This is a genomic window from Microbacterium oxydans (assembly GCF_006540085.1).
GTDB lineage: Bacteria > Actinomycetota > Actinomycetes > Actinomycetales > Microbacteriaceae > Microbacterium > Microbacterium oxydans.
Window position 1 is genome coordinate 393,190 of the sequence record NZ_BJOG01000008.1, and the last position, 95,886, is coordinate 489,075.

General features: G+C 69.1%; 73 protein-coding genes (1 of these 73 only partly in view). 15 read left to right on the plus strand and 58 right to left on the minus strand.

The genetic code is table 11. The annotated features are described in order from the left end of the window. Both pip and ypfJ read right to left on the minus strand, forming a co-directional pair. On the minus strand, positions 1 to 828 hold the 5' portion of the coding sequence (gene pip, locus MOX01_RS16265; protein WP_046746659.1) for a prolyl aminopeptidase. It extends 150 nt beyond the left edge of the window; only the first 828 of its 978 coding nucleotides appear in the window; its start codon is at positions 826 to 828; its stop codon lies off the left edge, out of view. Positions 829 to 895: 67 nt separating this feature from the next. Further along, the gene (ypfJ, locus tag MOX01_RS16270; RefSeq protein ID WP_127011748.1) at positions 896 to 1,780 is read right to left on the minus strand and encodes a KPN_02809 family neutral zinc metallopeptidase; all 885 of its coding nucleotides are present in this window, start codon (positions 1,778 to 1,780) and stop codon (positions 896 to 898) included. 52 nt (positions 1,781 to 1,832) lie between these two features. On the opposite strand from ypfJ, the gene MOX01_RS16275 reads away from it, so the two are divergent. Together MOX01_RS16275 and MOX01_RS16280 are read left to right on the plus strand one after the other, a co-directional pair. After that, the gene (locus tag MOX01_RS16275; RefSeq protein ID WP_061015505.1) at positions 1,833 to 2,822 is read left to right on the plus strand and encodes a malate dehydrogenase; all 990 of its coding nucleotides are present in this window, start codon (positions 1,833 to 1,835) and stop codon (positions 2,820 to 2,822) included. A 54-nt stretch (positions 2,823 to 2,876) separates the two neighbouring features. Next, on the plus strand, positions 2,877 to 3,353 hold the full coding sequence (locus tag MOX01_RS16280) for a recombinase family protein (RefSeq protein ID WP_141370538.1): 477 nt from the start codon (positions 2,877 to 2,879) through the stop codon (positions 3,351 to 3,353). A gap of 13 nt (positions 3,354 to 3,366) precedes the next feature. Here the strand turns inward: MOX01_RS16280 and MOX01_RS16285 are convergent, their stop codons facing one another. The 24 genes from MOX01_RS16285 to MOX01_RS16400 all read right to left on the minus strand — a co-directional run bounded on the left by MOX01_RS16285 (position 3,367) and on the right by MOX01_RS16400 (position 37,239). Continuing rightward, positions 3,367 to 4,002 (minus strand): hypothetical protein, encoded by a 636-nt coding sequence (locus tag MOX01_RS16285; RefSeq protein ID WP_141370540.1) that lies wholly within the window; start codon positions 4,000 to 4,002, stop codon positions 3,367 to 3,369. 33 nt (positions 4,003 to 4,035) lie between these two features. Next, a complete protein-coding gene (locus tag MOX01_RS16290; protein ID WP_170224291.1) occupies positions 4,036 to 5,724 on the minus strand; it encodes an alpha/beta hydrolase in 1,689 nt (562 codons plus the stop codon). After that, positions 5,705 to 6,019: a hypothetical protein gene (locus tag MOX01_RS16295; protein WP_141370545.1), complete on the minus strand. Its 315-nt coding sequence runs from the start codon at positions 6,017 to 6,019 to the stop codon at positions 5,705 to 5,707. The genes MOX01_RS16290 and MOX01_RS16295 overlap by 20 nt, the downstream gene beginning before the upstream one ends. Before the next feature lie 150 nt (positions 6,020 to 6,169). After that, entirely contained in the window at positions 6,170 to 6,457 is a 288-nt protein-coding gene (locus MOX01_RS16300; protein WP_052748607.1) for a WXG100 family type VII secretion target, read from the minus strand. Between the two features lie 120 nt (positions 6,458 to 6,577). Further along, positions 6,578 to 7,243: a hypothetical protein gene (locus MOX01_RS16305; protein WP_141370547.1), complete on the minus strand. Its 666-nt coding sequence runs from the start codon at positions 7,241 to 7,243 to the stop codon at positions 6,578 to 6,580. A 68-nt stretch (positions 7,244 to 7,311) separates the two neighbouring features. After that, on the minus strand, positions 7,312 to 7,986 hold the full coding sequence (locus MOX01_RS16310; RefSeq protein ID WP_046746665.1) for a hypothetical protein: 675 nt from the start codon (positions 7,984 to 7,986) through the stop codon (positions 7,312 to 7,314). A gap of 37 nt (positions 7,987 to 8,023) precedes the next feature. After that, positions 8,024 to 8,632: a hypothetical protein gene (locus MOX01_RS16315; RefSeq protein ID WP_058631568.1), complete on the minus strand. Its 609-nt coding sequence runs from the start codon at positions 8,630 to 8,632 to the stop codon at positions 8,024 to 8,026. Then, positions 8,629 to 9,930: a hypothetical protein gene (locus tag MOX01_RS16320; protein WP_058631569.1), complete on the minus strand. Its 1,302-nt coding sequence runs from the start codon at positions 9,928 to 9,930 to the stop codon at positions 8,629 to 8,631. Before MOX01_RS16320 ends, MOX01_RS16315 begins: the two co-directional genes overlap by 4 nt. Positions 9,931 to 9,943: 13 nt before the next feature. Beyond that, complete coding sequence (locus MOX01_RS16325; protein WP_046746669.1) at positions 9,944 to 10,291, minus strand: hypothetical protein; 348 nt, start codon at positions 10,289 to 10,291, stop codon at positions 9,944 to 9,946. 87 nt (positions 10,292 to 10,378) lie between these two features. Continuing rightward, positions 10,379 to 11,278, minus strand: coding sequence for a hypothetical protein (locus tag MOX01_RS16330; RefSeq protein ID WP_058631570.1), 900 nt, complete (start codon positions 11,276 to 11,278; stop codon positions 10,379 to 10,381). 97 nt (positions 11,279 to 11,375) lie between these two features. Further along, the gene (locus MOX01_RS16335; protein WP_052748607.1) at positions 11,376 to 11,663 is read right to left on the minus strand and encodes a WXG100 family type VII secretion target; all 288 of its coding nucleotides are present in this window, start codon (positions 11,661 to 11,663) and stop codon (positions 11,376 to 11,378) included. A gap of 120 nt (positions 11,664 to 11,783) precedes the next feature. Continuing rightward, positions 11,784 to 16,283, minus strand: coding sequence for a type VII secretion EssC family protein (locus tag MOX01_RS16340; protein ID WP_141370549.1), 4,500 nt, complete (start codon positions 16,281 to 16,283; stop codon positions 11,784 to 11,786). 43 nt (positions 16,284 to 16,326) lie between these two features. Further along, positions 16,327 to 17,727, minus strand: coding sequence for an RDD family protein (locus MOX01_RS16345; RefSeq protein WP_141370551.1), 1,401 nt, complete (start codon positions 17,725 to 17,727; stop codon positions 16,327 to 16,329). Then, a complete protein-coding gene (locus MOX01_RS16350) occupies positions 17,724 to 18,434 on the minus strand; it encodes a hypothetical protein (protein ID WP_230977970.1) in 711 nt (236 codons plus the stop codon). Before MOX01_RS16350 ends, MOX01_RS16345 begins: the two co-directional genes overlap by 4 nt. Positions 18,435 to 18,448: 14 nt before the next feature. After that, on the minus strand, positions 18,449 to 20,092 hold the full coding sequence (locus tag MOX01_RS16355) for a serine/threonine-protein kinase (protein WP_061018439.1): 1,644 nt from the start codon (positions 20,090 to 20,092) through the stop codon (positions 18,449 to 18,451). After that, positions 20,089 to 21,390, minus strand: coding sequence for an FHA domain-containing protein (locus MOX01_RS16360; RefSeq protein WP_141370553.1), 1,302 nt, complete (start codon positions 21,388 to 21,390; stop codon positions 20,089 to 20,091). Before MOX01_RS16360 ends, MOX01_RS16355 begins: the two co-directional genes overlap by 4 nt. Further along, on the minus strand, positions 21,390 to 22,205 hold the full coding sequence (locus MOX01_RS16365) for a PP2C family protein-serine/threonine phosphatase (protein ID WP_046746681.1): 816 nt from the start codon (positions 22,203 to 22,205) through the stop codon (positions 21,390 to 21,392). Before MOX01_RS16365 ends, MOX01_RS16360 begins: the two co-directional genes overlap by 1 nt. Next, the gene (locus MOX01_RS16370) at positions 22,202 to 23,470 is read right to left on the minus strand and encodes an RDD family protein (RefSeq protein WP_141370555.1); all 1,269 of its coding nucleotides are present in this window, start codon (positions 23,468 to 23,470) and stop codon (positions 22,202 to 22,204) included. Before MOX01_RS16370 ends, MOX01_RS16365 begins: the two co-directional genes overlap by 4 nt. Beyond that, positions 23,467 to 25,863: a transglutaminase TgpA family protein gene (locus MOX01_RS16375; RefSeq protein WP_141370557.1), complete on the minus strand. Its 2,397-nt coding sequence runs from the start codon at positions 25,861 to 25,863 to the stop codon at positions 23,467 to 23,469. Before MOX01_RS16375 ends, MOX01_RS16370 begins: the two co-directional genes overlap by 4 nt. Next, complete coding sequence (locus MOX01_RS16380; protein WP_046746638.1) at positions 25,860 to 27,122, minus strand: DUF58 domain-containing protein; 1,263 nt, start codon at positions 27,120 to 27,122, stop codon at positions 25,860 to 25,862. Before MOX01_RS16380 ends, MOX01_RS16375 begins: the two co-directional genes overlap by 4 nt. After that, positions 27,122 to 28,093 (minus strand): AAA family ATPase, encoded by a 972-nt coding sequence (locus MOX01_RS16385; RefSeq protein WP_058631578.1) that lies wholly within the window; start codon positions 28,091 to 28,093, stop codon positions 27,122 to 27,124. Before MOX01_RS16385 ends, MOX01_RS16380 begins: the two co-directional genes overlap by 1 nt. 43 nt (positions 28,094 to 28,136) lie before the next feature. Continuing rightward, positions 28,137 to 34,202 carry an Ig-like domain-containing protein gene (locus MOX01_RS16390; RefSeq protein ID WP_141370559.1) on the minus strand — a complete coding sequence of 2,022 codons (6,066 nt, stop codon included), beginning with the start codon at positions 34,200 to 34,202 and terminating at the stop codon, positions 28,137 to 28,139. Between the two features lie 203 nt (positions 34,203 to 34,405). After that, positions 34,406 to 35,488 (minus strand): LAVTG motif-containing sortase-dependent surface protein, encoded by a 1,083-nt coding sequence (locus MOX01_RS16395; protein ID WP_141370561.1) that lies wholly within the window; start codon positions 35,486 to 35,488, stop codon positions 34,406 to 34,408. Further along, positions 35,461 to 37,239 carry a metallophosphoesterase gene (locus MOX01_RS16400; protein ID WP_141370563.1) on the minus strand — a complete coding sequence of 593 codons (1,779 nt, stop codon included), beginning with the start codon at positions 37,237 to 37,239 and terminating at the stop codon, positions 35,461 to 35,463. The genes MOX01_RS16395 and MOX01_RS16400 overlap by 28 nt, the downstream gene beginning before the upstream one ends. Positions 37,240 to 37,437: 198 nt before the next feature. On the opposite strand from MOX01_RS16400, the gene MOX01_RS16405 reads away from it, so the two are divergent. Beyond that, the gene (locus MOX01_RS16405) at positions 37,438 to 38,184 is read left to right on the plus strand and encodes a GntR family transcriptional regulator (RefSeq protein ID WP_113680839.1); all 747 of its coding nucleotides are present in this window, start codon (positions 37,438 to 37,440) and stop codon (positions 38,182 to 38,184) included. 18 nt (positions 38,185 to 38,202) lie between these two features. On the opposite strand, the gene MOX01_RS16410 is transcribed toward MOX01_RS16405, so the two are convergent. The 8 genes from MOX01_RS16410 to MOX01_RS16445 form a co-directional block, all read right to left on the minus strand. Beyond that, positions 38,203 to 38,772 (minus strand): DNA-3-methyladenine glycosylase I, encoded by a 570-nt coding sequence (locus MOX01_RS16410; RefSeq protein WP_046746634.1) that lies wholly within the window; start codon positions 38,770 to 38,772, stop codon positions 38,203 to 38,205. 68 nt (positions 38,773 to 38,840) lie between these two features. After that, positions 38,841 to 39,884 carry an NAD(P)-dependent alcohol dehydrogenase gene (locus MOX01_RS16415; RefSeq protein ID WP_141370565.1) on the minus strand — a complete coding sequence of 348 codons (1,044 nt, stop codon included), beginning with the start codon at positions 39,882 to 39,884 and terminating at the stop codon, positions 38,841 to 38,843. A gap of 108 nt (positions 39,885 to 39,992) precedes the next feature. After that, the gene (locus MOX01_RS16420; RefSeq protein WP_141370567.1) at positions 39,993 to 42,059 is read right to left on the minus strand and encodes an acyl-CoA dehydrogenase family protein; all 2,067 of its coding nucleotides are present in this window, start codon (positions 42,057 to 42,059) and stop codon (positions 39,993 to 39,995) included. A gap of 120 nt (positions 42,060 to 42,179) precedes the next feature. Then, positions 42,180 to 43,415, minus strand: coding sequence for an HTTM domain-containing protein (locus MOX01_RS16425; protein ID WP_113680841.1), 1,236 nt, complete (start codon positions 43,413 to 43,415; stop codon positions 42,180 to 42,182). Continuing rightward, complete coding sequence (locus MOX01_RS16430) at positions 43,412 to 44,248, minus strand: DUF5819 family protein (protein ID WP_141370569.1); 837 nt, start codon at positions 44,246 to 44,248, stop codon at positions 43,412 to 43,414. The genes MOX01_RS16425 and MOX01_RS16430 overlap by 4 nt, the downstream gene beginning before the upstream one ends. A gap of 79 nt (positions 44,249 to 44,327) precedes the next feature. Further along, entirely contained in the window at positions 44,328 to 49,250 is a 4,923-nt protein-coding gene (locus MOX01_RS16435) for a choice-of-anchor G family protein (protein ID WP_141370571.1), read from the minus strand. 261 nt (positions 49,251 to 49,511) lie between these two features. After that, a complete protein-coding gene (locus tag MOX01_RS16440) occupies positions 49,512 to 51,266 on the minus strand; it encodes a glycoside hydrolase family 3 protein (protein ID WP_141370573.1) in 1,755 nt (584 codons plus the stop codon). Positions 51,267 to 51,268: 2 nt separating this feature from the next. Further along, positions 51,269 to 52,567 (minus strand): MFS transporter, encoded by a 1,299-nt coding sequence (locus tag MOX01_RS16445; protein WP_058632158.1) that lies wholly within the window; start codon positions 52,565 to 52,567, stop codon positions 51,269 to 51,271. Positions 52,568 to 52,686: 119 nt separating this feature from the next. Here MOX01_RS16445 and MOX01_RS16450 point away from each other — a divergent pair, with 119 nt between their 5' ends. Beyond that, positions 52,687 to 53,979, plus strand: coding sequence for a TetR/AcrR family transcriptional regulator (locus MOX01_RS16450; RefSeq protein WP_230977971.1), 1,293 nt, complete (start codon positions 52,687 to 52,689; stop codon positions 53,977 to 53,979). A 64-nt stretch (positions 53,980 to 54,043) separates the two neighbouring features. Here MOX01_RS16450 and MOX01_RS16455 read toward each other — a convergent pair whose 3' ends face one another. The 5 genes from MOX01_RS16455 to MOX01_RS16475 all read right to left on the minus strand — a co-directional run bounded on the left by MOX01_RS16455 (position 54,044) and on the right by MOX01_RS16475 (position 58,198). Next, positions 54,044 to 54,664: a dihydrofolate reductase family protein gene (locus tag MOX01_RS16455; RefSeq protein ID WP_046746626.1), complete on the minus strand. Its 621-nt coding sequence runs from the start codon at positions 54,662 to 54,664 to the stop codon at positions 54,044 to 54,046. Further along, on the minus strand, positions 54,664 to 55,140 hold the full coding sequence (locus MOX01_RS16460; protein ID WP_058632157.1) for an SRPBCC family protein: 477 nt from the start codon (positions 55,138 to 55,140) through the stop codon (positions 54,664 to 54,666). The genes MOX01_RS16455 and MOX01_RS16460 overlap by 1 nt, the downstream gene beginning before the upstream one ends. 3 nt (positions 55,141 to 55,143) lie before the next feature. Next, entirely contained in the window at positions 55,144 to 55,485 is a 342-nt protein-coding gene (locus tag MOX01_RS16465; protein ID WP_046746624.1) for an ArsR/SmtB family transcription factor, read from the minus strand. Between the two features lie 84 nt (positions 55,486 to 55,569). Further along, positions 55,570 to 57,627, minus strand: a complete 2,058-nt coding sequence (gene recQ, locus MOX01_RS16470) for a DNA helicase RecQ (RefSeq protein WP_061017126.1) — start codon at positions 57,625 to 57,627, stop codon at positions 55,570 to 55,572. 61 nt (positions 57,628 to 57,688) lie between these two features. Further along, positions 57,689 to 58,198, minus strand: coding sequence for a MarR family winged helix-turn-helix transcriptional regulator (locus MOX01_RS16475; protein WP_061017143.1), 510 nt, complete (start codon positions 58,196 to 58,198; stop codon positions 57,689 to 57,691). A 59-nt stretch (positions 58,199 to 58,257) separates the two neighbouring features. On the opposite strand from MOX01_RS16475, the gene MOX01_RS16480 reads away from it, so the two are divergent. From MOX01_RS16480 to MOX01_RS16490, 3 genes are all read left to right on the plus strand, one after another. Beyond that, positions 58,258 to 59,700 carry an MFS transporter gene (locus tag MOX01_RS16480; RefSeq protein WP_113681846.1) on the plus strand — a complete coding sequence of 481 codons (1,443 nt, stop codon included), beginning with the start codon at positions 58,258 to 58,260 and terminating at the stop codon, positions 59,698 to 59,700. Between the two features lie 120 nt (positions 59,701 to 59,820). Further along, positions 59,821 to 60,165, plus strand: coding sequence for a GNAT family N-acetyltransferase (locus MOX01_RS16485; RefSeq protein ID WP_058632153.1), 345 nt, complete (start codon positions 59,821 to 59,823; stop codon positions 60,163 to 60,165). Then, the gene (locus MOX01_RS16490) at positions 60,162 to 61,079 is read left to right on the plus strand and encodes a pirin family protein (protein WP_058632152.1); all 918 of its coding nucleotides are present in this window, start codon (positions 60,162 to 60,164) and stop codon (positions 61,077 to 61,079) included. Before MOX01_RS16485 ends, MOX01_RS16490 begins: the two co-directional genes overlap by 4 nt. A gap of 1 nt (position 61,080) precedes the next feature. On the opposite strand, the gene MOX01_RS16495 is transcribed toward MOX01_RS16490, so the two are convergent. The 7 genes from MOX01_RS16495 to MOX01_RS16525 all read right to left on the minus strand — a co-directional run bounded on the left by MOX01_RS16495 (position 61,081) and on the right by MOX01_RS16525 (position 70,899). After that, entirely contained in the window at positions 61,081 to 62,538 is a 1,458-nt protein-coding gene (locus MOX01_RS16495; protein ID WP_141370575.1) for a sodium/solute symporter, read from the minus strand. Further along, positions 62,535 to 62,915, minus strand: a complete 381-nt coding sequence (locus MOX01_RS16500; RefSeq protein ID WP_046746619.1) for a hypothetical protein — start codon at positions 62,913 to 62,915, stop codon at positions 62,535 to 62,537. Before MOX01_RS16500 ends, MOX01_RS16495 begins: the two co-directional genes overlap by 4 nt. Then, complete coding sequence (locus MOX01_RS16505) at positions 62,912 to 63,649, minus strand: LytR/AlgR family response regulator transcription factor (RefSeq protein WP_046746618.1); 738 nt, start codon at positions 63,647 to 63,649, stop codon at positions 62,912 to 62,914. The genes MOX01_RS16500 and MOX01_RS16505 overlap by 4 nt, the downstream gene beginning before the upstream one ends. Beyond that, the gene (locus MOX01_RS16510; protein WP_046746617.1) at positions 63,646 to 64,836 is read right to left on the minus strand and encodes a sensor histidine kinase; all 1,191 of its coding nucleotides are present in this window, start codon (positions 64,834 to 64,836) and stop codon (positions 63,646 to 63,648) included. Before MOX01_RS16510 ends, MOX01_RS16505 begins: the two co-directional genes overlap by 4 nt. 28 nt (positions 64,837 to 64,864) lie before the next feature. Beyond that, on the minus strand, positions 64,865 to 65,110 hold the full coding sequence (locus MOX01_RS16515) for a YbdD/YjiX family protein (protein WP_141370577.1): 246 nt from the start codon (positions 65,108 to 65,110) through the stop codon (positions 64,865 to 64,867). Between the two features lie 15 nt (positions 65,111 to 65,125). Beyond that, complete coding sequence (locus tag MOX01_RS16520; protein ID WP_141370579.1) at positions 65,126 to 67,411, minus strand: carbon starvation CstA family protein; 2,286 nt, start codon at positions 67,409 to 67,411, stop codon at positions 65,126 to 65,128. 278 nt (positions 67,412 to 67,689) lie between these two features. Further along, positions 67,690 to 70,899, minus strand: coding sequence for a S8 family serine peptidase (locus MOX01_RS16525; protein WP_170224293.1), 3,210 nt, complete (start codon positions 70,897 to 70,899; stop codon positions 67,690 to 67,692). 167 nt (positions 70,900 to 71,066) lie between these two features. Here MOX01_RS16525 and MOX01_RS16530 point away from each other — a divergent pair, with 167 nt between their 5' ends. Further along, positions 71,067 to 71,612, plus strand: coding sequence for an ECF transporter S component (locus MOX01_RS16530; RefSeq protein ID WP_045264328.1), 546 nt, complete (start codon positions 71,067 to 71,069; stop codon positions 71,610 to 71,612). Here the strand turns inward: MOX01_RS16530 and MOX01_RS16535 are convergent. After that, positions 71,584 to 72,921, minus strand: coding sequence for a heparan-alpha-glucosaminide N-acetyltransferase domain-containing protein (locus MOX01_RS16535; protein WP_082682648.1), 1,338 nt, complete (start codon positions 72,919 to 72,921; stop codon positions 71,584 to 71,586). The two genes, MOX01_RS16530 and MOX01_RS16535, sit on opposite strands and share 29 nt — an antisense overlap. A gap of 182 nt (positions 72,922 to 73,103) precedes the next feature. Here MOX01_RS16535 and MOX01_RS16540 point away from each other — a divergent pair, with 182 nt between their 5' ends. Genes MOX01_RS16540 through MOX01_RS16555 form a run of 4 tightly spaced genes read left to right on the plus strand, consistent with a single transcriptional unit; the run spans position 73,104 to position 77,219 of the window. Further along, positions 73,104 to 74,813, plus strand: a complete 1,710-nt coding sequence (locus MOX01_RS16540) for an ABC transporter ATP-binding protein (RefSeq protein WP_141370583.1) — start codon at positions 73,104 to 73,106, stop codon at positions 74,811 to 74,813. After that, positions 74,810 to 75,628, plus strand: a complete 819-nt coding sequence (locus MOX01_RS16545; RefSeq protein WP_141370585.1) for an energy-coupling factor transporter transmembrane component T — start codon at positions 74,810 to 74,812, stop codon at positions 75,626 to 75,628. Before MOX01_RS16540 ends, MOX01_RS16545 begins: the two co-directional genes overlap by 4 nt. 11 nt (positions 75,629 to 75,639) lie before the next feature. Further along, the gene (locus MOX01_RS16550; protein WP_141370587.1) at positions 75,640 to 76,515 is read left to right on the plus strand and encodes a siderophore-interacting protein; all 876 of its coding nucleotides are present in this window, start codon (positions 75,640 to 75,642) and stop codon (positions 76,513 to 76,515) included. Further along, the gene (locus MOX01_RS16555; RefSeq protein ID WP_230977972.1) at positions 76,512 to 77,219 is read left to right on the plus strand and encodes an ECF transporter S component; all 708 of its coding nucleotides are present in this window, start codon (positions 76,512 to 76,514) and stop codon (positions 77,217 to 77,219) included. Before MOX01_RS16550 ends, MOX01_RS16555 begins: the two co-directional genes overlap by 4 nt. Before the next feature lie 135 nt (positions 77,220 to 77,354). Here MOX01_RS16555 and MOX01_RS16560 read toward each other — a convergent pair whose 3' ends face one another. The 4 genes from MOX01_RS16560 to MOX01_RS16575 form a co-directional block, all read right to left on the minus strand. Continuing rightward, entirely contained in the window at positions 77,355 to 78,788 is a 1,434-nt protein-coding gene (locus MOX01_RS16560) for an HNH endonuclease signature motif containing protein (RefSeq protein ID WP_230977973.1), read from the minus strand. Between the two features lie 171 nt (positions 78,789 to 78,959). Continuing rightward, positions 78,960 to 80,057 (minus strand): serine hydrolase domain-containing protein, encoded by a 1,098-nt coding sequence (locus MOX01_RS16565; RefSeq protein ID WP_141370589.1) that lies wholly within the window; start codon positions 80,055 to 80,057, stop codon positions 78,960 to 78,962. A 110-nt stretch (positions 80,058 to 80,167) separates the two neighbouring features. Next, on the minus strand, positions 80,168 to 81,331 hold the full coding sequence (locus MOX01_RS16570; protein WP_046746493.1) for an acyl-CoA dehydrogenase family protein: 1,164 nt from the start codon (positions 81,329 to 81,331) through the stop codon (positions 80,168 to 80,170). A gap of 152 nt (positions 81,332 to 81,483) precedes the next feature. Further along, on the minus strand, positions 81,484 to 82,413 hold the full coding sequence (locus tag MOX01_RS16575) for a M15 family metallopeptidase (RefSeq protein ID WP_141370591.1): 930 nt from the start codon (positions 82,411 to 82,413) through the stop codon (positions 81,484 to 81,486). Positions 82,414 to 82,487: 74 nt separating this feature from the next. Between MOX01_RS16575 and MOX01_RS16580 the strand changes: the two genes are divergently transcribed. Both MOX01_RS16580 and MOX01_RS16585 read left to right on the plus strand, forming a co-directional pair. Then, positions 82,488 to 83,567 (plus strand): Rv2578c family radical SAM protein, encoded by a 1,080-nt coding sequence (locus MOX01_RS16580; RefSeq protein ID WP_141370593.1) that lies wholly within the window; start codon positions 82,488 to 82,490, stop codon positions 83,565 to 83,567. Positions 83,568 to 83,614: 47 nt separating this feature from the next. Then, a complete protein-coding gene (locus MOX01_RS16585) occupies positions 83,615 to 84,154 on the plus strand; it encodes a YaeQ family protein (RefSeq protein WP_046746496.1) in 540 nt (179 codons plus the stop codon). Positions 84,155 to 84,226: 72 nt separating this feature from the next. Here the strand turns inward: MOX01_RS16585 and MOX01_RS16590 are convergent, their stop codons facing one another. Continuing rightward, positions 84,227 to 86,491, minus strand: a complete 2,265-nt coding sequence (locus MOX01_RS16590) for a DEAD/DEAH box helicase (RefSeq protein WP_141370595.1) — start codon at positions 86,489 to 86,491, stop codon at positions 84,227 to 84,229. A 295-nt stretch (positions 86,492 to 86,786) separates the two neighbouring features. On the opposite strand from MOX01_RS16590, the gene MOX01_RS16595 reads away from it, so the two are divergent. Further along, complete coding sequence (locus MOX01_RS16595) at positions 86,787 to 87,683, plus strand: aldose 1-epimerase family protein (protein ID WP_174799797.1); 897 nt, start codon at positions 86,787 to 86,789, stop codon at positions 87,681 to 87,683. A 158-nt stretch (positions 87,684 to 87,841) separates the two neighbouring features. Here the strand turns inward: MOX01_RS16595 and MOX01_RS16600 are convergent, their stop codons facing one another. The 6 genes from MOX01_RS16600 to MOX01_RS16625 form a co-directional block, all read right to left on the minus strand. Continuing rightward, the gene (locus MOX01_RS16600; protein ID WP_141370597.1) at positions 87,842 to 91,054 is read right to left on the minus strand and encodes an efflux RND transporter permease subunit; all 3,213 of its coding nucleotides are present in this window, start codon (positions 91,052 to 91,054) and stop codon (positions 87,842 to 87,844) included. A gap of 16 nt (positions 91,055 to 91,070) precedes the next feature. Further along, positions 91,071 to 91,658: a TetR/AcrR family transcriptional regulator gene (locus MOX01_RS16605; RefSeq protein ID WP_058631657.1), complete on the minus strand. Its 588-nt coding sequence runs from the start codon at positions 91,656 to 91,658 to the stop codon at positions 91,071 to 91,073. 157 nt (positions 91,659 to 91,815) lie between these two features. Further along, positions 91,816 to 92,997, minus strand: coding sequence for a Gfo/Idh/MocA family protein (locus MOX01_RS16610; RefSeq protein ID WP_211368779.1), 1,182 nt, complete (start codon positions 92,995 to 92,997; stop codon positions 91,816 to 91,818). Between the two features lie 42 nt (positions 92,998 to 93,039). Then, the gene (locus tag MOX01_RS16615) at positions 93,040 to 94,095 is read right to left on the minus strand and encodes a LacI family DNA-binding transcriptional regulator (RefSeq protein WP_061015370.1); all 1,056 of its coding nucleotides are present in this window, start codon (positions 94,093 to 94,095) and stop codon (positions 93,040 to 93,042) included. Between the two features lie 3 nt (positions 94,096 to 94,098). Beyond that, the gene (locus tag MOX01_RS16620; RefSeq protein WP_017204308.1) at positions 94,099 to 94,986 is read right to left on the minus strand and encodes a carbohydrate ABC transporter permease; all 888 of its coding nucleotides are present in this window, start codon (positions 94,984 to 94,986) and stop codon (positions 94,099 to 94,101) included. Next, positions 94,979 to 95,886: carbohydrate ABC transporter permease (locus MOX01_RS16625; protein ID WP_218028595.1), on the minus strand; the 908-nt coding region annotated here is incomplete at its 5' end. The genes MOX01_RS16620 and MOX01_RS16625, both read right to left, overlap by 8 nt.

The following is a 95,886-nucleotide window of genomic DNA, read 5'->3' on the forward strand; positions in this document are numbered from 1 at the left end:
CGCGACATCGTGGCGCCCCTGCACGATCACCGTCGGGATGTGCCGGATGGCGTCGACTCCGGCGATCAACTGGCCCTCTTCCCACCAGCCCCGGTGGACGAAGAAGTGGTTCTCGATGCGGGCGAATGCCGTGGCCTTGTCGGGATCGGCCATCGCCTCGATCTGCGCCTCGTTCGGCGTCAGGGTGACGGTCGCCGCTTCCCAGGTGGACCAGGCGATCGCTGCCGGGACGTGCACAGCGGGATCGGGATCGAACAGACGGCGGTGGTAGGCCTCGATCATGTGCGAGCGCTCCAGCACCGGGATGGGCTCGATGAACTGCTCCCAGAGATCGGGGAAGAGCGCCGCTGCTCCGCCCTCGTAGAACCACTCGAGCTCGACGCGACGCAGCGTGAAGATGCCCCGGAGCACCAGCTCGGTCACGGCTTCGGGGTGCGCCTGCGCGTAGGCGAGGGCCAGCGCGCTTCCCCACGATCCTCCGAACACCTGCCACCTCTCGATGCCGAGGTTCTTACGCAGCAGCTCGATGTCGGCGATCAGGTGGGCCGTCGTGATGTAGCGGAGGTCGGCGTCGGGAGCACTCGCATGCGGGGTGCTGCGTCCGCAGCCGCGCTGGTCGAACAGCACGATCCGGTAGCGCTTCGGGTCGAAGAACCGCCGCTGCCAGGGGGACGTCCCGCTGCCGGGGCCGCCGTGGAGGAAGACCACGGGCTTGCCGTCAGGATTGCCGCTGACCTCCCAGTAGACGCGGTGGCCGTCGCCGACGAGCAACTCCCCGGTCTCGTACGGCTCTATCGGTGGATACAGTGCATCCGTCTTCTTCATCATCGGTCCCCCGGCCGGTCGTGCTGACTACATCGTCAACGGTAGCGGACGTTCTCGCGCCTGTCCGATATCACGGATCCAGCTGATCGGCGGGCAGGGTCAGCACCTGCGCGCACACACCCAGACCGTTCTGGTAGCCCTCGGCGAACCATCGCTTCCTCTGTTCGCTGGAGCCGTGCGTCCAAGTCTCCGGATTCGAGAAGCCGGACTGCTCCTGGATGTGGTCGTCGCCCACGGCCTCTGCCGCGTTCAGCGCGTCCTCGATCTGCTGCTCCGTCGGCTTCTCCAGGTACGGATTGCCTTCGGCGTCCTTCTGCTCCGTCATCCGCCCGAGCCACCCGCCGGCGTAGCAGTCGGCCTGCAGCTCGATGCGCACTCCGTTGCTGCCGGGGCCCGTTCCGTTGTTCGGGTAACGGTCCATATCGCCTGTGATGTTCTGGATGTGGTGCCCCCACTCGTGGCCCACGATGTAGAGCTGGGCGAGATCACCGGCCGAGGCTCCGAACTGCTGCTGCATGAGCTGGAAGAACGTGGGGTCGACGTACACCTTCTCCTCCGGTGGGCAGTAGAACGGCCCGACGGCGTTGGAGGCGGTGCCGCACTGCGTCGAGGTCGCCCCGTCGACGACGATCATCTCCGGCGCGCGGTAGCCCTCGACGTTGTCGCTCCAGAAGGCATCGAGGGCGACCTGCGCACCCGCCATGCGGCAGTCGACGTTCGCGTTGGCATCGGCCCCCGTGTCGCAGTTCTCGATGGCCGATCCGCCGGCCGGCTCGCTGCCTCCGCTCGGAGCGCCGCCGCCGACCAACCCGCTGAGGTCGATGCCGAGCAGAGGACCGGCGATGAGCGCGATGAGCGCGAGCACTCCCACGCCGGAACCGCCGGCGATGGCCGCTGTGCGGCCGCGTCGACGCGTGGTGTTGCCCGAGATGTCGGCATCGGGATTGAAGGTCATGCGTCGAGATTACTCTGAGCAGAAGCATGTCGAACGGACGTAGGCTCGGGGCATGACGACCACGATCACCATCACCGGCGCGGGCGGACAGATCGGCTACGCACTCCTCTTCCGCATCGCGGCCGGAGACCTGCTCGGGCCGGACGAGAAGGTGCGGCTGCGACTGCTGGAGATCCCGCAGGGACTCGGTGCGGCGGAGGGCGCAGCACTGGAGTTGCAGGACGGTGCGTTCGGGTTGCTCGAGCACGTCGAGGTGACGGATGACGCGGCGGTGGGCTTCGATGGCGCCGACCTCGCGCTGCTCGTCGGCGCACGTCCGCGCGGGCCCGGCATGGAGCGCGCTGATCTGCTCGCCGCCAACGGCGGCATCTTCGGCCCCCAGGGTGCAGCCATCGCCGCGAACGCGGCCCCCGGTGTCCGGATCACGGTGGTCGGCAACCCCGCCAACACCAACGCGCTGATCGCCGCAGCCTCCGCCGACGGCGTGCCCGCCGAGCGGTTCACGGCTCTGACGCGCCTCGACGAGAACCGCGCGCGGGCCCAGCTCGCGCTGACCCTCGGCGTGCCGGTGCACACGGTTCGGCGGGTTCCCATCTGGGGCAACCACTCCGCGACGCAGTTCCCCGACATCTCGCATGCGACGGTCGGTGGCCGCCCCGTGCTCGAGCCGCTCGAGCAGATCGTGGGCGACGTGACCACCTGGCTCGACGAGACGTTCATCCCTCGCGTCGCCAAGCGCGGAGCCGAGATCATCCAGGTGCGGGGGTCCTCGTCCGTGGCGTCTGCTGCGAGCGCGACGATCGACCACGTGCGCGACTGGGTACACGGCACCGACGACTGGACCTCGGCCGGCGTCGTCTCCCACGGTGAGTACGGGGTTCCCGAAGGCCTGATCTCGTCGTTCCCGGTGCGTTCGGTCGACGGCGAGTGGCAGATCGTCGAAGGGCTGGAACCGACGGACTGGGCACGTACCAGGATCGATGCCTCCGTCGCGGAGCTGGTCGAGGAGCGTGAGGCCGTTCAGGCGCTCGGTCTCTTGTGAATCCCATCACCGCGACGCACGACGACAGGGCAGAATGGACGCCGGAGGTGCGCGATGAGCGAGACGATTGATCCCACGAAGACCACGGCATCGGTCGATGCGGCTCTCACGAGCCCCCTGCATCTGCCGCATGATGCCGCAGCGTGCCCGAAGTGCTTCACCGAGCTGCAGCAGAACCGCAACTTCTGGACGGCACGGCCAGACGGCTCACGGCTGGTAGGCCTCGTCGTGTCGCGAGAGGGCATGCCGTCCGTCGTCGAGCAGCGCAATGACCTCACTCGCTTCGGCGTGCCGATCGAGGGCTTCCGCCACCCGGCGCCCGACATCCTGGAAAGCTGGAACGACCGCCTCGCCCGCCTCATCTCGACGCTGCGCACGGGCGATGTCGTCGTGGTCGTGAACATAAAGGCGCTCGGTCTCGACGCCGACGAGGGCGCACGCACCGTCGCCGAGCTGCGCAAGCACGGCATCATCGTCAAGGTGCTGAACCACGACGCCCGGCACCTGGCCGACGCGGCCGCCGCCCACTGACGGGCGACGATTCCTACGGCTTGGGCGTCGGGCCGAAGGCCGGCTCGCCGGGTTTCACACCGAAGAACAGCGGATCGCTCGGCGACTCCTCGCGCGGCAGGTACCCCTCGGAAAGGTTCGCATCACCGAAGAGCAGGTCCCCGAGCTCGTAACGGTCGCCGGGCCAGCACTTGGTCGTCGCCGTCACGAGCACGTTGCCGTTCGTGATGAACGTCACCGTCAACAACGAGAAGTCACCCTGCTCGCGCACGATCACATCACTCGACTGAGTCTCGCCCGACCCCAGATCCATGCCGTCGAGCTCGTAGCCCGCATCCGTGAGGTACTTCTGCACAGCGACGGATCGCTCGGCATGCTGCTCCGGGTCCACCTCCGTCGATCGGGCGAGAGAGAACTTGTAAGAACCGTCCGGGCATCCCGCCCCCGAAGGCTCCATGCCGAATGAGCCCCCTGGAGCCTCCCACGGGCCGTCGAAGATCAGCGCCTGGACGCCGTTCGTGACCTCCCGATAGTCGAGGTAGTGCTGCTTCGCCTGGGCGACGAGCTCGTCGCCGGTCGGGGTCGCCATGCCGTCTCCTTCATTCGTGCACCCGGTGAGGGCGAGCGCGAGCACCGCCACCGCTGCGGTGATCCGCCAGCGCTTCCCCATCCGCCCGCCCCTTGCTGCCGTTGCCACCACGGCTCAGTTCCACGCCTGGCCGTTAGCCACGATGTAGGCAATGTTACGGAAGGATTCCGAATCGCGAGCGAGGTACCCGTTGTCTTCTTCCCACCAGCCCCAGATACTGTTGCCGCCGTCGTGCGCCGCGTGGCCCGGGGTTCCGAGGCCGTCCTCGGTGCCGCCGCCCACTTTCGGCACGGTGCCGCCGTCGCTTTCGAAGCTGATCGCTCCCGGCAGCTCTTCGGGGTTGGTGCCGTGTCCGAAGGAGCTGTGCTCACCGTAGCGGGCGACCAGATCGCCGGGAGCCCGCGACGCGTAGATCTGCGTGCCGGAATAGTCCATCGGATCATCTCCGGTCCACGTCTGGTGGTAGCCGTCCGGCACTCCCGCCGAGCCGACCGCGATCAGATTGTCGACACCGAGGTTGTCTGGGGATCCACCAACCGCCAGGAAAGCGGTCGTGCTGCCGTACGAGTGCCCGATGACGGAGGTGGTGACGCTCGACGACACCTCGTTGTCGAGCCCTCGCAGCGTGGTGCTCAGAGTCGCGGCCCCCTCTGTGGCGCTGCCCATCGTGTGCTCGGTGAGAAGGTTGGGCGAGTCGTATCCGTACCAGGCGATCGTCGCCGACCTGGTCCCGTCGTTGTACCCGTCGGCGAAGAAGTTCAGGTCGCGTGCGCTCTGCCCCCATGCCTCGAGGTCTCCGAGGCCCGAGAACATCCCGCCGACGAGCACGTTCACGTTGGTGACACCTTTGAGCGGGTCGACGGGGTTCCCGTTCTCATCCTGAATGGTCACGCCGTACATGACGGCAGCGGTGGCTTGCGGCTGCTCGAACGGGTTGAACATCAGCAGCTGCCCCTGGAACCGGTTGATCTCGATACCGAGGTCCTTGAACTGCGTGTCCAACGGCTCGCCGTAGGGTCCGGCGTCGATCACTCGTTCATACGCCGTCCTGTTGGCGAGCATGCGGTCGAGGTAGGGCACGCCTTCGAGGTTTCCGATGAAGCCCGGATACGTGAGACGGAGCGCATCGCGCTGTGCATCGGTGAGACCGTCCCAGATCTCCGTGACCTCGGCAGGGGTGTCGGCGTTCGCCAGCGCGTCGATCGCCGAGAGGGTCGAGTCGCTGAGGGTCGAGCCATCCGAACGGACGAGTCCGGCGATCGCTGCACCATACGCCTCGTCCCAGAGCGCGTATGCGGCTTCCCAGCTCTCCCAGAGCCCCTCGAGGGCGCTACGGGTCGTGGCGAGCGAGCTCTGCGCGTCGGTGACGTCCTGTTCCGCGGTCGAGCGCGTGCTGGCGCCGTCGTCGGGGGTGCACATCTGCTGCTGGGACTGTGCGCTCTCGAGATCGGCGACCGCCGCCGCGTGCGCCACATGCGCGGTCTCGATGTCGTCGATCAGGTCGTTCGCGGTTCTGGCGTGCGTCGCGACAGCCTCACCGTAGGCCCGCACGACGTCGGCGATGCGTCCGAGTGAGGCGATGGTGGGGTTCATCCGATTGGCGAGCAGCCCCGATTCACGCTGCACCAGAGTGATGCTCTGACCTCGCCCCTCGAGGCCGCCGTCGATGTTGCGCAGCACGATCTGCGCGTTCCCTCCGGCGTCCGTGAGCTTTCCGAGATCGGCGTGGATCCCTTCGAGCTGCCCGCTGTCATACTCGATCTCCTCGAGCGTCCACCCGCGGTTAGGAGAGGTCAGCGACATAGTCGGCATCCCATCCGCTGCCCAGTGAGACGTCGAGGTCTTCGAACGACTCGTTGATGCTCGTCAGCCGATCGGTGACGCCGATCCCCTCGAGATGCTGCGCCCGCGCCTCGAGCATCGCCTGCCCCAGCGCGTTCTCGAGCATGACCCGCAGGCCTGTGCGCCCCGCGGGATTGCCGACGCCCGTGTCGCGCGCGGCGATGTCGTTGGCGTACATGACGTAGTCACCGATCGAGAAGCTGATCTGCAGGACGGCGCCTTCGAGTGCGCGCTTGTCGATCTCGACATCTGACATGGCTTCCCCCCGGTTCTGCCGCGATCCACCATAGCCGGACGCTCGCCCTGCGCCGATGGGGAGAACTGCCCATCGGCCCGTGATCTCCGGACCACAAGGCGCGAAGAAGGGGCCGACGGCGAACCGTCGACCCCTTCCCGAAAGCGTGTGTCAGCTGCCGGCGAGCTGCTGGTCCAGATCCTGGATCGCCCGCATCATCCCCAGCAGCGACTCCGACATGTCGTTGATGCCATCGACCGCCGTCTTCAGACCCGTCGTCAGCTCCGTGTACCCCTCACCGAACTTCCCCGACGCATGCTGCGTCTTGAAGTCATCACCCAGAAGAGTGTCGACCTGACCCTTCAGCGTGTCCAGCTGACCCTGAATGTCATCACGAGCCTGCGACAGCGAACCCGCCACCTGCTCCATCTCCGCATAAGACGCACCGAAATCGGCCATCGTCCACACCTCCGCAAATCGAGAGAACCGGACCCCTCCGGCCCGAATAACCCCACCCTACGCGGCACCCACGAACACCGTCGATGGGGACAACTCCCCATCCACCCAGCGCGTACGGGATCAGCGGCGGACGAACACGGATCGGATCCGCACCCACAACGGATCCGCCTCCGACAAACCGGAGACGAGATGCATGACTCCCCCGACCTGCCCGAGGCCCGCCGCCAGAGCGATCACTCCGACCGCAGCCGAGGCCGCCGTCATCGAGGTGACTCCGGCTCCCAGATCACGGACGAACAGGGCGATGCCGCCGACGGCAACCAGCAGGGCAAGTGTTGCGGAGACGAGTCGCACGAAGACGCGCGGTTCGAAGTTCGCGGTGCGCGCCCGGAGCCAACCACCCGCGCGGCGCTGCCGCCCGCCTGTCGTGTACGGCAGACGAAGCCACCAGGAGGCGGCCGACAGGATCCGCCGACCGCTCCACCACAGCGCGACCAGGACGGCGAGTCCGGCCAGTGCGACGATCACCGCGGTCACGATCACCGCCAGGTCGACCGGGGCGAGCGACCCGCCCAGCATCCGCACGGCTTCGATCATCCCTGCCGTGACGAACGCGCCGCCGATCGCGAGCGCGAAACCCAGGAGGCCCAGAGCCCAGCGCGACCAGCGCTCGAAGTCCGTCCGCAGCACGGCGGCTGCGCGATCCGCATCCACCGGACGAGCATCCTGCGTGCGCGCCGCATCGATGAGGGGTCGCGACTCGGGTCGGATCAGCGCAAAAGCCATCGGCCCAGGTTATTCGCCGTCCAGCGGCGCCTCGAACCGTGCCCCCTTCGGGGGGCTGACGAGCTCGATCAGCCGCGGTCTGCCTGCTCCTCAGCGGTCGCCGGCACTGCGGGCTCCTCGGCGAGCTGCTCCCAGGCGAACGTCGAGATCATGGCGTCGCTGAGCAGCTCGATGCCGTCGAGCACCTCTGCGGGGATCACATCGCCGTCGGGGATCACGATGGTCGACGTGAAGACGAGCGCCTTGCGACGCAGCGTTCCCGGCACCGGGATGATGTAGGTCAGGGTGCGTCCGCTCACGCCGTCGATCGCCTGTGCGCCGGCCGGACGCTTCGTCTCGGCCGACCACCTGACGATGTGCTTGAGGTTCTCGTCGAGGAACACCGCCCCGCGCGCGCGGAACGCCTCCGTCACCCAGGCGTCGAGGTTCTCGCCATCCGGCGCGTCGAGAGCGGATGCCGTGATCGACAGCGGCAGCAGCTCCTCCATCGGCACGTCCTCCTGCCGATAGATGGCGAACACCTTGGTGCGCCGCATGCCCTGATTGGCCTGGGCCATCATCGTGCGGAACTCCGCATCCAGGTCGGGGCGTCCCGCCTGCATGAAGATCGCGCTCGCCTTGCGCACGTCCTCCTGCTGTCCCGCGTTCGTCGGGAGGTGCGCCTTCCACCCCGGGGGCAGCACGAGCCGGAAAGCCGGGATGCCGAAGCGGAACTCCACGCCGAGGTCGTTCATCTCGTTCATCGGGTGGTACTCCTCGTGTCGATCGTGAGGTCGGCAGTCACGCAGGCCGGCCGCTCGGCAGGGTGATGCCGGCGATGATCTTCGGGATCTGCTCCTCCATGAGGGCGAAGGGCTCGAGCGTCGACCCCATCGCCTCGATCATGATCGCAGACTCGCCGTCGCTGAGCATCACCGTCCAGTTCGCGATGGGGCGCGCCTCCCCGTCGTCGAGGAGCACGGCGGACGTGCGTCGCAGAAGGAAGCCCTTGCCATGGGAGTCAGTCTCCAGTGCCGTGAGTTCGGATGCCGTCGAGTCAGGGAGGGTGGCGATCTCGGTCAGGATGGCAGGGATGTCCAGGTCGGCGGCGGCGGAGACCGTGATCTCGATCAGGACGTCGCTGTACGCCCCGCGGGGGACGAACCACAGTTGCACGGCGGCGTTGCCGGCGAGGCCCAATATGCCCTCTGCCGTGAAGGCGAGCGCCTCGCGGTCACCATCGGTGAGCGGGGAACGTTCGGCGTAATGCTCGACCGCGGCCGACACCCATTGCTCCCCGATGCCCGGCTCACGCCGCAGCAGATCGGCTGCAGGCAGCGGGATGTACCACTCCGCGTCGTAGGCGAAGTCCCATCGCGACGCGCCGTCGGCGACCGGCACCGAGGTCATCGGGTGAGACCGTTGAGCATGCTGGCCGGCGACAGGCCACCGGAAGGACTGCCGCCCGCGAGAGCCACACCCTTGTCCGCCCACTTGTACACGTTGTAAGCCTGCTCGAACAGGTCTGGCGCCGGAGCCTTCGCGAGGCTGGAGAGGGCATCCGGCAGCTGGTTGATCAACCGATTCCCGTATCCGGTGCCCGCCGCGACCGCCTCCTGGAACGAGACGGTGAACGACCGGTTGGCTCCGCCGAGGAAACGCTGACCGAGCCCCGCGAGGGTGAACGGGCCCGTCATGCGCGTCCGAGAGGCGTTCTGCACGAAGTTCGCGAAGTTCGCCTTGCTCATCACGCCCCAACTTCCCTTGGGAGCCGCGGTGATCCCACGAATGTTGCGGATCTGGCCGAGCGGCCCGGTGAGCTGCTTCGGAATCGCCTTGAAGAACTTCCCGAGCCCCTGCCCAAGCTTGCCGATCGGAAGCACGCCGATGATCGACATCGCGAGATCACCCCAGCCCTTCCGTCCGTCGAACATCAGGGCGACGGTCAGAGCGAGCGCGATGACGCCGACCACGAGTGCCGCGATCGCGAAGAAGGGCCCGCCGATGATGAGTCCGAGCACGGCGATCGCGAGCCCGATCCAACTCACCCATTCGGCCACGACCGCGAGGACACCCGCGATGTTCTCCCACGTGGAGTCCTCGCCGATCTTGTTGGCATCGGTGAGGCCCGACACAGCGGTCTCATAAGCGGTGTGCCAGGTGTCGTACTCGCCGTCGAACGCATCGAGGTTGTCGTTGTGCGTGGTCTCCGCGGTGCTCAGGGTCGATGCCGCACCGGAGGCGGCGTTCGCGAGATTCGTGCCGGCTGTCGTGTTCGCCGCCGCGTCCTCTTCCGCCGGCGGGTTCAGCCGCGTCGACGTGTTGTGCGCCTGAAGCGCGTCGGCGGCGTCGGCGGCGTTCGACTGCGCGGTCTGCAGCTCGGTGAGGCTGGTCTGGCAGTCGGCCACGATGGTGCGCATGCGGCTCTGCGCGGTCTCGAGCGCCGTGGCGTAGTTGCTCAGCGTCGTGCCTGCGGGCTTGTAGCGGCGACCCGCCTCGTCGAGATCCTTGTGGACGTCGTCGACGACGTCCTTGATCTTGTCCATCGCGTAGCCCTCGCCGTCGATGGATCCGTCCTTGATCCCCTTGAGCGTCGCGGCGGCACTGACCATGCTGTCGCCCAGTTCGACGATCTTCGTTCCCCGGTCGGCGATCGCCACGGCATCCCCTGCCACGACCTCGACGTCACGCCCCTTGTTCGTTTGCATCTGCTTCTCTCCCCTAGACCGCTGCCGGCTGACGTCCGGCGCCCGGCGCGCTACCCGAACCCGACTGCTCCATCGACGTCGCCATCTCGGTGTCGAGGCTCATGACCTCGTCAACCGTTCCCTTGACGCGATCGGCGACCTCTTTGAGCTTGGTGAGCAGCTTGTCGCGACTGTCGTTCCAGCTGCCCTCGAAGTCGTGGCAGCGATCCTTGAGCCGTCCGTCGCCGTAGGGCCTGCCGACGGCGTTCTCGACGTCGTCCTGCTTCGCCGCGGCGGACTCCAGCTCGGCCACGATCGCCGTGAGCTTCTCGCTGGTCGTCTGCAGATCACTGATCGGCACGAGCATGCGTTCGCCTGCCATGGTCCCCCTCCTTCTTTCCCGGACGCTACGACGTTACTGGGAAGGGCGGCACGACGCGATGGGGAGTACTCCCCATCTGCCCGCGCCTCACACCCTCCAGCTGCTGTTCTTGCGCTTCTCCAGGATGCGCTCGGCGATCTTGATCGTGTCGGCGATCGACAGGAGGGAGAGTTCCGTGAGCGCCGCTGCACCGAGACCGCGCTTCTGCGCCTTGGCGGCGGTGGTCCGGACCGCAGGGCGCGCCTCCCGCGAAAGCATCTCGGCGAAGCTCGACCAACGGCGGAGGTCGAGCGTCGCCAGCTCGACGCGGTGGGCGCGGCGGAGACGCGCGAGTCGACGTCCGCCAGCTCTGCGCGTCGCGCTCGCCTCGTCGGCCGTGTAGTCGCCACGGCTCTGGGCCACTTTGGCCTGCTTCTGCGCAGTCGCCTCGATTACCTGCGTGACCTCCTCCGCGTACTCGGGCATCGACCGCAGCAGTCGCCGCTCCTCGGCCACCCAGCGCCGCAGGAGCACATCCCCGCACTCCGGACACAGCTTCTCCGGCATGACACCGTCGACCGCATAGCCGCATGCGCAGTCGATACCGCCGCGCTGCTGCGCCCGATGCGGACGTCCGCCGAGCCTCGCCCGCAGGAGTGAGGCTCCCACCGCGCTGCGCCCGAGCTCATCCGCCAGGAACCCCTCGCCGCTTCTGCGCTGCATGTCGGCGACCAGCAGCTCCCAGCGCTCCTGGTCAGCCGGCCGGATCAGCGGGCGGGCGGAGTTCGCGTACTCGTCCAGCACCGCAGTGATCTCCGCTTCCTGCGCGGCCCGCTTCAACGCGGTCGCGGAGGTGGCTCCCGGCCAGGACGGGAACGCGATGTGGGCCGCGAGTTCCCGCATCCGCGCATCACCCGAGACTCCCGCTGCCTCATGCAGCGCGGCCAGGGGCGCATTCGCCTCCAGCACACCACGTTCGAACTCCTCGACAGCCTCAGACGCACTCATGCTCCCAGGGTAGACGCCCCCATGCGACGAAGAGGGCCGACCGTCATGGTCGACCCTCTTCGTGAAACGCCGCTGTGCCAGCGGGTGGCGCTGTGTGTCAGCTGCCGGCGAGCTGCTGGTCCAGATCCTGGATCGCCCGCATCATCCCCAGCAGCGACTCCGACATGTCGTTGATGCCATCGACCGCCGTCTTCAGACCCGTCGTCAGCTCCGTGTACCCCTCACCGAACTTCCCCGACGCATGCTGCGTCTTGAAGTCATCACCCAGAAGAGTGTCGACCTGACCCTTCAGCGTGTCCAGCTGACCCTGAATGTCATCACGAGCCTGCGACAGCGAACCCGCCACCTGCTCCATCTCCGCATAAGACGCACCGAAATCGGCCATCGTCCACACCTCCGCAAATCGAGAGAACCGGACCCCTCCGGCCCGAATAACCCCACCCTACGGAACCACCCGCGCCGACGTCGATGGGGACAACTCCCCATCCACGATTGCGGCCGTCGTCTACCCCTCGACGAGCGGCAGCTGCACCGTGACCTGGCGTCCGGCCTGCACGAAGATGCCTCGCCCCTCGGGGAAGTCGGTGCGCTTGACCTTCGGGAACGGCACCTTGAACACCGCGTCGCCGTCGAAGGAATCGGGCTTGAGGATGATGCCCTTGCGCCCGGCCTTGAAGTCGCCGATGAACCCGAAGCCGCTCGTGACCTGCGTGACGTCGGCATCGCCGATGAGCAGGTGGTCGCTGCGGTTGATCGCCTGGAAGAGGGCCTTCATCTCGCGCTCGGCCGGGCTGTCGGCGAACTGGGGCACGTCTTCGACCACGATGAGCACTCTCGTCGGGAGCGAGTCGTCGGCGATCAGCTCGGTGATCTCCTTGGCGAGCTCCTTCGCGTCCTCCGGCGTCACGGCGCTGCGCGTCCAGCTCGTGTAGTCCTTGAGCTGGGCACGACGGCCTCCGAAGTGGAACAGCACGGTCGCCGGGTCGAGTCGCCGCATCGAGGTGATGAGCGACTTGAGGGCGTTGGTCTTGCCCGACGACGGCGGACCGGCCACGACGAACGTGCCGACCGGGTCGAAGTCGCGCGCCGCCAGGGTGTCCTCCGCGACACCGAGCACCGGGAACTCGCCCAGGCGATCGGGCAGGTCGCGCACCGACAGACGGGTGGGCAGCGCACCGATCTCGGGCACCTCCCTCGCTCCCGCCGCACGCAGCCTCTCGGCGACGCCCTCGAGCAGCTTGGTCTGCTCCGCCACGTTCGGGGTCCCGCCCAGCGTCGCGATCTGCGTCTCGCGGCCATCGACGATGGCGCGACCGGGCGCGGAACGCTCGTCCAGCACATCCTTGGGCGCGTTGAGCATCGCATACCCGGACTCATCCGAGAGGCGCAGCACCACGCGCCGCGAGACGTTCGCGCTGACCGCTGTGGGCACGGAGCCGGAACGGTCAGCGCTCGCGATCACGTGCACGCCCAGCGGGCGACCCTCGCCGAGGATGCGCATGAAGGTCTGGTAGAACGGCATCCGCGCGGTGGTCGACTCCCACTCGCTGCGGAACTGCGGGAAGCCGTCGATCAGCAGCAGGATGCGCGCCTCGTCCCGCCCGGTGAGCTCGCGGTACTCGGTGAGGCTCGAGGCGTTGGCGGCGCTGAAGCGCTTGCCGCGGTCATCCAGCACCGCGGCCAACGAGCGCAGCACGCGCTGCACGCGCTCGGAGTCGTCGCCCGAGATGATCGAGCCGACGTGCGGGAGCATCTCCAGGCTCTTGAGCGAGCCGGAACCGAAGTCGAGTCCGTACACCTCGACGTTCGAATGCGCGGGGTCGAAGCCCGCCGCGATCGCGATGGTGCGCAGCACGGTCGACTTGCCCGACCCGCTCGTTCCGTAGACGAGGAGCGAGCCGTCCTTGTCAGGATGGAAGTACGCCGGCTCCTGCAGCTGCCGCTCCGGCACGTCCATCTTGCCGAGCAGCACCTGTCCGTCGCCGAGCACCGGGAGGTCGCGCATGTCGACGGCCCCCTCGAGGTCGTCGAGCCACGGACGTCGAGGCGCGGGGATACGAGCCGCACGTGCCGCGTTCACGAGCGTCGCCACGATGCGCTTCTGGTCGTTGGGTCCGAGATCCTCGTCGTGGGACTCGGACTCCGGAGCCTGCTCGGCCTCCCAGGTCTGGATGGAGCCGAACCGGAGTTCCGCCACCTTCACCTCGGCGACCTGCGCCTCGTCCGTCGTCCATCCGCCGGCGTAGGCCGACTGGAACGGCACGAGGCGTCCCGGACCGGTCTTCGCGATGCCGCGCCCCGGCAGCGAGGGCGGGAACGTCGCCGCCACCGGATCGTCGACGACATCCTTCGAATCGGATTCGTCCGCCATGCGCAGCGCGACGCGCAGGTTCGTGTTCGCCCGCAGGTTGTCCTTGATGACACCGGCCGGTCGCTGCGTCGCCATGATCAGGTGGATGCCGAGGGAGCGACCGCGCTGGGCGATGTCGACGACGCCGTCGACGAACTCCGGCACCTCTCCGGCGAGCGCGGCGAACTCGTCGATCACGAGCACGAGCGCTGGCGGAGTCTCCGGGTCACGCCGCTTCTCGAGTTCGAGCAGGTCCTTGGCCTTCTTGCGGTTGAAGAGGTGCTCGCGGTGGTGCAGCTCGGCGCGCAGGCTGGTGAGGGCGCGACGCACCAGGTGCGGGCTCAGGTCGGTGACCAGGCCCACCGTGTGCGGCAGGTCGACGCAGTCGGCGAACGCGGAGCCGCCCTTGTAGTCGACGAAGAGGAAGGTGACGCGATCCGGGCTATGGGCGGCTGCCATGCCGAGCACCCAGGCCTGCAGGAACTCGCTCTTACCGGCACCGGTCGTCCCGCCGACGAGGGCGTGCGGACCCTGGGTGCGCAGGTCGAGGGTCATCGCGTCGGTCTGCGACTGTCCGATGATGGCGCGCAGGTTCCCCGCCTTCTTCAGCCGGGCCTGCGGGGCGCCGGAGCGGTCGATGATCGTGTTGTTCTGGCGCCAGCGGTCGATCACCGCGTTCGCGTCCTCCGCGACCTCGGTGCCCACCAGGGAGAGGAAGCTGACCGAGTTCGGGATGTCGGAGGAGTCCTCGATCACGGTGCTGGAGTCGACGACGGGGGCCAGCCGCTTGGCGAACATGGTCATGTAGGCGTGCGAGACGCCCTCGACCTGCACTCCGCGATAGTCCACGCCGCTGCGGACCGTGCCGACCACCGCATCGCCGAGCCCTGCGCTCACGTCGACGAACGTGCGGCACGCGGCGGGCAGCGCCTCGACCACGGGAGCGACGAACAGGGCGTACACGCCGACGTCGGCACCGCGTTCCAGGATCTGGGTCAGCCGGGCGCGATCGACAGGAGCATCGTTCGTGATGATCACGAGGATCGCCGTCTGGCCGGGGAATGTCGCGTCCTCGGCGGCGCGCTTGACGTCGGTGCCGTAGCGCATCGGGTCCCAGTCGGCGCCGTACGGGGGCCGGGCGGACTTCGACTCCCGCGAGCGACGCAGGACGATCTCCTCCAGGCCGCTGAGCAGTGCCGTGCCGGTCGAGGCGGAGTCTGCCAGAGGCATCTCCTTGAACGGGTTGCGCTCACTGGAGGTGTGGGGCAACCACTTGAGCCAGTCGAGCTCGTTGGCCCAGCCCGGCTCGGTCAGCGCGACCGTCACCAGCTCGTTCGGCGAATGCGTGCCGAACAGCTGCACGGCGATGCCGCGGAGCGCGTCGCTCGCCAGCGATGTGGGACCGGCGACACCGATCGACCCGACGCTCTGGAGCGACTCCAGGATCGGCACGTCGTCGATCATCCGGTACCGCTCCTCGAGGCGGTCGACGCGCTCGACGTACTCGACGAGCGCGTCAGGGCTCTCGGTGCGCTTGATGCGCGTGCGCGCCTCGCTCTCGCAGACGCCCAGGCGCATCGCGAGGAAGTTCCAGTGCTCGGGGCGTCGCGTCCACAGCAGGGGTCCGAGCCGCATCGCCTCGTCGAACACGACGGCGACGGCCGGTACCTCGTTCTGCCGCACCTCCCGCTCCCTCGGGTGGGAGTGGTAGAGCGTCTCCTCCAGGCGTTCGAACTGCTCCTCGAACGACTCCGCCTCCTTGCGCAGACGCTGACCGAGGTTGGTCTTCTGCGAGATGAAGTTCCCGAACATCATCATCGGCGACGCGGCCGCGATCAGGAGGGATGCCGGACGCTGCGTGATGCTGAACATCGTGACGGCCAGCAGGATCGGAGCGACGAGCATGGGCCAGGGGAACAGCCGGGACGGCTGGTCGCGGGGGTAGCGCGGTTCGTCCAGTTCCTGCCCGGTGAAGCGCTCCTCGACGCGCGGGCTGCGGTTGAACATCAGAGCGCCTCCGCGCTCGAGCACCGGGTCGCCGCTGGCGGAGCCGTCGAAATCGCTCACCATGTGCACGACGAACTCGCAGTCGCCCAGCACGAAGCTCTGTCCCGGGATGACCCGGAGCCGCTGCACGAGTCCGCCGTCGACGAGGATGCCGTTCGCGGAGTTCAGGTCGACCAGTTCGACGAAGGTCGCCGCGACCTCGATGCGGGCGTGCCGCTTCGAGACCAGCGGGTCGGCGATGGTCACATCGTTCGCGGCGTCGCGTCCGATCAGGAAGTGACCGATCGGCAACGGGAACTCCTGGCCGGCGGCAGGACCGGCGACGACCGTGAGGACGGCGGCCGGGTGCGTGCCCGCCCCGCCCACCGACGCCCGATGGGATCCGACGTTGATCACCTCGGCGAGGAACCCGGAGCCGATCGGGGCATCGCCCACGAGCAGGTCGGGGTTGAGCATCGTGAGCTGCTCGCTGGTCGGCGGGGCGACAGACAGCGTGAGCACATCGCTGGGCGCCGCCATGATGCTGCGCGCGGGGTCTGTCGTGGCGATCTGCCGCGCCACGTCGGCGATCGTCGCCGTCGAGTCGGCCATCACGACCACGTCGGTCAGGGGTGCCGCGGGTCGACGCAGGGTCAGCTTGACTCTCATCGCTCGTCCTCACCGCGCCGAGGGCGCATCTCACTGCTCAGGGTCATACCCACTCCACCAGGAGGGACCGGTCGCCGAAGCGCACCGTGTCGCCGATCTGCAATTCCGCGGGGTGTCCCGCCGGCAGCGCTGTCTCAGAACCGCCTCGGACGATCGCGCTGCCATTCGTGGAGGCCCGGTCGACGACGAAGACGCCCCGTCGGGCCGGCATCACCGCGATGTGGGTCTTGGACACCGAGCGCGTGTCGTCGACGACCGGCACCAGGAGCGCCTCGCCCTCGCCAGCGGCGGCACTCGGGGACCGCCCGAACAGCGTCGTCCCCCGCACCTCGATGCGCTGCCCGGTGTCGAGCACCAAGAGCGCTCGTACTCCCATCGGCGCGGGGGAAGCGGCGGGTGCGGACGCGGGAGATGCGGCAGGTACCGGTGCGTCCGGGGCTGCCGGCGTTTCCACAGCGGGGGCCGCTGCGGCGGCGGCAGAGGCGGCGACAGGAGCGGATGTCGGGGGCCGAACGGGCGCCGGTTCCGGGACAGAAGGAGCCGAAGCCGGTGCGGGAGCCGGAGCCGGAGCCGGAGCCGGAGCCGGAGAGAATGCTGCCGGGCCGGGAGCACCCGTCGCCAGGGACGGGGGCACGGCCGACACCATGGATCCGACGCCCGGGGCCTCCTGCGGCTCCGGCGCGGTGCCCCCGGCGGATCGATGCGCGCCGATCACGCCGCCGGAGAACCGTGCACTCGGAACGTACTCCGCCGGGGCATCGCGATGTACCGGCGTGGCCAGGGACGGGAGCGGCGCCTTCTCCTCGTGCTCCGGCGTCTTCACCCGCTTGCGCGCGATGCGCATGCGCTTCTGGTCGTAGGGGTTCAAGCCGCCCCGCACGTCCACGAACCAGGTCGCGGCGGCCAGGTCGAGCCATCCACGGCCGCGCTTCTCGATATCGAAGAGCGGCGAGAGCATGATCACCAGCACGGGGCCGACGATCGGCACGATGAACGAGGCGTACGCGACGAGGTACCGGACCACGGCACCGCGCCAGAATCCCGGGCGCTCGAGAGTGCGGACGTTCACCGAGCGGATGCCGCAGATCGCCTTGCCGAGCGTCACTCCCTTGCGTCCGTGCAGCACGAGCTGGACCACCACATACGCGATCATCAGCCCCTGCGAGACCGCGGCGGCGACGATGAGCCACACCAGGTCACCCCGGGCGAAGAACGTCTCCGCGTCGAACTCCCCCGACACCGCCTGAGCGAGCACGGGAGTCAGCGCGATGATGGCCGGAAGCGCGATGAGCACGGCCACCGTCCACTCGATGAGAGCGGCGAGAACACGCGCTCCCCGTCCCGCCGGTCGCAGCCCCAGCGACGCCGCGTACGCGGGGTCGGGGCGTCCGTGCGCGTCGAGCCCTTCGACCTCGGGAGCGTGGTCGTCGATCTCCCAGATCACTCCTGCTCTCCCTCGGCCTCGTCGACGGCGTGCGCGGTGTCGAGCAGAGGCAGGTCGCTCTTGCCGACCAGGCGCGAGGCGATCACGTGTTCGACCAGCCGCGCGCGACGGTTGGTCGCGAAGCTGCGCTGCCCACCGCGCATGCCGGGCACACCGATCCGGTCGAACTTGTCGCACACGTTGTCGAGTTTGCGGTTGAAGCGGGTGACCGTCCACCCGAGTCGCTCCGCGGCCTTCGCCGAGGTGGGGATCTCGCTCATGCCCGTGCCGTCCCTGCGCAGCTGCGGCTCGGCCAGCGCGAGGATGAGGAGCTTCTGGCTGAGGGTCAGCGGTACGTCTCCGATCGTCGATGCGCCGCCGTCGTCGTGCTCGCGTCTGGTCGCACGGAACGTCGGCTCGGCCGCGTGCAGGGTGAGCTCGTACGTCGTCGGTCCTGCGCTGAACACGACCGTGGTGGTCTCGAAGACCAGCGGAAGACGGGCGCCGGGCGCGAGCCATGCCTGCACTCCGCCGGCCGAGTCGGTCACGGTCGCCGTGAGGCGCGTGCCGACGTTCGACAGCCACCACAGCCCGTCGGCGTCGGTGATCTCCAGGAAGTGCCGGTGCAGGAACAGATTGTCGTCGAGTTCGAGGTCGCCCTCGCGTCCGACGATGAACCGCCCGCCTCGACGGACCGGGAAGTACTCCCCCGCGAACTCGACGGTCACACCGCCTTCACCACTCACTCCACGCACCCCCGCACGGTCTCGGACGCGCGCCCGTCGTCGCGTCGCAGCATCACGTCGATGCACACGGTCCCCGCTGTGGCAGGAAGGGTAGCGGTCGGATCCGGCGTCTGCTGCGGATCGACCTCTCCCGACACGGCCACCGGGGTCCAGATGTACGAGTCGCCGTCGAGCGGGCTCGGGTTCGTCCAGGTGAAGACGACCTGTTCGCCCTGCCGCGTCCCGGCGAGCTCGGTCACCTTCGGCACCACATCCGTGCCGACATCCTTCGGGTCGACGGCCTCGGCCGTCTCCTGCGGTTCGGGTGTGATCCCGGCGACCAGCAGGTTCAGACCGACGATCCCGCCGATCACGATCACGACGCCGGCGGCGGCGAGCCCGATCCAGAGGCCCTTACGGCTGCGCGGCGCTTCGGGTGCGGCCGGAGCTGCGACGGGCGTGCCGGGCACCATCGCCGGCGGCACGGCAGCGTCGGGGGCGACCACCTGCGGGGCTCGGGCGATCGTCCGGTCATCGGCGCTCGGGGGCAGCGGCTGCGGCGGAGCAGGAGTCGGAGTCGGAGCACGCAGCTGCGTCTGCTCGACGGACGGCACGGACGATGTCTCGGCGAGTGGCGCGTCGAAGCGCGGGATGCCGGGCAGCGCGGCCGGAGGCTCTTTGCGCTGCGTCGTCGCCGACGGGCGGGTGAACGATGCCACGTCGGGGTCGATGCTGACGATCTCGCGCACCCGCGTGAGGCCGTCGCCGTCGTCGTCCAGATCCTCCGCCGGCGGGTGGTCGTCGACGATGTCGATCGGCGTCACCGAATGCGAGAGCTCGATCTGCACCTTCTGCAGTGCCCGCGCGAACGCCACGGCGCTCGGGAAACGATCTTCGGGGTTCTTCGCCATCGCGCGCTCGAGGAGGCGCTGCAGGCTCTCGGGCGAGTCCGGCCGCTTCAGCGAGGGGAGAGCTGCACGCTCGATGCGCTCGATGAGGTCGGCGCTCGAGTTGCGCTCCCCCGGACGCTCGAACGGCGAACGGCCGGCCAGAAGGGTGTACAGCGTCGCTCCGAGGGCCCACACATCCGTTCGGGGTCCGCTCTGCGGCGGCTCGGCGAACGATTCGGGGGGCGACCACGGGATCGACATCCCCGACGCCTCTCCCGTGGCTCCGGTGGTGGACGCGATGCCGAAGTCGGTGAGCGCCGGCCTGTTGTACTCGGTGACCAGGATGTTGGCGGGCTTGATGTCGCGGTGCAGCACACCGGCGCGGTGCGCTGTCTCGACGGCACCGGCCACCTGCACACCGACCCGCAGCGCCTCGGCCACCGAGAACGGGTCCTTCCGCGCGCGCAGCTGGAGGTTGGGCCGCGGGCAGTACTCCATCACCAGGTACGGGCGTCCGTCTCCGGCGACCCCTGCCTGGTAGATCGTCACGATCGCGGGGTGCGTGGAGAGCATCGCCATGACGTTCGCCTCATCCGCGAACTCCTGGGCGGCGCCGCTGGAGATGCGATCGGCGAGCAGCACCTTCACCGCGACCCGGCGGCGGGGCATCTCCTGCTCGTAGAGGAAGACGTCGGCGAAGCCGCCGGTGCCCAGCGGCTCGACGTAGGTGAAGCCGGGAAGGTCCGGCGGCGGGGAGGGGCGACGCGTCACGGCAGATCCTCGAAGGCGACCGTGACACCGTCGCCGAGGTCGACGACGTCGCCGGAGAGCACCAGCGTCTGCTCGCCGGGGTGCAGCCGCACGGGGTCGGCTCCCGGCCGCAGCAGGGTGGACCCGTTGGTGGTGTGCAGATCGATGACCACCACGGTGTCGCCCTCCGGCCGTACTTCGAGGTGGCTGCGCGAGATGTCCTGCTGAGGGCTCTCGACGGCGATGAGATGCGGAAGATTCGCGCCGCTCGCCCGCGTCGACCGCGGGCGGCGCCCGATGATCACGGTGCGATCCAGAGCCGTCTCCTGCCCTGTGGACAGGCGGATGCGGCCGACGGAGGCCGCGGCCGGTGCCGGGGCGACATCGAGCACCTCCGTCGGGGCGTCACTGGAGACCGGCGGCTGCTGGCGGAGCGCGCGGAGGTCTGCGGCCGAGATCGTCGCGCCGTCGTGGTCGCCCTCGACGGCGATCGGCGCGGCCGGTGTCGCCGCCCCGCCGACGGAGTGCACCGTGGCGCCCCACAGCTGGTCGAAGTCGTCGTCGACCGGCGGAGCGAGTGTCACCTCGGTGGGCGGCAGGAAGGCATCGTCGATGACGGGGAGCGGTTCCTCGGGCTCCGGCTCCGGCTCCGGCTCGGGAGCTGCCACCGGCTCCGGCGCGGGCTCCGGCGCGGGCTCGGGCTGCGGCGCGGGCTCGGGCTGCGGCGCGGGCTCGGGCTGCGGCGCGGGCTCTGCCACCGGCTCCGGCGCGGGTTCAGGAGCCGCGACCGGCTCCGGCGCCGCGACGTTCGCGGCCGGCGCGGACTCCCCGACGACCGGGGCAGGGCCGAGGATGGAGGGGAGCGGATCGGCATCGCTCGGTTCGAGCTCGGCGCTCACAGCCGCCGCCCGGACGATTCCGCTCTGCACGGGCAGACCGTCGGCGTCGGCATCGGCGCTCTCGACCGTGATCTCGACCTTCGTCGCACCGCCGAGGTAGCGCTCGTTCCAGGTGGTGACATCGGCGCCGGAGAGCTCGAACGACTCCGAGCCGGTCTCCACACTCGCGGTGACCGCCCCCCGCAGGGCGATCCGCATGTCCGATCCTTCGGCGACGGCCGCGACGAACGAGGGCAGCGAAGTGAACGAGACCCCCGACTGCGCGGTGAGCACATCGACAACGGTCGCGAGCGTCTTCTCCTCCGGCAGGCGCTCCCACAGCCGCGCGACGACATCGCCTGGCACCTCGGGCGGGAGGGCGACGAGCGCTCCCGGGATGACGATCAGGTACCACTGTCCCGGTCGGTAGCTGGTCTGCATCAGCGAACCCCTCCTGCTGCGGCTTCTCGTGGACGTGTGTCCTGGTCGATGTCCGTATCGGTGGCCATCAGCGTCCCCGGTCTCGAGGCGACGGAGACGGCATCGATGACGAGCACCGTGATGTTGTCCCTACCCCCGGCGCTGACGGCCTCGTCGATGAGCACGTCTGCCGCCCGCTGCGGGTCCTTCTCGGCGATCAGGATCTCGCGGATGCGGGCGTCGGCGACCTCGGAGGTGAGTCCGTCCGAGCACACCAGCATCCGGTCGCCGAGCTCGGCGGGGAACATCCAGTAGTCCGCGTCGCCCGTGCTGCTCGCGCCGATCGCCCGCGTGATGATGTTGCGGCGGCGGTCGGAGACGGCATCCTCGACCGTGAGCTCACCCGATTCGATCAGCTCCTGCACCACGGAATGGTCCACCGTGATCTGCTCCAGCTCGCCGTCTGCGAAGCGATAGGTGCGCGAGTCGCCGATGTTGAGTGCGAGCCAGTAGCCCATGCCGTCGACCGAGGCGACGAACACACCGCTGAGTGTCGTACCTGCGCGGCCGTTGCCCGAGGTGGACAGCTCCTCGACACTCTCCCTCGCCAGGGAGAGTGCCAGACGCACGTCGTCGAGTTCGAGCGCGGACCGACCGATGTAGCGCGCGAACTCCGCGATCACGGCGGCGCTCGCGCGCTCCCCCGCTTCGTGCCCACCCATTCCGTCGGCGACCAGGAAGATCGGCGCCGATGCCAGATGCGCGTCCTCGTTCAGCGCACGCCGGAGTCCCGGATGCGTGGCCGACCCGGTCGAGACGACCAGTCCCGGCCTCATGCGTATCCGCCGATCGTGACGATGCGGTCGCCGATCTCGATGGCGTCGCCCAGTCGCACCGGGACGCGCTGCCCCGCGGGACAGGCGATCCGCTGGCCTGCGCGGACGATCGTCATGCCGTTCGTGGAGTGTCGGTCCATCACCCAGCCGCCCGAGGTCTCGGCCGCCGCCTCGAAGTGCGTCTTCGAGAGCGAGAGCGTCTCGTCGCGCACGGGCACGAGCGTCGCTCCCTCTTCCGGTGCGGGGTTGCGCCCGAACACCGTGCGGCGGGAGACGGAGACACGCGTCCCGTCGTCCCACGTGAAGACGAGCCGGTGTCCCGGAACACTGATCCTGGTGTCCTCGAGGTCGTCCTCCTCGGTGGTGCGCGACGCGGCAGGCGCCGCGGGGGCGGCAGGCGCGGCCGGCGGCGTCGCGGCGGGCGGGCTCGCGGCGGGCGGACTCACCGAAGCCGCAGGCTGCTGCTGGATCGTCTCGTCGAGTGCAGGTGAGGGTGCGGTCTCGGGCTCGGGCGCTGGACGTGCGGGAGCATCCTGCGTGATGCCGGGGACGAAGGCGATGAGGGATCCCGCATCGGCGACCGGTGCCGCGGGAGCGGCCGGTCGCGGAGGGATCGAAGCGGAGGGCGGCGTGGCGGGAGCCGGCGCCGGAGCCGGAGCAGGAACCGGCGCGGGACCCGGAGTCGGGGCCGGAGCCGAGGCAGGAGCCGGCTGCGGGAGTCCGGGGATCGCCGGTGCGGGCGTCGGGGCCGTTGCCCCGGATCCGGTCGAGGCGGGGACCGCGGTCGTCGCGGACGTCGAGGTCGCGGGTGCAGGCACGCGCGCGTCCACCATGAGGGAGCCGGCCACCTTGTCGTGCCACCCCTGGTACCGACCGGAGCCGTCGAACAGCGGCGTGAAGTAGCCCACGACGATGGCGGCGGCGAGGCCGAAGATGACGTTGCGCAGCAGCGTCCGTCCGAAGCCGAGGCCGCTCCCGTCCGTCGCCGAGACCAGCCGAAGGCCCTGGGCGCGCATGCCGATCGAGCCGGTGCCCGCCTGCATCACGGTGTAGACGACGAACCAGCCGAGAAGGATCAGGCTCACGACCGGACCCCCGATCAGCAGGACTCCGACACTGCCCTCGAGGCTGCCGGTGAGCGAGGCGCCGACCAGGAGTCCGCCGCCGAGCACGATCGCGAGGCCCCCGGCGATCAGGGCGTCGATGAGGTAGGCGACGGCGCGACGGGAGACCGGCGCGATCTGGTCGGTCGCGGGCTGCGTCATGAGGTCTCGCTCTCGGAGGACGGGGGCGTCGTGCTGTTCTTGATGGTGCCAGGTTCACGGCGGACGCGCACGGCCGCCGCTTCCTTCAGATTCTGGAATCCGTTCGAGATGGCCGTGCCGCCGACCAGCGAGCGGATGCTCAGTCGCGCCTGAAGTCGCTTCCAGAAGCCGGCTTCCTTGCCGAGGCCGCCCACGATGTCATCGACCTCGTGCCAGAAGGAATCGACGTCCTCCTGGCTCGGCTCGGCGGGACCGAACACATCGGCATCGGCCCGCTCGGCGAGGGCGGTGACCTGCGGAACCGTCAACGAAGACGCCACGACCACCGCCTCCTCGATCCGCGTGCCGCCGGGAGGGATGCGCGCGCCGTAGTCCACGGCACGGTCGGTGAGCTCGTCCCATCCCCCGCTGATGCGGTCGGCGGTGCGTGCGGCCGCGCGTCGGGAACGACGCTTCGCCGCCTTCCACGCACCGATCACGATGAACGGCGATGCCAGGAGTGCGATCACTCCGAGGGAGATGCCACCGATCACGAGGATCGCGCCGATGATGCCCGCGATGTTGAGACTCTCGTCCTCGCCCTCGCGGTCGTCGGGCAGCGTGGGCGGCAGGTCGACGGGCTCCTGCGGCGGAGGCGGGGGCTGCAGCACCTGCGGCTTCGGGTCGACGCGCGGCTTGGTGTTCTGATCGTTCGGCACCTGGTCTTCGGGAGGGGTGGGGTTGAAGGCGATCCACCCGAGCCCCTCGAAATTGACCTCGACCCAGGCATGCACGTCGTCGCCGGTGGCAGCGAACGTGGCTTCTCCCGCGTTCTCCTCGTCGGAGTAGTAGCCCATGACCACACGAGCGGGGATGTCGACCTGTCCGGCGAGCAGGGCCATCGCCACGGCGTACTGCTCGTCGTCGCCGATCATCTGCTCGCCGCCGACGAGGGTCGAGATGCGCTCGGCGGTGTGTCCAGCCCGGGAGATGACCTCCCCCTCGAGCCCGTGGCTGAAGAAGCCCTCCTTCGCCAGGAAGTTCTCGAGGGCGCGCACCCGCTCGATGGGCGTCTCCGCGCCGACCACCGTCTCGGCGGCGAGGGCTGTGAGCTCCTCCGGCACGTTGCTCGGCTTGGGCATCGAGACCTTGCCGAACGGCACCTCGGCGAGCTGCTCGTCGTCGGGAATGTTCGGCATCACGGCGTCCACCGTGTACTCGTCGCCCTTCGTCAGCTTCGTGGTGGAGACGGCAGTGCCCGTCTCGGTGTTCACGTAGGTGCCGCGGCGCAGCTGCTCGGCGTCATCGCCGGAGAACCTGATCTCGGACAGCTCGCCCGCGGTCGGCATCCACACACCGCGATAGGCACCGATCTCGACGTTGAGCGTCACCGGGACGCCCTCGGCATCCGGTGACATGTTCGAGCGCAGCGGGCTGAAGGCGCTCGACGAGGTGGGTCCGCCGTCGGTGACGTTGTAGACCATGCCGTCGAACTGATCCATGACGGCCGTGCGGATCCGCGCGCCCTTGGGCAGTCCCTGCACCGTGAAGAGCGTCTCGTCCGCCTCATCGCGCACGTTCTTGCGGAACGCCTGCAGGGGGCTCGGGTAGTCCCGGATGTCGAACGGCGGGATGATCACGTCGCGGAACACGTGCCGCGGCTGCGCCGGGTTCGCGACCGCGCTCGTGGCCACCCCCGCACCACCGGCGATCGCCAGCACGGCCACGCCGGCGAGCAGACGACGGGTGCGCATGTGCGAGGCCCTGGAGGGGTCGACCTCGCTGACGGAGATCGCCGTGTTCTGCGGCGCCCACAGCTGGCGAAGCGCGAGCCAGGACATGCTCACGACCGCGAACACGAGTCCCTGCACCAGCGGGAACGCGGGTTCAGGGGTGCCGAGGGCGATCACGAGCATGAGCAGCACGCCGGCCGGGATCAGCGCCCAGGCCACCTGTGACAGGCGCAGCGCGAGCGACGCGGTCACCGTCGTGGACACGAGCGCCAGGAGGAAGGGGACCACGAGGTGACCGTCCGCCGCGGCCACGGGCGCCACCGTGGTGAGCATCTGCTTCCACGCGGTGACCGTCCCAAGCGCGAGCTTCTGCAGCGTCTCCAGCGTCGGGATGAAGCCGAGGATCGAGGTCTGCGGCAGGGCGAACGCGCCGCCGAACACGAAGTAGGCGGCGACCGTGAGGCCCGCGATGATCAGGATGCCCCAACGGCGCCAGGTCGTGACCGCCGCGATCGCGAGGCCGAGCACGACGCCGCCGACCACGGCGGGGAGGAAGGACGGACCGGCGAACGTCGGCCAGAAGCCGACCAGTGCGGTGACCACCAGGAGAGCGGAGGCACCGAGATCGAGGATCCAGCGACGCACGGGAAGACCGGCGAACGCGGCGGAGGATGCGGTCATGCGAGCACCTTCTGCAGGGCGAGGGGGATCTGCTCCAGCGCACCGACCGTCACGACGTCGGCATCGCCGATGCGGCGCAGGGCCGGAGCGGAGGCGGTGGTGTCGGCGACGACCACGAGCACGCGGGCGCCGAACGGAAGACGCGCACAGGCGAGACGGAGGTCGTCGGGCTTGACCCGCGCCCCGCACACGAGCACCACGACGCTCGCGAGCGGCATCGTCGCCGACACCACTCCGGCGAGCTCGGCGATGCCGCCCTCCTTGGGCTTGCTGTTCTCGACGGCCGAGAGGGAATCGAGCAGCTGCTTGCCCGTGCCTGCCGGCAGCTCGCGCCCCTGCACCCGCATGTCGACGCGCTGCGAGTCGCGGAGAGCACGCAGGCCGATCGACCCTGCGGCCGAGACTCCCAGCTCGAAGTCGTCGGGGGTGGCGTAGTCGGCGAGGGAGCGCGACAGACCGATCACGAAGTGCGAGCGCCGGGTCTCCTCGTACTGCCGGACCATCATGGTGCCGGTGCGGGCCGTCGAGCGCCAGTGCACGTGGCGGAGGTCGTCGCCCGGCTGGTACTCGAGCAGGGCGTGGAACGACACGTCGTCGCGGGACAGGTCGGCGGCGGGAAGACCCTCGAGGTCACGCAGGTATCCGAGGGACTGGCCGTCGAACAGCACCGTGCGCGGGTGCACGAAGAGGTCGACGGGGTCGTCGCGACGGTGCGCCCGCTCGAATAGGCCGAGGGGGTCGCCGCGCACGACGCTCACAGGGCCCACCTTGACCACACCGCGCTTCTGGGTCGGGATCGCGAAGAGCTCCTCCGCCTCCTCCCCCGGCGCGAGCCGCTGGATGCCGAACTCGCCGCGCCCCGAACCGACGGGGAGCACCACGCGCGACGGCAGGATGGCCCTGCTGCCGCGGTTCGCGAGGGTCAGGGCGCCGACCGCGCGCTCTCCCACGACGACGCGTGTGCGGGCGAGGTCGAGGGCGACGTCGTAGGCGGTGCGACCGATGAGGAACAGCGCGCACAGGGCGACGGCGATCGCGATGACGACCGCGGCGATCGTGAACTCCGACCACCCGGCGATCTGCCCCAGGACCCAGAAGCCGACGGCCAGCGCCATCAGCACCCAGGCCAGCGGACGGATGGCGGAGGTGATCTTGCGGAGGCGCGTCAGGGCGCGCGCACCGAGGACGGCCGCGATGTCACGCCATCCGGCGTCGCGCTCCGTCTGCGGCGTCGACGCCGGAAGGGCCTCCGCGGTCATCAGGCCGCCGCTCGGGCCTGGGGGGCCGCCACGGCGTCGAGCACGCGGGCGATGACCGTGTCGCTGCTGGTGCCCGCGAACTCGGCCTCGGCGTCGAGCAGCAGACGGTGCTGCCACACCGGGCGGGCGAGCACCTTGATGTCGTCCGGGAGCACGAAGTGGCGCCCCTGAGCCGCGGCCCAGACCTTGGCGATGCGGATCATCGCGATCGCACCGCGCACCGAGACGCCGAGGCGGATGGCGCCGTCTTCGCGAGTCGCCTCGGCGAGCTCTGCCACGTAGCGGAGCACGGCGGGCTCGACGTGCACGGTGGCCGCGAGGTCGGCCATGTCGGCGACGGCGCTGGTCGTGATGATCGCGGACAGACCTGCAGACGGGTTGCGGTCGGAGGCGCCGGCGAGGATGCTCTCGGTCACCGCGAGGTCGGGGTATCCGATCGAGGTCTTGATCAGGAAGCGGTCGAGCTGCGCCTCGGGCAGCTTGTAGGTTCCCGCCTGCTCGATGGGGTTCTGCGTGGCGATCACGAGGAACGGGCGCCCGGTCTCGTGAGTGACGCCGTCGACCGTGACGCGCGACTCCTCCATGACCTCGAGCAGCGCCGACTGGGTCTTCGGCGACGCGCGGTTGATCTCGTCGGCGAGCACGATCGACGCGAAGATCGGGCCCTTGTGGAACTCGAAGCGGTGCGACTGCTGGTCGTAGATCGTCACACCGGTCACGTCGGACGGCAGCAGGTCGGGGGTGAACTGGATACGCGCGCTGGTGCCCTGCACGGTCGCCGCCAGTGCCTTGGCGAGGCTGGTCTTGCCCGTACCCGGTGCGTCCTCGAGGAGCACGTGGCCCTCGGCGAGCATCGAGGCCAGCACGAGGCCGACGATCTCCTGCTTGCCCTGCACGGCCTTGTCGATGTTCTCGACGAGGCGCTGGAAGGTGCCCTGGAACCAGGCGGCCTGCTCGGGGGTCATTGTCATGAGTGTGTCGTTCCTTGTTGTTGTGAGGAGGTGTCGCGCGGCATCACTGCCAGACCCTGTGTTCGTATTCCTTGCCGTCCATCACGACCCAGGCCTCGATCGTCCCGCGGCGCATGCCGAGGTAGCAGCCCAGCTGCTGATCGATGTTGCCGTTGCCGTCGGTCGTGACCGTCCGTCCGCCGAAAGTGCCGTCGTAGGGCGGCGGGGCGCTGCTGGAGCACTGCACCCACATACTGGAGTTCGCCGGGAACCCTCGCCCCGTGAGGTAGAAGTACGCGCACGTGCCGTCGTTGCAGTTCGGCTGTCCGTTCGCGTTTCCGGTCGAGGTGACCCAGGCACGCGGATCGGGCTTGCGCCCGGATGTCTCCTCCGCCGAGCGGGTGATCTGCTGCCCGGCCTGGTCGGTGACCTCGACGTCGATCGTGTGACGCTGGCTGTAGCCCTCGCCGACCGTCCGGCTGCCGCTGGCGCCGACGTTCTGCCACCCGCCGCCGTCGATGCGGATGCGGACGGTCTTGATAGACCGGCCGTTCGCTGCGGGCCCCGCATCCCAGTTGAACGTGACGCTCGTGGCATTCTGCGATGCGGTGACCGCAGGCTGCTTCAGCGGACCGTAGGGGTTGCCGGACATCTGGTTCGAGGCGTCGCTCGCATAGGTCTGACCCTCGACCGTCGAGACGGCACGGACCCGCACGTTGTAGTTCGTGCCGTTCGAGAGGCCGGTGATGACGTTGTTGCCCGGCATCGCCGCCCAGTTGCCCCCGATGGAGTACTGGTACTGCACCTCGTTCGACCTCGCACCGTTGAGCGCGCCGGGAGACCAGGTGAGCGTGAGCGACCGATCGCCTTCGGCGACGTTCGACAGCGAGGGCGCACCCGGCTTGTTCACACCGCGACGCGGTGCCGACATCGGGCTCCATTCACCCCAGCCCGCCTTGTTGTTCGCACGGATGCGGTACGTGTACGGCGTCTCCGAGGTCGGGACCTTCACCGCCTGCGACCTGGCGTCGGCTCCCGGCGTGATGGTGTTCCGCAGCGTGCCGCCCTCCCACACCTGCAGCTGGAACGAGTCGATCGGGTCGCCGTTGGCGTTCCCCGGCACCCAGTTCACCTGCATCTGCGCCTCGGTGCCCACGCCCTGCAGCTGTGTGACGGTGGGCGCGGCGGCGGGCATCGGCGGCCCCGCGGGCACCTCGGAGGCCGACCAGCCGCTCCAGCTCGACGGCTCGGGCGCGCGGTTGTGGGCCTGCACGCGCACCTGGTAGATGCCGCCGTTCTCGAGACCCTCCCAGGTCATCGAGTTCCCGGTGGCCTGCTTCTGCGAGACCCCGGACGGCGGAGCCGGCGAGATCTCCAGCGTGTAGCTCTCCACCGGAGAGCCGGGAGTGGTCGGGGTGGCCCACGCGACCTTGAGCGACTTGTCGCCGAAGGTCAGCGTCGGCGGGGTCGGGGTGTCGGGACGAGCGTCAGGACGGGCGACCGCCGACGTGCCGGACGGCTTCGACTCGCCGACCCGGTTGGTCGCGGTCACCTGGAAGGTGTACTCCACGTTGTTGGTGAGGCCGTCGAGCGTGCACGTCGTCGAGCGGCATTCCTTCGAGTACGGGCTGCCGCCGACCGACTTCACCGTGTACTTCGTGATCTCGGCGCCGTTGTTCGACGGCGCACCGTAGGAGACCACGACGGTGCGGTCCTGCACGCTCGACACCAGCGGGGTGCCCGGTGCCTCCGGCACGCCCTGGACGGTCACGACGATCTGGCCGTTGGCCTCGCGGTCGGGGTCCTTCGTCGCATCCTGGATGCGGTAGCGCACGACCATGGTCCCGACGAAGCTGGGGTCGGGAGTGACGACGACCTGATCGCCCTTCACGGCCGCGCCGCCGGAGCCCGACTCCGTGGCAGCCGTCATCAGCTTGAGCGGCGTCTCCGGGAACGGGTTGTAGTCGTTCGCGAGCACGGGCACCGTGATGCTCTTGCCCTGATCCGCTTCCGAGATCGTGTCGGTGTTGGCTGCGGGCAGCGGGCGGGTCGAGGCGCCGACGCGCACGGTCACGGTGCCTTCGACGGCTTCCGTCGTCCCGTCGGTGATCTCCAGCTTCAGGGAGGACACCGTGCCCTTCTCGACGTCGGATGAGGCCTCGACGAGCAGCTTCGAGCCGTCGATCTTCGCGGTGATGCCCTTGCCCGCGCCGCTGACGTACTTGTATCTGTGCTTGCCCTCGTCCTCCGGATCGGGGTCGGTCGTGAGGGCGGCCAGGTCGAGCGTCGATGCCTTCTCGCCCGGAGCGACGATGACCTCTGCGCCCGTGAACACCGGCTGCTGGTTCTCCGGCGGCAGCACGTTGATCGGGATGCTCAGCGTCGCCGTGCGGCCCTCGGGGTCGTCCGGCCCCGTGCCGTCTGTGACCTCGAACGTGAGCGAGTCCTGCCCGAAGTAGCCCTCGGCCGAGGTGTACACCAGGGTGGTCTCGTCCTTCACGAGGTCGTCGCCGTTGGCGTACACGGCGTTCACCTTGGCATGCTCGGTGATCCGCGCGGTCCCCCCGCCGGCGACGGTGACGAACTTCGAGAGCGGGATCTCCCTGGTCTCGCCGCTCATGACCTCGAGCGGCTTGGTCGAATCCAGGATCGGCCGCAGGTCGGACTCGGCCGGCACGAAGATGAACGCGGATGCGGCCAGATCGTCCTGATCGGTGATCGTGTAGCGGATGAGCTGCAGCTGCTCGGTGACGGTGACCCGCACCTTGCCGTTCTCCAGCTGGGTCGCGCCTTCTCCGAGCACGAGCTTCAGGCGATCGGTGGTGCCGTCCGGGTCCTCGTCGTTCTTGAGGATGTCGAGGTCGGCACTCATCGTGCCGTCGGTGAGGTCGGTCGGCCGCACACGGTCGTCACGCGCGACGGGCGCCTGCAGCGGGACGTTCTCGTCGACGGTGATCTGCAGCGCCGCGGTCGCCTCGGCGCCCCTCGCGTCGCGGATCGTGTACTGCAGCGACGTCTCGAGCTCGCGGTTCGGCGCCTGCACCAGCACCCGATCACCCGAGACGCGGGCCGTGATGCCCGTCTCGGTCGGAACCTCGAGGCCGTCCTTCACGAGGATGATCTTGTCGCCCTCGGGGTCGGAGTCGTTCAGCATCACCGGCACCGAGATCTCGCGACCCGGCCGCACGACCACGGCATCCTTCACCGCGAACGGTCTCTGATTGATCTGCTCGCCCGGTGCGATGCCCACCCGGATCGTGGCGATGCCCTCCTTGCCGAGGCGGTCGCGCACGCGATAGCGGAACACGTCGACACCGGAGGAGTCGTCGAACGCCTCATACGTGAAGTAGTTCTGCGCCGTCTCGGTGATGCGCCCCTTCTGCGGGCTGGAGGCGATATCGATCAGCTCGACCGAGTCGCCGTCGGCGTCGATGCCGTCGAGAGGGACGGCGATGTTCGCGGTCGACCCGGCGAGCACGCGGGCCACCAGATCCTGCGGGCGTGGAGCGGCGTTCGTCTCCTCATCGACCGGAAGGATCTGGATCGTGACGTAGCCGGCGTCCTTCTGCTGGCGCGAGTCGACCGCCTCGTAGGTGAGGTACACGGTCTTCGCGACGGGTCCGGCCTTGAAGCGGATCGTGTCCTGCGAGACGAACGCCTCACCGTCCTCCGGGTCGACCAGCGGCTCGACCAGCTCGGGAACGACGTGCATGACGTCGTCGTTCGGGTGCGTGTCGTTGTCGAGCACCGGGATGGTCACGACATCGCCCGCGCGCACGATCGCCGTGTCGTCGTTCACGACGGGTTGCAGGAGCTTGTCCGGCGCGGGGATCGGGATGACCACCACCTCGCCCTCCGCCGACTTGGAGCCGTTGGAGATGCGGTACTTGATGCGCGCCTGGTCGGTGAGCGAGCCCTGATCGGTGATGCGAAGCGTCTCGTGGTTGATGACCGACACGGAGATGCCCGAGTCGTCGTCGATCGAGACGGACTGCACCACCAGGATGCCGCCGGCGGGGTCGACGTCGTTCGCGAGCACGCCGATGAGCACGTCGCCGCCCGTCGGCAGCAGCGCCACGTCGCGCACGGCGACCGGAGGGAGATCCGTCTCGCTCGCCTCGAGCACGTCGACGCGCACGATCCCCTCGCCGTTCTCGGGGCCGGCCGTCGCCAGGTACAGCACGTAGTAGGTGCCGGGAGCATCAGCGGTGAAGGAGAAGGTCTTGTTCGGCCCGTCCGTGACGATCGTCGCGCCGGGAACCTCGTTCACGCGGCCGAGGCGCAGCAGCTCGCGCCCCGAACTGGTGTCGTTGGCCAGCGGTGCCACGGTGACCTGCTCGCCGACGCGGGTCACGACGTGATCGGCGTTGGTCTTGGGCTTGGTCGAGCCCTCCGGTCGGACATCGAGGGTCACCGTCGCGGTGGCGCTCTCCCCGTATCCGTCGGCGACGGTGACCTGCACGTCCTTGCGTCCCTGCTGGCTCGCGGTCGCCTTGTACGTGATCTGGCCGTCGGTGCTGAAGTCGACCTCGTCGCCCGGCGCGGGGACGACCTCCTTGAGGTAGACATCGTCGCCCTCGGGGTCGATCCAGTCCGGGAGGATGTTGTACGAGATCGTTCCGCCGGTCTCCACGGTGAGACTGGTGTGCCGTTTGGGCACCGGAGCGGTGTTCACGCTCTTGTCGTAGACGGTCAGCGTGACCGCTGCCGTGTCCTTCCCGCCGCGACCGTCATCGGCCTCGTAGGTGAAGGTGGTCGACCCTGTCGCGTCCTCGTCGACCGCGATCTGCAGGGATCCGCCGTTCTGCACCTGCTGGATCGTGCCGAGGGCGGGCTGGGCCTCGGCGAGGGTCGCGACCAGGACGTCACCATCCGGATCGTTGTCGTTGTCGAGCACGGGGAGCATCGTCGTCACGCCGGGGCGCACACCGAACGTGTCATCCTCGGCGATCGGAGGAGTGTTCTCCTCCTTGCGCTCGGGGAGCGTGGTCTCGACGGTCTCCTCGGTCGAGTCGTCCTCGTTCTCGGTCTCGCCCTCCGGCGGGGTGAGGTCGTTCCAGTTGTCGACGCGCTGCAGGCTCTCGTTCGCCAGCCAGGCCGCTCCGCCCACCGCGTCGTTGAGGATGATGACGTCGCGGTTGACGCGGAACACGAGGCTCTTCGAATCCTCGGCGCCGTCGACGTTCGCGTTGACGTCGTTCGCCGACCCCGGGCATTCCCGGATGAACGTGGCCGTTCCTGCCCATGCGCCGTAGGTGCAGCCGCGCAGCCACACCGGCGCCGCCGGCACGCCGTTTCCACCCGCCTCGACCTCTGTCGGCTCGCCGCCGTCGAGGGGAACGCTCACCAGTGCGTTCGCCGTCGAGACCGCCACCGCGTCGGTGTTCTCGGAGGCCTGCTGCAGAACGGCCTTGTCCGCGCCGGGGATCTCGGTGCGGACGCCGCCCGGGGAGGTCACGACGCCGGCTGCCCTATCCAGCACGACCGGGGTGCGACCCACGGCGGTGATCGCGGGCTTCGCCGAGGCGTCGAGTTCGCCGACCGAAGCGGCGGAGGCGTCGAGCGCCTCCCCCTCGTTGTCGACGGGGACGGTGACGACCTCGCCGCGCTCCGGGGCGAGTCCGAAGACGGTGCCGTCCTTGGCCACAGCGACATCGGCGCCAGCGCCCAGCTCGGCCACCGGCTCGTTGACCTCGGCCTCGAAGGACGCGACGCCCTGCGCCGGCACGACCCAGAGCTCGCCGGTCTTCTGATCGAGGATCGCAGCCGTGCGGTTGCCCAGCGCGACCTTCGCGGAGGAGGGGACCTTCGCCGAATCGCCGAGCGAGACGCGTGCAGGATCGACGGCGGTCAGCGTGGACGCGTTCTCATCGACGACCAGGATGTTGTTCGTGTCCTGCAGGATGTCGTAGTTCTCACCCGTGGTGCGCAGTCCGCCGTCGAGCACCGTCGACTCGTGGTTGAAGTGCCCCACGAGAAGGCTCGACGTCTTGGTGATCCAGACGCCGCCGTCGTTCAGATCGACCTTGGTGGTCGGGAACCCCTCGTAGGTGAAGGCCATCGTGGTGATGGCGATCACGCCCACGGTGACACCGGCCGCTGACGCCAGCGTCTTCGGTCGTGCGCGCATCCATGACAACGCCTTCATACCCGGTTCCCCCCCAGGGTGACACTCTCTGTTCTCCTCGATCGCGACCCGACGGGCCCACGAAGCACCCGTTCATCCTAACTGCGTCCTGGAATACCGCTCGATGGGGAGTTTTGCCCATCGAGCGGGGCGACGTCGAGAAGACCTCGAAGCCGCCCCGCCCATGGAGCATGAGGGCGCGTGCGTCAGCTGCGACCCCGACGCCGTCGGAGGACGAGCGCGCCACCGAGGCTCAGAAGCAGCAGAGCGCCGCCGACGAGGTACCAGCCGGGTGCACCGCCCGTCGTGGCGAGGTCACCGCCCGTGGACGATGCATCCGCTCCGCCACTGGATCCCGAGCCGGGGGCTGTGCCCGTCCCCGTTCCCGGTGCGACGCCGCCGGAGCCGTCCCCCGCGCGGGTGACCGTGATCGGCGCGGTCGCCTCGGTCCCGTCGGGGAGGATCACCGCCAGTGTGTGCGCACCGGCCGGCGTCTTCGCGGGGATCGTGACAGCGGTGCGGAACGCCCCGTCGGCATCGGCGGTCGCGACGCCCACCCGCACCGGTGTGGAACGCAGCTCGATCGCGAGCTCCGCAGCCTCGGGGAATCCGGTCCCGGAGATCGTGACCCGGCCACCGGCCGCGACCGTCTGCGTGCTCAGCGCCACGGCCGGATCGACGGGATCGACCGGATCGACCGGGTCCACCGGATCCACGGGGGCGTCGGTGGGACGCGGGATGTCGACGTGCTTGATCTCCGTCGCTCCGGCCGTCGAGAAGGAGTACACCGTGACGCGCACGCGGTCGTCGTACAGCGCGGCGCGCAGCCCGACGGGGTCGGCACCGCCGACGGCTTTCTCCTCCCAGTCCCCGCTCGGCCCGTACATCGTGGTGACGGCTCCGGTGTTCACGACCGTGGGGCCGCTGGCGCGCGTCGGATCCGGCCGCAGCTCTGTACTCCAGTCGTTCAACGTCGGCGACCAGTGCGTGTGGCTGTTGAACATGATGACGTTCGGGTTCTGTGCGAGCAGGGCGGCGAACCGGGCCTCCTCCTGCCCGAAGTCGTTCTCGTAGAACCGCGCGTACGATCCGGAGACCGAGTACGGCAGCAGGTGGTGCGAGAAGAGCAGCACCGGCTGGTCCTGGGCGCGCCAGTGGGCGAGCCGATCACGCAGCCAGGTGAACTGCTCCTCGCCGAAGTCGACGAACGGGCCTGCGCCGGTCTTCGCCGTGTAGTCGTAGAACTCGCTCCCGATCCAGATCAGGGGAAGCTGACCGTCCACGAGCACCTCACCCCACCCTGGCCACCGATGTCGCGCATCCCCGTCGAATCGAGGAAGCGCTCCCGGTACACCGCCGATCCCTCGCTGCCGTAGTACTCGTGGTTGCCGATCGTCGAGACGACCGTGCCGTACTCGCCGCCGCCACCCGCCGCGAGCGCCGACAGATAGGAGGTGTAGTTCGCGGTCGATCCGTTGCTGACCAGGTCGCCGTTGGACACGAGCACGTCCGCCGTCTGCGCCATCGCGCGGAACCCCGGCAGCACGTTCTGGCTCAGTCGCGTCGTCGCCCCCTGCACATCGCTGAAGATGTCGACCACGGTGTTGGCCTCGACTCCTTCGGCGAGTGCCGCGAGCGGGCGCACCACCTGCACGTCGTCGAGCATCCACGATCCCGCGGCGCCGGGGGCGTCGAAGACGAACCGCAGGGTCATCGCGGATGCGCCCGCCGGCACCGTGACCGGCAGCCGGAGCTGCGCTGACTCCTCGTCGGCATCGGAGAGCTCGCGCAGCACGGTCTCCGTTCCCTCGTCGAACACCGCCGTCACGGTGCCATGTTGGGTTCCGCCCCTCTTGCGGTAGTGGCTGTCGAGGCGCACCTCCAGCGCATCCCCCGCCTTCACGGCGATCGGAGAGGAGGCGAGGCTGCCGGCGAATGCCCCGCTCGTCGCCTCCGCCACGGCGATCCGCCCCGAAGCGCGGGTGAACGCGTGTCGGCGATCGGTGCCGTACTGGGCGATCACGCTGTCGAGGTTCGACAGCGTCCACGCACCCTTGCTCGTCCAGCTGTCCGTCTCGAAGCCGTCGAACCAGAGCAGCTGCTCGGTGGTCGAGGTGTCCGGGTCATCGGCGGCGAGCACGGTGATCACGAGCGGGGTCGACACGATGCCGGCGCCACCGAGAGACAGCGTCACCGAGCCGGGCGCGAGGTCAGCGGGCAGCGCGACCGAGAACGACGTCTCCCCCGCGGCGTCAGCGACCGGGATACCGGGAACCGCCGCCCCGGCATCGCCGAACGACGCGGTCAGCTGCTGCCCGGGGCGCAGTCCGCCGACCTTCACCGGAACCGTCGCACCTGCTCTGGCGACGGGCTTCGCGGCGGAGAGGATGCGCGGTGCTGCGTCGGCCGGCGGGGCTTCGCTGATCTGCACGTCGTCGATCATCCAGAACCAGTTGTTGCTGCTCTCGGCGTACGACCAGCCCACCGTGACGGCATCGGTCCCCGCAGGCACCGGGATCGAGACGTCCACCTGCTCGTCGAGACGGTTCCGGGCGAACGACTCGACCACCACCGGCGCTGCGTCGTCGAAGCGAGCGACGAGCTGCGCGGTCTGCGGCGACTGCCCCTGCTTGTAGTGGCTGTCGAAGCGCACCCGCACCGCCCCGTCCTGACTCTGCAGGTCGACGGCGGGTGCCCACAGCACGGAGCTGAAGCGCCCGTCCGTCGGCCGGTTGGCGTCGGAGTGCACGACCGCGGTGACACCGTCCGCACGTGTGAAGGAGCCGCGATCGCCGCTGTTCCCCCAGGTCGACACGACCTCGGCCGAGGTGTGGAACGACCAGCCCTCCCAGTCCGCCCGCATACCGGTCACGTTGGTGTTGTCGATCGACCATCCGGCAGGGGGCTGCGAGGCCGTCGCGTCGGTGAAGCCTTCGGTCAGCGGCGGGGCTGCAGCGAAGGCGGGCGTCGCCGCCGCGCCGACGAGCAGCGTGAGGGCGCACGTCACGGCGATGGCGCCGATTCCGTGTCTGGTTCTCATGTCTCTTCCTAGGGGTTGGTCGACCGCTCATGTCGGCCGAGGCAGGGGGATTCCGTCTCTTCCGAGCATGAGGAGCGAAAGTAGTCATGACAACTTTTTCCACGGAAATTCCCCGATTGTTCACCGATGTGCGTCAGAGTGAACATGTCGCGGTCGCCGCGGGGATGAGAAGTCACGACAACAGGAGCACGAACGAGAATGCCCAGACCTCTGCACGAGCAGCTCTACGAGCGGATGCTCGATCGCATCAGAAGCGGCGAATGGCCGGAGGGCGAACGTGTGCCGAGTGAGCACTCCCTGATCGCCGAGTTCGGGACCTCTCGCGGACCGATCAGGCAGGCTCTCGCGACGCTGCGAGCCGAAGGTGCTGTCGACGGCGGGAGAGGCGCACCGCCTCGGGTGCGGCGAATCGTGCCGACGCAGTCGTTCCAGACCTTCGTCTCGTTCACCGACTGGGCACGTTCGATCGGACGACGCCCCGGCCAACGCGTGCTCGAGGCTGCACGCCGACCCGCCTCGGAAGCGATCGCCGATGACCTCGGAATCGAGACGGGCGCCGCGATCGTGGAGATCGTACGGCTGCGACTGCTCGACGACGAACCGGCGATGCTCGAACGCTCGGCGTTCCCTCTCCCCGTCGGCAGACTGCTGCTCGCCGCCGATCTCGACGCGGGGAGCATCTACCAGGCGATGCAGGAGCATGGCCTGGCGCCCGTTCGCGCACGTCATGTCTTCGACGCGGTACCGGCGGACGAGATCGATGCGGCGGCACTGGCGGTGTCCGTGTCCACACCGCTGCTGCGCGTACGACGAACGGGATGGGCGGCCGACGGTTCCCTCGTCGAGGTGGCGGACGACCGCTACCTGCCGACGATGGCCACCTTCGCCGTCGAGAACACTTCCGACGCGCGCTCAGCGCTCACCCGGGAGACCGGCGAGCGCTGAGCGCCGACGGAGCCGACATCACGCTCTCCAGCACCCCGCGATGTGGTCGTCGACCATCCCACCCGACTGCATCAGGGCGTACATGGTGGTCGGCCCGACGAAACGGAACCCGCGACGGCGCAGTTCTTTGCTCAGAGCGGTCGATTCCGGTGTGACGGCCGGGACGTCGGCGAACGATGCCGGGCGCTCACCGGAGACCGCAGGAGCGAACGACCACATCAGCTCGTCGAACTCGCCATCGGCCATGCCACGGACGATGCGGGCGTTGCCGATCGTGGCCTCGATCTTCGCGCGGTTGCGGATGATGCCGGCATCGCCCATCAGACGTTCGACGTCGGACTCGTCGAACTCCGAGACGATCTCGGGCACGAACCCCTCGAACACCTCGCGGAACCGCGGACGCTTGCGCAGGATCGTGATCCAGGAGAGCCCGGCCTGGAACCCCTCCAGCGCCATCTTCTCGAACAGCGCGCGGTCGCCGTGCAACGGCGTGCCCCACTCCTCGTCATGGTAGCGGCGGTACTCGTCGTCGTCGCCCACCCAGGCGCAACGGTCGCGGGCGTCGGGGCCCGTGAGAAGAGAGGTCATGCGCTCAGGCTATCCGCGGCGACCGACACCGGGTGCCTTCGCGCCTCACGGCTGCGATCGGCGAGCGCTCAGGCGAAGGTGGCGGCGTCGATCACGAACCGGTACCGCACGTCGGAGGCCAGCACGCGCTCGTAGGCCGTGTTGATGTCGGAGGCGGGGATGACCTCGATCTCTGCCGCGATGCCGTGCTCGGCACAGAAGTCGAGCATCTCCTGCGTCTCGCCGATGCCGCCGATGTTGCTGCCGGCAAGCGAGCGCCGACCACCGATCAGCGACATCACGCCCACCTCCAGGGGTTCGCCGGGAGCGCCGACGCACACCATGGCTCCGCCGACGTCGAGCAGGCTCAGGTAGGAGCGCAGATCGATCACGGCGCTCACGGTGTTGAGGATCACATCGAACGATGAGCGCAGCTCGCGGAAGGTCTCCCGGTCGCTGGTGGCGCGATAGTGGTCGGCACCGAGCCGCAGACCGTCGTCCTTCTTGCTCAGGGTCTGCGAGAGCACGGTCACCTCCGCGCCGAGAGCATGGGCGATCTGCACTCCCATGTGCCCGAGGCCGCCGAGCCCGACGACCGCGACGCGTGTGCCGAGTCCGACGTTCCAGTGCCGCAGCGGCGAATAGGTCGTGATGCCCGCGCACAGCAGCGGTGCGGCGACGTCCAGCGGCAGACCGTCGGGGATGCGCAGCACGAAGGCCTCGGTCACGACCACCTGCTCGGAGTAGCCGCCCTGGGTGACGGTGCCGTCGCGATCGATGCCGCCGTAGGTGAGCACGGCCCCCTGGGTGCAGAACTGCTCTTCGCCGCGCAGACAGTTGCGGCACTCCCCGCAGGAGTTCACCAGGCATCCGACGCCGACACGATCGCCGACCGCATACCGGGTGACGGCCTCGCCTACCGCAGCGACCGTGCCGGTGATCTCGTGCCCGGGAGCGAGCGGATACTGCTGCGGACCCCAATCGCCGCGGACGGTGTGGATGTCCGAGTGGCAGATCCCGGCGAAGGCGATGTCGATCAGCACGTCGAGCGGGCCGAGTTCGCGTCGCTGGATGACGGTCTTCTCCAGCGGGGCTGCTTCACGGGGTGCGGCATAGGCGTTCACGGCAGGCATCTCGGACTCCTCGGATCGGGTACCTGCCGAGACTACCCAGCGCGGGAGGTGAATCAGCCGTGCCGCGCGAGTCGACGGTCGTCGAGAGGAGAGCGAACCGCGGGCGGGTCAGCGCTGCTTCTTCTTGAGCGCCTTCTCCTGGATGGGGGCCTGTCCGCTCGCCTCGAGGTCGGCGTAGTACGCACGGGCCTCGTCCTGCCGCTGCTTCTCCAGGCCGCTCGCGATGGGAGCGCGCACGTGCTCGGGCTCGTAGCCGAACGCGTTCACGAGGTCGAGGGAGTACGGGCGCAGACGGGCGCACAGGCGGTCGATGTAGCTCGACACCGCCGCGCCGCGCTGCATCGACAGACGTCCGTGGATCAGATGCCAGGCGAGGTGCTTCTCGATGAGCTGCAGGCCGAACAGGTCGCGCAGCCAGGTGAGCACCTTCTTGGTGTCCTCGTCGTCGATCTCGTGCACGGCGTCGGTGAACGCCTCCCACTGCAGCAGCTCTCCGTGCGCACGGGCGGCCTCGATGAGCTCGGCCTGGTTCTCGTTGAACAGGCGAGCGCCGAGGGCCTTGTCCTTCGCACCGGGGCGGAGGCGCGAGGCGATGTCGGCCACCATCTGCTGCACACGTCCGGCGAGCAGATCGTGCTGCTGCTCCTCGCGCAGGCCCCGCTCGACCGATCGGCTCACCTGACCGAAGTCGGAGACGGCCTGACCGAGCTGACGCAGGCCCGCACCGTGGAACAGCTTGCCCGCGGTCATGCCCACGGCGAACTTGGCGAGGGCCGCCGCATCCTTGCCCTGGAACTGCTTCGCGTAGTCGGTCAGCAGACGCTTGCCGACGAGCTGCAGCAGCACGTTGTTGTCGCCCTCGAAGGTGACGTAGATGTCGAGGTCGGCACGAAGCCCGACCAGACGGTTCTCGAACATGAAGCCGGCACCGCCGGTGGCCTCTCGGGCCTCCTGGAGGGTGTCGAGCGCATGCCACGTCGACAGCGGCTTGAGGGCGGCGGCCAAGGTCTCCAGGTCTTCCCGGTCCGCCGGGGTGTCGGTCCGGCCGGAGAAGACACCGTCGAACTTCTGCAGGAACTCGTCGTGCGCGAAGATCTGCGCGTAGGTGGTCGCCAGGCGCGGCAGCAGACGGCGCTGGTGCTTGCCGTAGTCCATCAGCACCACCTCCTGCCCATCAGCACCGTCGAACTGACGGCGCTGGGTGGCGTAGGTGATCGCGATGTGCAGACCGAGGGCGGAGGCCCAGGAGGCCGCGCCGTCGAGGGACACCCGCCCCTGCACGAGGGTGCCGAGCATCGTGAAGAAGCGGCGGCCAGGGCTGTCGATCGCACTGGAGTAGGTGCCGTCGGCCGCGACGTCGCCGTAGCGGTTGAGCAGGTTGGTCCGCGGGATCCGCACGTGGTCGAAGGAGAGGCGCCCGTTGTCGATGCCGTTGAGTCCGCCCTTGAGACCGTCGTCCTCGCGGCCGATGCCGGGGAGGTCCACCCCGTCCTCACCGCGCAGCGGCACATAGAAGCAGTGCACGCCGTGGTTCACGCCGTTCGTGATCAGCTGCGCGAAGACGGTCGCCGCTACGCCGTGCAGTGCGGCGTTTCCGAGGTACTCCTTCGTCGCCCCGCGGAACGGGGTGTTGATGACGAACTCCTCCGTCTCCGGGTCGTACGTGGCCGTGGTGCCGACCGCAGCGACGTCGGAGCCGTGGCCGATCTCGGTCATCGCGAAGGCACCGGGGATCGAGAGGTCCATCACTCCGGGGAGCCACTTCGCGTGGTGCTCCTCCGTACCCAGCTGCAGGATCGCCGATCCGAAGAGACCCCACTGCACACCCGACTTGATCTGCAGGCTGGGGTCGGCCACCACGAGCTCCTCGAAGCCCGCGATGTTCGCACCGTTGTTCTCCTCGCCGCCGAGCGACTTCGGGAACGCGCGATGCACGGCCTTGTTCTCCACCAGCAGGTGCAGCTGGCTGAGCACGCGCTCGCGGTGCTCGTCCTTGCCGAGCTCGTCCTTGCGCCAGAACGCCGAGTCCTTGATCATCTCGCGGGCCTGACGACGCACGTCACCCCACGTGCCCATCAGGGCGTCGTTGACGCGGGCGACATCGAGACGCGGGGTGGCGTCAGCGTTGTCGGGGGAGGTGCGGGTCGTCTTCGGACGGACGGCGGCGTCGACCATGAGCGTTCCTCTCAGAGGGAAGTGGGAATACTGTCATGGTAGGTCTGCCACAACGGGAGTCCTACTGCCCTGTCCACTTCCTCCAATGCGCTGCGGGGGCATCTCCCCGTCGGCTTGTCGTCAGACCACAGTCCGGGCCGGCAGCGCATCTTCCGGCACGGTAGGCGGTGGCGCTCCTGCCTCCCGCCAACGCCGCTTCGTCCCCGCGCTCAGACGCGCCCACGTGCGATCGCGGATGAAGATCGCATCGATCGCGATCATCGTCAGCGAGAACCACGGCAGCCCCATGAGCACGGCGATGCCGATGTGGAACGACAGGATGCCCAGCAGTCCGATCAACCGCGTGGGACGGGTGAGCAGCATGAGCGGGAACGCCACCTGCAGGATGATCGAACCCCAGCTGGCGACGGTGACCATCGGTCCCCATGTCGTGACGAGGTCGCTCAGCACCGGCCAGGTGCCGAACCGGGCGGTCTGCAGCGGGTTGTAGACCGCATACCCCTCTTCCCACGGTGCGCCGCCCGCCTTGTAGAGAGCGCCGGAGGCGTAGACGAAGCAGACCTGTGCCGTGAGAGCCACGAGCGCCAGGTTGTGGAACATGGTTCCCAGCAGCGCCGGCTGGCTGTTCGGGGCGAACCACTCCCCCGACTTCGCCCGACGCCGGGCATCCAGCGACCAGCGCGCCGCCGGGTCGGCGAAGAACAGCAGCAGCAGGGCGATGCGGAACATGTTGTCGCCCTGATCGCCCACCATGTCGTTCGCCTCGATGAACCCCACCCAGAGGCAGAAGAAGATCGGCAGCACGATCCGGAAGCGCCACCCGAGCACGAACAGCACGGCGAGCACTCCGAGCAGAAGGTAGAGCGCCGTGTAGAGCGCATCGTTCCCCATCGCGGCATGGAACGCACTGAACACCCAGATCCTGGGGAACTCGCTCACCGGCTCCGCGAGCTCGCCGTTCCAGGCCGACCCCGATCCGAACGTGTAGAGCCGGGTGCTGAAGTTCGAGATCAGCAGGCCGATCGCGGTGAGTCCGAAGAGGATGCGCGTGACCGCGAGTCCGTAGAGCGCCTTCTTCCCGTGGAAGAGCCAGTCGCCGACGAACGCCGAGATGCGGTCGATCGCCGACAGCACCATCGACCAGAGACCACCGATCATCGACGACACGAAGGTCAGCAGCCGTGTGACGAACGACCGCGGCGGCACGGTGCTCGCCGGAGCCGGTGCCGGGGCGGGTTCGCGAGGAGGGGTGGGCGGCGCGGACGCCGGGGCCGGAGCGGTGATGGTGCTCCGTGGCGCGGAGTCCTTCTTCTTCGCGTCCTTCCGGCGGTCCGCGGTCTTGACCGGCGCGCTCACGGCTGGATCCTCTCGAACTGGCCGCGGAAGGTGTTCGCGAAGTTCTCGCGACTCTGCCCTTCCTCTTCTATGGGCAGACGCCATCCGGTCGTCGAGAACGTCGGGTCGGGGCGCTGCGCGCCGGGGTCGTTGCGATCCTTGTAGGGGACCACGTTCTGGCGGCTCACGCGGTACTGCACCGCGACCACCGCATCCGCTCCCCAGATCGCGTAGGCCACCTGGGTCGCGTACGCGGTCGAGAGGTGCTCCTCGGCCATGTAGGCCTCGGTCGATGGATTGTCTTCACCCTGCAGCTCGTCGAAGGAGCGCACCATCCACTCCTCCCAGTCGTCCTTCATGAAGTCCAGGCCGATGACGGCCTGCTGGTCCGCGTTCAGCTTGTTGTAGGCGTTCATCTGTCCGCTCGCCACCTCACTCGACTGGATGCCGGCCCGCGGAGGGAAGAGGTTGTACCGGATCATCGAGAGCTCCACGTCGGTGGCGCTGACCCACCCGGTCTCGACCTGTTCGCCGTCCTTCTCGATGAGGGCGCGGACGTTGAAGTGGTAGTCGCCGTTGATGGGCTCCGGAGCGAACACGCTCCAGGACTGACCGAACATCGGCAGCATGTACCCGGCGAGGACCTGCTGGGTGGGGATCTCCCGTAGTGCGGAGTAAGGCGCTATCCACAGGAACGAGGCGCCGATGTGCCACAGCGTCAGGAGGCAGGCCGCGAAGGCGATGAGCTTCACCCACCACGTCGGCCGTGGCCGCACGGCTGCCGAGGGTTCCGGCTCGACCGCGTCGGAACCTGCCGCGTCGGAGTGCGGTGCGGACTCGAGTCTGGTGCTCATTCACTTCCCTCCATACCGCCGAGGGGTCGGGACCGCCGTGGGGAAACGGTCCCGACCACTCAGCGTTCCTGCATCGCGATCACTCCGTACGGATCAGTCGCCGTCGGGATGTCGCGAGTCTCATCGTCCCCAGGCCGAGGACGAGGAGCAGTGCGGCCAGGGCGATCCAACCGCCCTGCACCTGTCCACCGGTCGTGGCCAGGCCCGAGGCCACCACCTGGAACGAGGCCGATACGCTGCCCGAGGTCGCCCCGGTCAGTGTCACGGTGTGCGGTCCGAGGTCGGTGGCGGTCGGCACGGTCCAGGTGAAGGTGACCGTGCCCTGCGCGTTCGCGACCTGGCTGCCCAGCGCGACCGGATCGGAGGCCATCACGCCGGTGACCTTCTCTCCGGGCTTGAAGCCGGTGCCGACGGCGGTCTGCTGCTGTCCGCGTTCCAGGACCGGCGACCGGAGGGCGATCGCGATGTTCCCGGTCGGGTCGGCTGCCGCGTCCGCCGAAGCGCTCGCGGTGGCGGATGCGGATGCCTCCGCGGTGGCTTCGGCCGAGGCGTCGGCCGCAGCCGATGCCGATGCCGTCGCCGACGAGGACGCGTTGGCCGCTGCGGCCGCAGAGGCGTTCGGGTCCGCATCGGCCGCAGCCGAGGCATCCGCCGCGCTCGTCGAGGTCGCATCGTTCTGCGCCGCCGCCTGAGCCGCCGCAGCCGCGGAGGCGTTCGCCGCCGTGGTGGCCGTGGTCGAGGCATCGGTGGAGGCATCGGTGGTCGCCGCCGCCTGAGCCGCTGCGTTGGCCGACACGTCGGCCGCCGCGGATGCCTGGCTGGTCGCGTCCGCGAGTGCCGCCGCCACTGCCGCGGCCTCAGCCGAGGCGTTGCTGTCGTCGTCAGCCTGGGCGGAGGCCGCTGCCGACGCGGACGCGTTGGTGTTGATCTCCGCCGACGCGTCAGCCGAGGCGACCGCGTCGGACGAGGCATCGGTCGAGGCGTTCGCGATCGCCGCCGCGCTCGCGTTCGCCGCCGCGCTCGTGCTGGCATCCGACGTCGCGGTGGCGTCAGCCGCCGTGTTCGTCGTGGCGTCGGCGAGGGCCGCGGCCTGGGCCGCGATGGCCGCGCCGGCGTTCGCCGCCGAGGTGGCATCAGCCGTCGCCGCCGTGGACGAGGTCGCCGTCGCCGCCGACTCCGATGCGGCGTCCGCTGCCGGGTCGGCCGCCGCCGAGCCCTGCGCTGTCGCATCCGCGAAGGCCGCTGCCTGCGCGGACGCTTCCGCGACGGCCGCGGTGGTGGCGTCGGCGTTCGCCGAAGCGGATGCCGAGGCAGCCGCGTTCGCGTTGGTCGAGGCTTCCGAGGATGCGTCGGTGGAGGAGTCGGAGGTCGCTGCGGACTCCGACGAGGCCGCGGAGTTCGCTTCCGCTGCCGCGGAGGCTGCGGCGTTCGCGTTCGTCGAGGCATCAGCCAGCGCCGCGGCCTGGGCGGCGACGGCCGCGGAGGCGTTGGCGGTCGATGTCGAGTCGGTCGACGCTGTCGTCGATGCCGTCGTCGTCGCCGCAGCCTCGGCGGCCGCGGTCGCGTCAGCGGTGGCGGCCGCCGACGCGGACGAGGTGGCATCGGCCAGAGCAGCCGCCTCTGCAGCGGCCTGGGCCGACGGGTCGCCGTCCGCGGTCGCGTCCGCCGAGGCCGACGCTGACGCCGCTGCGTTGGTGTTGACATCACCCGGGTCGCCCGCCGTCACCTCTGTGGTGTCCGTCGCGGTGACGGCACCGGCGGTCGCAGTCAGCGTGTATCCGGTTCCGGGAGTGGTGCCCGCCGGTACGGGATAGTTCGCAGTGAAGGCTCCCGAAGCATCGGTCGTCGCCGTCACCGGGCCGCCGACGTTCGCGCCTCCGCCCGGAGCTGTCAGCTGCAGCGAGACCGAGGAGCTCACGGGCCAGCCCGAGCCGGTCACGGCGAGGTTGCTGCCCGCCGGAACCTGGGCGGCCGCGTCGACCACGACGGGAGCCGCGGTGACCTCCGTCGTGTCCGTCGCCGTCTGCGCACCGACCGAGGCCGTGACCGTGTAGCCGGTGCCTGCCGGGGTGCCGGCCGGGACCGGGTAGTCGAGCGCGAAGCCGCCGAGCGCGCCGGTCGTGGCCGTGCGCGGGGTACCGACGGCCGCGCCGCCGGGTGCGCTCAGCTGCACCGAGACCTGCGTGTTCGCCGGCCAGTTCGCTCCGGTGACGGGCAGATCGTCCCCTGCCTGCACCGTCGCCGCCGCGTCGACCGTGGCCGCCGCAGTCACGGTGGTCGTGTCGGTCGCGGTCTGGGTGCCGACAGTCGCCGTCACCGTGTAGCCTGCGCCGGGCGTGGCCGAAGCCGGAACCGGGTAGTCGAGCGTGAACCCGCCAGACGCGTCGGTCGTGGCCGTCACCGGACCACCGACGTTCCCGCCACCCGGCGCCGTCAGCTGCACGGACACCTGCGTGCTCGCCGGCCAGTTCGTACCGGTCACCGGAAGGCTCGTGCCCGCCTGCACCGTGTCAGCGGCATCGACAGCCGCGGCGGCCGTGACCTCCGTGGTGTCGATCGCCGTGACGGCACCTGCGGTCGCCGTGACGGTGTATGCCGCACCCGGAGCCGCAGAAGCGGGAACCGGGTAGTCGAGCGTGAAGTCACCCGAGGCGTTCGTAGTCGCCGTGACAGGGCCGCCGACGTTCGCGCCGCCGCCCGGAGCTGTCAGCTGCACGGACACCTGGGTGTTCCCCGGCCAGTTCGATCCCGTGACCGGAAGGCTGGTGCCCGCCTGCACGGTGGCTGCGGCATCGACGGCGGCCACGGGGGCGTCCGTCACCTCGGTGGTGTCGGTCGCCGTCTGCGTGCCCACCGATGCCGTCACCGTGTAGCCGGTGGCCGCGGGTGTGCCGGCCGGAACAGGGTAGGCGACCGTGAAGGTGCCGGAACCGTCGGTGGTGACCAGTACGGGGCCGCCCACGTTCGGGCCGGAAGCCGGAGCCGACAGCTGCACCGAGACCTGGGTGTTCGCCGGCCAGTTGGCACCGGAGACCGCGAGATCCGTCCCCGCCTGTACGGCCGGGGCGGCATCGACCGTCGCCGCGGCCGTCACCTCGGTCGTATCCGTCGCCGAGACGGCGCCTGCCGTCGCGGTGACCGTGTACCCGGTGCCCACCGTCGTCGCCGTCGGGACGAAGTAATCGACCGTGAATGCACCGTTGCCGTCGGTCGTGACCGGAACAGGGTCGTTCACGATCCCCCCGCCGGGTGCGGTCACCTGCACGGAGACCTGCGTGTTCGCGGGCCAGCCGGAGCCGGTCACGGGCAGGTTCGTCCCCGCCTGGACGGTCGGGGCCGCGTCGATAGCCGCCACAGCTGCCGCGGCAGCCTTGACCGTCGAGGAACCGAGGTCGAGAGCGACCCCCCCTCCGACGGCCGGGAGCAGGTTCACTCCGAGCGCACGCACCGTGAAGCTGCCGCCCGGGATGTCTCCCGTCGCCGGCTGCTCGTTGATGGTGATGGTCGCGATGTCCGACAGCACGCCCTGGAGCACGGGATCGAGCGTCGTCAGCACGGGACCCGTGAGAGCGGCGAGTGCCGGCTGCACGAGCGGGATCACGCTGGTCAACGCGGTGTTCACGAGCGGACCCGTCGTCGTGGCGACCGCATTCGTCACCGTCGCGACCACCGGGTTCAGGAGCACGCCGATGTTGAGGCCGGCCAGGGTGATGTCGGTCGCGACCGTGGGAACGGGAGTGGCGGTGCCGGCGAACTGCGCCAGTGAACCCTTGACCGTGACGTCGCCCGACACGAGCGGCGTCCCGGTGAGCGGCACCGTGAGGTCGACGCCGACCGTGATCGTCACCTGGAGGGCGTCGAGCGTCGACTTCAGGATCGTGGAGACCTTGCCGTTCAGGCTGTTCGGGTGCGTGCCCGTGAGTGCGGAGGTGATCCCCTGCTGGATGGCGGAGATCGTCGTGGCGGAGAGCACCGGGGTGTTCGCCGGCAGTGTGTTGAGGTTCGCGCCCGCGCCGGTCTCGACGAGGATCTTGGCGAGATCGACCGAGACCGTGCCGGTGCTCAGGTCGACGAGAACCGAACCGGTCGTGTTCTCGACCGGGGTCTGCAGCACCTGCGTCGTCACGGTCTGCCCGACCGTGTCGAGCCCCGCGATCGAGACGGTGCCCCCTGTCGCGGTGAAGGCGGCGACGAGCGGCACATCGGGGATCGCGTTGATCGTGTTGACGATCGTGGTGGTGAGGGCGGTCAGCGCGCCGCCGGGACCGGCGAGGTTGCTCACGGGAGTGACGGTGCCCTGGATCGCGGAGGCGAGGGTGCCGGAGAGCCCGGCGACCAGGTTGCTGTGCAGATCGAGGTTCAGGTCGGCGATGCGGTACTCGGACGTCACCGTTCCCGCGTTCGACTCGGCACGCGACGCGAGGGCGCCGATGCCGATGGAGGCCTGGTCGAGGACCGCATCGGTCAGACCCGCCACGGCGAGCTGGTCGAAGAGGTCTGTGAGCTCGAGGGTGCCGGGGTTCACGCTGCCGTCGATGGCGCCGGTGTCGACAGCCCCACCCGAGGTGATCGTGCCCGACGAGGCGATCGACTGGGTCTGCGTCGGCGAGGAGCTGAAGCTCTGCGCAGCGCCCAGGTCGCCGAGCCGCAGCAGACCCGGCGTGGTGCCGTCGGTCAGCAGCGGCACGTTGAGGGTGCCCACGTCGATGTTGAGCGCCTCGAGCAGTCCGACGTTCAGTCCGCCGAGCTCCGAGCCAGGGGCGGCCGGGTTGCTCGTCAGCGTGTGACCGAGCGCGGCGATGTCGAGTCCGCCGAGCAGTGCGGCCGGCAGCTGGATGATCTGCCCCTGCGCGACCGACGGATCGTTCGGATTCGCCGCGTCCAGCGCATTCGCCGCTGTCGGCACCAGTGCACTTGCGAGGATCACCGCGCCGACGGTGACGCCGGCGATGCTTCCTCCTGCTGCTCTGCGTCGCCGCAGAGTCCTCTCCTGCAATTCCATTCGCTACTCCCGTGTGATGCGATGTTCCGCGTCACATGGCCCCCCCACGGGTCGACGTCAGTCGGCCGAGCGATGTTGAGGACAGTTCTACGGGATACGGGATGCGTTGTCCAGCATTCGTCCAGAGAACTTTTCAGCCATCGTCATCGTCCGAGACGCTTCGCCATCGGCCGACATCGAACCCGCGATCGAGGGTTCGCCGACACGACGAAACGCCCCGCGGCCGAAGCCGTCGAGGCGTTTCGCGAATGCCCTCGGGTGTTACAGCGAGAGCCCGTGACCGAAGCGGAACAGCGGGTCGGTCGTATCGAACGGGACGTCGGGACGCGAGGTCTCGACAGCCGCCATCGATCGCGGCAGGTCGAAGGGCAGTCGACCCTGCGCGGGGAACGCACCGCTGAGCACGTCCAGCAGCGCCGCCCCGGAAGCACCCCAGTTCACCGTGATCGCAGCCGCCACCTCGGCGAGCGGCGTCAGGATCGGCGGGCGATCGGCGAGCACGTCGACCACTGTGGGCACGACAGCCGCGACCTCGCCGACATGGGCGATCACGTCATCCGGGAAGTCGAGGGAACCGGCGTGGAAGAAGTTCTCGAACATGGTCGCGCGCTCCTCGAACGGAGCCTGCAGCCGGATGATCGCCAGATCGGCTTCCGACGGCGTCTCGACGACGTCGGCGAACTTTTCAGCCACGGCGACGTCGATGCCCTCGACGTAGAGCTTCGCCCCTCGGGCGAAGGGCAGCGCGCCGTCGTTCGCGAGCACCGTGATCGACGCGCGCTGGGCATCCTCCCCCGCGGCACGGAAGTCGGCACGACCCACGATCTCGTCGGCGGCGTCCTCGTCGACGTAAGGGTTCTCGAACAGTCCGAGCTCGAACTTCTCGCGCAGGATGCGTCGTGCGGAGATGTCCAGCCGGGCCTCGGTGATCTCGCCGTCGGCGACGAGCTCGAGCAGCAGCTCCGGGTTCGCCTCGCCGCCGAACTGATCGGCGCCCGCATCGAGCACCTTCTTCATCCGCTCGCGAGGGGTGAGATCTTCCACACCCCAGGCACGCGCAGGGAACGGCTGCCCGAATATCTCGGAATCGCTGATCAGACCCCAGTCCGTGCACACCAGACCGTCGAAGCCGTAGCGCTCGCGGAGCAGACCCGTGATCACCGACTTGTTGAAGCCGAAACCCACCTCCTCGTACTCCGTGCCGACGGGCATCCCGTAATACGGCATCATCTGCCGGGTACCCGCGGCGAGCGCGTCTTCGAACGGCTTCAGGTGAAGCTCGAACTCGCCGCCAGGATAGACCTGCTCGCGGCCGTACGGGAAGTGCGGATCCTCGCCGTCCTTCTGGGGGCCGCCGCCGGGGAAGTGCTTCGTCATGGTCGACACCGAGCCAGGCCCGAACAACTTCCCCTGGAAGCCGCGGATGTAGGCCGCGCCGAGCTTTCCCGACAGCTCGGCGTCTTCACCGAACGTCGCCGTCTGGCGCGCCCAGCGCGGCTCGGTCGCGAGGTCGACCTGCGGGTGCAGTGCCACGCGCAGACCGACGGCCGTGTACTCCTGGCGGGCGATGTCGGCGAAGCGCTCGACGAGCTCCTCGTCGCGGGTGGCCGCGAGGCCGAGCGTCTCCGGCCACTGCGAGAAAGGCCCTGCCAGGATCGACGCTCCCGGATTCTCGCTGAACGAGTGCCGGGGGTCGGTGGAGAGCGTGACCGGGATTCCGAGGCGCGTGGACGCCGCGAGCTGCTGCAGGGCGTTCTGCCACGCGGCGATCTCCCGGCCGGTGGGCGCGGCACCCAGCAGGTTGAAGTGCGTCATCTGCTTGGACTCGAGGAACTCGCGGGCCGACGGCGTCGCGAACACCGGGTTGGGCTCCTCGAGGTCGCCGATCGCGATCATGGTGTGGAAGAAGAGCCCTGCCTTCTCCTCGATGGTCATGGCATCGAGCAGCAGCTGCACCCGCTCGTCGACCGAGAGATCGGTGTCGAGCCAGGGGCGCGCGATGGTGGTCTCTGTCATGGTCACTTGACTCCCTTGATGCGGTAGACGAGCACGGCACCGGCCAGCGCGACGACCGCACCGAACAGGTACCACGTGGTGTAGCCGCCCAGCGGCGTGGCCGCTCCGATGGCGATGATGCCCGGCGCGATCGCGGGGGCGATCGACTGCGGCAGCGCGTTGGCGATGTTCAGCACCCCGAGGTCCTTCGCCACGTCGTCCGGGTTGGGCAGCACCTCGGTGGCGAGGGCGAGGTCGACCGAGAGGAACGATCCGGCCCCGAGCCCGATGATGGCCTGGGCGATGATGACGGTCGTGATATCGGGGGCGATGGCGAGGATGACCAGACCGACCACCATGATCACACCGGCGACGGCGACGAAGGGACGGCGCTTGCCGATCTTGTCGGAGAGGAAGCCGCCGAGCGGGGAGGAGATCGCCATCGCCGCCATCGAGGCGAGGTTGGCCGCGAGGATGACGCCCACCGCACCCTGCTCGTCGAGGCCGAACTTGGTGACGAGGTACAGCGGCAGGAAGGTGGCGATGCCGGCATAGCCGAACATCACGAAGAACTTGGTGAGCCAGGTCCAGCCGAAGTCGGGGTGCTTGCGCGGGTTGAACACGAACGAGCCGAAGAACATCCCGATCGTGAACTTCTCGGCGGGCTTCTCGGTGAGGCGGCGGTCCTTCAGGATCAGGACGAAGATGATCACCAGGATCAGTGCGATCACGCCCGGCACGACGAAGCGCTCGAAGTCGCCGGGCAGGAAGTTCACCAGGAAGCTGCCGGCGAGGATGCCGATCGGGGTGGTGATGCCGATGATGCCCGACACCTTGCCGCGGCTCGTGACCGGCACCTGGTCGGGCAGGGTCGCGTTCGCCGCCGCGAGCACGGCGTTCATCGCGGTCTGCACGAGGCACCAGGCGAGCAGGACCATCCAGACGGAGTTCGCGGACCCGATGAGGAAGAACCCGCCGAGGCCGACGACGGCACCACCCAGGATCCACGGACGACGCATGCCCCAGCGCGAGGTCGTGCGGTCGGAGAGCCTGCCGACGAGGGGGTTCGCCACGAGCGCGAAGATCGCACCGACGCCCATCACGAGTCCGAGGCTTCCCTCGGTGTTGACGGGGTCGATGTGCTGGATCTTGAACGCCATGGACACCATCACCGGGGTGAGAAGCGCCAGGAAGACACCGAAGTTCACCGCGGCGAGGCCGGGGGTGTAGCCGCGCGGAGTCTTGGGCGGCGTGGTCCCTGGGGCCTTGAATCCCGTGGTGCCCACCGCGGCCGCGTTGGCGGCGGATGACAGCTCTGTCATGACAGTCCTTTCGATTCACCGCACATCTTCGGGCGATGCGGTTCTGGCATGACAGTACACCAATCTCGACCGATTGGTAAGTCAAACCAGACCGATTGGTAATGAACGAGGATAGAGTGATGACGGAGGATGCGATGACGATGACGGCGACCGGCACCCGTCACTCGCGCGCCGTCGCGACGAGGCAGCGCATCCTCACCGCCGCGCACGATCTGTTCGTGACCCGCGGTTACCGATCCACGTCGCTGCGCGACATCGCCGCAGCCGCCTCCGTCAGCCACCCGGGCCTGCTCGGGCACTTCGCCTCGAAGGACGATCTGCTCGGAGAGGTGGTCGCCGGGCTCGAAGCCGAGAACGAGTCCGTGTTCAGCGCGATCTCGGCCGCATCCGAACCGGGCGAGCTGGTCTTCGCCGGCATCGCCGAGCGCAATGCGCGCACCGCCGGCTACCTCGAGCTGTTCGCGGCCCTCACCGGGGAGGCCTCGGCGCCGGACCACCCCGCGCACGAGCGGATGCGCGAGCGCTACTGCCGGATCCGCGCACTCAGCAACGACGTGCTCGAGGATGCCCAGTACCACGGGGTGGTCGCCGCCGACCGCGATGTCGACGGCGAGGCCGTCCGGCACACGGCGGGGTGGGACGGGCTGCAGCTGCTCTCGCAGTACCTGCCCGATCGGGTGGACGTCGTCGAGATGCTCGAGGAGCGCGAGAACCTGTGGGCGCTGCCGCACGCGTGGCGGGACCCCGACGACGAGCCCTCATCCGGGTCCGCGACGGCCGCCGGTCCCCTCCCGCGACTGCGCGCCACCAGTGTCGCCGACACCGACCCCGGCTACGCGGTCGGCCGCCGCAGGCGCGCACAGATCGTCTCCGATGCGATGCGCCTGTTCGCCCGCGACGGCTACGGCGACACCAGCCTGCAGGACATCGCCACCGCGGTCGGAGTGTCGAAGTCGACGCTGCTGCACCACTACGCGTCGAAGGAGCTGCTGCTGAGCGCCGTGCTCACGGAACGCGACAGCGCCATCAACGAGAACCAGATGTTCACGAGCACCGCGTCGGCTGCCACGGTGCTCCGCAGCATTCCCGAGGGCGCGGCGCTCAGCGCACGGGACGAACCGGGACTGATCGAGGTCTACGCGGTGCTGTCGTGCGAGGCCGTCCCCGTCGCACACCCCGCACACGACTACTTCACGATGCGGTTCGCGAACGCCCTCGACTACTTCGCTGAGCTCTTCCGCCTCGCCCAGGTCGACGGCGACCTGCCAGCGCACCGCGATCCCGTGCACGAGGCCACCTGGCTCATCGCGATGTGGGACGGGCTGCAGTACCAGTGGCTGTATGACCGCGACAGGGTCGACATCGCCACGCACCTGCGGGCTCATCTCGACGACGTGCTGCCTCCGCGCTGAGACGGCGCTGCGCTGAGACGGCGCTGCGCTGAGACGACGCCGCGCGGAGACGACGCCGCGCGGATCAGCGCAGACGGACGGCGTAGCGCAGATGCGTCGTCTGCGGGGAATCCTCCGCGCCCACCAGGTCGAGCGAGAGGCGTTCCCCGTCCACACCGTCGAACAGGCGCACTCCTGCCCCGAACAGCACAGGCGAGAGAGCGATGTGGAACTCGTCGACCAGACCGGCATTGAGGAACTGGACGATCGTCTCACCGCCGCCCGAGATGCGGACGTCGAGGTCGCCGGCAGCAGCGCGCGCCTGGTCGAGCGCCGACTCGATGCCGTCGGTCACGAAGTGGAACGTGGTGCCGCCGCGGCGCTCCCACGGCTCGCGCTCCTCATGGGTGACGACGAAGACCGGCGTATGGAACGGCGGGTCCTCCGGCCACGCGTGCTCGCCGGCGTCGAACATCCGCTTCCCCATCACACTCGCCCCGGTGCGCTCGAACGTCTCGCGCACGATGTCGTTGTCGCGTCCCTCGTCCCCACCTTCGCCCAGGTGCAGATTCTCGCGGAAGGACCGCAGCCGGAACACCCACTTCTGCAGCTCCATCCACTGCCGACCCATCAACTCGTCCGGCGACTCGGGGGCGATGAACCCGTCGAGAGACATCGAGACGCTGAAGAACACCGCTCCGGCCATCAGCGCTCCCCTCGCGCGATCGCCATCTCCGCGACGTGGACGGCGAGGTTGTCCAGTGTCTGCCGGCCACCCTCGAGTGCGCCATGCCGCTCGATCGCCCGGTCGCGCAGCTCCGGTGTCGGGAACACCGTGCGCATCTCGATGCGGGTCCGATCGCCGTCCAGCACGAACGTGAGGTGTGATTCGAATGCCTCAGGATCGTCGCGGTGCTCACCATGGAGCATCACGATCCGCTCCGGCGCGACGATGTCGGTCCACACGATCCACTCCGGGTAGTCGGTGCCGTCCGGTCCGTGCATCACGAACTCCCATTCGCCCCCGACACGGAACTCGAACGATCGCGTCGTCGTGGTGAAACCGTCGGGGCCCCACCACCTCGAGAGGTGCTGCACCGTGGTGAACGCCTCGAACACCAGCGCCGGCGCGGCGTCGATCACGCGCGAGATCACGATCTCGCGATCAATCGTCGTATCCATCCACTACTCCTGCCTTCTTTCCGCTTTCAGGTCCTGCACGTAGGCATCGAGCCGGTCGAAGCTCTCGTTCCAGAACTGCTCGAAGCCGCCCGTCCACTCATGGACGGCCCGGAGCCCCGTGGCGTCGAGCCCGTAGACCCGCTGCTTGCCCTCCCGGCGGTCGCGCACGAGACCGACCTCGCGCAGCACACGCAGGTGCTTGGAGGCACCCGGCTGAGTCATCCCCAGCACCTCGGACACCTCGGTCACGGGGCGGTCGCCACTGCGCAGCAGCGTCAGGATGTCCCGGCGTCGCGGTTCGGCGATCGCGTTGAAGACATCGGATGTGGTTGCCGCTCGCGCCATGTGATCAACATATACCCATATGGGCAAGTGTTCAAGACGCCACGATCCGGAGTACGCCCGAAGGCGAGGCGTCGGGCGTCGGCGTCAGGCGCCGGCGATCACCGCGAGCACGCCTTCGCCGTACGCCTCGCGCTTCTTCGCACCGATGCCGGTGATGCCGTCGAGGTCGGCGAGAGCAGCAGGGCGGTGCTCCGCGAGCGCGCGCAGCGTCGCGTCACCGAACACGATGTACGCGGGCACGCCCTGCTCGCGAGCGGTCTCGGCACGCCATGCTCGCAGTGCCTCGAACAGTGGCCGATCCCCCGCGTCCAGGGCATCGGCGGCGCTGGCCTTGCGGGCCCGGCCCGAGGACGTCGGACGCCCGATCGTGTCCTTGCGCAGGGGTACAGCGGTCTCACCACGCAGTACTCCTGCCGCCTGCTCACCGGGCGCGAGGGTGCCGTAGTCACCCTGCGCGACGAGAATGCCGCGGGCCAGGAGCTGACGGACGACGCTGCGCCAATCCTGATCCGAGAGATCGCTGCCGATGCCGTAGGTCGCGAGCTTGTCGTGACCCTGCTGCCTGATGCGCTCTGTCGAGGCCCCGCGGAGGATGTCGATCAGGTGCCCGGCGCCGAACGCCTGATTGCGCTCGCGCTTCAACCGCACGATCGTCGAGAGCAGCTTCTGTGCTGGGACGAGCCCGTCGAACGTCTCGGTGTCGTCGAGACAGGTGTCGCAGTTGCCGCACGGCTGCGACTCCTGGCCGAAGTAGCCGAGCAGGTTCTGCCGACGACACTCCACGGTCTCGCACAGCGCGAGCATGGCGTCGAGGTGCTGCCCCATGCGCATCTTGAAGGTGCGATCACCGGGACTCTGGTCGATGAGCCTGCGCTGCTGCACGACGTCGCCGAGCCCGTAAGCCATCCAGGCCACCGAGGGCTCGCCGTCTCGACCGGCGCGCCCGGTCTCCTGGTAATAGCCCTCCACGGACTTCGGCAGATCGATGTGCGCGACGAAGCGCACATCCGGCTTGTCGATGCCCATCCCGAATGCGATGGTGGCGACCATGACGACGCCGTCCTCGCGGAGGAAGCGCGCCTGGTTGGCCGCGCGCACCTCGGCGGGAAGACCCGCGTGGTACGGCAGCGCATCGAGACCCTGGGCGGCGAGGTACGTCGCCGTCTGCTCGACCGACTTGCGACTGAGCGCGTACACGATGCCCGCGGGCTGCGCGGCGTCGTCGGTCACCGGGGTCTGCGACTTGATGAACGCGACCAGCTGCTTGCGCGGGTCGACCTTGGGCACGATCCGGTACTGGATGTTCGGGCGATCGAAGCTCGCCACGAAGTGCTTCGCCGGCGCCCGCCCCTCTGCGCCGTCGAGGTGCAGACGTTCGGTGATCTCCTTGTGCGTCGCTGCGGTCGCAGTAGCCGTGAGCGCCATGCGTGGAACACCGGGGAACCGCTCGCCCAGATCGCCGAGAGCCAGGTAGTCGGGCCGGAAGTCGTGACCCCACTGCGACACGCAGTGGGCCTCGTCGATCGCGATCACGCTGAGGGTGCCGCGTTGCAGGAGCGCCGTGGTCTGCGCGTTCGACAACCGCTCCGGGGCGACGTAGATGAGGTCGAGTTCACCGGCGACGTACGCCCGCTCGACCTCGCGGCGCTCGTCGATCGCCTGCGTGGAGTTGAGATAGGCGGCGTTGACGCCGTTGGCCCGCAGAGCGTCGACCTGGTCGTGCATGAGCGCGATGAGCGGGCTTATCACGAGCCCCGTGCCCTCGCGCACGAGCGCGGGCACCTGGTACGTGATGCTCTTACCGCCACCGGTGGGCATCAGCACGACGGCGTCTCCGCCCCCGATGACCTGATCGACGATGCCTGCCTGGTCGCCGCGGAACTCGTCGTAGCCGAAGACCGTGTGCAGGGCCTCGCGTGCGGTGGAGTAGCGGCTCGGCGTCGCTCGGCGCACGGCCGGCGCGGAGGCCGCGGGGGCCACCGGGGTGACCGGACCCTGACCCCAGTCCAGCGGCGGTTCGAACCCGGCGCCCTGAGGCTCCCAGTCCATCGGCTCGGGCGGGATGGACGACTCCCACCCGTCGTCATAGGGCTCGTCGGCGTACGGCAGGTCCGCGTACGGGTCACGGGGAGTCTGCGGCATCCCTCCAGCGTAACGACCCCCGCCGACGTGGGCCGCGCCTCATCCACAGGCGCAGTCTCGATCAGCTCGCGGTCGACCGGTCGTAGGCGCGGATGAGGTCGTCGAGGAACTTCGCCACCGTCGCCCGCTCGCCCTCGCTCATCGCGGCGATCTGCGCCTCGACCTCGACGATGAGCGGCTCCACCAGGCGCTCGGCATCGGCGGCGGCATCCTCTGACGCGGTCACGATGAGTTTTCGCCCGTCGGACGGATGCCGATCTCGGCGCACATGGCCGCGATCTTCGAGGCGATTGAGGACGAGAGTCATGGCTGCGGTCGAGATCTCGACGCGGTGGGCCAGCTCGGTCGGAGTCGTGGGGCCGCGGGAGATGAGGTGGTCGAGCACCTCGAGGCCCGGGGCGTCGAGTTCGAGCTGCTTGGCGATCGAGCGCTCGAAGCGCTGCTGACGCATCGTGAGCTGCTGCACGCGGGTGCGGATGTCACTCTCGTCGATCTCGCCGGCGTCGTGCCGACGTGACGGGTCATACGTCGAGGCCGATTCCGTCGCCCGCTCGGACCGTTTGACATCCATGCGCACCATGGTAATACTTCATATTGCTAATTTGATTGATAATCAAGGATTGAGACGATATGACAGACGCGACAGAAGCGCCCTACCGCTGGCGCTGGGCGATCCTCGGAGTGATGCTCGCGGCCGAGATCATGGACATGCTCGACGCGACGATCGTCAACGTCGCCGGCCCCTCGTTGGAGTCCTCCCTGGGGACGAACGCCCTGGGCCTGCAGTGGGTGATCGGCGGCTACGCCCTCGCGTTGGGGGCGGGACTGATCCTGGGCGGTCGCCTGGGTGACCGCTTCGGGCGGCGCCGGATGTTCCTCCTCGGCCTGTCGGCGTTCACGATCGCATCGCTGTTGTGCTCCCTCGCGCCGACCGCTGAGCTACTGATCGCCTTCCGTCTGCTCCAGGGCGCGGCCGGCGCGCTGCTGCTCCCCCAGGGCCTCGGTCTGCTGCGTGAGAACCTCTCCGGCGCCGAGCTCGCCGTCGCATTCGGCATCTTCGGTCCGGCGCTGGGCCTCGGCGGCATCCTGGGCCCCATCATCGGCGGCGGACTGATCGAGGCCGACATCCTCGGGCTCGGATGGCGCTCGGTCTTCCTCGTGAACATCCCCATCGGGATCGTCGCCCTGGTCATCGCCTGGCGCATCCTGCCGCGACGCTCGGGGGATCGGGCGGTCCGCATCGACATGCTCGGCGCAGCCGTCATCGTCGCGGCATCCGGCATCCTCGTGCTCGGCCTCACCTTCGGACCCGAGCTGGACTGGCCGCTGTGGGCCTGGGCGTGCGTGGCCGCCGGCCTTGCTGGCTTCATCCTCTTCGGGGTGCAGCAGCGCGCACTCCTCGCCCGCGGCGGAGTGCCGCTGGTCACGGCGACCATGTTCACGCGTCGGGCCTACACCTTCGGGCTCGTGGGCATCGCCCTGTTCTTCAGCAGCCTGACCGGCACACAGCTGGTGCTGACGCTGTTCCTGCAGGTCGGCAACGGCTTCAGCGCCGGCGAGGCGGGGTTGAGCAACCTGCCACTCGCGATCGGCTCCGCGGTCGGCGGTGCGATCAGCGGCGCATGGCTCGCCGAGAAGATCGGGCGGTCCGTGCTGCAGCTCGGAGCAGTCACGCAGCTGCTCGGCGCGGGACTGCTGTGGTTCGAGCTGCAGCAGCCGGGCGACTTCAGCATCTGGACCATCGCCCCGGGCATCGCCCTGTTCGGGGTCGGCGGCGGCGCGATCATCGCCGCACTGTTCAGCACGATCCTCGCCGCGGTGAAGGACGACGAGATCGGTTCGGCTTCGGGCGTTCTCACCGCGGTCCAGGCGATCGCGAGCGCAGTGGGTGTCGCGATCTTCGCCTCGGTGTTCTTCGATGCGATCGACTCCGGTACCCCGGCGGAGGCGTATCAGCAGACCCTGATCGTGCCCGCGATCATGCTCGTCGCCTTCCTCGCACTCACCTTCCTCTTCCCGAAGAAGAGTCGGGAGGATGCGCACGGGGTAGCCGTGATGGAAACAGCGGGCTGACCGGATCGGTGGGCGAGAACCCGGACCGTCTGCGTCGGCGCCAGACGGACCGGGTTCTCGCCCGCCCCAGCGATCTCACGCGGGCGTAGGTTGGAGTCAACCCGTTCGAAGGAGCCTCCGATGACCGACATCACCGTGACCCGCAACGACGACGAGTCGCGCTACGAGATCCGCTCCGACGACGTGCTCGCAGGTTTCGCGGAGTTCGACCTGCGCCCCGGATCGATCCGCTTCATCCACACCGAGGTCGACCCGGCGTTCCAGGGCCAGGGGCTGGCGGGAAAGCTGGCATCGGCAGCGCTGACGGATGCCGCAGGACGCGGTGAGGCGATCGTCCCGCTGTGCCCGTACATCGCGAAGTACCTCGAAACGCACGAGATCGCCGGAGCCGAGATCCGCTGGCCGCGGGCGTCGCCGAGCCATGGCGCATCGACGGGCGAAGAGCCGACGGGCCGAGCCGAATGATCGGGCAGCACCGCCTCATCCTCGAGCCCCGCGAGGTGCCGCTGGGCGGAGTGCGCGGCATGAACGTGCTGCGGGCGCTGCCTCACCGCAACCTGCCGACGATCGGCGCCTGGTGCTTCCTGGACCGGTTCGGTCCCGCCGACACAAAGATGCGGGTCGAGCCGCATCCGCACATCGGACTGCAGACCGTGACCTGGCCGCTCGTCGGAGAGATCCGCCACCGCGACTCGCTCGGCAGCGACGCCGACTTGCGCCGCGGGCAGCTGAACCTGATGACAGCGGGCGACGGCATCTCGCACTCGGAGTACTCGATCGGTGAAGAACCGGTGCCGCTCGACGCCCTGCAGTTCTGGGTGGTGCTGCCCGACTCGGCCCGCCGCGGTGCCCCCGGCTTCGAACGGCACACCGCGCTGCCGACACTCGCACTCCCGGCCGAAGAGGGAGCAGATGCCGAGGCCACGGTCGTGCTCGGCGAACTCGCCGGGGTGCGTTCGCCCGCCACCGTGCACACCCCGATCGTCGGCGCCGAGGTCGTCATCTCCCCCGGCTCGCGCGTGCGCCTGCCACTGCGTTCCGACTGGGAGCACGCGCTGATGCTCGTCGAAGGCGATGCCGTGGTGGCCGGGCATCCACTCGACCGCAACGGACTGCTCTACCTCGGCGACTCCCGCGATGCGGTCGAGGTGTCGAGCACCGAGGGCGCCCTGCTCTTCCTGCTGGGCGGTGAGCCGTTCGAGGACGACATCGTGATGTGGTGGAATTTCGCCGGACGCACACACGAAGAGATCGTCGAGGCCCGCGAGGAGTGGGAGGCGGCGTCCGACCGTTTCGGAGTCGTGGCCGGGCACGATGTGCGCATACCCGCGCCGCCCCTCCCCCCTGTTCGGCTCATGCCGCGCAGCCGCAAGCTCTGACTCAGCCGCGCTCGGGGGTGTGCACGCGGGCGAGGAAGCGCTCGGTGCGCGGCGACGGACCCCGCGGATCCAGCAGCGAGACGACGACCGTGACCGCTGTAGCGAGCGGGATCGTCCATGCGGCGGGCTGCGCGAGATAGGGCGCCGCTGCTCCGATGCCGCCGACCGCCGCGTGCACGAGCAGGGCGAGTCCCGCAGCGCACCCACCCGACACCATTCCGGCCACCGCACCTCGTGCGGTGAGCCCCCGCCACCACACGCCGAGCAGCACGACCGGCGAGAGGGTCGACGCCGCCACCACGAACACGACACCCACGCTCGACCCGAGGCCCGCCGGGGCCGTGAGCAGCGCCACGGCGAGCGGCACCAGGGCACAGAGCACCGCCGACAGCCGGAACGACCGCACGGATCCGGAGAACACGTCCTGGCTGATCACACCGGCGAGCGACACGACGAGGCCGGCCGATGTCGCCAGAAACGCTGCGAACGCTCCGGCGACGATCAGCGCGGTCAACAGTTCACCGAACGCCCCGGGGAAGACGCGCGAGGGGAGCAGCAGCACCACCGTGTCGGCGACACCGGGCACCGCGAGGTCGGGAGCGGCGATGCGCGCAAGCAGCCCCATCGTGCTCGACACCGCGTAGAAGGCGCTCACCATGCCGATCACGATCACGGTCGTGCGCCGTGCGGACACCCCGGTCGGACTCGTGTAGAAGCGCACCAGCACGTGCGGTAGACCCATCGTGCCCAGCAGCAGCGCGAGCAGGAGCGAGGCGGTCTCGTAGGCGTCGAACCCCGAGGGCCCGGCCTCGACGGGGAACACCAGCGCCGGATCGAAGTCGTGCGGACCCCCACTGAGGGCGAACGCGATGAACACCACGGGCACTAGAAGCGCGGTGAGCTTGAGCCAGTACTGGAAAGCCTGCACGTAGGTGATCGCCCGCATCCCGCCCGCGGCCACCGCCGCGGCCACGAGCACGGCGACGGTCACGGCTCCCACCCATTCCGGCAGACCGGCGACGACCAGCAGGGTCAGCCCCGCTCCGTGCAGCTGCGGCACGATGTAGAGCCAGCCGATGACCAGCACCGCGACGCTCGTGACCCGGCGCGCCGACGGCGACTCCAACCGCGCCTCGATGAAGTCCGGGATCGTGTAGGCCCCGCTGCGCCGAAGGGGTGCCGCGACGAATGCCAGGACCAGGAGATAGCCGGCAGCGTAGCCGATGGGGAACCAGAAGCCACGGGCGCCGTCGAGCAGCACGAGGCCGGACAGCCCGAGGAACGTGCCGGCCGAGAGGTACTCGCCGCTGATCGCCGAGGCGTTCCATACCGGCCGCACGGTGCGGGACGCGACGAAGAAGTCGCCGGTCGTGCGCGAGATGCGCAGACCGTAGACGCCGATCAGCAGCGTCGCGACGATCACGAGCGCGACGCCGATGAGGTCGAGCACCGCATTCATTCGCGATCCCGGAGGGCACGATATCGACGTTCGTTGCGCGCTGCGGTGCGCACGTAGAGCACCGCGAACACCACGATGATCGGATAGAACGCGTACGCCTGCAGCAGCCATGACAACGGCAGGCCCCAGACCATGACCTGCCCGATCTCCGGAATGAGCGCGATCGCCAGAGTCAGCGCGATGACGACGATCACGAACCCGGCGACCGTTCCGAGTGCGAGTCGCAGCTGACTGCGCATGAGAGCCCTGGCGTAGACGGCATCCGCCTCGTCGACGGGTGCGCCCGGCAGCGCGATTCCCCGGGTGAAGGCCGCCGGCCGACGATCAGGCAGATCAGCGGTCACCCGCACCCGCACGCGCTTCGGCTTCTCCGTCATCCTCCGACCTCCCCGCGCAACAGGGCATCGCGCACCGCTGGCACCAGGCGTCTGCTCACCGGCAGCGAGACGGCACCGATCGAGACCGAGGGTTCAGCGCCGGAGAGCCGGGCCTCGGACACGACGGCGATGCGCACGAGCGAGGAGCGATGGATGCGCAGGAACCCGGCTTCCGCCCACCGCGTCTCGAGTTCCGAGATGGGCGTGCGCACCAGGTGCCCCGCACCGTCGCCGGTGTGCAACCGGGAATAGTCCCCCTGGGCCTGCACCCAGCGCACCTCGCTGCGACGCACGAACCGCACCACGGATCCGATCGTGACCGGCAGCATCTCGTCGTCGCCGGGCGTCGGAGCCTCCGCGACCTCGACCACCCGTCCGACCGCCTGGCGGAGCCGTTCGATGCGCACGGGCTTGAGGAGGTAGTCGGCGGCACGCAGCTCGAACGCCTCCACCGCCCTGGCATCATCGGCGGTCACGAACACGACGGCGGGCGGTTCCGCGAGGGCGAGCAGCGCACGCGCGAGCTCCATCCCGCCGAGCCCCGGCATGTGGATGTCGAGGAATGCGATCCGTACGGCCCGCTCCGACAGCAGCCGCAGGGCTTCCGCACCCGATGATGCGGTGACGATCGCGCCGATGCGCGCGTCCGTGCGCAGCAGATGGACCAGCTCATCCAGGGCGGGTCTCTCGTCGTCCGCGACGAGCACATCGATCGGTTGCACGCTTCTGGTCATGCTCGGCCGTCGCCGTCCGGGTCGTGCTGCGGCTGGGACTTCGGGACCCGCATGCGCACCAGGGTACCGGCGCCCGTGTTCGTCTCGACCACCAGAGCGCCGTCCGCCCCGTAGAGCTGGCGGAGCCGGGTGTCGACGTTGCGGAGTCCCACGTGGACCCCGTCGTCGCCGGCGGTGAGCGTCGCATGAAGAGCCTCGGGGTCCATGCCCACCCCGTCGTCCTCGACCGTGATCTCGGTGTGGGTGCCGTCGTCGCGTGAGGCGATGCGGATCTCCCCTCCCCCTTCGCCGGGCTCGAGCCCGTGACGGACGGCGTTCTCGACCAGCGGCTGCACCGAGAGGAACGGGATGACGGTGGCCAGCGTCTCCGGTGCGATCTGCAGCGTCACGCGCAGACGGTCCCCGAACCGCGCTCGTTCGAGCTCGAGATACGAGTGGATGCTGCCGAGCTCGTCGGCCACCGTCGTGAACTCCCCCTGGCGCCGGAAGGAGTAGCGGGTGAAGTCGGCGAACTCCAGCACCAGCTCGCGCGCGCGTGCGGGGTCGGTGAGCACGAAGGAGGCGATCGCCGTGAGGGCGTTGTAGATGAAATGCGGCGAGATCTGCGCACGCAGCGAGCGCAGCTCCGCCTCGGCCAGCTGCGTCCTGGACGCGTCGAGTCCGCCGAGCTCGACCTGCGCGGCACACCAGTCGGCCACCTCCTCCGAGGCACGCACCAGCGCGGCACGGACGGGCGCCGCGAAGGCGACCACGACGCCGATCACGCGTCCATCGACCAGGATGGGCGCCCCGACGGCCTCGAGGTCGTCGTCGGCACCGGGCGCGGGGAAGACCTGCCTGCGTCCCGACTCCCCGACCCTGGCGGCGATGCGGCGGGCAGCGGATTCCAGTCCGTCGGACGGCCCGTCGAACGACACCGTGCCCTCGGCGCTGACGATCGCGACCGCCGCGCTGCCGAGGAGCACCCGCAGGTGACGCGCGGCCTTGACGACGTCGGGGGCGGACAGTCCAGCGCGCAGATGCGGTGCCGCCAGACTCGCCTGATGCAGCACGGTGAGGGCGGCCTGTTCGGCGTCGCTCCCCAGCTCGGCGGCGCCGCGGGCGAGTCGACGTGCGAGCAGGAGGAGCACCGAGAGGACGATGCCGCCGAGCACGCCGAGGATCGCTGCGAGAACGACGTCGGTCATGGGTTCAGCCTACGGAGCCGCGCACGCCTCAGCAGCAGCGGGCACCGGGGTTGCGATTCTGGTCGTCCATCCGCTGCCGCCAGAACTGCCGCTCGGTCAGCGGCTCCTCGCCGGGATGCACGCGACCGTGATGGGCGACGTACGTCGCGTAGGCGCTGTCGCCCATCAGGGTCGTGATGTACCAGCGGATGCCGCGGCCGGCCCGCACCGCGGCGCTGAGCAGCGTCCGCAGGAGGGTGGTCGCGGCATCCGTCCGACTCGTGGTGTCAGCCATCTCAGTGTCTCGACATCAGTGGGTCGACGCCTTGCGCTCGTCGGCGAGGATCGGCTCCCACTGCTTCTCGAGCTCGCGTTCTTCGGCGCTGGGCAGGAACCCGGCCGGGGCGAAGCGGCGCGAGGCCACGGGTGCGTCCTCGGTGTTCTCGCCACCACCGTTGCGGATCGCCCTGATCGTGACGATCACGGCCGCCACCATCACGATGATCGCCAGGGTCACGAAGATGATCGACAGCGTGCCCTGCACGGCGGTGTTGCGGATGACCGCATCGAGCACCGCCGGCTCGCCGAGCGAGGTGTCTCCGCTGTCGCGGGCGGCGACGTAGCGGAAGTGATTCGCCCAATAGCCGATGGCCGGCACGGGAGAGGCGATCTTGTACAGCGACGCCGTGATCGTGACCACCGCGGTGAAGGCCAGAGGCAGCCCGATGATCCACAGCCACTTGATGTAGCTCTTGCCGCGCTTGGCGACGATGGCCATCACCACGGCGAGCGCGATCGCGGCGAGCAGCTGGTTGGCGATGCCGAACAGCGGGAAGAAGGTGTTGATGCCGCCGAGCGGGTCGGTGACGCCGAGGATGAGGATCGCTCCCCAGCCGGCCACCATGATCGCGGTGCAGATCCACACCCCGGGGCGCCAGGAGACGTCGCGGAACTTGGGGAACCAGGCGCCGATCGAGTCCTGCAGCATGAACCGGGCGACGCGGGTTCCTGCATCGACGGCCGTGAGGATGAACAGCGCCTCGAACATGATCGCGAAGTGGTACCAGAACGCCATGAGGGCCTGGCCACCGAGAGCCTGTTGCATGATGTGCGCGAGGCCGAGCGCCAGGGTGGGGGCACCACCGGTGCGCGAGACGATCGACTCCTCCCCGACAGCCGCTGCCGTGCCTGTGAGCATGTCGGGCGTCAGGTTCACCCCCGTCAGGCCGAGCGAGTTCACGAAGGCCACGGCCCCCTCGACCGTGCCCCCTGTGGCGGCGGTCGGTGCGTTCATCGCGAAGTAGATGCCCTGGTCGATGGAGATCGCGGCGACGAGTGCCATGATCGCGACGAACGACTCCATGAGCATGCCGCCGTAGCCGATGAAGCGCGTCTGACGCTCCTTCTCGATGAGCTTCGGGGTGGTGCCGGAGGCGATCAGGGCGTGGAAGCCCGACAGCGCTCCGCAGGCGATCGTGACGAACAGGAAGGGGAACAGCGGACCGGCGAACACCGGCCCCATGCCGTTCTCACCGAAGATGCTGATGGCGGGGACGGTGATCTCGGGACGGACCAGCACGATGGTCCCGGCGAGCATCACGATCACGCCGATCTTCATGAAGGTCGACAGGTAGTCGCGGGGGGCGAGCAGCAGCCACACCGGGAGCACCGCCGCGATGAATCCGTAGATGATGATGCCCCAGGCGATCGTGGTGCGGTCGAGGTGGAAGATCGCCTGGCCCCACTCGGTGCCGGCGACCCAGCCCCCGCCGATGATCGCGGCCATGAGCAGCACGAAGCCGATGATCGAGACCTCGGTCACCTTGCCCGGGCGCAGGTAGCGCAGGTACACGCCCATGAACAACGCGATCGGGATGGTCATCGCGACCGAGAAGACGCCCCACGGGCTCTCCCCGAGCGCGTTGACGACGACGAGGGCGAGGATCGCGACGATGATCAGCATGATCAGCAGCGAGGCGATGATCGCGGCGGTTCCACCGATCTTGCCGAGTTCCTGACGGGCCATCTGCCCGATCGTGCGACCACCGCGTCGCATCGAGAAGAAGAGCACCGTGTAGTCCTGCACGGCGCCTGCGAGCACGACGCCGACGATGATCCAGATCGTGCCGGGGAGGTACCCCATCTGCGCCGCGAGCACGGGGCCGACGAGCGGGCCGGCACCGGCGATCGCGGCGAAGTGGTGACCGTAGAGCACCCGGCGGTCGGTGGGGACGTAGTCCTTGCCGTCCTGCTTCACCTCGGCGGGGGTGGCCCGGCGGTCATCGGGTCGGGTGATGTACTTCTCGATCACCTTGGAGTAGAACCGGTAGCCGATCAGGTACGTGCAGACCGCGGCGAACACGAACCAGATCGCGTTGACCGTCTCGCCGCGGACGATCGCGAGCATGGTCCAGGCGACGGCACCCAGCAGGGCGATCGCGGCCCACAGGATGATCTTCGGCAGGGTCCAGCGGTTCGCCTTCTCGTGGTGCTCTTCGGTGAGGGCCACGGGAGGGAGGTTCGGGTCGGTGACGATGATGGGCTCGTCGTCGACGAGTCCGGCGCCGTCGCGGCGGCGCGACGAAGGTGCGGTCATGGGGTCTCCTCGGGATACGCGACGTTGCGTTCCCCCACGTTAGGAAGATCCCGCTCCCGACATGACCGCTCGCCGCGGTTGCTGCGACGAGCGGCGCGGATGGCGCGATGAACGGATACCGGGGATGTCCGTTCGCCCCGCCGCATCAGGCCCTCCCGCCACATCAGGCGGCTGCCTCGCGAATCGGCCTGTCTCCGCGGGATCGCCTGTTTCCGAGCGCCACGCACACGACGCCCCGCGGAAGGGAGACCGCGGGGCGTCGTGTGTGTGTGGAGGGGCTACTCCGGCTTCGCCGTCTCCGGCGCACTCGTCGGAGGCGCGCCCGTCGGTGATGCCTCGGGTGCCGGGGTCTCCGGTGCCGGGGTCTCCGGTGCCTTCGTCTCCGGTGCCGGGGTCTCCGGTGCCTTCGTCTCGGGCGCCGGAGTCTCCGGAGCCTTCGCCGCCAGCACGTCGACCGTCAGGACGGTGCGCACGTCGGATTCGCCGTACTGCACGACCCCGAGGTAGCGGGTGCCGGCGGTCAGGCCGGTCCAGCCGAGGTTGTACGACGTCTTCTTGCCGCGCACCGCGGCGAGCGGGTTCGGCGTTGCCGTGAGGTCACCCTCGCCGTCGGCCAGCACGTTGGCGTAGGTCATGTCCCACGTCATCGGGCCCGTCGTCGAGTAGATGTTCGCCACCACCAGGTAGGTTCCGGCCTTCGGCGACGGGATCGTGACCTGTTCGTCCGCCGAGCCGGTGGCCGAACGCCAGCGCTCGTAGTACTGCAGGTCGTCCGGGCTCACCACCCGGTACACGGTGAGGTCGAGGTCGCTGCCCTTGTCGTCCGACGAATCGAGGTCGAACCGCGAGAGGGTCGTGCCCTCGGGTACGTTCACGATCCACGAGACGTCCTTGTTGGCGTCGCCCGACTTCTCGTCACCCGAGTGCCCCTCGACGGGGTTGTCCGCGTCGGCGAGCAGTTCGAACGGCGTCAGACCCGAGAGTCCGAGCGCGAGGTCACCGGTGAGACCGGGGGTGATCTCGACAGCGGTGCTGCCGTCGACGCCACTGCCCGTGACCTCGGCCGGCGCATCGGCCGTGACCGGGAACAGCGCGATCGGCGAGCGCACCGAGTTCTTCGCACTCGTCCAGGTGAGCGAACCGGTGGCCCACTGCTCCACCGGAGCCGTGGCGTTGTCGAAGGTCACCGTGAACGTCTTGGTCTGGCCCGGACGGTCGAACTTCAACTGCTGCGGCGTGACCTTGACGTTCACTCCGGGCACCGAGGCCTTGGCCGTGAAGGTGCCCTTCTCGGTCGAGGTCACCGTGCGGGTGACGGTCTGTGCGCTGGTCAGGGAGCCGATCGAGATCGACGCCTGGTTCAGATCGCTGCCGTCGATGGGGTCGATGCCGGGGAAGTCCGACAGTCCCTTCCCGTCGAGGAACGCCGCCCAGTCCTTCACACCGTTGAGGTAGAGCAGACCCGGGTTCAGGTAGCGCTTCGGGTCGACCTGGCCTGCACCCTGCTCGAACGGATTCGTGTTCTTCGATCCGTCGGGCAGCACGGTGTCGTAGGCGGTGGTCATCATCGCCGACTTGATCTCCGCTGGCGTCGCCTTGGGGTGCTCGCCGAGGTAGAGCGCGGCGAGGCCGGCCACGTGCGGGGAGGCCATCGACGTGCCGGAGAGGATGCCGAACGTCGGCTTCTCCCCCGGAGCGTTCTCGGTCGCCGCGAGGATCGCGACACCGGGAGCCGCGACATCCGGCTTCATCACGTCGCTGCCGTCGGCCAGCATGGGCCCGCGGCTCGAGAAGCCCGCGATCTGCGGGGTCGGGGTGACGACGCCGGTGGTGTTCTCACCCACAAGGGTGATGGGACGATCCACGCCGCCCTGCACATACGCGAGCACGGCCGCGCGGTGCACGGCGTTCAGGTGCACGGTCGGCACCGCGTGGAAGTCGTTGTCGAGCGAGTCGGCGCCGCCGGGCACGTTCACGAGCACCATGCCCATGCCGCCGGCGTCCTTCACGACCTGCGACTTCTCGGCGCGGGCGTTGCCGCCACGGTCGCAGACCACGATGTGTCCGGCGACCTTGGCAGGATCGAGGGTGCCGGGCAGGCAGAGCTGCGGGGTGACGGCGCCCGCCGCCGCGGCGTCGACTGCGGCGATCGACGGGCCGGTGACCTTCTGACCGAACGGCACGCTCACCGAGGCTCCGGCCTGCGCGAACCCGTCGAACTGCACGGTGCCCTCCCAGGTCGGGATGGTCGATGCGGCCACCGTGGTGTACCAGGGCGAGGCGTGGTCTGCCGTGACCGGGTCAGGTCCGTCGTTGCCGGCGCTCGTCGCCACGAAGACGCCTGCTGCTGCGGCGTTGAAGAACGCGAGGTCCTCCGGGGCCATCACGGTGCTCGCAGCTCCGCCGCCGATGGAGTAGTTGATCACGTCGACGCCGTCGGCGACGGCCTGGTCGATCGCGGCGATCAGGTCGCTCTGCGCGCAGATGTCGTCGGTGGTGACCGTCGTGTCGGGGCCGACGTAGCAGGCCTTGTACGCCGAGATCTTCGCGGCCGGGGCGACACCCGAGATCGTGCCGAAATCGACGTTCTCGATGCTGGCCTTGACCTTGAAGTTGCCCGCCGCCGTGCTCGCGGTGTGCGAGCCGTGGCCGTCGCCGTCACGCGGCGAGAGGTAGTCGTACTGGAAGTCGAAGCCGGCGGCCTCGGCCCCGGCGTAGAAGTACTGTCCGCCGATGAGCTTCGAGGAGTAGTCGCTGGTGTCCCAGTCCTGACCCTCGACCATCGCGGCCTGGAACTGCCCGCCGTCGGACTTGTCGAAGTAGACGTAGGTGCCGTCGGTGTAAGGCTGCCCGCCCTTGTTGCGGTTGTGCTGCTTCTTCTGCTTCTTGATCTTCTTCCCCTCGAAGGAGGGGTGCTCGGGGGCGATGCCGGTGTCGATCACACCGACGACGACGCCCTCTCCGGCGGTCGCGACCCCTCCGGTCTGCTGCCACACTCCGCCCTTGCCCTTGCGGTCGTCGCCGAGGCCGAGGTAGTCGGTCGAGCTCTGCGCGTCGGGGTGACGGATCTCATCCGGGTAGACGCCGAGGACGTCCTTCGAGGCGCGGAGCGCATCGACCTGCTCGCCGCTGAGGTCGGCGCTGAAGCCGTTGAGGACGACCTGATAGGTGGTGTCCGGCGTGACCCCGATGTCGCTGACGAGGTCTTCCTGCTCGGTCTGGAGATGTTCGACGTAGCGCTGCGAATCCTGCGACTGCGTCTCGAGCTGGTCGCCTTCGGCGGGCTTGGTGGCCTTCAGACCCTTGACGTCGCCCTCGTAGGTGGCGAGCGGATCCGACTTCATCACCACGATGTAGTGCCCTGGTGTGCCTGCGACGGGGACGGGGTGCGTCACCTCCTCCGTCGCGTAGCCCGCGGTTGCCGTCGATGCGATGAACAGCGTGGCCAGGGTGGTGGCTGCCGCCATCCGGAGGGGTGTTCGACCCATGTGGTGCTCCCGATGATCACGGTGCGGCCCTCTTGCTGCACCGCGGCCAACATATGCCCGACCCTGGCGATTCTCAGGAAGTCTGGCCGATCGGTCACCCGGCATTCGCCGATCGGCCAGGGTTATCCACGGCCGCCCTCGCGATACGTCGACAGTAAGCTGGAGAGGTGGCCCGCACCTCTGTCCTGACGACCCGCGTCCTGCTCGTATGCGCGGCCATCGGGGTCGCCACGGGCATCCTCGCCGGTATAGCCGGGTGGGTGACTCCGGTGCTGCTGGCGAGCCCCCTGCTGTTCCTCTACGGCCTGGTCCTCGGCTCGCACGTGCTGCCGGGCATCATCGCGCAGGAGGTGCTGCGCCTCCCGCTCGTCGCGCTGATCACCCATGTGTTCGCCGCTCTGATCGCGAGCGCCTTCAACCCGGCCTGGGCGCTGCGGTTCATCGGCACCGCTCTGCTGTTCGGCCTGATCCAGGAGGGGGTGGCCGCCCTCACCCGCTACCGCTCCTGGGGCCCGTGGCGCTTCTTCCTCTCGGCGGCGATCATCGGCGTCTTCGTGGCGGTCGTGGTGTTCTTCGCCGCCCACCTCTCGGTGATGCCGCTGTGGGCGCAGATCCTCTACCTCGCGATCTCGGTGCTCGGGCCGATCGCGTGGACAGCCATCGGCCTCGCGATCGGCTCGGCACTCAGCCGCGCCGGCGTCGCCCGCCGCTAGGCACTCCGCCCAGCCGCCGCGCGACGGCGCCCGAGACCGAGCTCACGAGCGCCTCGAGTGGACCGCGACGCTTCAGCGCCGCCAGGATCGCGCCGATGACGATCGCGCCAAGGATGTGGACACCGAGGATCGCCGGCCCCAGGTACCACCACGGGAGATCCGTCGACGCGTCGACCGCACCGGAGAGCAGCACGAACGAGGTGGCCGCCGCGGCGAGCACGTGCACCGTGTAGACCGTGAGCGGAGCGGCCCCCGCCGCCCTGACGGGCTCGAGCACGCGAAGCGCGGACTTGGGGAGGACTCCGGCGAGGAACAGCATGCTCGCGATGACGAAGAGCGCGATGCCGACCCCGCGCAGAATGTCGAGGGTCGTCCCCGTGTGCGGCGTCTGCAGCACGAGCGCCCACCACTGCGGAGAGAGTGGAGCGCCGAAGCCCGGCGTGCCGATGATGCTCTCGGTGGCGGCAGCCGCCTCGGGCGGCAGGGTCGCGACGAGGACCGCGCGCCCGAAGAACTCGTAGACGAGGGCGCTGGTCGACACGGCGAACACGGCGAGGAAGGCGCCGATGCCGGCCGTCCACGCGAGGAATCGCTTCTCCGTCCCGTTGCGCCGAGCGGCGATCAGCAGTGTGGCGACGGCCATCCCGACGAGAACGTAGACGATCCAGGTCACGACGGGATAGGTGCCGGTGACGAAGATCGCGCGCAGCGCCACCGCCGGCTCCCCCCACTGCGGCCAGGACACTCCGCCGCCCTCCCCGATGACCCCCAGGGCCTGTCGCAGGAAGGCGTTGAGGATCGGCCCCGCGATCGCGAGGATCGCCGCGGAGACGAGCAACCAGCGCGGACTCACCCTGAGGAACGGGATGCTGCACAGCATGGCGACACCGAAGTAGACGAGGACGACCACGATGCTTCCCGGCGCCAGGGCGAGCGTCGCCCCGATGAGGATGACGAGCACACCCCGCACAGCCATCGCCCACCGTGCGGCGGCGACGTGGCCGCGTTCCAGGTAGGAGCGGGTGGCGAGCACGACGCTGATCCCGCCGACGACGGCGAACAGGGTCGAGGCGTTCCCGTCGACGATGGTCGACACCCCTTCGACGTGGCCTGGCAGGCCGGCCGGCGGGAGCAGGTGGGCGCAGAACATGCCGATGATCGCCAGGAAGCGCGCGAAGTCGATGCCGACCATCCGGCCGAGCTCGCCGCGACGACGTGCCGCATCCGACTCGGGTGGAGGCGTCGGCTGCTCCCTCCGCGCCGTACGGTGCGGTCGGGCGATCGTGTGCGTGTTCGTGTCTTGTGGCACGGTGCTCCCTCGTTCCTGCGGCGCCCGGTCGGCGCCTCTACGACGATGCCGGTTCTTCGGCCGCTCCACGTCCGTCCACCGGATGATCGATGTCATCCGCCGGAGGGCTTCTGTGCGCGTGGATAATCAGGTAAGGCTCAGCTAAGTTAGAAGGGTACGATCCGCCGACCCGGGACTCCGCCGTGCGCCCATCCGCGCCCCTGCTGAGCGTGCGTGACCTCTCCCTCACCCACGCCGATGCGGCGCACCCCTCTCCGCGTGATGTGACCTTCGACATCGATGCAGGAGAGGTCGTGCTCCTGCTCGGGCCCTCCGGTTCGGGCAAGTCGACGCTCACCCTCGCCCTCAACGGGCTCATCCCGCACGCCCTCCCCACAGCCATGATCGGCACGGTAGAGGCCGGCGGCATCGACACGGCGAGCGCCCCGACCGCGACTCTGAGCACCCGCGTGGCGATGGTGTTCCAAGACCCCGATGCGCAGATCGTCACCGGCAGTGTGTACGACGAGGTCGCGTTCGGCCTCGAGAACCTGCGACTGCCGCTCGACGTGGTGGAGAGTCGCGTCGAGGAGGCACTGCGCCGCGTCGGGCTCTGGGAACGGCGCACGGTGAACCCCGACCACCTCTCCGGCGGCGGACGGCAGCGACTCGCGATCGCCGGTGCCCTCGCGATGGGCTCACCCCTCATCGTGCTCGACGAACCGACCGCGAACCTCGATGCCCAGGGCATCGACGACGTGTACGCCGCGCTCGCTGAGGTGGTCGCTGCGGGTGACCGCGCCATCCTGCTCGTGGAGCACAACCTCGATGCGGCTATGTCGTTCGTCACGCGGACGATCGTGCTCGACCGCGAGGGTCGGGTGGCTTTCGACGGACCGGCGGCCGAGATCATCCGCGAGAACGCCGACGAGCTGGTCCGGATGGGCGTGTGGCTTCCGGCCGCCACCCTGACGGCGCTCCGACTCCGGGGTCAGGGGTTCACGCTCGATCCGCTGCCGCTGTCTCCCCAGGAACTCGCCGTCGCACTCGAAGGTCAGCCGGTCTCGTCCCTGCCATCGAGCCATACGACGTCACCGAGCCGTACGACGTCGTCCCCCTCGACGACGAAGAGCGACGCCACGACACGGGTCGAGCCGATCATCCGCGCGCGAGGGCTGACGGTGCGCCGACGTCGTGCCGAGATCCTCCACAGTGTCGACCTCGACCTCGCCCCCGGCAGTCTCACGGCCATCGTGGGTGCGAACGGGGCGGGCAAGACCACGCTGATCCAGGCACTCGCGGGCGTCGTACCGCCACCGCGTGGACAGGTGTCGGTCGACGGCATCGACCCGGGGACCGCGTCTCCCCGCGACCTCGCCGCACGGATCGGGTTCGTGTTCCAGAATCCCGAGCACCAGTTCATCGCCCCGACGGTGTTCGACGAGCTCGCCCATGGGCTGCGGCTGCGCCATGTGCCCGACGCCGAGATCACGGCGAGAGTCGACGAGATGCTCACGCGCTTCGGACTCGAGCACAAGACGGACGTGCATCCGTTCCTGCTCTCGGGCGGTGAGAAGCGGCGCCTGTCGGTGGGCACGGCGCTGATCACCCGGCCCCGTGTGCTGGCGCTCGATGAGCCGACCTTCGGACAGGACCGTGCGAGAGCCGCCGAGCTGCTCGATCTGCTGCAGGAGCTGCGCGCGGACGGGACGACCATCCTGATCGTCACGCACGACCTGCAGTTGGTGGCCGAGCACGCCAGCCACGTCGTGCTCCTCGCCGAGGGTCGGGTGCGGGCGACCGCCCCCACCGCCGCGCTCCTGCAGGACGAACTGCTGTTCACGGATGCAGGGCTGCAGCTGCCGGCCCTGCAACGCGTGCTGGCGTCCGCCGGCCTCGGGGTGAGCTCATGACCGCGACGACGTTCGACCCCTATGCACGCATGACGGCGACGTCGCGCCGGCAGTTCCTCTACGCACTGAATCCGCTCGCGAAAGTCGCCGGCTTCGCACCAGCGATGGTGCTGCTCGTCTTCGTACGGGATCTGGCGACCCCCGCCGCGTTCCTGGTGCTCGCCTATGCGCTGATCCTGGTCGGCGCGCGTCTCACCGTGCGGCTCCTCGCCCTGCTGCTGCTCGCTCTCCCCGCCGGGATGCTCCTGATCGGCATCGGCTTCTCCCTGTGGGTCGACACCGGACTGGTCCACGACTCCATTCCGGTCGTGCGCATCGGGGACTGGACGCTCTACAGCGGGGCCCTGCTCCTCGGCTTCGCGACCGCGCTGCGGCTCGGCTCGATCGTCGCTCTCGCACTCGTCGGCGGGCTCACCACCAGCGGGCCCGACCTGGTGCGGGCCAGCGTGCAGCAGCTGCGGGTACCGTATCGGATCGGCTACACGGCCTTGGCGGCCTTCCGTTTCGTGCCGCGGTTCGGGCATGAGCTCTCCGTGATCAGGGCGGCCCATCGGGTGCGCGGGTATCACGGCGGTCGCGGTCCGTTCGCGCGCATCGCCCGGGGGTGGGGGTACATCGTGCCGCTGCTCGCCGGCGCGATCCGCCACGCCGAGCGCGTCGCGTTGGCGATGGACTCGCGGGCGTTCGGTGCACATCCGACGCGCACCGAGCGGTACCTGGTCCCGTTCCGGACGCGAGACACCGTCTTCACGGTCGCGACCCTGCTGGCCTCTGCAGCCATCTTCGTCGTCTTCTTCCCCTGGCAGCTTCCCTGAAAGGCGTCCTGATGGCGTTCAGCAAGATGGTCAAGCCCGAGTCGTCCGAACTCCTCCACCTGACGGTGCTGCGCACGGAGCATCTCTCGGCGCACTGGATCCGGGTGACGCTCGGCGGTGGTGACATCGAGGGGTTCCGGCCGATGGGGTTCGACCAGTGGTTCCGATTGTTCCTGCCGATCGGAGGGGATGCCGGGCTCGACCGGGTGCCGGCGAAGGCGAACAAGGTGTTCGGGTACCTGAAGTTCCTGCGCATCCCCGACGGTGAGCGTCCGGTGATGCGCAACTACAGCGTGCGCGCGTACCGTCCGGCGACCGCGGACGCCGGCGCCGAGATCGACGTGGACTTCGTGCTGCACGGCTCGGCCGCGGACGGCACCGCCGGCCCCGCGTCGCGATGGGCGGAGACCTGCGAGCCTGGCGAGCACGTGCTGATCATCGACGAAGGCCTCACGTTCAACCCGCAGCGCGGGGTGGAGCGGGTCGTGCTGGTCGGCGACGAGACCGCCCTGCCCGCGATCTCCTCCATCTGCGCCTCGCTGCCGGCCACTGCGACGGGCACCGCGATCGTGGAGGTGCCGAGCGACGACGACGCTCTCGCGTTCACGCATCCCTCGGGCGTCGAGGTCGTGTGGATCGTGCGGCCGCATGGCATCGCTCCCGGGGCGCTCGCCCTGGAGACGCTGGCACGCGCTGCCCTGCCGGATGCGCCGTTCCACGCATATGCGGCGGGCGAGCAGGCACTCGCCTCAGGGGCGCGCAAGCATCTCGTGGGCACGCGCGGGGTCGACAAGAATGCCGTGAGCTTCTGCGGCTACTGGAAGATCGGCGCCTCATCCCCCGCCTCGAAGGCCGCGCGCGACGCTGCAGCGGAGCCCCTCGCGTGAGCGGAACGGATGCAGCCGATGGCCTCGCCTCCAGGGGATCAGTGGGAGATGCTCCCGCAGCAGCAGCCGGACATCGCGCGTCAGTCGCCGGTGGACGATTCCGCTTCCCCACCGCCATCCTGCTGACCTGTGCCGCGCTCGGCGTCGCCGGGGCGGTGCTGCTCGCGCCGATGAACTGGTTCTCGACGCTGCTGACCGGGCCGCTGCCCTTCGTCGGCATGGCCCTCGCCGGCCTGTGGCTGTTACCGTCCGTGATCGCGCTGAGGCTGCTGCGGAAGCCGCTGGTCGGACTCCTCGTCGCGCTGATCGCCGGCCTCGTGATGGTCCCGTTCTCCGGGTACGGTTTCAGCAGCGTGCTGACGAATCTCTGGTGGGCGGCGTTCACGGAGCTGCCGTTCCTGTTCGTGCTCTGGCGCTACTGGGGAACGTGGATGCACTACGTCGGCGCCGTCGTCGTGGGCGTCGTCTACCCGATCTCGGCGTGGGCCTGGTTCGATCTCGGATCCATGTCTCTCTTCGCCCAGGTCGCCTTCTTCGCCGTGACGATCGCCAGCTGCGTCGGCGGCACCGCCCTCGGCATCCTGATCGCCGACCGTCTGCGCAGGGCAGGAGTGGGCAGGGCAGGAGTGGGTAGGGCAGGAGTGGGTAGGGCAAGAGTAGGCAGCGCCGGAGCGGGCAGGCCAGCTGTCAACGGGCGCCGCTGAGCCTCAAGAGCACAGCCGCCCTCATCACACTCCTCAGGCGGGGTCGACCGGTGCCGTAAGACGGAGCACATCGCACCGTCGGGCGGTGTCCTCACCCGAGACCCCCCACCAGACGACCGTCACCAGAGACCAGCCTCACCAGAGACCAGCCTCACCAGAGACCAGCCCACCAGAGACCGACATCCTCACGCAGCGACGTCGAGGCGTGCGCGACCGCCGAGCCTCGGGGTCTGCGCAGGATCGACGTATCGCGGCGGAATGAACCACACCCGCGCCCCCGCTCCCAGTCCCCCTCCTACTCCCGCCCCCACTCCTACTCATACTCCCGGCATCGTCGATACGGATCTCCCACCCGTTGTCGTGGATGCGGTGGTGACACGTTTCGCACAGCAGTACCCCGTTGGAGAGGTCGGTCGGCCCGTGATCTCGTTTCCACCAGCGGATGTGATGGGCCTTCGTCATCTCGGGCGGCAATCCGCACATCGCGCATCCCCCGTCGCGCTCCACCAGCGCCAGCCGTTGTGCGCGGGTGAACAGCCGCTTCTGCCGACCCCATTCGAGGATCTCGCTGTCGCCACCGAGAACGCACGGGATCACACCGCCACCGGCCGCCATCCTGCGCGCAGCTCCGACGCTGACCGGATGATCGACACCATCCAGGGTCGCCGACCCCGTGCCGGCTTCCAGATCGTCGAGGTTCATCCGCACGATCACCGTCGCACCCGCTACCGGCACCCGCTGCTCGCACCCGAGCACGTGCGCACAGAACACCGCCAGAGCATCAGCTTGGATCATCGGCACCGTCCGGCGGTCCGCATCGGGCGCACCCTCGTCGGGCGCATCTTTTCGCGCGGCGAACGCGGCGGTCACGTACCCCCGGATCGCGGTGACCACCGGAGCCGCGGTCTCGACATCGAGCACCGCGTTCAGATGCACCATGCCGTCACGCTCGAACAGGGAAAGCGCACGTCTGTTGCGCCGCTCATCCTCCCTGGGCTCCAGACCGTCCGGGTCGAGCCATGCTTCCGCGCGGACCACGAGCTTGCGCACATCGTCGAGCGCCAAACCCGCCGCTTTCTCCGCCAGCACCCGCTCGCCTTCGGCGATACGCTCCGCTCCCGCGGCGATCCGACAGCGATCGAGGAGCGCGATGATCACCGCGGCGGCCGGGGCGCCGAGCGCACCCGAGTCGAGTGCCGCACTCACCGACGGGTACTTCGCCGGCAGAGGGGCGCCCAGGAGGTCACTGCGGGGTGCAGTCGCTTCGCCCACCTTGACGAGGCGCGAGGCATCGCCCGTCGACACTCCCGTCGCAGCCGCGATCAGCGTCGCCGGATTGCGGTAGCCCTGCTGCTTCGCCAGGCTCTCCGCGCCGAGCTCTGGACGCGACTCACGCGATATGCACGCCGCCACCGAGACATGCACGGCATCCAACCGACGCCGCAACACTCCGATCGACTCGCTCACCGCCATCAGCTGTTCGCGAGACAGGTCTCCGGAGTCGTCGGCATCCGACCACGCCTCATCGAGGCGGGACATCGCCTCGTGCAACGCGGTCAATCTGGACATGCTTCATTTTATCGCGGATCGCGCCGAGATTCGAAGATTTGTTCGATCGCATGCCGGTGAGACCGGTATCCCGAAAGCCACCCTCCCCGGACCGACCCACCAGGCCCGCCAGGCCCACCAGGCCCGCCAGGCCCGCCCGGACCACCCGGACACAGGAGCCGCCGGAGTGCCTCACTGCACGTCGGTGAACAATCCCATGACCTCGGGTCCCATCTCGACCTGGCTCAGGACGACGCGGAACGAGCCGTCCTGGTCGATCCAGAAGTCCGTCCCATGCCCACCCGACCAGCCGAACCGGCCGACGTGCTCACCCTCGGTCTGCACCGCGACGCCGAATCCCCACCCCGTGCCCTCCCAGAATCCCGGGAAGAAGCTGTCCGCGGTCTTCGCTGCGGCCGGCACCTGGTCCGAACGCATCAGCGCGAGCAGCTCCGGGTCGAGGACGACACTCCCGCGATGGCGCCCGCCGGCGGCCAGCATCCCCGCGAACACGGCATAGTCGGCGGCCGTCGACACGAGTTCCGAGTGATTGAGATCGAACGGCGCAGGCGCGACGGAGAACCCTGCGGCCGCCGGCTCGATCTCGACCAGCTGGCCCTCCTGGTGCCGGTATGCCGCGGGCAGCCGATGCGCCTGGTCGACGGGAACCGTGAAACCCGTGTCGACCATTCCCAGCGGTCCGAAGAGGTCACGCCGAAGGTGCTCCTCCAGCGACCCGTCGACCACTCGTGAGAGCAGGATCCCGAGGATGCCGAAGGAGTGGTGGTAGCGCCATCCGGTGCCGGGCTCGAACGCGAGCGGGAGCGCGGTCAGCGCGTCCAGCCACTCCTGTGCGCCCATCGCGACCGGCTCCTGCCCCGCGGCCGTCCGATTCCTGATCATCGCCTCGGCGAGCGGCGACGACGCGACCTGCACGCCGTAGCCCGAGGTGTTGGTGAGCAGATGACGCAGAGTGATGGGCATCGTCGCAGGCGCGACGTCGTCGAGGGGAGCATCCGGCACGCGCAGCACCTGACGATCGGCGACCTCAGGCACCCACTTCTCGACGGGATCGTCGAGAAGGAGGCGCCCCGCCTGCACGAGGCGCAGTGCGGCGACCGCGAGGATCGGTTTGGTCATCGACTGGATGCGCACGATCGCATCCGCCGGCAGGTCTCCGGCCGCGACGATCTCGAACGACCCACCGGGTTCACCGTGCACGCCGATGATCCCCGGCGCCGTGCCTCGCGCGACGTGTTCATCCAGGATCCGTGCGAGCGACGTCGTCATGCAGTCGATTCAACCGGGCGCAGCACCCCTGTCCACGCCTCGACGGCGATAGGGCAACGACGAGAAGAGGCCCCGGATGCGAAATCCGGGGCCTCTTCAGGGGAGGCGCGTCAGCGCTTGCCGGCGATCTGACGCCCGACGAGGTCGCGCATGATCTCGTTCGTGCCGCCGTAGATGCGGTGCACTCGGGCATCGGTGAACGCGCGGGCGATCGGGTACTCCATGATGTAGCCGTAGCCGCCGTGCAGCTGCACTCCCGTGTCGAGCACCTCCCACTCGCGTTCGGTCGCCCAGAACTTCACCTTCGCGGCATCCTCGGCGGACAGCTTCCCCTCCGAGTAGGCCCGGAGCGCGCGGTCGATGTAGGCCCACATCGCATCGGTGGTCGCGGACATGTCGGCGAGGCGGAAGCGGGTGTTCTGGAAGTCGGCGATGCGCTCACCGAACGCCTCGCGGTCCTTCGTGTAGGCGATGGTCCAGTCGAGGGCGGCCTGTGCGGCTGCAGCTGCGGCGACGCCGATCGAGAGGCGCTCGAGTGGCAGGTTCAGCATCAGCTGGATGAAGCCCTGACCCTCTTTGCCACTGATGAGGTTCTCGTCGGGGACGAACACGTCCGTGAAGCTGAGCTCGGCCGTGTCCCAGCCGTGGAAGCCCATCTTGCTGAGCTTCTTCCCCTGGTCGAAGCCCTCCATGCCCTTCTCGACGAGCAGGAGGCTGAACGCGTCCGGGCGGTTGCCCTCACCGGTCTTGACGAAGGTCACCACGACGTCGGCGGTCGTGCCGGAGGAGATGAAAGTCTTCGCACCGTTGAGGATGTAGCCGCCGTCGACCTTCTTGGCGTTGGTCTTGATCCCGCGCAGGTCGGAGCCCGCGCCGGGGTCGGTCATCGCGAGGGCGCCGAGCACCTCGCCGGTGGCCATGCGGGGCAGCCACTTCTCCTTCTGCTCCTGCGTGCCCATGTGCACGAGGTAGGGGACGGCCAGGTCGTCCTGGATGCCGAACGCACCGGCCAGCGAGCCCGCACCGGAGGCGATGACCTCCTCCATGACGATCGTGCGGAAGCGGTAGTCCTGCAGCATCCCCGCGCCGCCGAACTCCTCGGGGACGGAGAGCCCGATCAGACCGGCCTCGCCGGCCGCCAGCATGGTCGCGCGGTCGATCTCGCCCGCGGCATCCCACCGCTCGATCGCTTCGCCTGTCACGTGGCGCTTGACGAAGTCCTTGACCAGGTCCCGGAAAGCCTCGTGATCCTCGTCGTAGATGTCGCGTTCCATGCCGTCCTCCTGAACGTGTCGTGCATCATTGCTCCGGTGATTCTACGACGCCGCGGAGGCCGGGGACAGGACGTTGTGAGAATGCATCCCATAAAACGTGAGACTGGGTTCCGCGGTTGTCGGATGCCGCAACCACGGAGTTCCCACCCGGTTCAGTGCGAGTAATCGGGCGCAGCGGGGAGCCCGAAGAACTCCTCCAGCGTATGGAATCCGCCCTCGTGGTATGCCGCCGCCAGGTCGACCCCGACATAGCGGAGGTGCCACGGCTCCGGGGCGTATCCGGTGACCGGGGTACCGACCTGCTCGTAGCGCACGATGAATCCGTACTCCCAGGCGTGAGCGGCGACCCAGTCGCTCTGGGCGGTGCCGCCGAAGCCGTCGAGTCCGCCGCAGCCCGCACCGCACGCCACCACATCGAGGGCGAGACCCGTCTGGTGCTCGCTGTGACCGGGGCGAGCCGAGCCGGCATCCGCCTCCGCCTGCCCCTGCGAACGCACGTGCGAGCCGTAGGTCGTCACCTGAAGACCATAGGAGCGGTAGCCGTTGTTCGCCCCGATGCGTCCCACGCCGGCCGCGGCTGCCGCATCCGCCATCCGGCCGACGGCGGCGGCCACATCGGAGCGCACACGTCCGGACGGCGTCGTCATCTGCAGCGGCACCTGAGCGAGGTCCGCCGGCTCGTAGGCGGGGGGATTCAGTGGCAGCGACTTGTTCACCACCACCCAGAGGCGTGCGGGGTCGCTGAGCGAGACGCAGGGGGCATTGCCCGCCACCACCGCTTCGCGAAAGGCCACCCCTCCCCCGAAGCCCGCGATCGCGCCCGCATCGTCGCCGTTCGCGATGGCCTGCTGCACCGACGGCTCGGCACAGGGGTCGGCCGCCGTGGTCGCAGCGACCTTGACCGGCGGGACCTGCATGACCGCGACCGGCACGGGCATGACCTCGGCGTCGGACGACGGCACCGGACCGGACCCGATCGAGCAGAGGATGCCGATCGCCGTCAGGGCGACGCCGATCGGGAGAGCGGGTCCGCGGATCGGGGACCGCGGCGCCGCATGCTGAGCGTGCGGCAGAAAGGGCATTGGTCCATCATCTCATTCGAAGATAGTTGTGAGAGCGGCTTGCATGATGATCGATCATCTGTTCGAATGGTCGAATGCGGTGGCAAGGACAGAAACTCGGCGAGACGGATGCGTCCGCGCTCCCCGGCCTCGAAGACCGATCCAGCGTTCTGCGCTCGGTGACCACGCCCGAGTTCGCGGGCATGACGTTCCACGAGGTGCTGTCGAAGTCGGCACTGAACCATGTCCCCGGCGCCTCGCGCATGCCGTTCGCATGGACTATCAACCCGTACCGCGGATGCTCTCATGCCTGCGTCTACTGCTTCGCCCGCGGCACGCACGAGTACCTCGACCTCGACGGCGGCTCCGATTTCGACTCGCAGATCGTCGTGAAGGTGAATGTCGTCGAGGTGCTCGAACGCGAGCTGCGCAAGGGCAGCTGGGAGCACGAGACCGTCGCCCTCGGGACCAACACCGATCCGTACCAGCGCGCCGAGGGCCGCTACAAGCTCATGCCGGGGATCATCCAGGCCCTCGCCGCATCGGGAACCCCGATCTCCATCCTCACGAAGGGAACGCTGATCCGTCGAAACATCCCGCTACTCGTGAAGGCCGCGCAGCGTGTGCCGATCGATGTGCAGATGTCGATCGCGATGTACGACGACGACCTGCAGAAGGCCATCGAGCCGGGGGCACCGACGACGCAGGCCCGCCTCGACACCGTGCGAGCACTGGCGGATGCGGGTTTCCCCGTGACCGTCTTCCTCATGCCGATCATGCCCCATATGACAGACTCCCTCGCCGCGATCGACAGCGCCCTCGTGCGCATCAGAGAGGCCGGTGCACGCTCGGTCATCTACGGAGCCCTGCACCTGCGACCCGGCGTGAAGCCGTGGTTCTTCCAGTGGCTCGACGCGAATCGCCCCGACCTCGTCTCGTCGTACCGCGGCCTGTACCCGGGAGCCTCCGCCGAGGCGCCGAAGGGGTACAGACAGTGGCTCGCGAAACGCACTCGTCCGCTCATCCGCATGCATGGACTCGACGGCCGCCACGAGGACGACTACCCCCGGCGAGGCCTTCGACCGGGGCAGGGTCACGTGCAGTCGGGCCCTCGAGTGGCATTCGCACCCAGCGCGCGATCCGAGGCATCACCCGCACAGCCGATGCTCTTCTGAGAGCGCTGGTCCGGCGCTCCTTCGCCGGCCGCGTAGGCTCGGGGATCATGGCGATCGGTTCCACAGTCCACACATTCGAGGTGCAGCTCGCTGACACCGATCGCGGCGTCTACGAGGACTACTCGCTGCGCGCGGCCCGGCATCCGTCCGAGACCGATGCGTACATGCTCACCCGGGTGCTCGCCTACGGGTTGGAGTTCGCCGAGGGCATCGCGTTCGGTGGCAGCATCTCCTCGACGGAGGAACCTGCAGTGCTCGTACGCGACCTCACCGGGCTCATCACGGCCTGGGTCGAGATCGGCGCGCCCGATGCCGAGCGCCTGCACTACGGCAGCCGTCTCGCCGAGCGCACCGTCGTGTACACGCACCGCGACCCCGCCAAGGTGATGGCACCGTGGACGGACAAACGCATCCACCGCCGCGAGGACATCCGCGTCTACAGCTTCGATCCCGGGTTCATCGAGACCGCTTCGGCCCTCATCGAGCGCCGGAACACCATGACCCTCACCGTGACCGAGGGCGTGATCTACCTCGACCTCAACGGCACGAACCTGACTTCCGCCGTGCACGTGCACGAGCTGGCCTGACCCCGCGCCCACACTCCCCGCACGACGAAGGCCCCGCCTGCGAGCGCAGAACGGGGCCTTCGTGAATGAGACTCAGGCGGTCAGGTCGGCCGCGGTCGGCACGCGACCGGCGATCTCCTCGATCACGTCGTCGTCCAGACGGGCGTTCTCGAACGGGGCGTCGATCTCGGCGCGATCGAGCAGCTCGGTCATGCGGCGCTGACGCTGGCGCGTGATCAGCGTGACGACGCGACCCGAGCGACCGGCACGACCGGTGCGACCCGAGCGGTGCAGGTACGTCTTGTACTCGTCGGGCGCATCGGCCTGGACGACCAGGTCGATGTCGTCGACGTGGATGCCGCGGGCGGCGACGTCCGTGGCGACGAGCACGTTCACGCGACCCGAGGTCAGCCGCTCCAGGTTGCGCGTGCGCTTGGCCTGGTTCAGGTCTCCGTGCAGCGAGACGGCGGGGATCCCGGCGTCGTCGAACTGCTCGGCGAGCATGTCGGCGTAGGCGCGGGTGCGGGCGAAGACGAGCGTCTTGCCGTCGCGGTCGACGAGCGACGTGAGGATGTCGGCCTTGTCGCGGTGCTCGATCACGAGAACGCGGTGCTCGATCGTCGAGGAGTCCTGGTCCTCACCTGCGACCTCGTACACGGCGGGGTCGACGAGGAACTCGTCGACGAGCGCGGCGACCTCGCGGTCCAGCGTCGCCGAGAACAGCAGCTTCTGGCTGCCTTCCGCGGTGTGACGGAGGATGCGCTGCACGGGCTCGACGAACCCGAGCTCGCACATGTGGTCGGCCTCGTCGAGCACCGCGATGCGGCAGTCGGAGAGGTCGAGCTTGCCCTGGTTGATGAGGTCCTCGATGCGACCGGGGGTGCCGATCACGATGTCGACGCCCTTCTTGAGCGCACCCACCTGACGGCCCTGCGGCACACCACCGTAGATCTGCGTGGTGAACAGGCCGACGCTGCGCGCGATCGGCTGGATGGTGCGGTCGATCTGCAGCGCGAGCTCGCGGGTCGGAGCGAGGATGATCGCGCGCGGCGAACGTCCGAACTCACGGCGCTTGCCTGCCTGCGACTGCAGCACACGCTCGACGAGCGGTGCGCCGAAGGCGATGGTCTTGCCGGAGCCGGTGCGGCCACGGGCGAGCACATCGCGACCGGCGAGCACGGCAGGGATGCTGGCGGCCTGGATCGGAAACGGCGTCGCAGCGCCCATTCCGACGAGTGTCTCGACGATGTTCGAACCGAGACCCAGATCGCCGAACGTCACACCATCGACCTCGACGGCCGCGACGGACTTCGCTTCGAGGCGCTCGTGGACGACATCGTCACCGGGCGCGAACTTCGCTCCGGTCGAGGCCGGACGGCTGGTGGCATTCCAGTCGTTGCGGCTCGGGCGCTCATTGCGTGCCGGGCGGCCACGGGTGTCCGAGGTCAGCGGACGAGGACGCTCGGTGCGGTAGGCGCCGCCGGTCGACGGACGCTCGCGCCCACCCTCGAAGGAACGCTGGGTGCGGTCGCGGTCGAAAGCACGACGTGCGCGGTCGGCGTCGTAGGAACGCTCGGGGCGCTCGTTGCCACGGTCGTTCGAGCGGGTGCGGTCGAAGCTGCGGTCGTCGCGCCGCGGACGCTCGTCGCGCTCGAACCGGGGACGGTCGTTGCCGCGGTCGTTGAAGCGGGGACGCTCGCCGCCACGGTCGCTGTTGAAGCGGGGACGCTCGCCGCCACGGCGATCGTCCCGAACCGGACGTCCGCCATCGCGGTGGTCGTTGTCGCGGAAGCCCTGACGCTGGGTGCCGGCACCGCGGTCGTCGCGACGCGCACGGTCGTCACGGTCATACCGGGGGCGGTCTCCGCCACGGTCGTCACGGTAGGTGCCGGGGCCGGTCGGACGCTGTCCGCCACGGTCATCGCGACGCGGACGGTCGTCGAAACGGCCGCCGGCGCTGGGACGGTCGTTGTAGCGAGGGCGCTCGGAGCGGTCGTCGTTGCGGTGGTGCGGAGCCTCACGGCGCCCGGACTCGGCACGGTTGCGAATCGCGCGGGCCTCATCGCGGCCTGCGCGCTCGGACGCACCCCACCGCTGCTTGGGAGCGCCGCCCTCGGCCTCGGCCGGGCGGTAGCCCCGGTGACCGGCGCTGCGGCTGCCCGGACGACGGTCGTATCCGCCTGCGGCGGGAGCGGAGCGGCGGTCACCGGCATCCGCGCGTCCACCGCGCTCATCGCGCGCACCGTCGCGGGCGGGCCCGCCGTTGTGGCGATCGTGGAAGGAGGTCTTCTTGGCGCCGTAGCGCGGCTCGAAGTTGGCGGCGGGACGCCCGCCGCGGGGCTTCTTGTTCTTCGGCATTGCGGTGTTCTTTCTGTGTTCTCGCACGAGAACAGCGCCGCGCACACGCGCGAGCACCCAGCGCGTGGTCGGATGCGACCAGCGGGGTTCCGGACTGTCAGCGGCCGGGGCCATTCATGTGATGGTTGATTTGCGTCGATCGACGCTCACCATCGGCCCCTGGACTCACACTTCACACACATAAAACGTCCGCGCCAACGCGCGGGTGTCCGAAGCCGACCGTTCAAGTGTAGCCGACGCTCCTGAGAGACCGCACAGACCCCCGGTGCCGACCGGGTGCCTCTACGCTGAGGGAGTGATTTCCGTCTCCCCCACCGGCACCCAGATCGCCCTGCAGCTCGGCGACGTCACCGCCCAGATCGCTCAGGTCGGCGCCTCCCTCCGTTCGCTGCGCATCGGGAGCGTCGACCTCGTGCCGCCGTATCCCGAGGACTCTCCGACCCCATCGTGCTCCGGAGTGGTCCTCGCCCCGTGGCCGAACAGGGTGCGTGATGGCCGATGGGACGATGCGGGTACGGTCAGACAGCTCGCCATCACGGAGCCCAAACTCGGCAATGCGAGCCACGGCCTGCTGCGTTTCACCGCCTACGAGGTCGCCCAGACCGAGACGGCAGCGGTGCTCCGCGCGACGATCGTGCCCCAGACCGGATACCCGTACCTGATCGAGACCGCCGTCACATACACCCTCACCGCCGACGGCATCGATGTCGTGCACACCCTGACCAACCGTTCGACCGGCCCAGCCCCGGTCGCTCTCGGAACCCACCCCTTCGTCACGATCGGCGACGTCGATCCGCACGACCTCGTCCTGCGGATCCCCGCGGAGACCGCCATCGAAACGGATGAGCGGATGCTGCCGACCGGCACCCGACCGGCCGACGCCACCCTGCGAGAAGGGGCGCGCCTCGGCGATGTCTCCCTCGACACCGGCTTCGCAGACCTGACCCGCGACGCGGACGGAATCGTCCGTCACTCCCTCACCGCACCGGACGGCCGACAGGTCACGCTCTGGCAGGGAGAAGGCTTCGACTACGTGCAGGTGTACACCACGCCCGCCTATCCCGGACAGAGCCTGGCCGTCGCGATCGAACCCATGACCGCGCCCGCCGATGCGCTGAACAGCGGCCTCGGCATCCGGCGCCTCGACCCCGACGAGACCTGGACCCTGCACTGGGGCATCACCCTGAGCTGACAGCCCCACGCTCTCTCCGCGACAGCCCCACACTCCCTTCGCGAGCATCCTCCGCGAAAACGGAGACCGAATGACGCCCGGCCGGCGAGTCGGATGGGGACTCGCCGGGCGAGGCACACATGGTCTCCGTTTCGGCCGGACGGAGCCGGGAGCGTGCTCTACTCCCCGCGCTCCCGCAGCTCACGCCGTGTGAGCTGCGTCGCGTGCGGCAGGCCGGACGCGTCGATCAGCACCGGGCCACCGGAGCCCGTCGCGGCGGCAGGCGCGGCGGGGTCGGCCGGGGCGTCCGGACCGGGCGCCGCACCGGCATCCGAGCCCCCGGCCTTGCGGGCAGCGCGGCGCTCCTTGGCACCCTCGACGAGGTTGTACAGCGTCGGCAGCACGATCAGCGTCAACACGGTCGACGAGATCAGGCCGCCGATCACGACGATCGCGAGGGGCTGCGAGATGAAGCCGCCGTGGCCCGTGATGCCGAGCGCCATCGGAGTCAGAGCCAGGATCGTCGCGAGCGCGGTCATGAGGATCGGCCGCAGACGCTTCTCCCCACCGGCCTTGACCGCCTCGATCGTCGACAGACCCTTCTCCCGGTACTGGTTCACGAGGTCGACGAGCACGATCGCGTTCGTCACCACGATGCCGATGAGCATCAGCACGCCGATCAACGACGCGACGCCGAGCGGCACGCCCGTGATGATCTGCAACAGGATCGCCCCGGTCGCCGCGAACGGCACCGAGATGAGCAGTAGCAGCGGCTGGCGCAGCGACTTGAAGGTCGCGACCATGACCACGTAGACGATCAGTATCGCCGCGAGCATCGCCAGCCCCAGCTGCGAGAACGAGTCGGCCTGCTGGGACGCGACACCGCCCACCTCGGCGGATGCACCGTCGGGCAGGTCGACCGCCGCGAGCGCGGAGTTCACCGACTGCGTGGCCGTGGCGAGGTTGTCGGACGCCGGCGGCACGGTGATCGTCGCAGTACGACGGCCCTGCTCCGTGGTGATCGAGGTGGGTCCGTTCTGCTGCTCGACGGTCGCGATGTCCTGCAGCTGCACGATGCCGGCAGGCGTCGGGATGGTGAGCTGCTTGAGCGCATCGACCGTGGTCGGTGGGTTCGGAGTCACGATGTAGACCGTCAGCGCGGTGTCGTCGATCTCGACGGATCCGGCCTGCTGCGGGCGCATGGTGCCCGAGACGATGGCACCGACCGCGACCTCCGAGAGTCCTCGTTGCGCGGCGGCTTCCCGGTCGACCACGACGGCGATGTACGGCAGCGACGCGGCGAGGTTGTCGCTCACCTGGCCGACGCCGTCCTTCCCGTCGAGTTCCTTGACCAGCGCGGTGGTCGCCGTCTGGAGGTCGTCCGAGTTCGAGGCGCTGACCGTGATCTCGATGTCGCTCGATCCGAAGCCGGCCGAGGCCGAGACCGCGACGTCCCCGACCTCGTCACCGAGGCCGTCGATCGCATCCTGCACATCCGCGCGGAGCTTCTCCTGATCGGCGTTCGAGTCGGTGAGCACCGAGTACGTGACGCCCGCACCGCCCGAGAAGGCGTCGCTGAGCGCCGAACCGCTGGTGCCGATCGAGGCCTGTACGTGCTCGATGCCGTCGATGTCGAGCAGGGCGTCTTCGACCGCCACCGCCGCATCCGACTTGGCCTGGAGACTCGCCGTCGGGCCGAGGTCCTGTGTGATCGTCATGGTGTTCTGGCCGGAGTCGCCGAGGAAGTTGACCTTCATCAGCGGCGCTGCGGCGAGCGTGGCGCCGAGCACGACGACCGCCAGGATCACCGTGACACCGGAGTGCTTGAGCGTCCAGCCCAGGATCGGCCGGTACTGCCGCTGCAGCCACGTCGGCGGAGCGTCGGGGTGCTCTGGGTCGATCGCGTCGCCGTGCTCGTCGAGCAACGGCTTGCCCGGCTTGAGGAACCAGTAGGCGAGCACCGGCACGATCGTCAGGGCTACCAGGAGCGAGGCGACCATCGCGATCGTCACGGTCATCGCGAACGGCCGGAAGAGCTCGCCGACCATGTCGCCGACGAAGACGATCGGCAGGAAGACCGCCACGGTCGTGATGGTGGACGCCGTGATCGCCATCGCGACCTCGCGCACCGCGAGGCGGATCGCATCGCCCTTGTCGGCATCGCCCACGTAGTGACGTTTGATGTTCTCGATCACGACGATGGAGTCGTCGACCACTCGACCGATCGCGATCGTGAGCGCACCGAGGGTGAGCACGTTCAGCGAGTAGCCGAACGCCTGCAGCCCGATGAAGGTGATGAGCACGCTGGTGGGGATCGAGATCGCGGTGACGAGGGTGGAGCGCACCGACATCAGGAAGACGAGGATCACGAGCACCGCGAACACCAGGCCGAGCATTCCCTCGGTGGCGAGCGTCTCGATCGACTGCACGATGAACGGCGCCTGGTCGAAGATCACCGTGAAGGTCGCGTCCGGGAAGGCGTCGCCGATCGTGTCGAGCGCGGCGATCACGCCGTTGGACACCTCCACGGTGTTCGCGGCCGGGAGCTTCGTGATCGAGATCGACAGCGCATCCTTGCCGTCGACACGGGAGATGGAGGTGACGGGATCGGACTCCTGCACGACCGTCGCGACATCGCCGATCGTGACGTCGCTGCCCACCAGCGGAAGGGCGGCGATCTCCTCGACCGAGGTGATCTTCGCGCCCGTCTGCACCGTCAGCGTCTGACCGTTCTCGGTGATGTCGCCACCGGGGAACAGCGTGCCGTTCTGGTCGAGTGCGTCGTTGATCGCCGAGGTGCTCTGGCCGGCAGCAGCGAGCTTCGCCACGTCGGGCGTGATGCTGATGCGCTGACCGACCCCGCCCACGATCTCGGCCGCGTTGACGCCGTCGACGTCTTCGAGTTCGGGGATCGCGACGGATTCGAGCTGGGCCTGGGCGTTGTCCGCGTCCTCGAACCCGGTGACGGCCACCTGGATCACGGGGAAGTCGTCGATGGAGACCGACAGCACCTGCGGCGTCACATCCTCCGGCAGCTGCGAGGAGATGCGGTTGATCGCCTGCTGGATCTTCTGCTCTGCCGTGGCGAGGTTCGTGCCGTAGGCGAACATCGCCTGCACGATCGACGCGTTCGTGGTGCTCGTCGCCGTCGTCGACTCCAGGCCGGGGACGCCCTGGATCGCCGCTTCCACCGGGGTGGACACGTCGTTCTCGACGACCTCGGGCGATGCGCCGGGGTAGGTCGTCATGACGACGAGCGCCGGCAGCTCGAGCGAGGGGATGAGCTCCTGCTTGAGGTTCGTGAGCGCGAGGCCGCCGAACACCGCCGCGACGATGGTGATCAGCGCGATGAGCGCGCGGTTCTTGAGGCTCAGGATGGCGAGTTTCGACAAGGCGGTTTCCTCGGTGTCAGGGTGTGGCTGTCGCTGCGGAGGGGGTGGAGACGGAATCTCCGAGGATCCGCGCCAGTGCGGACTCGATGAAGGACTGGGCAAGGCGGTCGTCGCGGATCTGCGTGCTCCACATGACGCCGTCGATGAAGATCATCGCCGCTCTGGCACGGTCTTCGCCATAGGTGGGCGTGAGCAGATCGACCAGGCGGTCCGACAGATGACGAGCGAGATCGCGCAGGCGGGGGTCGTGCACGGCGGCGGTGACCACCGCACGGTCGGCCTGCACGGCGTGATGGTCGTCCATGCTCTCGAACACGAGGGCGGCGATGACGTCGGGCGTGTCGCCGCGTTCGGCGATGGTCTGACGCACTCCGTCGAGGCGGGCATCGACCTCTTCCGCGAGGGCGCGGAACGCGGCAGCCCTGAGGTCGTCGAGGGTCTCGAAGTACTGCGTCGTCGCCCCGAGAGGCACCCCGGCACGCGCGGCCACCATACGGTGTGTGACCGCTTCGGCACCCACCTCGACGATGAGCTCGGCGGTCGCGGTCACGATCTCCCGACGGCGCGCCTCAGGGTCACGTCGCCGACGCTCCCCGTGCCTCATCCCGCCCCCTTGGACATCCGTACATGTACGTTTGTACATTTCAGGATTGTGAAGACGCTGGGAGGCGGCGTCGCCCCAGCGTTTCGAATCGCGCACATGGTTCGATCTGGGCCGCCGATGCCCCCCCCCCCGTTGCGCGATTCGAAGACGGGTGGGTTCAGACCAGCGCGGCCTCGACCTGCCCGCGCTCGAAGTAGGCGACGAGCTCGGGATCCAACGGCGGAACCTCGATCGCCGATCCGTCGCCACGCAGCGACGCGGTGGCGAGGATGCCGGCGGCGACGGCCTCGCGGGCCGCGACGGGCGACGTCTCGGTGAGTCCGCCGTGCCGCACGAAGCGCAGGAACTCCGCGACGAGCAGGGCGTCCGCACCGTCGTGCCCGGCGTCTGGCACCTCCGGGACGATGAAGGTCTCGTCGGCCGCCGCCGCTCCGGCATGACGCCGATTCCACAGCTTGACCTCACTGCCGGCCACGTCGCCGAAGTTCTCGATGCGACCCTCGGTGCCGATCACGGTGTAGTTGCGCCAGTAGTCGGGCGTGAAGTGGCACTGCTGGTATGACGCGAAGATCCCGCCCTCCAGCTGCATGTTCACCATCGAGATGTCCTCGACGTCCACCACCGGGTGCAGTCCCGTCAGCGCGGTCGGCGGCCAGTTGTCCATGCTGAACCAGTCCGGCATCCGCTCCCCGGTGCGGTCACGCCGGTCGGTGATGTCGCCGTACACGCTGAGCGCGCCCATCGCCGAGACACGCTCGCTGTAGGCGCCGGCGAGCCAGTGGATGATGTCGATGTCGTGGGCGCCCTTCTGCAGCAGCAGCCCGGTGGTGCGGCGACGGTCGGCGTGCCAGTCCTTGAAGTAGAAGTCGCCGCCGTGCCCGACGAAGTGGCGCACCCAGACGGCCTTGACCTGACCGATGCGGCCGCTCTGGATCAGCCCGCGCATCAGTGTGATGACGGGCATGTGCCGCATGTTGTGGCCGATGTAGAGCCCGGTGCCGGTACGGCGTGCGGTCTCGAGCATGCGGTCGGCGTCGGCGAGGTCGATCGCGAGGGGTTTCTCGCAGAACACCGGCACGCCGGCTTCGAGCGCGCGGATGCTGAGCGCGGCGTGCGTGTCGTCGGGGGTGAGCACCATGACGGCGTCGACGCCCGAGGAGAGCAGCTCGTCGAGCGAGTCGGTGATGAGCGCGTCCGGCACGAGCAGGCGGGCGTCCTCCCGGGCACGCGGGGCGAGGTCGCACACGGCGGAGATGCGCGAGCCGTGCCCCGGTCGATGCACCTCTTCCTGCAGGGTCGAGCGCGCGCCGAAGCCGATGATGCCGATCTGGAGATCCACGATGGTCCTTCTTGTGTGATGAGTCTGTGCGGGATGCCGAGGTCAACGGGCCCGCGGGGCGGGGGCGTCGAGGTCGGTCGATCCGCCGGGGAAGAGCGTCCATGCGAACTCGTGCAGACGCCCTGGTGCGGGGTCGGTCTCGAGAGCGCGATCGACGATGATGCGCGCCTGCCGCTCGTAGAAGTCGGTCGGACCGACGGTCGTGAGGGTCGGCGCGATCAGGCGGGCGTCCGGGGTGTTGCCGACCCCCACCACCGCGACATCGTGCGGCACGCGGAGGCCGAGCATGTGCGCGGCATTGATCGTGGCGATCGCTGCGAAGTCGGTCGTGGCGTACACGGCATGCGGCCGGTTCTCGCCGGACAGCAGCTCGACCGCCGCGGTGAAGGCGCTCGCCTGGGTGTCGGCGTAGGTCACCGTCCACGCAGGATCGGGAACGATGCCGGCGGCAGCGAGCTTCTCGACATACGGCGTGTAGCGGGTGATCTGCTCGTCGGCGAGGCGCACCGCACCCTCCGCGGCGATGCACCCGATCGCGGTGTGCGTCTCCAGCAGATGATCCATCGCGATCTCGCAACCGGGGATCGCGTCGGAGCGGATGACGTCGAAGCCGTCCGGGTCCAGATGCTCGGAGAACACCACGAGGCGCTGTCCGCGGCGCACGAGGTCGGCGAGGTTCTTCCGCGCCGCATCGTCGAGACCCACGCCGTCGAGGTAGGCTACGTCGCTCTCGACCCGGTCGAGGGCCGCGTGCCAGTCGCCGTCGGCGAGGATCAGCGTGGTGAGCCCGTGCCTGTTCGCCTCGGCGTTCACGGCATCGGCCACCGCCAGGGACCACGGGTCGCTCAGCATGTGCAGCGAGAGCTGCACCATGCCGCTGCGTCCGGTGCGGATCGCCCGGGCCGCGCTGTTCGGTCGGTAGTTCAGCTCGTCGGCGGCCGCCAGCACCCGCGCCGCCGTGGCTTCGGCGACACCGGCCCCGTTCGTCCCCGACCGACCGGAGAACACGTAAGACACCGTCGCCGTCGACACTCCCGCCCGTTCGGCGACCATCCGCAGCGTCGGCCTTCGGGGCGCCTGGTGCTCGCTCTTCGCCATGTCTCAGCCCTTCGATCCGCTGAACGCGATGCCCTGGATGAACTGTCGCTGCAGCACCATGAAGGTCACCAGCATCGGCAGCGTCGCCAGCAGCGCGCCCGCCATCAGCACCGGATAGTCCGTGCCGTGGATGCCGACCAGCTGCGACAGGCCCACCGACAGCGGCATCTTGGCGGGATCGGTCGTCACGATCAACGGCCAGAGCAGATCGTTCCAGGACCACAGCACAGTGAACACCACAAGTGCGATGATGCCAGGCTTCGCGAGCGGAACCATGATGCGCCAGAAGGTCTGCCACGGATTCGCGCCGTCGATGCGTGCGGCTTCCTCGAGCTCGGCGGGCATCGACATGAAGAACTGTCGCATCAGGAAGGTCCCGAAGGCGCTGAATATGCCGGGCACGATGAGCGCCTGCAGCGTGTTGAGCCAGCCGAGCGACTGGATGATCTCGTACTGCGGCAGCAGGTACAGCTGTGACGGCACCATCAGCACAGAGAGGAACACCACGAACAGGGCGTTGCGGCCGGGGAACGGGATCCGCGCGAACGCATAGCCCGCCATGGTGCAGAGCACCACCTGACCCACCGTGCGCCCGACCGTGAGCCACACGGAGTTCAGGAACATCTGCGCGAACGGCATCGAGTCGAACACCTCGGCGAAGTTGGTGAACACCCACTCGCGCGGCAGGAACGACGGCGGCACCTGCACCGAGTCGGACAGCGTCTTGAACGAGGTGAGCAGCTGCCAGACGAACGGGAAGACCATCAGCACTGCGCCGACGAGGAGCACGAGGTGCACGATCCAGAGACCGCGGTTCTTGGGCTTCCCCGCCCCGGAGCGCGCGGGCTTCGCGCCCACGATGGCGCGTGTGTCGAGGGAAACGTCACTCATAGTGCACCCACTTCTTCTGCAGACGGAACTGCACGATCGTGAGGATCAGGATGATCACCAGCAGCAGGAAGGCCACGGCGGCCGCATAACCGCGGTCGTTGTCGAGGAACCCCGCTTCGTAGAAGAGGTAGACGACGGTGCGGGTGTTCGGCATCGCGGGATTGCTGCGTCCGAGCATCATGTAGATCAGGTCGAACACCTGCAGCGCCCCGATCACGCTGATGACGCTGACGAAGAAGATCGACGGCGACAGCAGTGGGATCGTGATGGAGAAGAACTTGCGCACGGGACCGGCGCTATCCAGGTCGGCCGCCTCCATGATCGTGTCGGGGATGCCCTGGAGCCCGGCGAGGAAGATGACGATGTTCGTGCCGAGTCCCGCCCAGATGCCGACGACGGCGATCGCGATCAGGGCCGTGTTCGGATCGGTGAGCCAGCTGCGCCCCTCGATGCCGACGGCGGCGAGCGCGGCGTTCAGCACGCCGTAATCGCCGTTGTAGATCATTCGCCAGACCAGCGCGATCGCCGCGGGCATGGTGACCACGGGGATGAAGTACAGCGTGCGATAGGCGCTGCGGCCCTTGAGCCCCGTGGTGTTCAGCAGGGCGGCGATGCCCACGGCGAGCGGGATGCCGATGAGCGCGATGACCGTGTAGATCGCGGTGTTGCGCAGGGCTCCGATCAGCTCGGGGTCCTGGAACAGGCGCGTGTAGTTGTCGAGGCCCACCCACTCGGCCCCTCCGAACGGGCCGGACTTCGTGAACGAGATGATGAGCGTGCGGACGGTCGGCCAGAGGTAGAAGACGGCGATGCCCAGGGCGGTCGGGCCGAGGAACACCAGCGCCCACCAGGCCGAGGCCGCTGGGCTCCGTCGACGGCGGCGGGGGGCGGATGCCGGGG

Coding starts and splice junctions, on each gene's coding strand:
- MOX01_RS16335 (WP_052748607.1), bottom strand. CDS start 11,663: ATGGCCGATTTCGGTGCGTCTTATGCGGAGATGGAGCAGGTGGCGGGT.
- MOX01_RS16375 (WP_141370557.1), bottom strand. CDS start 25,863: ATGACCGCATCCTCCGCCGCGTTCGCCGGTCTTCCCGTGCGTCGCTGG.
- MOX01_RS16365 (WP_046746681.1), bottom strand. CDS start 22,205: ATGAGGCCGGGACTGGTCGTCTCGACCGGGTCGGCCACGCATCCGGGA.
- MOX01_RS16325 (WP_046746669.1), bottom strand. CDS start 10,291: ATGGCAGGCGAACGCATGCTCGTGCCGATCAGTGATCTGCAGACGACC.
- MOX01_RS16290 (WP_170224291.1), bottom strand. CDS start 5,724: ATGTCGCTGACCTCTCCTAACCGCGGGTGGACGCTCGAGGAGATCGAG.
- MOX01_RS16380 (WP_046746638.1), bottom strand. CDS start 27,122: ATGACCGCGGAGGCCCTTCCGGCGTCGACGCCGCAGACGGAGCGCGAC.
- MOX01_RS16400 (WP_141370563.1), bottom strand. CDS start 37,239: ATGAGAACCAGACACGGAATCGGCGCCATCGCCGTGACGTGCGCCCTC.
- MOX01_RS16550 (WP_141370587.1), top strand. CDS start 75,640: ATGGCGTTCAGCAAGATGGTCAAGCCCGAGTCGTCCGAACTCCTCCAC.
- MOX01_RS16305 (WP_141370547.1), bottom strand. CDS start 7,243: ATGGCTTTTGCGCTGATCCGACCCGAGTCGCGACCCCTCATCGATGCG.
- MOX01_RS16560 (WP_230977973.1), bottom strand. CDS start 78,788: ATGTCCAGATTGACCGCGTTGCACGAGGCGATGTCCCGCCTCGATGAG.
- MOX01_RS16500 (WP_046746619.1), bottom strand. CDS start 62,915: ATGACGGAGAAGCCGAAGCGCGTGCGGGTGCGGGTGACCGCTGATCTG.
- MOX01_RS16590 (WP_141370595.1), bottom strand. CDS start 86,491: ATGCCGAAGAACAAGAAGCCCCGCGGCGGGCGTCCCGCCGCCAACTTC.
- MOX01_RS16295 (WP_141370545.1), bottom strand. CDS start 6,019: ATGTCAGATGTCGAGATCGACAAGCGCGCACTCGAAGGCGCCGTCCTG.
- ypfJ (WP_127011748.1), bottom strand. CDS start 1,780: ATGACCTTCAATCCCGATGCCGACATCTCGGGCAACACCACGCGTCGA.
- MOX01_RS16580 (WP_141370593.1), top strand. CDS start 82,488: ATGCGGTGGCAAGGACAGAAACTCGGCGAGACGGATGCGTCCGCGCTC.
- MOX01_RS16360 (WP_141370553.1), bottom strand. CDS start 21,390: ATGCAGACCAGCTACCGACCGGGACAGTGGTACCTGATCGTCATCCCG.
- MOX01_RS16455 (WP_046746626.1), bottom strand. CDS start 54,664: ATGGCCGGAGCGGTGTTCTTCAGCGTCTCGATGTCTCTCGACGGGTTC.
- MOX01_RS16370 (WP_141370555.1), bottom strand. CDS start 23,470: ATGACGCAGCCCGCGACCGACCAGATCGCGCCGGTCTCCCGTCGCGCC.
- MOX01_RS16435 (WP_141370571.1), bottom strand. CDS start 49,250: ATGGAATTGCAGGAGAGGACTCTGCGGCGACGCAGAGCAGCAGGAGGA.
- MOX01_RS16585 (WP_046746496.1), top strand. CDS start 83,615: ATGGCGATCGGTTCCACAGTCCACACATTCGAGGTGCAGCTCGCTGAC.
- MOX01_RS16285 (WP_141370540.1), bottom strand. CDS start 4,002: ATGGGGAAGCGCTGGCGGATCACCGCAGCGGTGGCGGTGCTCGCGCTC.
- MOX01_RS16340 (WP_141370549.1), bottom strand. CDS start 16,283: ATGAGAGTCAAGCTGACCCTGCGTCGACCCGCGGCACCCCTGACCGAC.
- MOX01_RS16465 (WP_046746624.1), bottom strand. CDS start 55,485: ATGGCGCGAGCGGCAACCACATCCGATGTCTTCAACGCGATCGCCGAA.
- MOX01_RS16405 (WP_113680839.1), top strand. CDS start 37,438: ATGCCCAGACCTCTGCACGAGCAGCTCTACGAGCGGATGCTCGATCGC.
- MOX01_RS16485 (WP_058632153.1), top strand. CDS start 59,821: ATGACCGACATCACCGTGACCCGCAACGACGACGAGTCGCGCTACGAG.
- MOX01_RS16510 (WP_046746617.1), bottom strand. CDS start 64,836: ATGACCGACGTCGTTCTCGCAGCGATCCTCGGCGTGCTCGGCGGCATC.
- MOX01_RS16390 (WP_141370559.1), bottom strand. CDS start 34,202: ATGCGCGCACGACCGAAGACGCTGGCGTCAGCGGCCGGTGTCACCGTG.
- MOX01_RS16475 (WP_061017143.1), bottom strand. CDS start 58,198: ATGGATGTCAAACGGTCCGAGCGGGCGACGGAATCGGCCTCGACGTAT.
- MOX01_RS16490 (WP_058632152.1), top strand. CDS start 60,162: ATGATCGGGCAGCACCGCCTCATCCTCGAGCCCCGCGAGGTGCCGCTG.
- MOX01_RS16320 (WP_058631569.1), bottom strand. CDS start 9,930: ATGCAAACGAACAAGGGGCGTGACGTCGAGGTCGTGGCAGGGGATGCC.
- MOX01_RS16605 (WP_058631657.1), bottom strand. CDS start 91,658: ATGAGGCACGGGGAGCGTCGGCGACGTGACCCTGAGGCGCGCCGTCGG.
- MOX01_RS16575 (WP_141370591.1), bottom strand. CDS start 82,413: ATGCCCTTTCTGCCGCACGCTCAGCATGCGGCGCCGCGGTCCCCGATC.
- MOX01_RS16410 (WP_046746634.1), bottom strand. CDS start 38,772: ATGACCTCTCTTCTCACGGGCCCCGACGCCCGCGACCGTTGCGCCTGG.
- MOX01_RS16525 (WP_170224293.1), bottom strand. CDS start 70,899: ATGGGTCGAACACCCCTCCGGATGGCGGCAGCCACCACCCTGGCCACG.
- MOX01_RS16280 (WP_141370538.1), top strand. CDS start 2,877: ATGAGCGAGACGATTGATCCCACGAAGACCACGGCATCGGTCGATGCG.
- MOX01_RS16570 (WP_046746493.1), bottom strand. CDS start 81,331: ATGGAACGCGACATCTACGACGAGGATCACGAGGCTTTCCGGGACCTG.
- MOX01_RS16415 (WP_141370565.1), bottom strand. CDS start 39,884: ATGCCTGCCGTGAACGCCTATGCCGCACCCCGTGAAGCAGCCCCGCTG.
- MOX01_RS16620 (WP_017204308.1), bottom strand. CDS start 94,986: ATGAGTGACGTTTCCCTCGACACACGCGCCATCGTGGGCGCGAAGCCC.
- MOX01_RS16315 (WP_058631568.1), bottom strand. CDS start 8,632: ATGACCTCGGTGCCGGTCGCCGACGGCGCGTCGCGATGGGACTTCGCC.
- MOX01_RS16565 (WP_141370589.1), bottom strand. CDS start 80,057: ATGACGACGTCGCTCGCACGGATCCTGGATGAACACGTCGCGCGAGGC.
- MOX01_RS16385 (WP_058631578.1), bottom strand. CDS start 28,093: ATGACAATGACCCCCGAGCAGGCCGCCTGGTTCCAGGGCACCTTCCAG.
- MOX01_RS16430 (WP_141370569.1), bottom strand. CDS start 44,248: ATGAGCACCAGACTCGAGTCCGCACCGCACTCCGACGCGGCAGGTTCC.
- MOX01_RS16440 (WP_141370573.1), bottom strand. CDS start 51,266: ATGACAGAGACCACCATCGCGCGCCCCTGGCTCGACACCGATCTCTCG.
- MOX01_RS16520 (WP_141370579.1), bottom strand. CDS start 67,411: ATGACCGCACCTTCGTCGCGCCGCCGCGACGGCGCCGGACTCGTCGAC.
- MOX01_RS16275 (WP_061015505.1), top strand. CDS start 1,833: ATGACGACCACGATCACCATCACCGGCGCGGGCGGACAGATCGGCTAC.
- MOX01_RS16545 (WP_141370585.1), top strand. CDS start 74,810: ATGACCGCGACGACGTTCGACCCCTATGCACGCATGACGGCGACGTCG.
- MOX01_RS16515 (WP_141370577.1), bottom strand. CDS start 65,110: ATGGCTGACACCACGAGTCGGACGGATGCCGCGACCACCCTCCTGCGG.
- MOX01_RS16445 (WP_058632158.1), bottom strand. CDS start 52,567: ATGACAGAGCTGTCATCCGCCGCCAACGCGGCCGCGGTGGGCACCACG.
- MOX01_RS16300 (WP_052748607.1), bottom strand. CDS start 6,457: ATGGCCGATTTCGGTGCGTCTTATGCGGAGATGGAGCAGGTGGCGGGT.
- MOX01_RS16310 (WP_046746665.1), bottom strand. CDS start 7,986: ATGAACGAGATGAACGACCTCGGCGTGGAGTTCCGCTTCGGCATCCCG.
- MOX01_RS16495 (WP_141370575.1), bottom strand. CDS start 62,538: ATGAATGCGGTGCTCGACCTCATCGGCGTCGCGCTCGTGATCGTCGCG.
- MOX01_RS16460 (WP_058632157.1), bottom strand. CDS start 55,140: ATGGATACGACGATTGATCGCGAGATCGTGATCTCGCGCGTGATCGAC.
- MOX01_RS16615 (WP_061015370.1), bottom strand. CDS start 94,095: ATGGCGAAGAGCGAGCACCAGGCGCCCCGAAGGCCGACGCTGCGGATG.
- MOX01_RS16450 (WP_230977971.1), top strand. CDS start 52,687: ATGACGGAGGATGCGATGACGATGACGGCGACCGGCACCCGTCACTCG.
- MOX01_RS16330 (WP_058631570.1), bottom strand. CDS start 11,278: ATGAGTGCGTCTGAGGCTGTCGAGGAGTTCGAACGTGGTGTGCTGGAG.
- MOX01_RS16480 (WP_113681846.1), top strand. CDS start 58,258: ATGACAGACGCGACAGAAGCGCCCTACCGCTGGCGCTGGGCGATCCTC.
- recQ (WP_061017126.1), bottom strand. CDS start 57,627: ATGCCGCAGACTCCCCGTGACCCGTACGCGGACCTGCCGTACGCCGAC.
- MOX01_RS16505 (WP_046746618.1), bottom strand. CDS start 63,649: ATGACCAGAAGCGTGCAACCGATCGATGTGCTCGTCGCGGACGACGAG.
- MOX01_RS16420 (WP_141370567.1), bottom strand. CDS start 42,059: ATGGTCGACGCCGCCGTCCGTCCGAAGACGACCCGCACCTCCCCCGAC.